Source organism: Cohnella baijiui, assembly GCF_020731285.1.
In the GTDB taxonomy this organism is placed as follows: Bacteria; Bacillota; Bacilli; order Paenibacillales; family Paenibacillaceae; genus Cohnella.
The window spans coordinates 288,358-403,700 of sequence record NZ_JAJFOW010000002.1 but is presented as its reverse complement, the minus strand read 5'-3'; the positions used below and the strand labels follow the sequence as shown (position 1 = coordinate 403,700).

Sequence of the window (115,343 nt, the reverse complement as noted above, 5' to 3'; positions counted from 1 at the left end):
CGTTAATCAGTCTAAAAGCTCTGCGTAGCAAAACGTAAAGGAGGACGGTTCATGTCAAACAAATCGCTCAAACAAATAACGATTATGGCCGTTCTTATCGTCTGGTCCGCTATATGCTTATATCCGCTTCTTTGGATGATCGGAGCATCGCTGAAGAACAGTCAGGAAGTGATGCAATCGTACTCTCTCTTTCCTTCGGAAACTTGGCATTGGGGAATTTTCGTCGACGTCTGGAACAAACTGAAGTTCTTCAAATACTTTACGAATAGCGTAAACGTTACTTTCTTCACCTTGATTGGCGTGAATTTCATTTATTCGCTCGGAGCTTTTGCGTTCGCGAAGCTCGACTTTCCCGGCAAAACCGCCATATTTTATGGATTTCTGGCGATGATGTTTGTTCCGGGCATTACGATTTTGATCCCGCTCTATTTGACGGAATATTACTTGGGTATTCTGAACTCGCATCTCGGACTCATTTTACCTATGGTTAACGGTGCGGGACCATTCGCCATGTTTCTGTTTCGCAACTATTTCCATTCGATTCCGCATGAGATCTACGAGTCGGCTAAGCTGGAAGGCTCGGGGTTGTTTCGGATCTGGTGGCGAATTTATTTCCCGCTATCGCTTCCCGCCGTTGCGACCATCACAATCATGAATTTTCTCGGCTCGTGGAATACGCTCGTTCTGCCCATGGTCATGTTGACGAACAAAGATTTATTTACGCTTCCGTTGGCGGTTATGTTGCTTGACTCCGGCGTGTTCCGTCAATGGAACGTGCTGATGGCCGGTTCGCTTATTTCCATCGCTCCCGTCATCCTGGTCTTTTTCTTCATGCAGAAATATTACATTCAAGGCTTGTCCTCCGGGGCTATCAAGTCTTAAACACCAATTTTCCTCAGGTGTAACGCCCTATGCCTTATATTCTATACAGATGGGATAGGTGTACAGTGAAGAAAAAAATAAGCTGGATCATGGCGGTGGTATTGTGTATGGAGATGATTTATAGCGGGTTTCTGATTTTGCCGGGAGCGACTCCGCAGGCTGCTGCCGCTCCAATGGGAGACGTGCTGAAACTTACGGTCGTTAACGACGCGACAGATACCGGAAACTACGATAAATATGTGCGTGTTAAGCTTTCCGTAGCGAGCACGACTATTGCTTCCGGCGACTATTTGGAATATGATGTCAAGCTGGATGGGGCGCCGAACTCTGCCGGAGCTGTCGATATTAAGTTCACCGACGGGTCCTGGTTAAGCGATGCTTCCGGATATTACGATCAGAACGGGATAGGCGGAAGCGCGACCAATTCGATCAAGAATGCCGCAAACCAATGGTATCACCGCAAGCTTAAACTCCCGGCGAGCGTGGTCGGCAAGACGATCGAAAGCTGGTCGTTATACGGACATAACAGCATTCCGAACGACGTATATTCGGCATACTACGATAATGTGACGCTCACGAACGGGAGCGGGACGGTGAAATTGACAGCCTACGGTAACGGACCCATTCCTTTTCAGAACGTCCTGAATTCGAATGGCATCGCGGCGGTTAAATTCGAGGGTTTGCAAGCTTCCTTTACGAAGGGGTTGCCATCCGGAGATGTCTTGCATTATAAAGTAACGAATAATTCAACGACGGGAACAAACAAGTATAGTTATCTCAAGTTTTCAAACGCTGGCGCGAATTCCTATGTTTTTACAGCATCCGATTACATTGAATACGATGTCCTGCTAAACGATTCGCTTGCTTATGGAGCTGGTGGCATCGACATTGTCAATACGGACGGTACCGCGTTCCGAGACGCTGCCGGATGGATGGATCAGCTCGGCAATGGCGGTCATCCGTCGACCGACATTAGTCGGTATGCCGCGGGCACATGGTTGCATCGCAAGCTGCAGGTTCCTTCGTCTATGGTCGGAAAAACAATCAGTTACTGGATGCTGGGCGGGGAGAACGACGACGCGAACACATCCTATTTGGCCATATATGATAATGTCATAGTAACGAACGGATCTGGAACAACCAAGCTGTCCGCCTATGCGGATGGGGCGCCTTCGCTTAACGTCTCGGCGCTGACCAGCAACGCTACGGGCACCTTGACGGCGGTGTCCTATGCGGACGCTACGGGAAGTCCTTCGGGTGATGTTCTCGGGTTTACGACCCAAATGGCGGCCGAGCCGGATTTCACCCCTTTCGGCTCCTATTCGAACAAGTACTCGTACTGGGCATTTTCAGATCAAGCTTATACGATCCAAAGCGACGACTATTTCGAGTACGACGTCAGTCATATCGATTTTACCTATAGACCGGGTTTTGCCGCCGATCTTCAGTTTACAGACGGTTCGACATTGCGAGATTCCGGCGCTTACGACCAGCACGGGTTGAGCGCTCACCCGTCGACCGACCTGCTTCGCTATACGGCAAACCGGTGGTATCACCGCAAAATCAAAATTCCCGCTTCCCTGGTCGGGAAAACGGTCTCCAAATGGATCGTTGCCAATGAAACGAACATGGGGAACGACTTCACGACAGGGTATTTGGACAATGTCACGATCACGAACGGCTCCGGTACGGTAAGAGCGACGGGCTATTCCGGAGGCAATCCGGCGATCAATCAGGAGATGTACAGGAATAACGCGATCTTCGCGCTAATGGCGAAAGAGCCTTTGGCGGGTTATGCGGCAGGGACGCCCGCCGTCGTGACCACGACTTTCCCTACTGAAGATGTGCCGATCGCCTCTTACAACGTCATGAATTTCGGCGCCGTCAGAGATGGGACGACGGATGACACTGTCGCGTTTCAACAAGCGCTGTTCGCGGCGGACCAGAACGGGGGCGGCGTCGTCTTCGCTCCGGCCGGTCAGTATGCGATCAAGGGACATCTTTACATTCCTTTGGGAGTAACCTTGCGCGGCGACTGGAAAAATCCCGACAGCGGCGGGCTTGGCCAAGGTACGATATTGAAAGCATACGAAAATAAAGGAAACGAAAATGGCGTTTCGTTCATCTCGATGTACGGCAGCTCGGCACTCACGAATGTTTCGATCTGGTATCCGGAGCAAAGCATGAGCAACGTGCAGGCATTTCCGTGGACGATTCAGGTACTGTTCCATGATAATGCGGCGGTGGAAAACGTCACACTGGTCAACTCTTATAATGGAATCAAACTGGGACCCAACTGGAATGAGCTGGAGTATATTCATAACGTGTACGGTACGATTTTGCACAAGGGCATCGAACAGGGATTCATCTCTGACGTATCCCGCATTGAAAACGTGAAATTCAAGCCCGATTACTGGAGCGCTTCCGGACTGGCAGGGTCCCCTTCTTCTCCAGCGGATTTGACGGCATTGAAAAACTACATGGTCGCCAATGCGGAAGGGCTGCGGATCGGGCGGGTCGATTTCGGCAATGTGTACGATGTGACATTGCGCTCATTCAAAATCGGCGTCAATCTCGCCTTTGAATTCTCGTCCTACGGAGGGCAGGCCGGCGGAACAGTTAATATGGCGAAGCTGGACATTGCCGAAGGGAATATCGGTGTGCTGGCCGATTATGCCAATGTCTCGGGATACACGATCAGCGATTCGTCTATTAAAGCATCAAGCGGTACGAACCCGATTGCGGTCAAGGTGACACCCCATTATGCCAATTACCTTGGAATCAGCAATAGCGTTGTTGGGGGATCCCCCCAAACTGCCGTGTTGAAAGAGGGTACGGGCACAATATCCCTTCAGAACGTTACGTTCGACGACTGGGGGTATTCCGGCGGAACATATGCCATCGAGGCGAAGGACGGAAGCTTGTCCGTGGCGGGCAGCACTTTCTCCAAAAACGCCAAGGCCATCCTGCTGGCGAGCGGTCTCAAATCCGCGACTGTCATGGGGAACTCCTTCAACGGCAGTCCTCAAATCGACAACACCAGCGGTCTGAACAGTACCTATTTGCAAATCGACCATACCGGATTCAGCTTCGACGCGCGTTCTTATTCTAGTCACATATACCGTCCGTCGATGCCGAAACCGCCGAATTCCAATTTCTACAACATCAAGTCTTCCCCGTACAATGCGGTCGGAGACGGCACGACAGACGACATGTCGGCCATCCAGAACGCGCTGAATGCAGCGTCGTCGGCTGGGGGAGGAACGGTGTATGTGCCTCCGAGCAAGTACTTGGTCAGCGGCACGCTGAGCGTTCCGTCGAACGTCGAGCTTCGCGGCGTGTTCGACACGGCGCATCATACGCTCGCAGAAGGATCGGTGCTGTTTTCGACCGCAGGCAAAGGCAACGCATCCGGCACGCCTTTCATTACGCTTGCGGCCAATAGCGGGGTAAGGGGATTGACCATTCACTACCCCGAACAAGATTACACGAATATAAGCGCCTATCCGTGGGCGATTCGCAGCAACGGCTCGAATGATTACGTCATCAACGTGACGTTCAGCAACGCTTACCAAGGGATCGATTTCGGGTTGACGAATAACGCCGACAATCACTATATTAGCGGAGTTCATGGCACCTTCCTTAAACAAGGCATATACGCTGGCAAAAGCCCGACTGAAGGCTGGTTGGAAAATATTCATATGAACCCGCACTATTGGTTCCGTTCGCCATTCATCGGCAGCCCGCAGGGGGACTGGTTTTCGACGATCTATCAGTATATGATGCAGAATCTTGGATCGTTCACCCTTGGGGAGACAGGGAACGAGCATGCCCTCTCGTTGTTCACTTTCGGAGGTGATACGGGGTTTCGGACGGAGGCCCAGGGGACAGGCAAAACGAACGCCATCGTTTACTTGCCGGGACTCGATTCCCAGAGAATGGGCGTGCAGGTCGATGAGTCCGGAACGAAAGGCGTGGATATGATCGGTGGCATTTTTTACACCGGGGGTACGGACAGCACACGAGGATACGTATATGTCGGCTCAAGCCATTCGGGTACGTTCCGATTGTTCAATTCCTTGGGAGGCGATCCGAACAGCAAACCGGTTGCTCCGTTCGAGCTTTGGGGAGGTACGAGCGTGATTCAGCAATATTATTTGCCGGGGCCGGGCTCTGATCGCAACTTTAAGCTATATGGAGGGGGGGGGCGGATCGATAATATCGTCTCGCCGATCATCACGTCAAGCGATGCTTACGTGGCGTCCGGGATCGCCAGCGCAAGGTTTATCGGCGGTACCTACAAGGGCGGCTTCGATATCGTCAATCAGGCCGGTGCAAGCGTGACTGTCACAGGGAATGTTAGCAGATAAGTGGCAGTGGCCGTAAATGTTGAAGGTAACGTCGAACCGTTCTAGTTGGTACCGTACGCAGTCATCTTCGTTCGACTCACTATTTTTTGAAGAGAGAAGTGGATCACTTGCTCAAAATCGTCATTATCGGCGGCGGAAGCGCCATTTGGACCAAAAATATTGTAGGAGATTTAAGCCTGACGCCAACGCTTCACGGTTCCGAGGTCGTACTCGTCGATATCGACCCACAGAGATTGGAATCCGCAGGCGCTCTTTCAAGGCGAATTTCTAATGATCTCGGAGCTGGACTTGAGATCAAGACTTCGCTCGATCGTCGGGAGGCGTTGGTCGGCGCGGATTACGTTATCATCAGCATCAGTGTCGGCGGCAACGACGCCTGGCTGCAAGATATCGAAATCCCTTGGAAACAATTCAACATTATGCAAACGGTAGGCGATACGATCGGGCCCGGCGGTATTTTCCGAACATTCCGGCATATGCCGGTCATGCTAGAAATCGCGCTGGACATCAAAAGCATATGCCCAGACGCGTGGACAATACAATTGACAAATCCGATGACGCCGCTTTGCCGAGCGATCGAGAAACGAGTCGGAATCAAAATGATCGGCTATTGCCACGGAGTACAGGATACGGAAGGCTATCTGGCTCATGAATTTGGGATTCGTCCCGATCAAATCGAGTTGTACGGTTACGGTGTCAACCATTTTTTATTTATTCAAAGCGTGTTGATCGACGGCAAGGATGGCATGAAGCGGTTCGAGGAACATGCGGAGTCGTTTCGGGTCAATCATCCTTCCCTCTATGAATTGTGGCGTGCTTACGGGTTGTTCCCGGTCAACTGGGATCGCCATCCGGTAGAATTCGTGCCGTTCTTCCTGAACGCCCGCAGAGAGTACGGCAAATCGAACGGATTGAATCAGGAAGCGACTTACAGCCACATTGAAGCAAGCCAAGGCATCGTCAATACGATCCTTGGCGAGTTGAACTCTCCGAACCCGATGAAAATCAATCACTCTTATGAAAGAATTATCGAAATCATCGAAGCGTTGCACACGAACAAAAATTATATCGTTCACGTCAATGTCCGCAATAATGGCGCAATTCTGAACTTGCCTTTCGAGTGTAATGTGGAGGTTCCAGCCGTCATTAACCGTCACGGCTGCCATCCTCTTGTAATGGGTGAATTGCCGCGTGGTCTCGATAGCCTTGTACGGAGAATCGCCGAAGAACAGGAGCTGATTGTGGAAGCATCGCTTGCCGGCTCCCGTCAGATTGCCGTGCAAGCGATAGCTATGGACCCGCTGGTGGGCGATGTTAAGCTTGCCGGGGAACTGTTCGATGCGATGTTTCAAGCGCAAAAATCTTACTTGCTTCAATTTTCTTGAACGTGAAGGAAGGTGTTCATCCATGAAGGGCGGTAAGACGGTTCACGTTATTTTCAAGACGCACTTGGATATTGGATTTACAGATTTGGCTAAAAATGTACTGGATAAATATTTGCATGATTATATTCCAAGTGCGATCGAACTTGCAGACCAGCTGGCCGCCGAAGGCGGGCCAACTGGGTTCCGATGGACAACCGGTTCATGGTTAATTAATGAATATTTGCGGCGCTCAAGCGAAGAGGAGCGAAAAAAGCTTGAAGATTCCATTGCCAAAGGTCATATCGTTTGGCACGGGCTTCCGTTTACGACACACACCGAATTGCTGGACCCCGGATTGTTTTCTTTCGGATTATCGATTTCCAAAAGCTTGGACCGAAATTTCGGCAAATCGACGATTGCAGCCAAAATGACCGATGTGCCGGGTCACACAAGAGCGATCATTCCCCATCTGGCCAGGCATGGCATCCGATATTTGCACTTGGGTGTGAATCCCGCTTCCAAAGTTCCTGGCGTGCCGAGACTGTTTGTCTGGAAAGGCAAGGACGGCTCGGAGATCGTCGTCAACTACGCGGACGATTACGGGAACGTGCTCGAGATCGACGGCTTCGATCATGTTATGGTTTTCGCCCATACGGGGGACAACTGCGGGACACCTTCCGCGGAAGAAATCAAAAGGACGTTTTCTGATTTGGCGGGCAGTTTTCCGGGAGCCGACATTAGAGCCTCGACGATGGATGCTTATGCCGAAGCACTGATGGCGGTGAAAGACCGGTTCCCGGTCGTGCATGAAGAAATCGGCGATACTTGGATTCACGGCATTGCCACCGATCCGAAAAAAGTCGCTCAGTACCGGGTATTAATGCGACTTCGTAATCAGTGGCTGGAACAAGAGCGATTCGATTTGGACGGAGATGAGTACAAGGAATTCTCCACAAATTTGCTGTTGATTGCCGAGCACACTTGGGGAATGGACGAGAAGACGCATCTTTCCGATTTTACCAATTATTCAATAAACGATTTTAAGGCTGCAAGAGCTCGCGATATCGTGACGAGAGAAGCGATTCCCGCCAAATATAGCTACTTTGGATACTTTTGGGCGGATGAATCTGCGCAGCCGACGGATCGACTGAATACGACAGACTTAGCTGCCAAGTCTTACCGAAAGTTCGAAAGCTCGTGGCAAGAGCAGCGAGACTACCTGGCTACGGCTATCCGTGCATTGGATGCCGACAAACAAGCCGAAGCAAGGAGGGCTTTTAACGAGTTGGAGCCGGTCCGTGCCGACTTTCAGGATGTCCCTTCGCTTGATCTTCAAAGGACCTATGACTTAGGGTGTTTTCAGGTAGAATTCGCCAGAGACGGCTCAATTGCCAGGTTGACTGATCAAAGCGGGAAAGCGTGGGCGAATGAGGACTATCCCCTGGGCGTCCTGCGATATGAAACGTTCGGGGTTGAAAACTATAACGCCTGGTTTGAACAATATATCGAAAATATCGACAAAACTTATATCTGGGCCGAATCCGATTTCGGAAAGCCCGGTATGGAATTTCTACGGCCAAGACCGAAAAATCAAAGGTATTCGCCCGCAATCGTAGCGCTGCGAACAACTTCTGGAGCACAAGCCGATCGGGCATCGGTTCTACTTGGCTTGCCAGCCAATGCAGTAGAACAGTACGGGGCTCCCAGAGAGGTCCAAATCGAGTATTTGTTTTATCACGAAACCGCCAAGATCGACGTAACGCTGCAATGGTTTGATAAGCAAGCTAATCGATTGCCTGAAGCTGTCTGGTTTTCTTTCGCTCCGAAAGTCGATAATCCAAATCTATGGATGATGGACAAGATGGGAGAAAGAATTTCCCCGTTCGAAGTCGTAAAGGACGGCAACCGGAATTTGCACGCTGTGAACACAGGTATCTATTACCATGGTGCAGACGGAATAGTCGTAATCGAAACAGCGGATGCGCCGTTGGTCGCACCTGGGGAAAGAAGGTTGCTGCAGTTTGACAATACGTTCGTGCCGCTCGATGGCGGCATGCACTTCGTGCTGTACAACAACCTCTGGGGAACGAACTTTCCTATGTGGTATGAAGAAGATGCCAAGTTTAGATTCTCTTTGCTTTTCCGGAATTCGAAGGGCAATACGGCATATGACCACACGGCTTCTTTTGCCGAATCGCTCGGCTTCACGTTTGACTGATATTCCTCGGAATGCCAGATAGCACGTTGAACGAACCGGTCAGCATGGTGGTGCGTGCTAGTTGTCGCGGCTTTGTTTACGATTTAATTGTTTGCTCAACGATTTCTGACCGAAGGCATCGAGCGCATTGGATTCGGCGGCGAATAGTGGGCTGCCGGGTTTTGCAGAATGGGTAAGGCCATAAAGGGATTCTCCTTCGACGGCGGCAACATTAATCCGACGATGGGAGAATCCCTATCTTAACATCAGACACGAATTCGATAAGAAATTATGTAAATCGTAGGAAATGACAAATTTCCGTCGTTTGTAAAACGACAATTCGAATCATGCTTGCTATTATTATAATATTCTTGACGGTAGCAACAAGAGAAGCAATTTTGAAATGAAGTGCGCCCACAGGCCAACTATCCTATATAATGGATTTAATGATTTTCAGAGATGCCTTGTAGCAGTATGAAAAGACGACGAAAAGTGCTGATACCCTTGATTCTATAAGGCTTTTCAGGGTTTTTTGGTTCCCTTAGAGGGATGTACATTCCACATGCTTCCCTTTAGCGCGTCAGTTTCAGGTTCCAGTGTTAGCAATACCGTGGAGGGTCGAGTCCTCTCGACCGTACCACCCTAAGAATGAACTAGCTCTTGAATCTGTCCTTGTGACGGTTCAGGAGCTTTTTGTTTGATTGGGATTTGTAAGGCGTTGCTCATGACTCGAGCCGACGAAATCTTTGAACTGTAGTCAAGTCGAGCATAAAATTTCAAACCATTCCAACATGAAATCTGAAAATAGAATACGGGTTGGGCTTGGCTGCCCTGATCCTACGAATCGACTGCCTTTCTACGGATTTCGAGACCCAGATTGGTCTTACCGGCGAGAAGAAGTAAAAAATTTCAGCATCATGTAAAGATCCTCTATATTTCGCTTCATTGGAACGCTTTAAAATGAAGCTGCGTTCTTTTGAATCTAGTATATGGACGGAGGATGAATCCATGAAGAAAAAGCTATTCATCAGGTTAATTGCAATTGTATTGTCATTTTTCCTGGTGATCTCATCAATGAGTATAGGCCGAACTAGGGTGGCGCATGGGGCCGATATGCCGGCTACTCTTGAAGTCACGCAAAACCAATTGTCTGGAGGAGAGTCGATCAACCTTTCACAGACAGGCAATGTGGATTGGCTGCATATGAAAGGGAATGGTGTCAATAACGTCACCCAGATTAAAAAAGCGGGTTCGAGCTCCGTTGCGTTTAACGTATATGGAACTACAGGGTTCGAAGGCAAGATGGATAGAGGGGGGGATGCGAATTATTTGGCATACTCCTGGAACGACGGTATGGCAGGTTATGAGACGGGCGCGAATGATACTGGTTTCATGGTCATGTTTCCGCAGAACCGCGGCCCGGGAGATGTTACGGATACAGGCTACGATATTACGGTAGCGCCGCAGCCTCAAGCATCGACGGTCGTATTCGGCATCGGCATGTGGCAGGCGGAAGTGGACGTGAACATCTATGCCAACGGCGCGCTTTACGAGACGAAGAAGGTAAGCGCGAATGGAGCTTCGCAGGCTTACAAGTACCAAATCAAAGTGCCTGCAGGGGTAACATTGAAATTGGAAGCCCGCCAAACCAAAACGCTCTCCCAATGGGGAAACATGAGCTTCTCCGGACTCGCTGTCGGCATTGCGGAGGAGGAATTTACTCTCGATGTGAAACAAAACCTATTGTCCGGCGACTATGCGATGAATCTATCCCAGATCGGCGATATCGATTGGTTGCATATGAAGGGCAACGGTCTCAATAACTTTACCCAAATTAAAAAAGCGGGTTCGAGCTCTATTGCCTTTAACGCGTATGGAACTGTGGATATTGAAGGCAAGATGGATAGAGGGGGAGATGCAAATTATTTGGCATATTCCTGGAACGACGGCATGGCTGGCTATGAAACGGGCAACAATGATTCCGGTTTCATAGTCCTGTTTCCGCAGAACCGGAATGCGGGAGCGGTAATAGGTTCAGGTTACGATATTACGGTAGCTCAGCAGCCTCGGGAATCAACGGTCGTATACGGCATCGGGATGTGGCAATCGGAAGTGGACGTTAACATCTATGCGAACGGCTTACTTTATGGAACCAAGAAAGTAAGCGCGGGATCAACTGCGCAAGTGTACAAGTACCAAATCAAATTGCCTGCAGGCGTAACGTTGAAATTAGAGGTCCGACAAACCAAGACGCTTGCTCGGGATGGCAACATGAGCTTCTCCGGAATGGCTGTCAGCAGCCAGGAGGTTGCTGAGAAAACGAATTTGCTGAATGCCTATACAGCAGTGAAAGATATCGTGCAAGGATTGTATACGGATGACTCGTGGCAGTCGTTCGTAGACGCAAGAGACGGGGCGAAAATCATCCTGGATAAAACGGACGCGACGCAAGCGGAAGTTGACGGAGCCATATCCGCACTCTCGGCCGCCCAAACTGCCCTTGTCAGAAGAGTAACGAATATCATGATCGATTATGCGGGGACCGTAAATGGAGAATACGAGTTGGGAAGCCCTGGCGATCAACAAGACCGTTATCAAACCTTCACGGCGAAAGAAAACTTCGATATGGAGCTCGTTCAATTCAAACTTAAGAAGATAGGGACGACTCCGAGCGATCTCGTTGTACGGCTATACAACACAACGGGGGTAGGATTGCCTACGGGTTCGCCGCTCGCGGAAGCTACGGTCAGCGAGAAATGGGTCGCCGATGGCGATTTTACGACAGCCAAACTCCAGTATGGTCTTGTCAAAGATAAACGGTATGCTATCGTGCTGTCGCAAACCGTACTGAATCGGGATCAATATCGCTGGCTCGTCATGAACAAGAACGTGGAGACGAACGGCGAATATTTCGGCAAGTCGGTGTCGGGCGCTTTCCAGCAAGAAGCTTGGCTCGGTACGGGGATATTGCGAATCGTAAAAAATACATTCGTCGATCGCACTGACCTGCAATCGCGAATCGAGGAGCTTCGCCAATACAGCAGCAGGCTGTACACCCTGCAGTCCTGGGCGGTATTGGAGAGCCAATTGCAGCAGGCGACCGCCGTTATGAACAATGTCGATGCCTCCCAAGAAGTGATGGATGCTGCGCTGGCACAGTTGGAATCCGCCGCAGCTCAATTGGAGCTGTACACAAGCTTAGAGAATATAGCGGCGCAAGTGGATGCGATTGGTCGCGCGGTTATCAAAGGGTATACCGAAAGCTCGATTAACGCTTTGAACGATACGCTAAATGTCGTAAAAGCATTGGATGTCAACGCTTCGGATACCGATAAAATCAAAGCGTATTCGAGTGTGATAAACACGCTTGCCAACCTTAAAGCGGCAGGGAAATACAAATACGAAACGAACGGGGGAATGACGGCAGCCTTTGGTTTCGAGGGGGATAAGAACGCTTCGCTCGCGTTTGCGGATGGTTCTTATCAGATTGGCGGAGGCAGACCTATGCAAAGTGGACCGGTCGCTCCTAAACAGATGGTTACGTTCGGCGTGACGGACACGAGTGAAATCAAGTGGTATAACGCAGAAGGGTATTTGCCCGTATTTATCAGCGAATACTCCAAAGATAACGTACGTTATAAGATCGAATCGTTCGCGAATAAACGTTCGGTGGACAACAAAGATTATGTCGTCGATTATTCCCGGGTAACGGCGGTTAACGATTCGAATGAAACTAGACTGCTGCCGATCGTCTCCAACAATTTGATCCCCCTAAACGAAGCTGCTCAGAATGCGTATGTGATCAAAGCCGGTCAAACCGTCGTCAGAGAGTTCGCAATCGAGGCGGACAAGTTTGAATACTTCGACAACAATGTCACCAGCTATACTTCTTTGACAAGGGAACAAGTCGCGTCGCAAGGTTCCTTCGCCGATAACTACGATGAAATGAGAGCGTATTGGCTTTCGCGGCTATCGGAGCTGGTAGATATTGAATTACCTAATCAAGAACTCGTAAATGCCTTTAAAGCGGGTTATATCGATACGATGACGATTAAAGACGGCACTTATCTGCATGTTGGCGAGAACGGATACGACAGATTATTTTCCCATGATACGATCGGCATTATGGTTCAATTGATCCAGAGCGGGGACTTCCACTATGCGAAGGAATATTTGAAAAGCATTCCGCTGACGGGCGGAATCAATATCGAGACAGGCTTGGTAGACCCCGATCAGTACTGGGATGCGAACTGGAAGCTGCCGTGGGCTTACGCCGTTTATCTGAGTAAAACGGGAGACGCGTCACTCTTCCAAGAAACGATGACCGCGGATGACGGGTCCGTTGGCACCGTATTCGAGAAGAGAGTAAAGGTAGGCGCGAGAAGTATCGAAAGCGATCGGACGAACGAAGGCATCATGAAAAAAACGTGGGCCATCGATAGCGAGGGTTATTGGACCATCGATAACTATTCCGCATTGATGGGGCTAACGGCATATGAATATATTACCCGTGAATTATACCGAATCAATCAAGATGATTATTATTTGCACGAAGCGGAATGGGCCAAAGCGCAATATGACGATCTGCTGAAGAAATTTACGACGCGACTACAGCAAACGATTGCGGAAAAAGGCTTGGATTATATTCCGGCATCCGTTACGCAGAGCAATGATGAAAACCGTATGAAAGATTCAAGAGATGCAAACTGGGCATCCATGTACTTATTTGGAAGATGGTTATGGGATGGTTACTTGTATGGTGCCGAACAGCCTGCAAACAATATAAATCTAACGATGCTGGATGATACGTATTCATATGGCATCAACAGGCGTTTGGACGAACGCACGACGGATTCCTCATATAACTTCGGCGGGTACCCGCATGGATTTTATTCCAGCGCGTACAATGCCGGTTACGGCAGTGCCGCGCTGCGTGGGGAAGCCTACAGGGATATCGGGATCAAAGCATACGAATTTATGATCGAAAAATCGATGAGCGGGCCGTTCAGCTGGTGGGAAGGCATCGCGTATCCTGCGGCGAATAGCCCATGGGCCAGCACCAACGACAAATTAAACGTTCAGAATACGCCGGGTGGCGGCGGATCGGCCCCGCATATGTGGGGGCAGGCCGTCAATTCGAAAGTACTCATCGACTCGCTTATTGCCGAGAGAATTTACGACCAAAACCAGAAGTATGAAATCATCGTGGGCCGCGGCATTCCGAAAGAATGGGTTCTTGATGCAGCCAACAATCATAATGTAGTCGCAAAGGTAAATAACTACCCTGCGCTTCAAGGTGGTAGAGTAGGCTATACTGTTGTTCGAAACGCCAACCAACTCGTGGTGACTTTGAACACTCACATGGAGCAAGCTAAGATTGACGCCGGCAACGCAAGTTTCAGCATCCAGTTGCCGAGCATGGTGAACAATATCGTCAGTGCTACGACAGGTGTTGTCGATTACGCAAAAGGTTCGGTTACCGTCCCCTTTAGTACGCAATCTGTGACCATCACTTTAGGCGATCTGCCCGCGCATACGGATTTGGAACTGGATCAAGAAGCGCTGGAAATCGGATATGCGAACGGAGATTCCAGTCAATCTGTAACCCAAGACGTCATGTTGCCGACTGAGGGAGAGCATGGTAGCCAAATCACTTGGATGTCAAATAAGCCAGATATTATCTCGAATACGGGGAGAGTGGTACGCCCATCCAGCTCGGTCGAGGTAACCTTAACGGCAACCCTTCGGAAAGAAAGTGAAGAGCTGCAGAAGACTTTCGCATTGAAGGTCCTGAAAAAGGCAGATGAGGACAATCCCAACAACGGAATCAACAACGGAAACAACAATGGAAACAACAATGGAAACAACAACGGAAACATCAACGGAAACAACAATGGAAACAACAACGGAAACAACAACGGAAACAACAACGGAAACAACAACGGAAACAACAGCAATTCCGGCGGGACGAATCAGCCCAAAATGAAGGATATCCAGAACCACTGGGCGCAAGCGTTCATACAGGCGGCTGTTGAACAAAAAATCGTCAGTGGTTATCCAGACGGTACATTCCGTCCGAATGCAATCGTTAATCGCAGTGAGTTTACGGTTATGCTAGTCCGGGCGCTGAATTTCTCGACGGATGAATCGGGTCTTTCCTTCGGGGATTCGAGCCTCATTCCGGTTTGGGCGAAGCCGTACATTGCGAAAGCGGTACAATCCGGGATCATTACAGGCTATCCAGATCAGAATTTCCACCCTGATGGAAAGATTACCCGATTGGAATTAATCGCGATGATTGTCAGAGCCCTTCATTTGAAGACGGATGCGAAGGAAAAAGCGCCTTTCGCGGATGCGGAGAAAATCCCGCAGTGGGGACAATCTTATGTAGCGGCCGCCTATGAGGCAGGACTGATCGAAGGGAAATCGAATAATCGGTTCGCTCCAAACGATCAAGCGACAAGAGCGGAAGCGGTGACGCTCGTGCTTAAGATGGTGGAGTATTTGAAAACAAAATAGCAATTCAGGAAAGCTGGCGTCTATCCATACAGACGTCGGCTTTTCGATTTCTACAGGTAAAAATCCTCGGTTATTGTTAAATATCTTCCGTTCTAGGGAGATGCCCTTCCTTTTATGATAGAGACAGAAAAAGACACCGGGAGGGAAACGAGTCGATGAATGCAATACAAAAGAAAAAAGAAAAGGGAAAGGGAACGAGGACGAGTCAGGGGTACATCTCCTTGGCCAGTTCGCCTATTTTCGTAGGATATCTGTTCGTAGCTCCTATCATCCTCTTGATGGCGTGCTGGTTTTACTATCCGCTGCTCCGTTCCTTCATCTACAGCTTTCAGGATATTAACTTCCTGAATCCGTCCGCAGCCCGTTTCATCGGATTGGATAACTATAAGGCTATCCTGCATGATCCGGATTTCTGGAACGCTTTCCGCAATTCGGCCATCCTCACGGTTATCGCGGTGCCTGTTCAAACGATGCTCGCGCTCGTTATCGCCGTGGGGCTGAATAAAGGGATTCGGATGAAAGGCTTGTTCCGAACGCTCTATTACATGCCTTATATTACGTCAACGATTGCCGTCACAACCGTCTTCATGTATTTGTTCATGCAAAAGGACGGTATGGCGACTCGGTTTTTCCATTTGTTCGGACTGCAAGACGTATCATGGTACGCTAGTGTTACTTACGCGCTACCTTTCCTGATCATTTTAACCGTATGGACTTACGTCGGCTTTTTTGTGGTCGTATATCTCGGCGGGTTGCAGACGATTCCCGAGGACGTGTATGAGTCCAGCAAAGTGGACGGCGCTAACGCTTGGCAGCAGTTTTGGAAAATTACAGTGCCCATGCTGAAGCCGACGACCTTCCTTGTGTTAATGTCGGGCATCATTTATGTCATGCAAATATTCGATCAACCCTATGCGTTGGCACGTAACGGATCTCTCGGAAGTCCGGCAGGAGCAACGAGCACGATCGTCGTATACTTCTACAGCCAAGCTTTCAATTATAATCGCGCAGGGTACGGAAGCGCCGCAGCATTTATTATTTTTGCTTTTATCGTCATCGCTACTTTGATACAGAAGCGGTTCACGCGGGAGGACATATAGAGATGGAAAACGGAAAAAACAAGTGGCTGCGATATACGTTACTTGCGCTGTGCTCGCTCGTTTTCGTAGTACCTTTTGGATACGCGCTTTACACCTCCTTATTATCTAAAACGGATATCGATAAGCTCGTTCCGATTTACCGTCTTACGTTTTCCAATTACTCCGACATTCTGTTTAACTCCGAAATTCCGACATGGTACAAAAACTCCATTATCGTTACACTTGGGATTCTGATTGGCAATTTATTCATCAATACAACGGCTGCCTACTCGCTTGCGCGTCTTCGATATCCGGGCAAAAGTCTTATCTTTTTCCTCATTATCGGGATGATGATGATACCTTATCAGGTGACGATTATCCCTATGTATTCCATGATCGTTAAGCTGGGGTGGCTTAATTCCTACGAAGGTCTGATCTTACCGTTCCTCTTCCAAGGTTTTCTGGTCTTCCTGATGCGCCAGTTTTTCCTCACCATCCCCAAGGAGCTTGAGGAAGCGGCCGAGGTCGACGGGGTGACCAAGATCGGCACGTTTTTCCGGATTATTCTCCCTCTGTCGAAAGGGGCGATCGGAACGCAGATTATTTTCAGCTATACGGGCACATGGAATTCGTTCGTTTGGCCGGTGACGCTTGTTAACGATAGCCGGATGTACGTGCTGACTGTAGGCTTGAATACTTTGAAAAATCGTTATTTCGAGTGGCCGAACTTGACGATGACAGGGGTCATTCTTCTGACGATTCCGATCATCATCGTCTTTCTGATTTTCCAGCGTCATCTGGTACAGGGCATTGCGACTACCGGGCTTAAAGGTTAACCTGGAAGAAAATCGGGACCATAATCAAACAGATTGAGCGCGACCTCTTTTCAACCTACAATAGGAGTAACATAAGCGCTTTGGAATAAGCAGCCTGGGGAGCACGATGAGATGAAAAGAGTCAAGGACTGGAGTATTCGACAAAAGCTGTTTTCAACCTACGTGCTCCTCATCGTCGTGCCGCTTGGTATCATTAATTTCGTTTCTTATACGTTATTCATGTCTTCATTTGAAAATAGAATCGTCAATTCTTTCAAAGATTTAAATCAACAGATTATCTCCAACAGCGACACCTTTCTCAAAAACATGCTGAAAATATCGGAGAAGCCGTATTACGACCAGCAGCTTGTCGACATTCTGGCGAAGGATTATTCGATCATGGAGTACGAGATGTTCGAGCGCAGCCAAGCCTACCGGTATGTGAACGATACGTTCTTCAAGGATCTGCTCATGTTCAACGATGATATCGACTCCTTGGTCATCTATCCGCAGATGGGCAACTATGTTTACCGCAGAGGATACGAGGTCATCTTCAATTACGATTATTCTCCGGATCATGAGGCGTGGTATAAGAGAATCATCGATAGAGGGGGAGCTCCGGTCGTCATCGGGCTGCATACGGAGAAGCAGGTCAGTTCTCCTGCGAAAAACGTCGTATCCATAGGGAGAGTCATCGTAGATTCCAATTCCTATCGAAAGCTTGGCGTTTTCGTTATCAATTTGAAAAGCGATGCGTTAAGCAGCTTGTACAAAGGGCTTAAGTTCAGCTCCGATGTCGAGCAGGTTATAGTGGACGAGAACGACACGGTATTATTCTCGACGAAAAAGAGCGAAATCGGCAATTCCTTTGATTCGGTGTTAATGCGCTATGATCCGAAGCTTTCCGCTGCTGCCCAGGGTACGGGAGGAGGAACCGGCGATTACTATATCGTAAGCGATTCATCAGCGGTAAGCGGCTGGAAATTCTATAGCATTATTCACAAAGGGAGCCTGTTCAGCGAAGCGAATCAAATTCGAAGACTAACCTTGTACACGCTCATTCCTTTAACTGTAACCGCTTTCTTTGCGGCCTATATTTTATCGCGGAGAATATCAACCCCTATCCTCAGCTTGAGCAGGAAAATGCAGCGGGTAGAGTTAGGGGAATTTGACGTTACAGCGGCTTCGGACAGTCGGGACGAGATCGGTCATCTGGGGCGCGCCTTTAACAAAATGACAAGGGAAATTAAATCCTTGATCGGCCAGATCAAGGACGAGGAGTATAAGAAACGCAATGCGGAACTAAATGCGTTGCAAAACCAGATCAACCCTCACTTCATGTACAATACGTTAACGATGGTCAAGTGGATGTCCCAGGCGCAAAGGGCCGATAACATCACCGAGGTGCTGGATGCCTTGATTCGAATACTGACGTTCTCTACGAGGAACACGGAAGAGTATGTCACGATCGAAGAGGAAATGACGTTCATCCGCTACTATATGCAACTGTTGCAACTACGCTATTACCATGCGTTCGAATTCGAGTGCCGCATTTCCGACGAAGTTCTTTCTTACCGGACTTTGAAGTTTATCGTACAGCCGTTCGTTGAAAACTCCGTCTTCCACGGATTCATCGAGGAATCCCGGCAGTACAAGCTAACCATCGACGTGGAACGGGTAAATAACGCGATCTTGTTCACCATTCGGGACGATGGCGTCGGCATGGAGAAAGAGAGAATGCAGCAGTTGCGCCATCATGTGGAAGAAGGCTCGGAAAAAATCAACTCTATCGGAATCTCCAACGTATTCAAGCGGATTCAGATGCACTTCGGGTCGGATTACGGGGTTGATATCTACAGCGAATGGAAATCGGGCACGACCGTTGTCATCAGGGTTCCCGTTATAGCATCGGAACGTTCGCTAACGGAATAGGGGGCGAGGCGAATGAAGGTATTGATCGTAGATGACGAAAATTTCGTCCGAATGAATTTCAAATCGTTCATGGATTGGGAGGGACACGGGTATCAATTGATCGGCGAAGCCCGTAACGGACAGGAAGCGATCGATAAGCTGGCGGAACTGAAGCCGGACATCGTATTCCTGGACATTCGGATGCCGGTTATGGACGGACTGGAAGTGCTGCGTCAATTGAATACCCGATCGGATCCGTGCAAGGTTATTATTCTAAGCAGCTATAATGAATTCGATTACGTTCGCGAAGCGATGTTGCTCGGAGCCGTCGATTATATTCACAAACCCAGCCTTTACCCCGCACTTGTCTTCGAGACGTTGAATCGCGTACGCAGCCTCGTCGACGAGGAACGCAAGCAAACGGACCAGTTCGAGCAGTTGCGGCGTAACGAAAAGCGAATCAAGCCGGACTTGAAGGCGTTGTTTTGCAAAGGGTGGATCGAAGGCTCCGTTAGGCACGAATGGGAAATCGAGCAGAAAACGAAGCAACTGGAAATCGATCTTAAACAGCCTAACGTCTGCTGTATGCTTTTATTTATCGATAATTTCGAGGCGGTTCAGAAGCGGTACGCGAAGCCGCTCGATCATTTGGTCGGGTTCTCTGTGAACAACATCCTAAGGGAAATTTTTCGCAAGTTCGAGCAATTGGAGTTTTTTCAAGTGAGCGGCAATCAATTCGCCATCCTTAAATCGTATGCCAAGCTGCGCAGTTTGAATGACGTGTTTGAGCAGCAATGGCATTTGATCCGGACGATCCGAACGGCGCTCAAGCAATTTATGAACATCGGCGTCAGCTTTAGCGTAAGCGCATTGCACAGTCAACTGCTTAAAGTGCCGGCAGCTTACGAAGAAGCGCTTCGAGCGTCGGAAGACCTGTTCTTCGAAGGCGAATCGAGCGTAGTCTTCTATGAGAAAGTACCGCGCAGAAAGAGCGCGAACCACGAACGCGGTTACGAGGACCTTGCCAAACAGATTCGAACGCAAGCGGAAGCGGCCAAATGGGAGGAGGCGGATGCAAGCCTTCATACCCTTTTCGATACGATCGAAAAAAAACGCGATATCGGCAAGATGGAGACGCTGGATCTGAGCGTCAGTCTGCATTATTCGTTATTGGAAACGTGTTCGGAAGCGGATCGGAACGCGAATGGAAGCGGTTTTCCCTCGATCGAGGATATTATGGGGGCAGAGAACCTGGCGCTGGTCAGACAATTGTTGGCCACTGAGCTGGCTTACCTTCGCGGCAAGCGGCAGGAGACGGGAATATCGACGAATTTGAAAATCCAGAAGGTGCTTGCTTACATTCATAAATATTTCGATCACGATCTGACCTTGGAGGAGCTGGCCCATCATGTCGGTCTGAACAGCAGTTACTTGAGCCGACTGTTCAAAGAGCAGACATCGATGATGCTGATTCCTTACATCAACCAATATAGAGTGAAGAAATCGCTGGACGACTTGCTTGCCGGCAAACTCAAAACTTACGAGATTGCGGAAAAAGTAGGATTTAATAGCGCCGATAACTACTATATTGCTTTCAAAAAAGTGTACGGCCAACCTCCCAACGAGTATCGAAAATCGATATTGGAGGGAACGGGGAAGTAAAAATCGTCGATAGAATGTAAAGATTCACGATTTTTCGGTTCTCGTGAATTCCATATGATTGAAGTACGCCGAATGCAGGCGAATATATCTGACATGAGGGGTACGAAAGATGAAGAAATCATGGTTTAGTTTGCTAAGCACCGTCCTGCTTGTAACGGTAGTCTCCGCTTGCGGAACGAACTCTAATTCGAACTTGAGTCCGAGCACGAATCAGGAATCCTCTCCGTCGGCTTCCTCTACGCCGTCTCCGTCTCAAGAGGAGAAGAAGGATCCTGTCGAAGTGACGATGGCTTATTGGGCCAACGCCTCCGAGCAGAAAAACTTCGAATTCATGGTCAACGGTCTAGAGAAGGAACATCCGGAAATTAAAGTCGTTATGCAGCAATATCCGACCAGCGACGAATTCTGGAAAGCCGTTCCGGCCGCAATCGCCGCTGGCGTAGGACCAGACATTATTGCCATGTCGGACGAAGGAAACTACGAGTATATCGCCAAAGGCGTTCTTGAGCCTCTGGATGATTTGATCGCCCAAGCCGGATTCGATAAGAGCCGAATTTCCTCTTCCCTTTACAAAGGCTGGACGGACAACGGCAAATTGTACGGCATTCCTTACGACTCGTCTACTTCGATGTTGGCCATTAACAAGGCACTGTTCGACAAATCGGGCATTACGAAGTACCCTGAGACGATGGATGAGCTGGTAGCGCTCGCTAAAGCGATGACGAAAGACGGAATGAAAGGGATCGTCGGCAGCATCGATCCGTTCCACATTACGCAGTACGTACATGCATTCGGCGGAGATTGGAATTTTGGCAAGACGATCAACTCGCCGGAGAACGTCAAAGGCGTACAATTTTTCACGGACCTGTTCTTGAAAGAAAAAGTAGCGATTGCGCCGATCGAAGTAGGCGCGCCATGGGATGGCGAAGTATTCGCCAAAGAAAAAGGCGCAATGTCGACGGGCGGCCCTTGGTACGTCGGATATCTGAAAGAAGCGAATCCTAAATTGCAATTGATCGCATTACCGATGCCTAAAGGTACCGTGGATGCTCAAAGCGCATACTCGCACGGCTTGTCCATCCTGAACGGAAGCAAACATAAGCCGGAAGCCATGCAGGTCATCAATTACGCTTTGCGCGACGAAGCGCAGTTGAACGCGATCGAGGCCGTCGGTTATTCTCCAGCCGTATCCTCCCTGCTGCCGAAATATCTGGAGAAGTACCCGGAACTGAAACCGGTGTTCGACAACATGGAGAAATCCGGAATGCCGTTCGCGTATCCGCAAGAGACGAAGATGTTCAACGCGGATCTCGTTAAGGGTGTCGAAGAAATTATTTTCAAAGGCGGCAAGAAATCGGTAGAAGTGTTGCTGAACGAGCTGCAAGAGAAATACGGACAAAAGTAATCGATAGCTTGGAAGCTAAAGCCCGAGGGACGACACGTTGCTTTACGTGTCCCTCGGGCTTTATTTCGTTCCGGTCTCGAGTGAGTAAAAATCCTCGATGGATCGTAAATATCCTCTGTTTATAGGATGCCCGGCCTGATTTATGGTGAAAGTACACCTGGCAAAAATAGGGTGAAATCTATAATGGAGGTTTGAGCATGGTTAAAGCAAAACGTATGAACAGGTATACATTGTTTATGCTCGTTGCCGTTCTCATTATTGGAATGTTCCCCAGCTATCAAGCAAATGCCGCAGAACCGAACAGCATGGAAGACAGGAGTCCAGGAGTCATCGGATGGGAAGGAGATAAAGACGGTGTCATTGCTTTCATGGACGGAAGCTTTGGGATTCGGGACGGAATAAACGCGACGTACGGTTTCGGGATTTATAATCACCCCTCTTCTTTGCAGTGGTATAATGAAAACGGTTACTTGCCGGCGCTCGTTACGAAATTCGAACGAAATAACAGTACGGTGACCCTTATGAACTTTGGAGACAAAGTATCTATCAATGGGAGAAATTATGTCGTCGTATACAGCCGGGTAACGATATATAACCATGGCAGCGCCCCCGTCACCTTGGATCCGCAAGCTTCCACGGGTCTTATACCGCTAACCGCCAACTCTTTTACAGTAAATCCGGGCCAAACCGTCAATCACGATTACGCAGTCGGAGCGGACCGCTTCGGGAACAGCTATAGTTACCCGACTGCTGCCGAGCTTCTTGCCGCAGGGGGATGGGATATCCATTTTACCCATATGCAGAATTATTGGAACGCAAAACTAGCCGGAATTGTACAAATCAATCAATTGCCGGACACCAACTTGATAAATGCCTACAAAGCCGGATATATCTATACGTATATCATTAGTGACGGCAATAACTTAAACGTAGGGGAGAACGGGTACGATGTCGTATTCGATCACGATGCAATCGGCATAATGGCGGGACTTCTGACGCTTGGCGATACAAATGTAAAACCGTATTTGTCTGCTTTGCAGGCGCAATTGCAATATCAGGATGCGAAATGGAAGTTTAGCTGGCCGTTCGCGATGTATTATTATAGAACCGGGGATATTGCATTCATTCAAGAACAGTGGAGCAATATTAAGACCAATACGCATACGATCGAGACGGATCGAACAGGGCCTGAAGGCATTATGATGCAGACTTATGACATTGACTCGCTCGGCTATTGGACGGTCGATAATTATTCCGCGCTCTTCGGATTGTTGACCTACAAATACCTGGCGCAGCGAGTGGGGGACTCCGCGGAGGTTACGTGGGCGAATGACCTATACAACAATCTGCTCGCATCGGTGAACGCAAAACTATCGCAAACGATGTCACAATACGGCCTTAACTATATGCCGTGCTCGATGGTGGAACCGAATACAGCCAACCGTTGCTCGGAGCCGAGGGACGCCAATTGGGCTTCTCCGTTCTTGTTCGGAAGATGGGCGTGGGATGGCTACTTATTCGGCGGGACGCAATCCGGCGTTGCGTTAGACAAAATCGACGCGACGTATGACTACGGCTTCAATCGACTGAAGGGTGTTCTTCCGAAAGACAATTTCGGCGGATACCCCGGTGCTTTTTACTCCTCCGCCTATAATGCAGGCTATGGGAGCGCGGGACTGCGGGGAGAAAAATACCGTACGCAAGGCATCAAAAGCTACCAATTTATGATCAATCGGACTACGAGCGCTCCATACGGTTGGTGGGAGTCCTTAGGCTATCCGAATCTCGGCATGCCTTGGAATGGCATGCACGCGCTTGGGGGCCAAGGCTCCAGTCCGCATATGTGGGGACAATCGGTTGCATCCAAGGTTCTTATCGATTCTATCGTATCGGAGAGAGTAGACGGTACTTTGATCATAGGGCGAGGGATTCCGGACGAATGGACGACAGCGGGTCAAGTGATCGACCTGAGTAATATACCAAGCAAAAACAACAACAGGCTTGGTATCCATGTTGCATCATCCGGTTCATCGATCACATTAACGGTTTCCGGCACGCCACAAAATCAAGTGTTATTTAATTTGCCTGTATTTAAGAATAACATTAGCTCGGTCAGCGTTGGAACGTTTGATAACGATACCGGCACGGTGACCATTCCGAGCAATGTTCAAACCGTAACGGTTAATCTGGTCTCGACAGCCGCGACGGGCGGCAACTTGGACGTCTATGCGACGAATCAAACCGGGAACGTGAACTTTACCGCCGAGGGCAACGGGGATTGGGTCCACTTCGGATTGAGCAATGCCGGGTCCATCAATCGCAAGAACATCCCGACGCCGGCCATTCAATACGCTCCGATCGGTTCCGGACTGACCGCACAATTCACGGACAGTCAGATTCCGGTATCGTGGACGGACGGAAATCCGACTTCCAGTGTGAGCAATACGACCAACGGCGCTGTGGCATTGCAGATCGGCAGCGGTTGGCAAATTACCGTTCCGGCTAGCACTACGGATCGGGTGCTGAAGATTTATACAAGCGCCTGGAGGGGCAAAGGCAAACTTACGGTATCGTTAAGCGACAGCAGCGCGCCAATCGACGTCGAATATTTAGACAGTCCGAGCAATAGTAGTTACCGGGTGTACAATATTTTCTATCGAGCCAATTCCGGCAATCAGACGTTAACGGTGAAGCACGAGCTCGTATCCAAAAATGACCCGAACGGAAATATTACGCTGATCGGAGCAACCCTGACTAAGCCTGTCGTATCCGGCGGCTTCTACGAGTTGTGTGCCCAATTAAGCGGAATGTGCTTGGATGTAAGAGATGGGTCCATGAGCTCCGGTGCCGTTGTGCAACAATATACGAAAAACAATTCGAATGCCCAGCGTTGGAAGATCGATCTGATGAGCGACGGGTATTACAAACTCACCAATATCAATAGCGGTCTCATATTGGACGTTAAGGACGGATCATTGGTTAATGGAGCGGCGATCCAGCAATTTGTGGATAACGGGACGGATGCGCAACGATGGTCGCTCACCGACGTTGGCGGCGGTTATTTCATCATTCATTCCAAAAGAAGCGGTAGAGTGTTAGACGTAACGAACGGGAACCCAGCCTCCGGGACGCCGATTCAGCAATACGACAGCAATGGCACGAGTTCTCAGCAATGGATGTTGCGGTTGCTGTAAATCACAATTAGGCTTAATGCCTAAGCCGGTTGTGCGGCATCGGATTCGGATAAATCTCATAGGCAGAAGAAGCCGTCAAGGTTGAAGCGGGAGGGTTGGGAGGGGCAACCTTGGGAAGGAATGTGGAGTAGCTGGGCTTGTGTTGACTGGTTCGCGGGAATTCGACAACGGATCACATGTGTGTCATCGTCATCGGCTTTGGTTTATCAAACACACTTGGCAAAAGATTTTCCGTATGATAAAATCATATATGTTCTATACTGTATAGAAACTAAACTAAACGGGGTGATCGAAATAAACGATAGTACGAAGTTTATCACACTTTTCGAACGGGTGATTAGTAAATACAATCGGATGGAAAATAAGCAGCGCTCCTATGGGACAGATGTCGTATTGTCCAGAGCGGAAATTCATACAATAGCAGCTGTGGGGGATAATCCGGGAATCAATATTACCATGCTGGCTGATATTTTAGGCATAACCAAAGGTGCCGCTTCACAAATGATTTACAAACTGGTGGAAAAGGGTACGATTGAAAAAAAAGTATCTCCCGATTCAGACACGGAGGTCGTTTTGAATCTTACGGAAGAGGGGCAGAAAAATTATATTGGGCACATTGAATACCATAATCAAGCGATTGATGGTTCGTTAAAAGTGCTAAGGGATATGCCAGAATCCTCCTACAGAGACATGATTGAGTTTTTTTCTGAAATGGAAAAGACAATAGATAGAAATCTGAAAGAAACATGAGCCTTTGTTAACGAAAAGCGCTGTCTTTACGACAGCATTTTATTTGATCATATTGTTTAGTTTCTATATAGTATTGCAACTAATCAAAATAAGGGGGATTTATGATGAGCAAGAAGGAACAAGCCCCGGCACTTGAGCCGATCCCCAAAAGCATCATGAATGTTGCTTGGATTTTAGTGCTTGGAGCAATTATGCCGCTGCTTGACTCAACAATGGTCAACATCGCCATCCAGGATTTAAGTGTCGATTTCAATGTCGGACTTGACTTCATTCAATGGGCAATTACGGGTTACGTATTAGCTATGGCGATTTCGGTACCGCTTGTCGGTTGGATGGTTCAGCGTTTCAACGGCAAATGGTTAATGATTGGCGCAAATATGTTATTCTTAGCGGCTTCGATTGCTTTGGGATTCAGCAGCAGTATTTATGTATTGATTATTTTTCGGGTATTTCAAGGTGTAGGCGCCGGATTTATCATGACATTGCTGACTACCTTGGTTGTTGAATTCGCCGGAAGGGAACGAATGGGACGTATAATGTCCACCGTTGCTACCCCAATGGTCTTAGGTCCAATCCTTGGTCCAGTTATCGGGGCTGTGATTGTTGAGTTCTTATCGTGGCGTTACATTTTCTTTGTCAACATTCCCGTTGGCATTCTTGCCATCACTTTAATGATTATGAAGCTGCCCAATTTCACTCCGGTTAATCGTAAAGCCAATTTCGACTTTATTGGGATTGCTTTATTGGGCGCCGCTTCAGCCTCGTTGATTTATGGGATTGCTGCGTCTAACAACCGTACGACTATTGGGTTTGTTGTTGCCGGAGCCGCCATGTTAAGCATTTACATGAGTTATGCCGCAATCAAAAAGGAACAAACGATTCTCCCGTTACATTTGTTCAAGTCGAAAAATTTCAGCGCCGCCATGGTTGGTTTGTTCCTTGCGGGAATTGCCACCAATGGCCCTATGTTGTTATTACCTTTGTTTTTCCAAAATGTCAAAGGCTTCTCGGTTTTGAGTGCCGGATTGATTTTGATTCCGCAAGGTATAGGCACATTAGTTGCCCGCCCGTTGATCGGCAGGCTGACCGATAAATTGGGTGCGCGTAATGTTGTCTTGGTAAGCTTGGCACTCGCCATTGTTGGTACGATTCCTTTTGTCTTTTTCAATGAGGCATCTTCACTCATTGTTATAAGTGTCGTCTTGTTTGTACGCGGTATAGGTATCAGCGGCGCCACCATTCCCATGATGACTGACTCATACACGGGTATGGTTAAGCAAGAAATCGCGCAAGCTAGTGTCGGAACGCGCCTTGTTCAAAATATTGGCGCCGCATTTGGTTCGGCAGTACTTGCAACGGTTGTCAGTCTTTCACTTGCAGGCCACACGCCAACGGTGCCCTTGATGACCACTGCTTACCACGATGGTTTCCTGTTAGCCTTAGTCCTTAGCTTGGTAATGCTCGTTCCTGCTTTGCTTTTAACTAACAAAAAATCTACGAAGTAATGCATTCAATTGAGTACAGCTAATAAAATCACAAGAACATTAGAATTATCGATCCACGCTCTATTGATGATACGCTGAACCTTATCACAAATAGTGGTAAAGCGGAGAGTTGAAGAGACCATTGAAAGATTGTGAAATTTCGAACTTCATATGATACCATTAGAGTATAAATAATGAATGAACCTCTTCATAATTATTGGCTCATGCGCACCATGTCGGTTGATGCGCAAGGTTAGAAAGGAGTTGCTTTCGAAATCATGAAAATACTGGATGAGCCAACGTTAGCCGCGAAGTCAGATAATGCCAAGGGGGCGCTTGATGCAGAAACGGCACGATTGGCAAGTCTGATTGATGCTCATACTTCGCATGATGGGAGCTATGGCGTGCGGATCCCTGGGTTGTATGTCAATCGGTATTCGAGAATAGAAGCCACGGATTACGTGCATACCATCAATTTGCCTGCTGTCGGTATTGCAGCGCAAGGGAAAAAAGTCATGACCGTGGGAAAGGAGGTTTATGAGTACAGCGGGGCGCGTATTTTCATTGCTCCTGTAACCTTGCCGGTCGCGATGAAAACCATACAGGCCAGCCCTACCGAACCGTTCTTGGGAGTAGGGTTATACCTCGATCCGCAAAGGATTGCTGAATTGGTGCCAAAAGTATTTCCACAGGGTTTACCTGAAGTCCGTAATCGGAGTGCGGGTTATGTCATTAACGCTGATACGGCTATGATTAACGCCGTGGCGAGATTGGTAGACTGTCTATCCCATCCCGGTGACGATCAATTGCTTGCTCCGCTGGTGAAGGATGAGATTTATATCCGGCTTCTCCGCAGCCCTATTGGTGTTTATGTTGCCGAGACGGTTTTCTCGGAATCCGGTGTGCAGCGGATTGTGAAAGCAATTGACTGGCTCCAGAACAACTTTCCCCAGCAATTGAAAATTGCAGATTTGGCAGAGATGGTCCACATGAGTGAGTCCTCGTTCCGTGAGCATTTTAAGTCGGTTACTGCGATGAGCCCCCTACAATATCAAAAAGCGCTGCGCCTGCAAGAAGCGAGGCGTCTGATGCTGTCCAGCCAAATGGATGCAACGACGGCAAGCAGGTTTGTGGGGTATTTGAGCGATACCCAATTTAACCGGGATTACAGCCGTTTCTTTGGAAGCCCTCCGAGTAGGGATATTGCCAGATGGCGTCAAGAAAGACAGCATTTGAAGTGAACCGATACGAAAGCGGCTTTTCCAATACCCGCGGGCATAGGGCCTAGCGGGATTCTTTTTTTCTCAGGAGCAGATTCTGTTGAATCAGGCAAAAACTGTGGCGGAAAAGGCAAAGACCCGGGTGATCGATCCTCTATACTAAGGTTAAACACTACTGACAAAAGAAAGGAGTTTTTCGGAATGCGTGTGTTTGTTACAGGAGCGACTGGCTTCATCGGTGCTGCGGTAGTTCGCGAGCTGTTGGATGCCGGTCACCAAGTAGTTGGCCTTGCTCGTTCCGAAGAGGCTGGCAAAGGGCTTACTGCTATTGGCGCTAAGGTGCTAGTCGGTTCGATAGAGGATCTCGCATGCTTGCGCAGAGGGGCTGCTGCTGTGGACGGCGTCATTCACCTGGCTTACTTCCACAAGTTTTCTCATGCGAGTATCTCAACTCGTCTTCGAATTTTACTTGGCGGGAGTCCTCGTGATGTGATGCTGCGATTCATGAAAGCTGCTGTCGAGACTGACAGGCGCGCCATCGAGACACTCGGCACCGCCCTTTCCGGCCGTGACCGCCCTCTTGTCGTCGCGATGCCTACGATGACGCTCACTCCCAACCGTCTCGGGACGGAGGACAACGCGGGGGATCATCAATCCCCAGGCGGTTTACGCGTTCTCTCTGAACAAACAACCCTGGATTTAGCGAATCGGGGTATTCGTTCCTCGATTGTACGCATCCCTCCGATCGTGCACGGCGAGGGCGATAGGACCGGCTTGTTCCCGAGTCTGGTTAACATCGTTCGCAAGAAGGGCATCTCCGCCTACATGGGTTCCGGGTCCAACCGCTGGCCGGCTGTGCATCGTCTCGATGTGGCACGCCTTTTTAGACTCGCCTTGGAGCAAGCACCGGCAGAGTCGCGATTTCATGCGGTGGGTGAAGAGGGCGTTCCGTTTCGTGAGATTGCCGGAGTCCTGGGGCACCATCTGAACTTGCCGGTCAAAAGTATAAGTGTTGAAGAAGCAGGTAAACACTTCGGATGGCTTGGACTTTTCGCGACAGTCGATAACCCGACGTCCAGCGCTTTGACGCAGGAACGCTTGGGATGGAAACCCGTACACCCTGCGCTGATAGATGATATTAACCAGGGATATTATTTCAAAAATAGTTCAGTTGGCCCATGAGCATCGAGGCTGTCCGTCAAGCCCTGCTGCTGAACCGTTCGAGCCCCTCCTCCGTGATCGGAGCAAAGAGATTGATCAGGTTATCGTCAGGGGCGGAATATGGGCGAATAGAATAACCGAAGGAGCTAACTGCGACAGCTCCCAACGCGGGAGCTGTGCAGCCCGGACTGATCGCCGATCTCGAAGAAGGGCATTACTTTGCATAAAAAAGGAGGGTGTACCAAAAGCCCATCCGGCAGCTCCCTTTGTGGAATCTGCCACGCCGACCGGGCATGCTACAACCTAGCCGATAACGGGTGCTAAACTTGCCGCTATAACCACCATTACGTTTCTTACGCTTGACTCCATATTGCAATTCTCAGGTTGACGAGACCATTGCAGGGCTGACCCGAAAATACTCCAACTAACGCAGATGGCCGTAGCATTCAACACTTCGCTTGCGACTTCTGAGTCTGACACTTCGCTTAACCACTGTATTAGAAGATGAAACAGTTCCTTCTGCATCGCCGCTTCAAATAGGGGCTCGAATCGACCATTCGCAGGCGCAAAGTTTCTACGGAATCTATCGAGAAATTGATACACTGCCAGAATGACGGTGTGTAAGCCGTTCATATCCAAAATCGAAGCGCCCTTTAATTGGGACTCGAGCGTCTGCTTAAACTTGATTCTCATCCATTGTTCAAGGAATGCGTATTTGTCATCGAAGTGGTCATAGAAGGTGGCACGATTAACTGACGCCCGCTTCGTGATATCCTGCACAGAGATGGCGTAAACATTGTTTGTTTCTTCGAGAAGTTCTTGAAAAGAATGGATTAACAAATCACGTGTACGCTTTACTCGTGGATCGTTTGCGTTCACTGGCATCCTTCAACTCATCTCCACTCCGTATAATTCGCCTAAATGACTTACTAAAAGGCTACAATTGGACGAGCGTGTTGTTTATCCTACGGTGGCAAGGGTTTGTCGATTGCGACGGTTATCTGAACAGCTTACAGTATACCCGTAGCTAAAACAACGCTGTCGTTTTAGTAGACCCATTCTTTTGGAGGTGTTTCTGATGATTATTGTAACAGGAGCTAATGGACAACTCGGGCAAGCCGTCGTTGAGGAATTGCTTCAACGAGTTCCCGCAGACCATTTAGGTGTAAGTGTCCGTGATACCGAGCGAGCGAAGGAACTTCAAGAACGAGGGGTTCGCGTCAGGCGGGGGGATTATACGGATCCCGGTAGTCTGCTTCACGCTTTTGAGGGGGCGTCGCAGGTTCTCATCGTTTCCAGCAATGTCTTGGGAGATGAGGCCGTTCGTCAGCATCGTACCGCAATCGATATGGCTAAAAAGGCAGGCGCCGGTCGAATTCTCTACACAAGCCATATGAGCTCGTCGCCAACATCGCTATTCCCTCCCGCGGTGGACCACGCCGCCACCGAGGAAGCGTTAAAAGCTTCGGGGGTTCCATTCACGTCCCTGAGAAACGGGTACTATACCGCGTCCTTGCCCTGGTTTCTCCGCGACGCCCTTAAGACGGGGGAGTTGGTTGCGCCAGAGGACGGGCCGGTTGCCTGGACGACCCACGCCGATCTGGCCGCAGCAACAGCAACGGTCTTGAGCGAGCAGAATCTGAGCGGGTTAACGCCAAGTCTCACGGCTTCGGAAGCTTTAGACCTGAAAGATATTGCGGCTATCCTCACGGAGTTGACCGGCCGGTCCATTCGCCGTGTCGTCGTGTCCGATGATGAGTTTCGCGCCCAATTAATATCCCAAGGCTTACAAGACCATGTGGCCGATATGTTTTTGACGTTCTTCTTGGCCAGCCGAGCGGGCGAGTTTGCCCCAGCCGATCCAACGCTCGTGAGTCTGATTGGACGACCGGCCATCACGGTGCGGGAATTCTTAATGAGCTCACCCCACCTGATCGGAATGTAGTGAAGCTAGGTCGTTAGACAACAATTGAAAAGGTACAACTGAATTTTGGGGCTTTTCCGGACAAAGGAAAAGCCCTTCCGCCATGTTGACAACAATCTATGTTTGAGTCATGTTAATGTTAATAGTATTATTATTCGGGTACGGGGATTGAATGGTAAAAAGACTTAAGGGATGAATGCCGTAAATATAAATTGAGGATTAAACTTATGGGGGACAACTTGATGAACGATAAAACGGAAGACCCCAGTAATGACATGGAGCCTCACGAACACACGAATCGACGTGTACGCGCCGACGCACAGCGCAACATCAATGCTTTGCTCGAGTCCGCGATGATGGTGTTCGCGACCTCGGGAGTGGACGCTCCAGTGCGGGAGATTGCCGAGAAGGCCGGTGTTGGCGTCGGCACGGTTTACCGCCATTTTCCACAGCGCTCGGATCTTATCGTGGCCGTCTTTCGCAACGAAGTCGATGCTTGCGCAGATGCAGCTGCGGATTTATCCGCCAAGTATGAACCCGGTGAGGCACTGGCACGATGGATGCAGCGATATGTGGACTTCATTGCGAATAAACGCGGGCTCGCGTCAGCTCTAGGCTCAGGCAACCCGGAATACGAGACCTTGCCTGCTTACTTCGAAAAACGACTAAATCCCGTGCTGAGAACCTTGCTTGAAACCGCGTCGGCTGTCGGTGAAGTGCGTGCCGACGTCGAGCCATATGATCTGCTGCGGGCTGCCGCGAGCCTCTGTACGGGAATACACAACGGCGATTCTAAGTTTACTCGGCAAATGGTTGCTCTGCTCGTAGATGGGTTACGCTACCGCGCAAGCTCGTCGGCAAGCACGCCCTCCTAGCGCTTGTCGCTCCGATCCAATCTGGCTAATCATCGCTCGGTCTCCCGCACCCGTTAGATGAGAAATGGCTGCCACGCTAGAAGTGAATATGCCGCCGCTCAGAAAGGCAAATGAAAAGGGTTGCGTCCTTCACAACCCTATTCATTTGCCAATTTCTGTTCGACGGCAATCGTCAGACATAGCGCATAGTAAGCTTCTTAGAGCTTCATTTCCATTCGACACGACCGAGCGGATTGGATGCGTCCATCAACGCTTCACACGCTGCAGGCCAGGCAAGTTCTTCAGGGTAGAGCGCGGTGCGGAGATAGGCCCAGGCAAGCGTCCGCAGCGTAGCCACGCTTTCGGGGTTCTCGTCCGTCGTGTCCTTGGCGTTGTACGCGTGGATTCCACCAAGCGAGTGCTCTGCCCCGAAGAGAGTGAGCAGGCTCTTGCTGCCCGGGCTCAGGAAGTACGGATCGGTGAACCAGTCCGGCCCCCGAGTGGACAGTGGGGACTGGTCATGGTCCCCCGCTACCACAAGGACAGGCGTGCTCATATTCTCGAAGCTAGGGTGCATGAAGGGGAAGTACTCAGCCGCGAACGGACTCAAGTCAGCTCCACCTTTGCCAGGCGTGGCAAGCAATACGCCCGCCTTGATCCGCGAGTCGGTCATGTCCTCTCCCGGTTCTCCCTCGGGATCGAGGACTCGCGCGCCGAGCAGCATGCTCGCCGTCTGGCCACCCCAGGAATGTCCGGCTACGGCGATTCGATCTCGATCGAGACGTCCACTGAGGCCAGGTACGGAAGCTTCAATGAGATCAAGCTGGTCGAGGACGCGTTTCATGTCCTCGACTCGAATACGCCAGATTAGTGGTGTACGTGGATCGTCCGGAGGAAGGTTCAGCGTCCTCGAGTCAAGATGGGTGGGTTGAATGACTACGAAGCCATGAGAAGACCAGAAGTCGACCAATGGGTCGTAGCTCCCCATCGACAGGCCGAAGCCGTGCGAGAATACGATAATAGGCAATTCACTCCCAGTCGCGGGCGCAGTCACACGCACCTGCAGATCCTCTTCACGGCCTGGGGCCGATAGTACGACCGGCTTCACCGAGACAACTGGAGTTGGCGCGCTAACCTTGATTTCCATCATGCAAACATCTCCTCTTTATTACATCGGATTGGGTTCGTCGCCTTGTTGGATTAAAGACAAGCATAAGCGGAACGGTGTTCCAATTATAATCGGAACATCGTTCCGTTTGCAATACCTATTTTGTCATTTTTTAAATGGGGCGTGACAAATGTGAAAAAACTGCCATTATAGGCAGTTTATGTGGATTTTAATTTATATTTTTTGGGGCTTATTCCTGTATATTTGGTAAACACGTGGGTGAAGTAAGCAGGAGGATCGATTCCGACGGCACTCGCTACTTCGAATACTTTTTTGGAAGGGTCTTTGAGCAATTTTTTGGCGATTTCGATTCGATGCTTGTTGATGGCATCGACGATGGATTCGCCAGTTTCCCTTCTGTACAAGCGGCTTAGATAGCTGCTGTTGACATGAATATGGTCTGCGATGACTTGCAAGCTCAAATTTCGGTTGAAGTTCTCCCGGATATACTTCTGTGTCTCAACGACAATATAGTTATGCTGACGATCGCTTACGGATAGGACATCCGAGAGGTCGACGATTAACTTTTCGATGATGTGCAGCAGGTTGTGAATGCTCTTGCTTTCTTGAATTTGTTTGTAGAGCGAGGGCTCGTCGCCGGTCGAATAGGAAGAGAGGGGCTTTCTTGCTTCCAATAGCTTGTAGCAGTAAGAACCGATCAGCAAGCATGCGGCCTTGATATTCTCGATCGGTTCTTTGACGCTCCTATACTTCTCCATCAATTGATTCAAGCGCTGGATGGCGGTGTCGCATTGTCCCTCTTGCAGGCATTCGATGATTTGCTGGGCCACGTCATAAGGTCTGGATTCAAGCGCAGGGGCCTGTCCCGAGCGGGGCGCATAGAACGATACATGATTTTCGTTATAGAAGCTGCCTTCCATCGCTTGACAAGACTCAGCGTAGGCCGATGAGAGCGTTAATATGTCCCGATGCATACTGCTGATACCGATACTAACGGAGAATCGCATGAAGCTCTCGGCCATGAATAGTATTTCGTTGCAAGTCGACAAGAGCGTCCGGGTGCAGTCGGAGGTATGGCGAGCCGGAAAGGACACAATGGCTAAAAGCGAGCTATGATTGAGAACGAATGCATCATGCGGATCCGCTTCAAAAGCGAGAAAGAAAAATTGTTGAATGGAATCTGCGAATTTGCGAAATTCTTCGGAGGCGCTTCTTTCCATCCCGTTAGGGTCCGAATCGTCATGAATCTCGATATGAATGACGTAATAATGATCTAGCAGGATGGCAAGCTTTGTGATTCCGTTTAGAAGTTCAGCTTCTTCGGTGATAATACCGTATACGGCATCCTTCAGGAACTTCTCGCGGACCTCGCTTCTACTGTCCTTGATGATATTTTCCAACTGGATGAGCTTTCGTTCGTGATCCTTTTCCTTCATAAGAAGCTGCTTGGCTTTGTTAATGGCGTCGGGAATTTTCTCGCTTGGGTTTGTTTTCACGACAAAATCGACAGCTTGGTATTTGATTGCGGATTGTGCGTATGTAAAATCGGCGAATGCCGTTAATAAGATCACTTTGATATGCGGGAAGTTTTCATATACGAATTTCGACAGTTCGATTCCGTCCATGCCGGCCATTCGAATATCCGTTACGATTATGTCCACCTCATGAACGGCAAGTCGTTCGGCGGCTTCGAGCCCGTCGCTTGCCTCGCAGACCACTTCGCAATCCAGTGCGGGCCAGTCAATGAAGTGGACGAGTCCCTTACGGATAACGGCTTCGTCATCGACGATCATGACCTTATACATAGGATGATTCCCCCCGATCTACTGGTATGCGAACCGTTACTTTGGAGCCTTGATCGATGCGGCTCTCGATATGGATGCCATAGGCGTCTCCGTATATCATCTGAATTCGCTTATGCGTGTTGATCAGGCCAATGTTATTGTGTCCGGGTTTTCGCAAGACAGCGCTTTCGCGATTGTTCCATTCCATATCTTCGCTTTCAAACCCCAATCCATTGTCGGTGATCTCGAAACAAATGGAATCGTCTTCCTTACGGATACATACGGTTAGCGCACCTTTGCCGACCTTTTTTTCCAACCCGTGTACGATGGCATTCTCCACAAGAGGCTCGATGCTCAGCTTGGGAAGCAGCAGGTCGAGTATCGATTCATCTTCAACCAGAATCGAGTACTCGATTTTATCGTCAAACCTTTCTTTTTGTAAATAAAGATAAAATTGAATGAATTCAAGCTCTTGACGTATCGTAATCATGTCCGATCCGCTGGCATAAATGCCGGCTTGCAGCAGTTCGGTCATCGCGGTTACCATTTTGTACACCGTCTCGTCCTTGGACAACCGGGCTTTATAGCCGATCGTGATCAGCGTATTGAATAGGAAATGAGGATTCATCTGCGATTGAAGAAATTTAATCTCCGACTCCTTGACGAGCAACTGCTTTTCGTATACCTGGCCGATCAAATGCTTGATCTCGCTTGTCATCTTGTTGAATGTGCCGCTTAGAAGATTGAGTTCGACATCTTTGTAAGTCGGCATGGCGGTATTGTAGTCGCCCATCTTGACTTTGTTGAAGCTATGGAACAAATCGCGAATGAAACGGGTGAATCGAAGCGATATGAGGATGCCGGCCGCGGTGGATACGGAGGTGATCAGCACGATCATCCATATATAATTACGAATACTGTCGGATAATTTGGAGAGAATCTGCTTTCTAGGAATACCGACGATAAAGGTCAACCCGGTGCCGCCGATGCTTTGCGAAGCGAATAGATACTTGCGTCCCTCCAGATTGACTTCGCTCGCCGAAGGGCTGTCTTGAAGCTTCAGTATCGACGGTTGCACCTGGCGTCCGAGCAGCTGCTTATCCGAGCTGGAATACACGATGCCTTGGTTGTCGATGATGTAGGCCATTGAACCGGGGAAGCTGACGAGCTCTGCGTATTTGGCGGACAAGTCGGCTTCGCTCGTGCCGAAGATCAGGACAAGCCGCTGCTTTGGAATATCGATATTCGAGACGTTGCGGGTGAAGTAAACGGTCGGATCGCTCGCGGTCGGCGGAAGAATTTCCTTTCCCCTGACCTTGCTGTCGCTAACGGTCTGATAAACGTTTAGATTGTGATGGTTGGTCCGTTCGATATTAGGTTGCGACTTCAGGACGGAGATGAAGTTATCCGCATCGAAAAAAACATAGGCGGTCGACAGCAGGCTGATATTCCAGGCATTGTTGAACATCAGGCTGTACTTGAGATCCTCTTCGATTTCGCTTTTGTTCAGAAACTTTTTATAAAAGTCGTCCCCAAGGGAGACGTCCTCGATGGACCAGGTTCTGACCGCTTTGTTGGACAGAAAATGAAGCGACGTGTTATCGATAATTTGAAACGAATTTTCGATATTGTCATTGGTCTGATGAATCAGCTGAGATAAGTTTTCATTCGCGTTTCTGGTCAGCATATAGGAGATGCTCCAGTGAAAATAGATGCCGGCCAAGGTCATGGGCAGAAGAATGAGAAGGAAAACCGCAAGAATGATCTTATGCCGGATCGGGATTTTCATCCAAAAGTTCAATCGTTGAAAGGGTTTACAAATTCGGGCGTTCGGCATGATGACTGCTCCTTGACGAAGGGTACTGATGCAAAAGCTATTATAATACCAATTGCGCGCACTCGGGTAGAAGAATCCGGCTTATTCGGGCTCGTAACGGGCAGAAAGTCAAGAAAACATAAGGAAGATAAAAATATCGGCAGAACATTCGCGCCGCGAGCTCCGCGTCGTTCCTCGCCCAAGCAATACATCAAAAAAACGCAAGTCATGATGTCGAAAAATGATTCCCCTTTTATCTTATAATGAGCTCGTAGCGCTACAGGAAAAAACAAGCGAGCGGTTGCAACAGGCGATCGGATATTTGAAGGGGGAAGCAAAGTGAATAAAACGTTCTACAAAACAAGCAGCACCATCGCAGGCGTGCTGATGCTGCTCGCGTCCGTGACGGCGTGCGGGTCCAATTCGTCGTCGGGCAGCAGCGCGCCGTCGTCCGGCAGTCCGTCGGCTTCGGCGACGGCTTCGGCGCAGCCGAGCAATCAGGCGGCGGCTAAGGCGCCGGTCAAGATCAAGTATTTGACGTTCCGGGTCGGCACGCATGCTTCGGCCAAGCTGGAAGCGGAGCAGATCAAGCAGTTCAATGAGAAATACGGCAAGGAAATCGAAGTACAGGTAGAAGAGATTCCGAGCGATTCGGCTTATGAAGACAAGATCAAGATTCTGGCGGCCTCCGGGGATATCCCGGATGTGGTCATGGGCAAAAACGGAATCAACGATATTCTGATCAAGGGCAATCTTGCAACCCCTTTCAACGACTACCTGAGCCAAGACCCCGAATGGGCGAAGGAGATCGGCGACGAGGCGCTTGCGGCCAACACCCGCGACGGCAAGGTGTGGTCGATCAGCGATCAGAAGCAGACCGTCGGCTATTTCTACAACAAGGAAATGTTCGACAAGGCCGGCATCAAGCCGGCGCAGACCTGGGACGAATTCATGAGCAACAACGAAAAGCTCAAGTCCGCCGGATTCGTGCCGCTCGCCCTGATGACAGGCGAAAATGCATGGACGACGAACCTGATTCTGGCTTCGATCGTAGGCACCAGCGGAGAGGCCGGCAACAAGTTCATGAATACGCTGCACCCGTCGGACTTCAATACGCCTGAAATGATCGACGCGCTCGGTAAAGTGAAAACCATGCTGGAAAAATACACGACCAAGGACGCGATTGGCGCCGGTTATGCGAATGCCGCCAACAACTTCTGCCAGGCCAAGGCCGCCATCATCGCGAACGGACCGTGGATGATCGGCGACTTCAGCGATACGACCAAATGCGCCGCCGGGTTCGATCAGAAGGTCGGCATCGCCGCCTTCCCGGGGAACGGCATGATCTCTTCCTATGAGGTCGGCTATATGAACGGCGGCAAGACGCAGGAGACGCGCGATGCAGCCGAAAAATTCATTCGCTTCAAGACCGGTTTGGAAGGGCAGCGCATCGCGCTTGAATTCGGCAACGTCGTGCCGGTATCCGATCAGGTGCAGCCGTCCGATGAGCTGAAGCAAAAGTATCCGCTGCTTGTGGAGTCGATCCAGGTTGGCAATCAATCTCAAGTTCATTACGGTTCATTCGATTCCATCGTTTATCCGAACGTATCGGACGCTTGGAAGTTGTTGTATCCGGAGTTGGTATACAACAAGTCTACGGCCGAAGAGATCGCGAAGAAGCTAAGCGAGATCGCCGCCAAAAATAAATAGCCGGAGAAGGATGCGAGAATCTTGACCGGACGCTCCCGATTCAGTCGGCAGCGTCCGGTTGTCTGAGAGGATTTTGACGAATGATCAACTACAAAGGATATATAACGTTGTTTTTGGTCCCGACGATCGCTTTGTTTATGCTGGTTTATGCCGTGTCACTCGTGATTTTGTTCGGAACTTCATTTACCGAATGGTCGACGGGCTTAAAGCCAATGTTCGTAGGTTTCCGCAATTACATTCAAATGTTCTCCGATGATGCGAGCTTTAAGGAAGGATTCTGGAACACGACTGTATGGGTTCTACTTCAGTCGACGGTCCACGTCCTGATCGGTGTTGTATTTGCGATCATTCTGAATATGAAAGAATTTTACTGGAAGTTTGCAAGGACCGTCTTTATGTTTCCGAATATCATCTCGGGAGCGGCTGTTGGCATGCTGTTTCTGTGTATGCTCAATCCCAACTTCGGAGCGGTTAATAGCATCGCCCGGCTATTCGGCCATTCCGATTACGCGCAGAACTGGTTCATGGATTACGCTACGGCCTTCCTGTCCGTTACGATGACATGGCTGCCTTATGCTGCAGTCGTGACAATTCTGATCTTGGCCGAGATTGCCGCGATCCCGGACAGCCTGTTCGAATCGGCCAGAATCGATGGGGCCAGCGAGCTAAAGATCAACTTGTTTATCGTCATTCCCATGCTTCGCAATATCATCGGAACTTGCGTGATACTGGCCGGCACAAGCATGCTGCAGAAGATGGATATTATTATGATGACAACCGGTGGCGGTCCGGGCAATACAACGTTGAATTTGCCGATGTACATCTACAAGACCGCCATGATGGAAAACAACTTCGGCTATTCCAATTCAGTGGGCGTCTTCCTTATCGGCTTCGGGATTGTCTTTGTGCTGTTGGCCCGTTATTTGTTCAGAATAGGCAGCTCTGAAGTGTAAACGGGGCGATTGGAGTGAAAGCATGAAAATTGCATGGTCTGTTTGTAAATATTTGTTCGTTTTTCTCATTGTTCTGATATCGCTTGGACCTTTTTTGTGGATGCTAATGGCCTCGTTCAAGACGAATGCAGAGATATTGACCAACTCTCTCGGATGGCCCTCCCATTTTCGTTTCTCCAATTATGCCATGGCCTTCAAGATTGCACCGATATCCCGATTTTATATCAATAGCGTCATCGTCGGCATCTTCGGGACTGCTCTCAATTTGCTTATTCTGGGCATGTCCGCCTATGTTTTGGCGAGGTTTCAGTTCCGCGGAAAGAAGCTGCTAATGGTCGTTTTGTCGCTATCCCTACTGATTCCCGGCGCAGCGATGCTTCAGCCACTATACCTGACAGTGAATGGGATCGGGCTGCAGGACCGGCTGATCGGTTTGATTATCGTTTATGCAGGCTTCGGTCTGCCAGTCTCGCTGTATATTTTGTCAAGCTACTTCCTTACGATCCCGAAGGAGATGGAAGAATCGGCATATCTGGATGGTGCAGGATTCATCCGCACCTTTTTCAAGATTATTCTTCCCATTTCGAGACCGGGATTCGGTACGGCAGCAGTGCTGCAATTTCTGCTCTGCTGGAATGAATTTCAGTTTGCCGTTATCCTCACGACAAGCAACCACAGCCGAACGCTGCCGCTGGCGTTGTATTATTTCAAGAGCCAATTCGCCAGCGACTACGGTGTGATGTTCGCTGCCACGATGGTCGTTATTGCACCGAGCATACTTGTGTATGTCTTGATGCAGAGGCAGGTCGTATCGGGACTTGCGGCGGGAGCCGTCAAAGGTTGACAAAGGGTGTGCGCAGTTGTGAGCCGATCGCATGACAAAAGGATATTCAAACTTTTTTCGGGAGGTTCTGCATTGATGTCAATAAAAAAGATGTTATCGGCCGTTATTGCCGGTACAGTGGCCGTATCCGCTCTCGTTGTGCCGCCGGCCACGGCTTCTTCGGCAGCGACTTTGCCGACGTTCACCGGTCCAGGCGCCGTTACGGAGCCGGTTCGTTATACAACAGGAAATATGATGCGGGCAATCTACGATGCGGATTTGAGCGCTGGAGACGGCACTTCGTTCTTTATGGATCGAATGTTAGCCAGACCGGGGGACGATCCTTCCTATGGAACGAACGGGGGGATGATGTCGCGAGGCAAAGCGTTCTATATGGCTTACCATGATCCTTCGATTATCGGTTTCGGAGGCGCCTCTGCTTATATTGCCCCTACCGAGAACGGCAAGGGAGATAATAAGGCGGGGCCCGAGGCCTATAGCATCGCTTTTTCGACCGGCGGCTTCGTAGAGAATGTATCGAAGCGGGTCGATTACCCAAGCTACTGGACAAGCGAATACAACGGAAACGGCTTGAAGGTAACGGTTAGAAAGTTTATCACGGATCATAACAGCGCCATTACGCTATTGGATATACAGAATACGTCCGGCTCCGCCAAGACTTTCGACGTGACGGCAAGCTCGCAGCTTGCCAAGACCGCCAACGGGAACGAATTGAGCGGCCAATACAATGCCCCGTTCAACAATACGACCATTTACCCTAAGCTGTCTGGCGACGAGATGACATCCGGCAACGGCAAGCTGACCCGTACGCTCGCACTGGCTGCAGGTCAGACGCAAAGCATGAAGGTCATCATGGGATTCATCACGCCGGAAATTCCCGAATCCGCTGCTGAATACGATGCATTCAAGTCGTATGCCAACAACACGGCTTTCAAGAAGCATGTCCAGACCTATAACGCATGGTGGGGCGACAATGTACCTTATATCGATGTACCGGATCCTTATGTGAAGAAGATGGCTTACTACCGATGGTGGATTGTCCGGTTCAATACATTGGACGCCAGCTCGGCCAATTACAAGTACCCGGTATATATGGAAGGGGTGCTCGGATATAACAACTCGATTCCCGTATCCCTCCCTTGGCAGCTCGAAGAAGGTCGGTACTTGCGCGATCCGCTCTACAATTACGGGACCTGGCTGCTGGCCGGGCGGACCGCGAAAGGAGCCAACTTCACCGACAATCCCGGAAATCCGCAATGGAAAATGGATCATAGCTTCCAATATATCTCCAAGGCCGGATGGGAAAGCTACAAGGTGTTCGGAGGACAGACCAGCTTCTTGAACCTGGTGGCCCAATATGGCGAGAACGACGTAAGAACGAATAAGGAGCGGCGCGATTCCAACGGCAACAACTTGTTGGAAGATCAATACGACGCCTGGGACGGAGATACTGTCGCCAATTTCTTCTCTGCCCACCAGGATAAGGTGGATGCGACTTCGGCGGAGTGGGCCAACGCGCAAGCGGTAGCCCAGATGTATGCCTACGGAGGGATTCATGACAAGGCTGCTGCTGTGCAGACGATGGCGGACGGATTTCGCGATGCGCTGCTAAACCATTTGTGGGATCCCTCCAGCAAGCAATTTCTGAACAAGACACTCGACGGCCGGCTTAATCCCTGGAGGGATATTAACAATTACTATGTTTTCCAGCAAGGCATGGTCCCCGTCGACAATCCTGACTATAGAGAAGCGTTAAAGCCATGGAGCGATAACGATCAGTTCGTTACTCCGTTCCCGGCCTATGTGAGCAATCTGCAGGATTATAATGCGGCGAAAGCCCAAGGAAAAAACCCGTCGCGGAACTTTGCGCCTGCCATATCGGCGGTGACGCTTAGTATCTTCGCGAATGCCATCAAACAATATCCAACCGACTATATTACGACCGATATGTACAAAAATTCGTTGTATTGGTATACATGGACGATGTATGTAAACGGCAATTCGAACTATCCCGATACCAATGAGTATTTCAGCGATTGGAATGGCACCGACATGTGGCGTTCATGGATTCACCACAATTTCCATTCTACCTACAATACCCGACTGATCGAGGATGTGTTCGGACTGGTGCCCCGAACGGACAATTCAATCGAGCTAAATCCGATGGATATCGGATGGGATCACTTCGCGGTGAACAACATTCGATATCATAACCGCGACCTTTCCGTCGTCTGGGTCAAACCGGGCAGAACGGCATCCTACCCGGGGGTGCCGGAAGGCCTCTCGATTTACATGGATGGCAAGCGTGTCGCAACGGTGGACAAGCTGGCGCATATCGTCTGGAATGCGCAAACTGGCAGCGTAACGGTAGCGAGCGGAACCGCAAGCGTGAGCTACAGTGACTCGGATACAGGATTGTTGAAGGCCGGCGAAGTCAACTTCGCGTCGGGACGCGTGGCGGAGATGCTCGCGAGCGCGGCTCAGGATGCCAATCCGGAAGTAATCGATCTGTCGCATACCGGCCTAACCAGTCTCGGGTTCGGCAATGTGAGCGACGAAGTCAAGCGCTATCAGACTTTCACCGCCAATGCGAATCGTATTCTGCACAGTATCTATGTCAAAGTGAAGAAGACGGGAGGAGCCGGTCAAAGCGATCTGAAGGCAGAGCTATACGCAACCCAAGGCAATGTGCCGACAGGAGCGCCGCTCGCTAGCGGCACCGTATCGGCGAGCGCGATTGGCAACGATTATTCGGTAGTCAACATCCCGCTTGCCTACTCAGGCTTAATAAATAATGGGAAATATGCGATCGTGCTAAGCCAAGTATCGCCCTCGTCTTCCCGATATGCATGGGCTGCTGCAATAGCGTCAGCGTCTCCAACTCAACAACTCGGCAAATGGAATGGAAGCGCCTGGGTAGACGAATCCAGCGTTGGTAAAGGGTGGCTAAAAGTATACGCCAAAGCGACGAACGAGCCTTCCGTGGAAGCGGCGGTTACATCGATTCGTTACAAGGTTAACGATCAAACCATGACGATAGACGGCGTTAACGATGATGCATTGAATGATTTTCTCGCAGCGCTCCAAGCCTCGCCTGGCGCTTCCGTCAAAGTCGTTAAGGCTGACCGCGTAACGCCGGCGACGGATATTCAGAACGGCTACCAAATCATCGTGACTGCAGAGGATCAGGCAACGAGCAGGGTTTATACCATAAGGACGGACTTGTCTATCATTAACTTTTCAAGCGACGGAAATGCGAATCTCGACTTCGGGACTTCAACGGGAAGCCAGATTAAGCGTTATCAGACGTTCATCGCACGTACCGGTTATCCGAATTTGTCTGGGATTGACCTGAAGCTAATGAACGCGAATGCGCGGGATAATGCGACAGTCGAATTGTATGCCGTGGACGGGAACGGCTTTCCGACCGGCAATGCGCTGGCCTATGGGGAGATTCAAAAATCCGATATCGTAAACGGCGTAATTGTCCATGCTGATTTGAACTATCAGGGACTGAATGCCGGGAAGAAATATGCGATTGTTCTTGGGCAAAAGACGCTTAGTTCGGATGGCAACGACTATCGCTGGTATTCATCCGCGAGCATGACCGATCCGAACTGGTGGCAAACCAACGCCCAAAATCCGAAGGTCAAGCAGGATGGACAAAATGTGCCTTCCGGAAAATACGACGGCAACCGTTGGGTAGACGAGTCCCACGTTGGAACGTATTGGCTGAAAATTTATACGTCAGCTTCGGTGAACAAGGGAGATTTGGCGAACAAGATCGCCGCAGCGCAAAGCTTGCGCGAGTCGGAATACTCGGCGGTCTCATGGACGGCATTACAGACAGCGCTTGATGCGGCAATTCTCGTCAATCATAACGCAAGCGCCTCCCAGGCGGATGTCAATGCGGCGCTCGAAGCGCTTCAGTCCGCCATCGACGGACTCGAGCCTTTCGTTAATCCGGAACTGTCTGCCATCGATCTGTCCCATGCCGGTAACGCGGATCTCGACTTTGGGACTATATCGGGAAGCCAGGTCAAGCGCTATCAGACCTTTATCGCTCGCGCCGGCTATACGAATCTCTCTGGCATTGACGTCAAGATTATGAATAAAAATGCGCTGGACCATGCGACGGTCGAGCTCTACGAAGTAAATGAGAGCGGATTGCCGACCGGAGCGGCTTTGGCCTATACGACGATTGCCAAGGACCAAGTCGGCAGTAACGCCACGATCGTTCACGCGGATCTCAATTATGCAGGCCTGGTCGCCGGTCAAAAATATGCCATTGTGCTCGGTCAAGCGACGATCGCCGAGGACGGAAGCGACTATCACTGGATTGCGTCCGCAGACACGAGCAACCCGGACTGGTGGAAGCCCGACGCCCAAAATCCGCAGGTCCGGCAGGATGGGCAGGATCTTTCATCCGGCAAATACGATGGCAGCAGTTGGGTCGACGAATCCCACGTCGGAGATTATTGGCTAAAAATCTATACGAAGGTACAAGTGCCGAACGCTCCGACGGGCCTGACGGCAAAGGCCGGGAACGGCCATGTCGCGTTAACCTGGAACCCTGTACAAGGAACGGAATCAGTAACCTATAGTGTTTACATGGGGACCGCTTCCGGTTCGTACGGCTCGACGCCTGTCGCCACGGTGACAAGCTCGACCTACGGCTATACGGCAACGGGGTTGACGAACGGCACAACTTATTATTTTGCCGTGAAGGCGAGCAATGCGGGAGGAAGCAGCGGCTACTCTAACGAAGTTAGCGCAACGCCTAAACTCAACCTTTCAGTGATTTATACCGACAACGGCGCTACGTCGGGCAGTGCGCCGGTCGACAGCGGCACCTATACGCCGGGAGATATCGTGTCGGTGTACGGTAACACGGGAAATCTGGCGAAGACGGGCTACACGTTTGCAGGCTGGAATTCAGCCGCGGACGGAAGCGGGATGAGCTATGCTCCCGGCGCATCATTCACCATAGGAGAGGCGAATGTGACGCTTTATGCGAAGTGGGTGCTTAGAAGTACGGATGGATCTTCAGGAAACGGTTCATCGCCAACGTCCCAGATAGATACAGTTATTTCGACAAACGGAAAAATCATACTTCCTGTAGGCAAAAAGGGCGAACTTAGCTTGGGCGATGTGGCCAAGATTGTTATTCCTGCCGATGCTTTCGGTGTAGACCTGCAACTAACGATCGACATTGTGGCAGACGCGCAAAACCTGCTCTCAAGCAAAGACACTTTGGTCAGCCCAGTATTCGAAATTCTGAAGAACTTCCCGGAGAACTTCAGCAAGGAGATCACACTGACCTTTACCTTCGATCCGACAAAGTTAAAGAAAGGCCAAAAGCCATCCGTATTCTACTATGACGAATGGAAGCGAATCTGGGTGGAAGTCGGCGGAGTGGTAAACGGGAATACGATCACCGTAAAGGTTAACCACCTTACGAAGTATGCGGTATTCGGCATAGGCCAAGGAACGGATGACACGAATCAGTTGATCCAATTCAGCGATATTTCCGGACACTGGGCGGAGGCGAATATCAAGCAAGCGGTAAGCGCCGGAATCATCAAGGGTTATCCGGAAGGCACGTTCAAGCCGGACCGTACCGTTACGCGCGCAGAGTTTGCGGTCATACTGATGAATGTCCTCAAGCCGCAAGGCAATGGAGCGGCGCTGACGTTCACCGATAAGGAGAAGATCGGCGTATGGGCGCACAATGCAGTAGCGCAAGCGGTGCAAGCAGGCATTATTAAGGGCTACGAAGACGGCTCTTTCCGTCCGGATGCCGTAATCACCCGCCCCGAGATGGCGGCGACAATCGCTAGAGCCTTGGGGCAGTCAAGCGAAACGACTACCGCAACGGGCTTCGCGGATGACGAGGACATTCCTGGTTGGGCGAGAGGCGCAGTGGCGGAGATGAAAAAGCTGGGCATGATCGAAGGCAAAGGCGCGAACCAATTTGCTCCGGGCGATAAAACGACAAGAGCAGAGGCTGTTACGGTGCTGCTGAGAGTGCTTGCGTACAAAGACAAGTAAAGAGAATTTGAACAAGGCTGCTTTGAGTCAAATCGAAGCAGCCTTGTTTTTGAACAAAAGGCTCGACTTTTTATCGAAGGGTGGGAAAACCATATATTAGTCCACCTTTCTAATCATAATCGGCATTTTTATATCCCGATGACCCGTCTATAATAGAAGTGTATGCGTTCTTCTATCATACTGGCTTGTAAACGAAATGGGAATTCAAAGCGCCTGTCCATAAGAAGGGGCTTTTTTCTATTCATCTTACGAGAGCACGGGCGAAAGGGCTGAGCGGGATGAAAATATTAATCGTGGACGATGAGCCAAGACACCGCAGAGGAATGGCGAGCATGATTCATGCCCTGCGGCCTGAAGATCAAGTACTTGTCGCGAATGACGGGGCCAGCGCCTTGGAACTCGTCAGAGCCGAGAAGCCCGATACCGTACTAACCGACATTCGGATGCCGAACTTGGACGGTCTTTCGTTTCTGAAAATACTTGAAGTCGAACGCCTTCGGACCAAGGTTGTCATGATTTCGGCTTACAATCTGTTTGAATATGCCCAGACTGCGATTCGACATGGGGCTTACGATTACCTCTTGAAGCCGGTGGAAGCCGAGAAGGTAGAGAACGTATTAAGCCGCATTGAACAGCAGCTTATCGAAGAATCCCGGCAGCATTCGGAATCGGAAGCGTTAAGGCATCGGCTGAACCTCACTTCTCCTGCCTATCGCAGCCGCCTTCTGATGTCCTGGCTGAATGGAAGCTTGACGGTTACGGAACGTAATGAACTTGAAGCGCTAGAGTGGGTCCATGGAAGCGGCACGGTTATTTTCTCGGAATTCCGAATCGAACCGGGATCTCGAGCGCAATGGGATAAAACGGCATGGCTGCAGCGTTTGGAGCTGGTGTGGTCGGAATTCGGCGAAGCGAATACGTTTCCCTTAAACGTTCTTCATGAGGAAGTCTACCAGGCGGTTACGATCGTCCGAACGCCTCAGATTGCACGCGAAAGAAAGCCTGAAATTCGTCAAACGGTTTCCGCCTTAGGGGCAGCGTGGGCAAAGTACGGACAGCTCTCCCATGGAGTCGGTCCGGATTGCCGATGTTTATGGACGGAAGCGCCTCAAGCTTACCGGGCGGCGCAAACGGCCCATCAATATAACTTCCATGATTGTTGGAACGGCATTTTGTTTCATGACGAACTTCTTCCTGTCCGGGCCCCCTTCCTCCTTGATGGGGAAAAGCTGTTCGAAGCCCTGCAAGGAAGGGCTGCGGAATCGGCTATCGAGATGTGCCGGGGTGCGTTTAATCAGCTTGCCGCTAACGGACATGCGGCTCCGGATCAGATCAAAGAATGCGCCGCGCTTACCCTTATGAAGATTAAAAGCAGAATGCGCAATTATGTCGAACGGCGGATTGGAAACGTTCTCACGGATTCGGCTTTGAAGGAGGTTCCGGGTTGCCGAACCTATAAGGAACTTATGGCGATTCTGGAGACTCGGCTCCGGGAGGTACACGATTCGATAAGGGAGTCTCAATCGGATAAAAGCGAAATGGTCGTTACCGAGTGTTTGCGATGGATTCGGGAAAATGCCAAGGAAGAGCTGACGCTTGAACGGGCAGCCGAGCACTTTTTCTTTAATGCTTCCTACTTCAGCACCTTGATCAAAAGCCGGACGGGAAGGACGTTCTCCGATCATGTAACGGAGGCCAGAATGCGGAAGGCAAAGGAATTGCTGGCGGCGAACAGGCTGAAAATATACGAAATCGCCACAGAGTGCGGCTATCAGGATACGAAATATTTTTGCAGGGTGTTCAAGAAGCAATATGGCATGTCGCCGGAAGCTTATAAGCACGCGTCCTTGCCGCAAAGGAGCGTCGAGGGATGAAGATGACCTTCCGCTCCCGGTTGTTAGCCAGCTATATAGTCCTTATCGCTGTCCCGCTGATCGTGCTGGGAACCCTCTTCTATCGGACCGGCCTGCGCGTCGTTACGGAACAAGCGCAGAAGAACGTATACGAGATCGTAAAGAAAAATAACGAGATTATGGACAACAAGCTGCAGATCATCGAGCAGAACAGTGCGGCGATGTTCGTTGACAAGGATTTGTTCCGGGTTTTTAATAGCTTGAAGCCGGAGAATAAGGCGGATCTGCTTGCCGCCGATCGTCTCGTGTCCGATCGGCTACGAGGATATTTCTCGCAGATTGACGATGTGTTCGCATATCAGCTGTGGACGTCTTATTTTACTTTCGGCCAGTCGCTGCCCCAAGGCGATCCGACGCGTTCGGATATTTATCGCGCGGCACGGCAGGCTGGGGGAAAGATGGTGTGGTTCCCCACCTACGATTTCGTAGACATGTTCGATCAACCGTACTTAGCGAAGGGGACAATCGATTTCCGTTATTTGTTCTCCGCGACGCGGGTCCTTGATTTTTCCTATTTAAGCAATACGACCCTGGAGAAGCTGGATGCGAAAGTAGAACGACCCGTTCTGACGATCAGCTTCAAATCGGACACATTGAACTCCTTGTACGAGAAAAGCATTCCCGAAGGCTCCCGCTATTTGGTTCTGGATCCGGACAATCGCATCTTGGCCGGCAGCGAGTCCGGCAGTATAACGCAAGTGTATAAGAACAATTGGGTGGAGCAGCTTCAAATGACCGGCAGCGGCACGCGAAGAATAAAGCTGGACGGCGTGAAAATGATCGTCTGCTTCGACCGATCGCAAATCACCGGATGGATGTCCATGGTCATGACGCCCGAATCCGCGCTTGTAGAAAGTCTGGTCCCTGTCATCCGTGCCTCAACGACCCTTTTGGCCGTCATTATGGGGATCGTTGCGCTTGTTTTCGCCTATTTTATCTCAGGCAAAATTACGAATCCGATCAAGAAGCTGCTCGGCGCGATGAGGTCAGTGGGAGAGGGGGACTTCCAGACGCAGGTTGCGGTCAGCACCAACGATGAATTCGGCATTTTGCTCCAGCGATTTAATCGGATGAACGATCGGATCCGTTTATTGGTGTCGGAAAATTACGAGATCAAGTTAAAGGAACAGGAAGCGGAGATCCAAGCGCTGAACATGCAGATGAATCCTCATTTTCTATACAATACGTTAAACGTAATGAATTGGACGGCCATCGAGAACGATCAGAAGGAACTTAGCAAAATGCTAGTCTGCTTGTCGAACATGCTGCACTATACTTCGCGGAAGGACTGGGGAGCCGTTCATCTGTCCGAGGAAATCGAATGGATGAAAAACTACTTCTATATTATGTCCGTCCGGTTCGAAGACAAATTCACGGTCAGTTATGCGATCGATTCGGCGGTCTACCAACACAAGGTGCCCAGGCTTCTCTTCCAGCCGTTTGTCGAGAATGCGATCCTGCACGGTTTCGATCAGATCGAATCGGGAGGGCGCATTCGCATACGCGGTTGGATCGAAGAGGACACACGGCATTTTGAGATCGCGGATAACGGACGGGGAATGAGCAGCGATACGGTTCATGCCATTTTATATCGGGAATCGTCTTCCGTCGGCATCAAGAATACGATAGCCCGTATCCGGATGACGTACGGCGTAGCGTATGGAATCGCAATCGCCTCCGTGCCGGGTTCCGGAACGAAAGTGACCATCAAGCTTCCGCTGTAAACACCCAATCGAAGTCCACCATTCCAATCTGGCTCGGGTTATGTAAGCGCTGCATCCGGTCTTATAATGAGAACATCATAGACTGCAGCTATGAATCAATGAGGGTTGAAACATCGAAAGGGGTCCGGAAGATGTCACGACAAAGGAAATCCATATCCGTTCTGCTTGCGTTCCTGATCATGCTCGTTACGGTTCTATCCGCGTGCTCGAAGTCCGACTCGAACGCCGGAAGCGGCAACGCCTCGTCCCCCGCCAACACGGCGAGCTCGGCATCGGCAGGCGGAGAGAAGTCGGATCAACCGATCACGCTTCGCATGACGGTATGGGGAGCGCCGGAGGAAGTCGCTGCTTACAAGGTAGCCATCAAGAAGTTCGAGGACAAATATCCGAATATCACCGTTAAGCTTCAGCATATCGCCGCCGACTACGATACCAAACTCACGACGATGGTGGCGGGCAATGACGTGCCGGATATCGCGCAGATGGAATCTGCCAGCATTGCATTCCCGCTTGCAGAGCAAGGGAAATTTTACAACCTCCAGGATTTTCTCTCGTCAGACCCGGAAATCAATGCAGAAAGACTGGTTCCGAACATCTCGTATTCACTCGAACCGGGCAATGTGATCGGCTTAGGGCCGGGACCCGAGTCATTCGGTTTGTTTTATAACGAAGATATTTTCAAAGATGCGGGCTTAACGCCTCCGCCTGCCAAAGCGTCGGAAGCGTGGACATGGGATGAGTTCGTCGAAGTCGCCAAGAAGCTGACGATTGACAACAAAGGCAGGAATGTGACCGATCCGGGCTTCGATCCTAAAAACATCAAGCAATTCGGCGTGAACTTTCCAACGTGGTGGGGAAGCTACAGCAACTTTATTTTCTCCAACGGCGGGGACTTCGTCTCCGAAGACGGGAAAACCTTCGCGCTGAATCAGCCGGCTGCGGTGGAGGCCCTTCAGAAAATCGCGGATTTGATCAATGTTCATCATGTCGCGCCTTCTCCGGTTCAAGCGAAAAACATTCCGGCTCCGAACGTCGCGCTTCAGACGAAAAAAGTGGCCATGGCCATTGACGGGCAATGGGTTAGCGCAGGATTGGCGCAATCGAAATTCCATTTTAACGTCGGCGTATTGCCGATTATGCAAAAACCGATGACGACCGTCGTTAGCGGGATGTTCTCCATGTTTAAATCGACCAAACATCCGAAAGAGGCTTGGGAGCTGATGAAAGCGCTGATGGACCCGGAAGCGTCGATCGACCTGATTACGGCCGGGACGTGGATGCCCTCTTATCGAGACTGGTATACGGATTCGGCATTGCTCGCCAAATGGACGGAAAACCTGGATTCCCGGCCATCGGGATATAAAGACGCGATCGTCGATGTTCTGTTGAATGACAGCCACCAAACGCCAACGGGCTATGTGAAAAACTTCAACAAAATAATGGACATCGTAAATCCCGCTTTGGATAAGGTGTGGCTCGGCCAACAGACCGCTCAAGAAGCCATGGATTCCATCGCTGCAAAAGCGCAAGCGCAGGTGCAGGGCCGCCGCGACGTGAAGGGATAAGGTTTCAGAAAAAGCATTTATGAGGAGGAGACGGCGTTCTTGCTTATGTCGCCGTCTTCCCAAGCGGGAAGCTTCGAGATCGGAGGCATGCATGAGAAAAGGGCTATTTTACGGATTATTGTTCACTTCGCCCGCCATACTCGGGTTTATCATTTTCACATTGGGTCCCATGATTGCCAGCTTGGTGCTTAGCTTGACGGATTATAACGTGTTCAGAGAGCAAACCGCTTTCGTCGGAATCGATAATTATTCCAAGCTGTTCTCGGGTGAAGATGAACTATTCTATAAATCGCTTGGCGTTACTTTCTACTTCGTCATTTTGCGAGTACCTGCCGTTATTATCGTTTCATTCGCGATTGCCCTGCTGCTTAACCTGAACGTCAGAGGAAGATCCATCTTTCGCACGATCATTTATCTGCCCAGCATCGTGCCGGCGGTCGCGTCGGCCATGATCTGGATGTGGCTGCTGAATCCGGATCTGGGCCTGATCAACTCGGCGCTCAGTTGGTTGCATCTGCCGACAGGCAATTGGTTGTATTCGGAGGGCAGCGTAATTCCGTCCGTCGTCATCACCACGTTGTGGGGGATCGGCGGGACGGTCATTATATTCCTCGCGGGGCTGTCGGGCATTCCCAAGCAGTATTACGAGTCGATCGACGTGGATGGTGGCGGGTGGTACAGCAAGCTGCGTCACATTACGATTCCGATGGTCACGCCGACGATCTTCTTCAATACGATTATGACGATCATCGGTTCTTTCCAGGTGTTTAACGAAGCGTATATATTAACGCAGGGCGGACCGAATAATAAGAGTTTATTTTATGTATTCTATCTCTGGCGAACAGGTTTCCGGGATACCGAAATGGGATATGCGTCCGCGCTGGCATGGGTGCTGTTCGTCATTATCCTGATTTTCACCTTTTTTGTATTCAAAACCTCGAAGTCATGGGTGCATTACGAAGGAGGGGAGCGTGCGTGAAGCAATCGAAGCTGATGCTTACGGCAGGTTATGCAGCTTTATTACTGATCTCGGCCACGTTTATCATTCCGTTTGTATGGTTGCTGCGAAGCTCGCTCATGAACTTATCGCAAATCTTCACCATGCCGCCGGAGTGGATTCCAAAACCGTTCCAATGGGACAATTTTCATAGAGCGCTTACGATCCTGCCGTTTGGCACCTTCTTCACCAATACGCTTATCATCGTGGCCGGCGTTTTGATCGGCACTGTTCTTACGAGCAGTATCGCGGCGTTCGGGTTCTCGCGCATTCAATGGAAAGGAAGGGACGCCGTATTCGGCATTTTGATGTCAAGCATGATGCTGCCGGCGGCCGTCACTCTTATTCCCAGCTTTCTCGGCTGGAAAATGGTCGGATTCTATGACACGTTTTACCCGTTGATCGTACCGGCTTATTTCGGCGGCGGCATCTTCAATATTTTCCTGCTGCGTCAATTTTATTTAACCATTCCGCGGGATTTCGATGAAGCGGCCTTCGTGGACGGAGCGACTTATTTTCAAATCTACAGGAGCATTATTTTGCCGCTCAGCCGCTCGGCCATTATCGTGGTCGCCTTGTTCAGCTTCCTGGGCTCATGGAACGATTTCATGGGACCGCTCATTTATTTGAAAAGCGACAGCCTGTTCACCCTTGCGCTCGGACTGCAGATGTTTCAAGGCTCCTATTCCGCGCAATGGGATCTGCTCATGGCGGCTTCGGCAGCTGTCGTGCTACCCTGCGTCATCGTGTTTTTGATCGGGCAGCGTTACTTCCTTGAAGGGATTACGCTGACCGGCCTAAAAGGATGAAATAACGATGGAAAGGAATAACCCGAATGATACAGACAGAAGCACCACTGATGAATTGGCAGGGCGTTCCTTTTACGAAGGTAACGATCGACGATGATTTCTGGCGTCCGCGTCTTGAAGTGCTAAGCAAAGTCACGATCAAAGCCTGCCTGGCCCAATGCGAAAAAACCGGGCGTATCTCGAACTTCGCCAAGGCCGCCGGACTCTTGGATGGCGCGTTCGAAGGCATCTACTTCAACGACTCCGATGTGTACAAGGTGCTCGAAGGTGCAGCCTATCTGCTGATGTCGAACAGGGATCCGGAGCTGGAATCGGAAACCGACAGTATTATCGAGCTCATAGCCGCGGCGCAGGAACCGGATGGATATTTGTGTACCTACTATACGTTGGTGGCGCCTGAGAGCAAATGGACGGATATGGAAAAACATGAAATGTATAATGGCGGTCATTTGATTGAGGCGGCGGTCGCTTATTTCGAAGCGACAGGCAAACGCAAGCTTCTCGATGTTGCCTGCAGGATGGTTGACCATTACGATCGCATATTCGGCCCCGGTAAACGTCACTGGGTTGAAGGGCATGAAGAAATCGAACTGGCTCTCGTGAAGTTGTATCACGTTACTCATGATGAGCGTTATTGGAAACTCGCTCTTTGGCTGTTAGAGGAACGTGGTCGCGGTCACGGAAAAGGCGAGATATGGGATAAAGAAGAATGGGGGCCGGCATACTGCCAGGACGATGTTCCGGTTCGAAACATCGAGAAGGTGACCGGGCACGCCGTCCGCGCTATGTATCTATACACGGCAATGGCGGATGTTGTTCATGCCTCGGGTGATCCGGCCTACGTCGATGCCCTGCATCGGGTTTGGGCGCATACCGTGGAGCGCAACATGTACGTGACGGGAGGGATCGGACCCTCCTTGCATAATGAAGGCTTTACTCACGATTACGATCTTCCGAACGAAACGGCTTATTGCGAGACTTGCGCTGCAATCGCCATGGTGTTCTGGAATCATCGGATGAACCTGCTGTTCGGTGATGCCAAATATGCCGATGTGGTGGAGCGTGAAATGTACAATGGCGCTTTAGCTGGAATTTCGTTGTCCGGCGACAAGTTTTTCTACGTCAATCCGCTGGCGTCGAAAGGAGGCCACCACCGCGTAGAATGGTTCGGCACGTCCTGTTGTCCGACGAATTTGGTAAGGTATCTACCTTCCATAGGCCAGTATGCTTATGCAAGGACGGACGACGGGCTCGCCATAAATCAGTTCATGAATAGCGAAGCGGAATTCGAGATCGGCAACGGGCTTATCGTAAAGCTGAAACAAACGACGAATTACCCGTGGGACGGCAAGATCGAGCTTGCGGTTCACCCTGAACGAACGGGAAAATTCGTCATTCGATTTCGCGTACCGGGTTGGTGCAGAGGCTACAAGCTAAAGATCGGTGGAGAGAGCCTCTTCGAAGCCGAGGCACTGACGGATCAGGGGTATCTGATTCTTGATCGAAAATGGTCGCAGGGAGACTCCATCGTACTTGAACTCGATATGCCTGTGGAGGTCGTGCGTGCCAGGGAGGAGGTCGAAGCCAATCGTGGTCGTCTTGCCATTCAGCGTGGACCCATTGTTTATTGTATAGAGCAAGCTGATAATCCGGATTTAACCTATGACACCTTTACCCTTTCTGCCCGTGAACCGCTAAATATTCGTTACCATCCGGATCTGCTTGGCGGCGTAACCGTATTGATGGGTAAAGAAGAAAATGGGAAACCGTGTCTTTTAATTCCTTACTATGCTTGGGATAACCGGGAGGAAGGCTTTATGCAGGTCTGGATTCGAGAGGGGGAAAACCAGCGCTTATATCTTTATTAACAATCGACATATGCTTGTAATCCATTAAATTGGATAATCAAAAGCTCACGGAGGTGTACGAAACGATGCGCGCTGCTAAAGGAATCGGCTTGAAATTATCGGCGCTTGTTCTCATGCTTATGCTAATCCTGACTTCTTTTGGTGCTGATGAATCGTCCGCCGCATCCACTTCGACCTATTCGAATCCGATCAATACAGCCGGAGCGGACCCTTATGTGATGCTGCATACTGATGGATATTATTATTTTACCCGCACGTTAGGCAACAGAGTGGATATTTGGAAATCGAGATCGATGACCGCAATCGATCTGGGACAACGGAAGACGGTATGGACAACCCCTCCCGGATTAAAAGACATCTGGGCTCCGGAGATCCATTATATCGAAGGTAAATGGTACATCTATTATACGGCGAATACGGGCTGCGGAGATAATTGCCGCGGAGTGTACGTCCTGGAGAATGATTCCGCCGATCCACTGCAGGGAGGTTGGACCGACAAAGGAAAGCTGAACACGCAGTATTCCGGTCTGGACGGCACGGTATTTGAACATAACGGCCAATTGTACTTCCTGTATGCGGCATACGGGAATTGGTCCGGCGCCCATGGCAGTGCGATCGCCATCGCGCCGATGTCCGATCCGTGGACGTTGAACGGCGACAACGTGATTTTGACGAAGCCCGAATACGGCTGGGAGAAGAAAGGAATGCCGGTAAACGAAGGTGCAGTCATCCTGAAACGGAACGGACAAATATTTCTCGTCTATTCCGCGAGCGCCTGTTGGGAGGACGATTATTCGCTCGGCATCCTGACAGCGAACGATACAAGCGATTTGCTTAATCCCGCATCGTGGACGAAGAGCGCGCAGCCTGTGTTCGCCAAATCGCCGGAGAACGGCGTGTTCGGCCCGGGCCACAACTCCTTCGTCCCATCCAAGGACGGCACGCAAGATCTGATCGTATACCACGGCAACAGCGGTCCCAGCCAAGGTTGCGGCGCCCGTCCGTCCCGTGTACAGCCTTTTACATGGAACATTGACGGTTCTCCGAATTTCGGCGTTCCGACGAACGGTCCGCTCTCCGTTCCCTCCGGAGACTTCCGGATTGAAGCGGAGGTAGCCACACCGGTTAAAGCGAACGTGAAGGATACTGCAGCCGCCTCCGGAGGTAAAATCGTTCGTCTGAATAACGAAAATAGCTCCTTGACGTTCAAGGATGTCATTGTACCGGAGGAAGGGAGCTACACTTTATCGGTTCGATATTCGAACGCCGCCGGCCCGAATGCTACAGAACAAGTTTCGGTGAACGGCAAGCTGACGACGATGTCCTTCCCCCAGACGGGAAGCAATCAGTTCGCAACCGCCTCATTTCAAATCAAACTGAAAAAAGGTTACGACAATGTTATCGAATTCAAAAAGGGCAAGCACGCCCTCGAGATCGATTATATCGAGACGTCGGGGAGCAACACGTTCTCGGTCAAGTCCGGGGCTGAATATAAGCTCATCAACCCCAACGGCGGCAAGGCGCTCGATGTGACGGGCGCAGGTACGGCGGATGGGACCTGGACCCAGATGTGGGACGATTCTGACGGCGGAGCAGCACAGCGCTGGAAAGTTGTCCAGAACGAGGACGGAACCTATACGATGATCAATCCAAACTCCGGCAAAGCGCTTACCGTGATGGATCCATCTGCCCCTTGGGGAAGAGTAGCCGTCTCGGAGCCTAAGGGACTGGACACGCAAAAATGGAAGCTCGTCGACACCGGTAACGGCTACTGTAAATTGTTAAACGCGCGGACGGGAAAAGCACTCGATGTAGGCGGAGCCAGCATCGACAGCGGAGCGGGCGTAGGGACTTGGGAGGATCTCCCCGGCGGGACCGCGCAATTTTGGCTTATGTACCGATTGGACTGAAGTCGCTACGGCCGTACCCACCTACATCATCGGCAACCAGGTGCTCCAAGGTTTCCACCGAAAAGAGACCATCGAAAAAGCGATTCTAAAAGAAATGGAAGCGTCCGACCTGTCGAATAGGGAAGGGAATAGCTGCGGATTGGATAGCCATCACAAGGGACGAAACTCGTGCACCCATACCTTCGCTTGCGGAAACCAAACCGCGCCTGCATGGAGAGACGCGATGTACCGCTTGTACGCTTCCAAATCGGCGAATCCCTCCGTCCTGGCGTCCTCGTCAGATATGTCCGCTACAGTTTGCCTATACACGCGATGCACTTCGAAGGCAGTTCCGTTTATCGTCATGATTTCGCCGGGATCCGCGTACCGTCCGTTTCTTCGGACGGCCGTTTTTTTTTCGCGACAAGACGCGTTCCCGATCTTCCTCGCGGGTAATTAAACGCTCGATGCTGCACGTTTTTGGGGGCCATGGTTCCGGCATCGTCTTCATCCCGTCCTTTCCGCTTTGGCCGCGCGTCTCTTCCCGAACAAGGCGGACCATCCCAGCAGCGCGAGCGGAATGGCCGATCCCATGAGAATATTGAGCGGCTACAACGACTTCGAATACGCGCGGCGGGCGATGCGCGCGGGCGCGACCGACTATCTGCTGAAGCCGATCGACAAGGTCGAAGTGTTCCGCCTGCTGGACCGCTGCGCGGCGCGCAAGCCTACCGCGACCGGCACCGCGGGCGAAGGTGCCGCCGCGCCAACCGCCGCCGCGCCGCGGCCGGCCGAAAACGCGACGACGGAGCGAATCCGCAAGCTGATCGACCAATCGTATCATCGGGACATCGATCTGACTTACATCGCGGATCAGGTCGGCTTCAACGCCAGCTACATCAGCAAGCTGTTCAGCCGGGAACGGGGGGAGACGATCACCGATTACCTCAACCGGGTGCGCATCGGCAAAGCCAAGCAGTTCCTCCGCGACCACCCCGGCTTGAAAGTGTACGAGATCGCGCATCTCGTCGGCTACGGAGACAAGATTTATTTTCAAAAGCTGTTCAAGCGGATGGTCGGCATGACGCCGCTCGAATATCGGATGGGGGCCTCGGGCGGGGAGGAGAGCGATCGCAAGCCCGGCTCGCACGCCCATTAACGCGGCGGATTTGCACATTTTTAAGGAAAGCGAAAAACAGCTTTACATTTGCTTCGGCATTCGGTATGGTATCCCTTGTCGTCGCAAAGAGGAACGGTAACAACCGGGACTCGCGGCATGCGGTCGTGGCGGAATTGGCAGACGCGCTGGATTCAGGTTCCAGTGGTAGCAATACCGTGGAGGTTCGAGTCCTCTCGACCGCACCATACTTAAAATCAAACTCTTCTCTCGGGAAGGGTTTTTTATTGTTAACCAGTGTTGATTGCCTTACATGTAAGAGCCGATTTTGTCATGGCTGCGGAAAGAAGTATACGGACGAGTGGGCAGAGAAATAAGAAGAGCGGATATTGAATGTTCCGCATCGACATACGGTATTTACTGTGCCGAAAGAGTTGCGGAAGTTTTACTTTGCTGATCGTAAAAAACTGAATGACCTGAGTACAAATAGCCCAGACGAGAAAGTCATGCAGAAGTTGCTGATGGACCTGATGCTCAAATGGTTTCTGAGCGACCAAAAGGTCAAGCAGATGAAGGATGCTAGAGGGGCAGCAAAATACATCGGGAGGTACAAAAATGCTGCCCGATCCTGAATCCAGCATCATCTAGGAACGGGCAGCATTAACACGCTCATGGCTTATCATCCGCTTGTTTCTTCTACCATTTCGCGCATGCGTGACGATAACCATAGTCACTTGCTTGTCTGTATTTACTTGCGTAACAAAGTTGCTATCGCCTCCGATGTCACAGTATCTAAAGCTCCAGTAGGCTCATCCGCCCATCATCGACGATCATATGATCAAGCGCGTCATCCAGGGAGAATTGTCATGATTCTCCCTTTCTTCTCATCTCGGACCGGACAACTTGAGTCACCAGCAGGACAACTTACGCCGTCATCTGTTGGTCATTATGTATTGGCAGTGACAAAAAATGAAGCCAAACGGTATCAATTTCTTCGGTGAACCAAACGAGGTACCGTGGGGAATTGAGGTTGTATTCGAAGATCTCTACGGAAATCGGCGTGGTTTTAATTAAATCGGATAGCAAACGATGTACAATTTCAAAAAAATGCACTATTATCATTATATATAATGATAATATGGAGGACAATTTCGATGACAAAAAAAGCCGATTTGCTTCTTCATCCTGTTCGAATGCGGATTATACAACAATTGCTTCTCGGCAAGCCGTTGACGATTGCTGAGCTGTTAGATGTGCTTGGCGACGTTCCCCAAGCTACCTTATATCGTCATATCAATCTTTTGCTTAAGGGGGATCTGATCGAGATCATCGATAAGAAAAATGTGAAGGGAACTGAAGAGCGAGTGTTTTCAATTCGGAAAGATAACTTGAAAGTTCCTGAAAACGAAATTGAAAATACTTCCCAGGAAGATCATATTCGCCATTTCACGGCATTTCACGGCAATTTGTTTCAGTTAGTGACAACGTATCTGACGGAAGCGCCGCCAACCCGGTATGAAGATGAGGGATTCGGTTATTGGTATACGCCTCTTCATCTGACGAATGAAGAATTTCTCGAGCTCGTCGAGTCCGTTAACAAGTGCATCGAAGAAGCGATAAAGAAACAGCCGACACCCGAACGAACCGCTCGAGTTTTCGCAGGCATGTTTATTCCGCAAAACTCGTCAAAAAGCTAAGGAGGATTCGCAAATGCATTACGGCTACTCAATCGGGATAGAAGAACTATGGAAATGGCTGCCGCTTCTTATACCCTTTCTCATTCTACATTTGATTCTACTAGTTGTGGCATTACGGGATTTGTTAAGAAGAGATCTTAGTACAGAATACAGGCTGATTTGGACCGCAATCATTGTTTTCGTCAGTCTTTTCGGTCCGATTTTGTACTTTATCCTAGGAAGGAAGGATCGCTAAGGTGAGTATCCTCCAGGTGAATCATCTCCAAAAAAAATATGGGGAACAAGAAATTATTAAAGACATTGGCTTTCAAATCCAACAGGGCGAATTCTCAGCCCTTCTCGGTCCGAACGGAGCTGGTAAAACGACAATTATCAAAATGCTCATCGGGATAACGAAGCCTTCAGGCGGTCAAATTCTATTTCAAGGAGAGCGTCATGACAGAAAACGTCCGTTTATCGGGTATTTGCCGCAACACCCCACCTTCTACTCGTGGATGACAGGAAAGGAATTGCTCACGTTTCTAGGCAGGCTGTCGGATATCGATCAAGAGAGCTTGGAGCAGCGAATGCACGAATTGCTGGAATTAGTGGGGCTGAGTAAGGCGAAAAACAAACGGATCGGAACCTATTCGGGAGGGATGAAGCAAAGATTGGGCATCGCTCAGGCACTTATCCATCAACCGAAATTGCTTATTATGGATGAGCCGGTTTCCGCACTGGATCCACTAGGCAGAAGAGACATGCTGGAATTGTTGAAATCCATCAAACAGAATACGACGATTCTTTTTTCCACTCATATTTTGCACGATGCGGAAGAATTAAGCGACAAAATCCTTATCCTGAATCAGGGTGAATTGCTTTTCAGTGGCACCCTCCATCAGGTGCTTGAATCTCATCAGCAACCCATTTTCATCATACAGGCGCCTCGCGTTCATGAGTGGGCCCCGAAGCTTGTAAACGAAAATATCGTGGAATCGATTGACCCAACCGGCTGTTTCGTCAAAGTGCGTGTTAAAGACATTGCCAGCGGAAGAATATGGCTGTTAGATCGTATCAGAAGTTTGCAGTTGCCGATTCAAAAGTTCGAACTGGTACAAGAAAGTCTGGAAGATATTTTTATCAGGATGGTGAGGTAAGCGGTGAACCACTTGTCAGTTCTATTAAAGAAAGAATGGCTGGAAGCCAGTAGAAGCTACAAATTATTGTGGTTTCCTGTTGTGTTCATGTTTTTGGGGATCATTCAGCCTCTTTCGTCCTATTACCTGCCACAAATCCTGGAGCTTGCCGGGGGCTTGCCTGAAGGGGTCAATATTGCATTACCCCAGATAACGGCAGAAGATGTTTTGGCATCGACCGTAACCAATCAATTTGACCAATTGGGTTTATTGGTTATCGTCATCGGAATGATGAGTATTGTGGTATCGGATAAGGATAATGGAATGCTGACCTTTATTTTGACGCGCAATGCCTCCTTAGGCGAGTACTTGTTGGGCAAGTGGATCGGGCAGGCTGCTATCGTCGCGGGAGCTGTCGCAACCGGTATGTTGATAGCAGGCTTGTATACCTCCTACTTGTACAGCTTTGTACCATTGTCCAGAATCGTCGCAGGCTTGGGTGTTTATTACACCTGGTGTCTGTTTATGGTAACGTTGACGCTTCTGATGGGCTCCTTGCTATCCAGATCGTCGGGAGTTGCCGTCGTATCGCTTTTCGTTCTCATTTTTTTGAAAGTCGCAACCGCATTGGGATCTGGATTTCAAATCATGAATCCTGCGCATTTGACGAACCATGCGGTCCATATCATGATCTCTGGCAGTGCTTTGCCTCACTTTATGACCACAGCGGCGGTCACGTTGTTGCTTATCGTCGTTTTCCTGATTTTATCGCATTTCTATTTATCCCGAAAAGAGTTGCCTGCTTCGTGACCAAATAAGCGTAACAGTAGCCTTGATGTAAAAAGGAGGACGCAAAGGATGAGTGTTCAAGTTGTCTTAGGTGATCGTGGCGTAGAAGTGAATATTTCAGGATGGACAGCGGTTACTAATTTGAGAAAAACGATCCACATTCCTTACTCTTCGATAGAAGAAGTACAATCCGGAAATTTCAAGTTCCCTTGGACTGCTGTAAAAAGAACAGGCATTGCTTCGCCTAGATATAAAGCCGGGGTCTTTATTATCGATGGAAAGAAATACTTCTTATCGTATCGGCTCCTCCTTCAAGGAGACGGCAAAATAGTCATTAACGAATTTCATACTCAATTGAGGGAACAAGCGGCCAGAAACAACTAAGCAGCTTCGCTCCTAGTCCTTGGTGAAAATGTGGGGAGGATGAATCCAATCTCGCGTAGTAATGCTGGCGGTGTGCGGGCTCATGGCTTTTGATCGTATATTTGAAGATTATTCGGAGGTAAGTTAATGATAAGAACTTCGATCTTCATCGTTTTAACAATAATCGTAATCCTTGCAGGTTGCAGTAACGAACCTGAAAAGAATACTGCAGACACTCAGCCGTCAGAGTCCAGTCAGGATAACGAACCGGCAGAAAATATTTCAAACATTCAGGAATCCATAGATTCGAAACAAAGCAAACCTCATATTGTATTAACGGATGAACAAATTTTAATGAAACCTCCGGGACGTCTTACCGGTATCGACTATAATGAACAGAATGTTCAGGAGGCTTTGGACAAATTGCCAACTGACCTGACAGCCGATCAATATATGGAAGAACTACTCCTCCTGTTGGCTGAAGACTATCGTCCCTATGTGTCCACTTTCATTAATTTTGAATCCGATATTACTGTGAATAATCAGCGGCCTAATGCAAAAATTACTTTGCCCACCAGTAGGAAGCTGCATATTTCAATTTTGCTGGATGCAAGCGGCAGCATGAATGCAAAGATTAATGGCAAATCAAAAATGGATTCCGCAAAAGAAGCCATTCAGAGCTTCGGGGATAAGCTGCCCAAAAATGCAGAGGCATCGTTGCGGGTTTATGGGCATAAGGGAACTGGAAGCAATGAAGATAAACAAATATCTTGCAGCAGTACGGAAGAAATCTTTCATGGTCAAGGCGTGCAGACAGATCAAATAAAAGCGGCGCTTCAAGATGTGAAACCTGCCGGATGGACACCAATTGCGAATGCGCTGGAATCTGTAAAGCAGGATATAGATCCTGAGACAACCGATTCGGTCGTATATGTGGTAAGCGATGGAATTGAGACATGCGGAGGCGATCCCGTACAGGTTGCCAAAGAGCTCCATCAATCCAAGGTGAAGACAGTTGTCAATATTATTGGCTTTGATGTGGATAATGAAGGTCAAAAGATGCTCCGGCAGGTTGCTGCATCCGGCGGCGGAGAGTTTGCTTCCATTGATAATGATGAAGCGCTGAAAAATTACTTGATCAAGGCGTATGAAAAACTGCGCGGCGAGTGGACGCTTTGGATCGAAAAAGGAACAGGGCAAGCCAATATTCAAAAGGAAAAGAAACAAGGTGAGCTCAATAAGACGCGGGAAACGATGCAGCGTCTGGTGAACCAGGAAAATGCAAATTTGCTGGCGGCCCTTGAATATATAAAAATGAAGCAAGAAAATGATTTCCCTTGGAGCGATATCAGTAAAAAAATTGGCGAACGCAAAAGTTTTGCGTGGAGTTACGCAGATAAAACGGGCAGGCGCTTATATAACGAAGTTTCCCAAAACGGCAAGCAGGTTTATGACGACATCAAGGATGAAGGGGAGAAGAATATCGATGATTTGACGGATAAAACAAAAAATTAGCAGCGCACGCTTTGAGGGACCTTATTCGCTTATTGCAATCCGCTGGGGTATGGATCCGAAGTATGACGTTGCTATTTTTAGTGATGGATCTGACAGGCGGAAATCCGTTGGCCGAATTCATGCTAAAAACCAAGTTTCAACATTCAATCGATCAAAGAAAGGTGAGATAGCTGTGCGTACGCAGGAAAAAAGAGGGATTATTGTGATTACTGGGGCAATGGCCTCGGGAAAGTCGACGGTTGCTCAACTGCTTGCTGAAAAATTTAATAAAGGAGTTCATTTGCGCGGAGATACATTCCGAAGGATGATCGTTAGCGGAAGAGAGGAGATGCTGCAGGATTCGGAGGGAGAAGCGATCAAGCAGCTTCGCTTGCGCCACCAAATTACCGCCGCTGCCGCAGACGCTTACTTTGAAGCGGGGTTTAATGTCGTGATACAGGATGTTATTATCGGTTCTATGCTTCAGGAAACCATAGACTTTATTCGGAATCGTCCGTTATACGTTATCGTGCTGACACCGAGTCAGGAAATTATAGCATGTAGGGAAGCGGCTCGACCCAAAAAAGGGTATGGTTTGTGGACAATAGCTGAGCTTGATCGCAGATTGCGCGAAGAAACGCCCAAGATCGGTATGTGGCTTAACTCTTCCGATCAAACTGCCGAGGAAACTGTGGAGCAGATTTGGCAGGAAGCATGGAAGGAAGCCGTTGTATAATTGACACACAGGATTGCGAAGAAAAATTGCAAAATTACGCACAATGTAGAACAAATCAGCTCCACATCAACCGCCTTGAAGAAACGTTGCGTTTTGAGGCTCTTATTGGCTCGGTATTGATGAAACTCACATTATCAAGCCTCGTTGTGTCTTGACCAATATCGAAGAACATATATTGCTTGATGTCCTGCCGAGCCGCAACAAGAAAACGGTCATTGAAGGTTCGATCGGAAACGAATGAACATAAACAAACCTGAAAAGTAAAATCCGTAAGAAAAAAGGAGAAATCTTATGGTGCGTATTGATGAAATTGAGTCTGATGTATTTCGTCTTTCAATCTTCTCAACGGAATCCGGATTCCAGTACAATGCATTTTTAGTCCGAGACGAGGAGCCTCTTTTGTACCATACAGGCCCAAAATCACTTTTTTCTCAGTTCAGTCAAGCAGTTGCTAGCCTAATTGATCTTAAACAATTGCGCTGGATTAGTTACAGTCATTTCGAATCGGACGAATGCGGTGCACTCAATGAATGGCTCACAATTGCACCTCAAGCTGAGGCTGTAACCGGGATTGTTGGGGCGGCGGTAAACGGGGATTTCGCTATTAGACCGATTCGTTCGCTTCAGGACAACGAGGTATTCAGTACTGGGAAAAAAAGATTCCGTTACTTGCGCACACCCCATCTTCCGCATGGGTGGGATGCAGGATTGCTTTTTGAAGAGACCGACCGGACTCTCTTCACTTCTGACTTGTTCCATCAAAACGGTGATGTGGAACCACTCACTGAGAATAGTTTAATTGATCGGTTTAAAGAAGTGTTACAAAACTCACAAGGTCCATTTTCCAACTATATTCCCTATACCTTACATACAGAGCAGATGCTTCGTAAACTAGCAGATCTAAACCCTAAAACACTTGCTGTTATGCATGGATCTTCATACAAGGGCGACGGTAAGAGTGCTATTGAAGAACTCATTAAAGTAATGCAACAAATGTAAGGTATGCTAGCGCTAGCAAAGATTCACTCCCGATCCCCCAAATGAGATTGGTGTCGATTAAAATGTAATCGTAGTTTTCTTCATCGATTCCAGCAATGAGGCCAGTATTTTATCGCTGCCCATTTCATCCCGCAGGTTAATTTCCGAAACGGACAGTTCGATGTTGCTTGGTATGAGGTCAATGTTGTCTTGAGAATACAGAAAAGTCTCCGCCGCGGAAATCGTTTTGTCGCTCATATTGGCATCCAGAATATTGCACATGCTGATGGGCAGTTTATCTGTTGAAACCCTCCTTGGAGTCAAAGTTCTACTTTGATTTGTCAATAGCAGGGAGCGGGCTGATTCTGGTGACGTTCTCTCCGAGTTCTCGCAAACGTACAGAATTGGCCGCTTTTTGATGTCTTTTCGGGAAGCCTTGCGGCACTTGGAAAAGACAGAAAAACCCGCGAAAAACCTTGATTCTACAAGGCTTTTCGCGGGTTTTATATTCCTCATCCTTAACTTGTTTTCCGCTTGGGTCTCAATCGCGTGCGCGATTCAGGTTCCAGTGGTGGCAATACCGTGGAAGTTCGAGTCCTCTCGACCGCACCATACTTAAAACGAAACCCTTCGAAATTAATCGAAGGGTTATTTTTGTTTCTCTAAAGTCAAGCCCAGTTGCTTCAAGTCAATCACTGCATTTAACTGCATAAGAATATCAAGCCCGAGAAGTCCATTGATGTTTCCTATAGGATCGATCACTCCAAAATCCAGCTTCACTTGGCAGGAAATGAGAGAACCGCCGGGGCTTGTTCCGGCGGTTCTTGCTTGGATGGGAGTGTTACACGTTCTCGCAAGGATTGCCCGCGAGATTCCGCCCTCTGGCCAGCCAAAATCTCCAGCCCTTGTTCCGCTCGGGATCGACCTTCGTATCGGCAGAGATGTACCGCATCGTATAGCCGCAGCGCCGGTTAGGGCTGGTGTTGGCCGTTGCGCCGTGAATGATGCGCGAATCGTGAAGCGAACATTCGCCTTTCTCGAGCTCGAAATAGACCGCTTGGGATTCGTCGATGTTCTTGATTTGGGCGTGGAAGGTGTTATCTTTCTTGTCGACGTTCTCGTATTCCGAGAACCCGTTGTGGTGTGTGCCGGGAATGACGCGCATGCAGCCGTTTTCTTTCTTGCTCGGATCGAGCGCCAGCCAGATCGTAACGATGTTGTCGTACTTATCGAAGCGTCCTTCCCAGTAGGCCGAATCCTCATGCCAGGGCGTCTGCCGGCCGGTATAAGGGTCCTTGCTGATAAAATGACTGGACCATAGAATGATGTCCGGTCCGATCAGACTTTCGACCAGATCGAGCGATTCGTCGCTCAGCAGAAAATCAAGCAGCCGCTCGTCACGGAAATGCGGGGTGTCCAATTCATCCGACAGCTTCGCCCCTTTGAGCGCCAACTGCTCCTCAAAGATTTCCGTCAGCTTGGCCAGCTTTTCCTCCGAGAACAACGGCTTCTTATGCAGCACATAGCCGTTTTCTTTGTAAAAGGCGACTTCTTGCTCGTTCAGCTTGGTCATAATCAGTGGTGCCTCCTTTTGATTTGGGATAGGTTTATTATAGGAAATGGCGCCGATTCCATCTTCCGCGCTTCTGATCTGATTTGTTGTATTTTGATTTTCGAATCGAATTTATAGCGAAATTGGGCAACGATATTTATGTTCATATGATATAATGGGCTTGCAAGACGAAGTTCATTTGAGGAGGGGCAACTCAGATGATCCATTTATACGGACAAGATTTGTTGGATTCGGTAACGGAGGCGCACTACGCATACCATAAATCGCTGAACACCGTCACCGGCGAGCATTCGCACGATTTCTACGAGGTATTCTTGATTACCAAGGGCGCGTTCTATCATCAGGTCAACCGGCGACGAACCTATTTGTCCGAGGGCCATCTGGTGTTTATCCGGCCGAACGACGTTCATTATTACGAGAATGACGATCGTCGCGATGGCGAATTGATCAACCTGGCTTTCTCGACCTCGACTATGGAGGCGCTGGTCCAATATCTCGGCGGAGGGTTCGAGCTGGAAAAATTGCTGCAGCCGGAAGAATCGCCGTGCGTGTTCATCGACAAGCATGAGCTCGACGCCTTGAAGGAGCGCTTGCAGCTGCTGACGTTCATCTCGGCGGAGGACAAGCCGAGGATGAGACGGGAGGTTCGGGCGCTGCTAGCCGAAATCTTCGTCCGTTATTTCTCGGAAAGTCCCATGGAGGAGATCGATTCCGGCATGCCGGATTGGCTCGAACAGGTTCAGAAGAAGATGCAGAACAAGGAGAACTTCTCCGAGGGAATCAGCCGCCTGAACGAACTGTGTCCCAAATCGCCGGAGCATCTGAGTCGAATGATCAAGAAGCACTTCGGGCAGACGCCGACCGAATGGATCAATGGCATGCGGTTGAAATACGCCGCGAATCTGCTGGTTTATACGGATGAGAGCGTAATCGAGATCAGTATGGAAGCCGGCTATAAAAATTTGAGCCACTTCTACCACCGTTTTAAGGAATACTACGGATCCTCCCCCGCGCAATATCGCAAACTGCACCGCAAGATCATCATTCCGAACTGAAGGTCAGAATAGTACAAGGCTTATCATGAGCAACCAAGACGTAAAACTCCCTTTTGGCTATATTGTTAGTAGTCCGGACAATTGGCGGAAGAAATGAGGGAATCGCATGAAAATGAAGGCGAGCGTCATCACTGGGCCGCAAAAGAGCGAGCTGGTCGAGACGGACGTGCCGTCGATCGGCGACGAAGAGGTACTGATTCGGGTCAAGGTTTGCGGGGTGTGCGCCTCCGAGCTTCATCCGTGGATGGAAGGAGCGGGCTGGCTGGAAGCTCCCGGGAAACGACCGATCTTCGGCCATGAGCCGGTCGGTGTCATCGAACGGATGGGCGCCAGGGTCGAGGGCTTCCGGATCGGGGACCGCGTGACCGGTTTGGTTCAGCACGCCTTCGCCCAATATGCGAAAGCGAATTACCGGGTAATCGTCAAAGTTCCGGAGGAGCTGGACGATCTGGAAGCACTGGGCGAGCCGCTATCGTGCCTAATGAGTGGAGCGAGCCGCACGCCAGTAGCCCTCGGAGACGAGGTGGCGGTTGTTGGGGCCGGGTTCATGGGATTGGGCTTCCTACAGCTGATGCGGCTCAAAGGGGCGGGTCGTCTGATCGCGGTGGATACGCGCGAGGAGAGCCTGGAGCATGCGCGGCGCTTCGGCGCGGAGGAACGGTTCGCGCCGCAGGACGTCAATGCGAAATACAAAGTGACGGCATGGGCCCACATGGATCAAGGAATCCCGGGCGTTCAGGTGGCGGTCGAGGCGTCCGGCTCCCAGGGCGGGCTTCAGCTCGCGGGGGAAATGGCGGGCGTTCACGGCGTGCTCTCGATCGTCGGCTACCATCAGGGAAACAGCGGCATGCGGAACGTCAACATGGAGTTGTGGAATTGGAAAGCGCTGACGGTCATCAACGCGCACGAACGCAGAAGCCAGGTCCATGTCAAGGAGATGGAAGCCGGTCTGAAGCTGATTGCCGGCGGCCAATTGAACATGAAGGACATGATTACGCACGTCTTTTCCTTGGATGAGGTCGATCTGGCGTACGACGCGATTCGGACCAAGCCTCCAGGATTTATCAAATCGGTCATCAAGATCGATTGACCGGACCATGAGGGGCTGATTGACAGGATGGGTACTGTTATATGGTTTCGGGCCGGTCTTCTTGTTCCTTGCTCCGAAAGCATCAAGAGCCCGATACGGCCTTAACGGTTGTTCGGGCTCCTTTACGTTTATTCCTTCACCGAACCGAGCACGATCCCTTTTACGAAAAAGCGTTGCAGGAACGGATACACGAGCAGAATCGGAAGTGCGCCGATGAAAATCTGGGCTGCTTTGACCGTTCGTTGAGACATGTTTTTGAGCGACTCCGAATCGACAGATAACCGACTGAAATCCTGCTGTACGACGACCGTCTGAAGGAATGTGGCAAGCGGATACTTCTCCAGATCGGACATATAGATAAGGCCATCGAACCAGGAATTCCAGTGGAACACCATGGTGAACAGAGAAATCGCCGCAATGGCCGGCATCGCGATCGGAACATAAATTTGGAACAGAATTCGGAAATAACCTGCGCCATCGATGAGTGCCGCTTCTTCCAGCGCCTTGGGTACGGAGGTCCGGAAAAAGTTCATCATGAGAATCAAGTTAAAGGAATTAATGGCTACTGGAAGCACGAGCGCCCAGATTGAATTCATGAGTCCCATTTTCGAAATCAGAATATAGGAAGGAATGAGTCCGCCATTGAACAACATGGCGAAGACGAACAGCCATACATACCACTTGCGTCCCTTGAATTCAATATCATCCTTGGATAGAGGATACGCGATCATGACTGTAAGAATCATGGAGAGGACGGTCCCGAGTATCGTTCGTAAGAATGAAGTCTGCAGCGAATTCAAGAAGTTCGGATTATCTATCGTCTCCGCATAGGCATCGACTGTGAAGTCGATCGGCCACAGTCCGACCAGGTTGGCCCCAGCCGCTTCTTTCCCGCTGAAGGAGACGGCGAGTACGTGAACAATCGGAATTATACAAGTAATGGCTATGGCGCCTAACAGAATGTAATTGAAAACCTTGAATGTTTGATAGGAACCGGAGCTGTAGCGCATGGACATGGTCTCCTTGTTAGAAAATGCGATAGTCGGCAAATTTATAGGCTAACCGGTAGGCAATGACGATTAGCACGAAGCTAATGACGGCCTTGAACAAGCCAACAGCCGTACCGAAGCTGAATTGTCCACTCAGTAGGGCCATTCGATAGACGTAGGTATCGATTATATCGCCTTTGTCGTAAACAAGCGGGTTGTACAGGTTGAATATTTGGTCGAAGCCTGCATTCAGAATGTTGCCCAGAGACAACGTGCCAACGACGATCGCCATCGGGAGCAGCAACGGCACGGTAATGTGAATGATCTGTTTCCAACGGTTGGCGCCATCTACGACGGCGGCCTCGTACAGTTCACCGTTGATTCCGGCAAGAGCGGCCAAGAACACAATGGTCCCGAAGCCGAATTCTTTCCATACGTCGCTGACAATGACGACAAACCGGAACCAATTTCCGTCGCCAAGGAAGAAGATCGGTTTAATGCCGAACAAGCTGCTCAATACTTGGGTGACGATACCGCCTTGAGGATTAAGGATGTCCAGCAGGATGCCGCCCAGAATGACCCAGGACATGAAGTGAGGGAGGTAGACAAGCGTTTGTACGGTGCGTTTGAACGCAACCTTCGTGACTTCATTCAACAGTAAGGCGAATAGGAACGGCGTGACCAACTGGAATACGATTTTTAAGGAAGCGATTACAAATGTGTTCCAAATCACTTGTTTGGTATCGGAGAAAGACGCTATCTCACGGAAATGATCGAGTCCGACCCACTCCGAACCCGTAAAGCCGGTGTAAGGCTTGTAATCCTGAAAGGCCATCATAATGCCAGGCATCGGACCGTATTGGAAGATCAACAACACTACCAGTCCGGGAAGAACCATGCTGTGTAACGGCCATGTACGTTTCAAGTTCCATTTCTGCTTTGAGCTGTGCATTATCTCCACCGCCTGTCTTTGATTCTTTATATTCCTATGGTATACGCTGCGCCACCACTATCTGAATATCAAAAACTAAACATAGAAGCACAATATTAATCAAAAAGGGAGTAGGCAGAATCAATTCGAGGTTAAAAAACAACTTCTATAGAGTTGGAGATGAATCGATCATGCGTATGAGTTGGAACTTCAACATTTTCCGCAAAGTTTATGTGCTGATTTTTTTGTTTTTAATTCCGGTACTCGTTTTGTACTACTATTCCAATCAAATCAGCGTCGAAGTCGTGGAAAAAGAAATTAACAACCGCAATCTCAACAAGCTGTCCTATGTACTGAGTCAACTTGAAAGCGATTTCGAACAGTTGTCGCTGATATCGTTGGCGCTCGTCCAAGATCCGGATATTCACAAGTACGTGAACAGCGACGTGTTCATGAAGACATTCGAGGACGATTATGATTTGGTTGAGCTGAAGGTCAAGATTATGGAGAAAATATCGTTTCTCAGCCTGCTTAATCATTGGAGGAATGGAATCTTTATCTATTCCAACAACCGCAGTGAAGTGCTCAGCAGCAATATTTTGCTTCGGGGAAACTTCACGCCCAACGAATTCAGTCCAAATTGGGAATATAACCCGCAAGATGACTTGTTTTATAAGCACACGGTTGCCCCGGGGGCCGATCCCAAAGACGATCAGGATAACCAGCTCATCGTGGAGGTCAGAGCTCCTGTATCTTATATTCGCCAGATGCTGGAGCAACTGAAGGTCGGGGGGGACGGCGATCCGTTCCTCTATCGGCCTTCCACGCCGCCCATCGTCAATGGCACAACCAATGAGCCGTTAGTTGAACAACTGAATCATCGATTGGATCAGGAGAAGTTGCAAGAAGCGGGTCATATTACCGAAAAAATCAACGGGAAAAAATATTTGATTACCTACGTACATTCTTCAGTCATGGGATGGACGCTGGCCGATTATGCCAAGGTGGACAGCATTCTGGCGCCAATCGAGATGGGGCGCAACTTTTTCTGGATTTCCGTTGGCATGCTGCTCATCTTGTGCTTCGTCGTTGCGCTGCTCTTATTCTTCCACGTTCAGAGGCCGACTGGCGAGCTGATCGACAGTATGCATCGGCTGAAGAAGGGAGATTATCAAGTACGGCTTCGACCGGATAAGAACAATGTGTTCTACTTTATTTTCAAACGATTCAACGAAATGGCCGCAGAAATTCAACATTTGATCGAGAAAGCGTACGTGGAGAAGTTACGAACGAACGAAGCAGTCATGAAGCAGCTTCAAGCGCAGATCAACCCTCATTTTCTATACAACAGTCTATTCTTCATCCAAACGATGGCCAAGGGGGGAAGGGAAGAGGAGGTCGAGGCGATCTGTATGCATTTGAGCGAGTATTATCGATACGCCACGCGAGTGGATCGTCAGACGGTCACGTTACGGGAGGAACTGAGTTACATCCGTAATTATTTGGAAATCCATGTGATGCGAACGCAGCGGATTCATTATGAGATCAACGTGCCGGAGGATATGCTGGAAATGGAAATTCCGAGGATGCTCGTGCAGCCGCTTGTCGAGAACGCGATCAAGCACGGCGTAGAGCCTAAGCCGGGAGAATGCTTGATCCGAATAGGGGGGGAAACGGCTAACGGAAGGCATCATTTGTATATCGAGGATAGCGGTGTTGGCATGTCCTCCGAGAAAGTGGACCATCTGAACGGTCTAATTCGGCAATCTGCGAACGAAGAAGATGAAATCGGATGCGGAGTATGGAACATTCACCAGCGGATGAAGTTCAAGTTCGGCGAGGAAGCCGGATTGGTCTTCTCTTCTCGAGACGAAGGCGGATTGCTTGTCGGCCTGCATTGGCCAGACGATCAAGCGGAAGGTGGGGAACGGAATGTTCAAATTGCTGTTGGTTGATGACGAGAGGCCGGTCGTAGAGGGTCTAAAGGAGATCATTCCGTGGGAGGAGCTTAAGGTCGATCAGGTGTATATCGCCGTCTCTGCCCAAAATGCGTTACATGTGATGAATCAACATGCGATCGATATTGTCGTGACGGACATCCAGATGCCTGGCATATCCGGCATCGAGCTGATAAAGGAAATCGAACGGAGATGGCCGAGAACGAAAATCATTCTGCTATCCGGACACGCCGAGTTCGAATATGCCAAGCAGGCGATCAAGCAGAACGTCATCGATTACCTGCTCAAGCCGATTCGCGACAATACGCTAATCGATGCGGTCAACCGTGCCCAAGAGCTGCTTCGGCAGGAATGGGAGCAGATCGGATCCTACGAGCGCTCGATTCAGGCGCTTAGAGAAAACCTTCCGCTTTTAAGGGAGAACCTGCTAAACGAACTGCTGCAAGGCGGGAAAATTCGGAAGGAGGAATGGGAGCGCAAGCGGGAGATGCTGGACATTCCATTTTTCCCTGAAGACGAATGCTCGCTGATGCTGGTTCGGATGGACGAGCTTGGCCGTCTGGGAGAAGATCATCCTGCTTTGGCGGAATTCGCTATCGGCAATATCGCCGCAGAGGCGTTGTCCGGAAGCTTTCATACTTGGAAGTGCAAAGTAAATCACGGTTTCCTGATTTTCGTCATGAAGCTGAAGTCGGTTAGAGCGGAGGAAATGGTGCAGGAGGATGAGGAAGAGTGGATACAGGTGCGCAAGCGCCTTCTGGAGGAGGCCGCGAGTCAGTTCCAGAACATGGTTAGCCACTACTTGAAAAGCAAAGTTTCCATCCTGATCAGCAATTGGGGTGTTTTTCCCGGAGATCTCAAGTTGCTGTATCAGCAGGCCCTGTCCTCGCTTATTAAATACGTCGGCGATTCGGAGGACTTCTTGCATGCCTTGATGGAGACGAAGCCGCACGTTGCTGCGCTGCGCAGTCTTCATGAGCACCCGACCGTAGCTCATCTGCTGGAAGTCAGCAACTGGAAGCGCGTCTACGATAAGGTTGGAGAAATCTTCAGCGAGTTGAACCGCATCGATGTGCGACATCGGGAGTTCCTGATGGAGGTCTATTTCTCGGTTAGCAGCGCTGTAGCGATGACGGCTCATAACAACGGGTATTTGCTGTCCGAGGTATTGGGCGATGACGATTACGCGGCGTTGATGCAGCCCTCGTACGATTCGGTTCGGGCTCTAGAACTGCTGACTTACAGGGTATTGAACAAAATGGAAGCCAGAATGACCGGTGATTTGCAGGGCAACCGTCTTTCTATCGTTCAGAAGGTGCATTCATTTATTGAGAAGCACCTCGATTCGGACGTGTCGCTGCAATCGATATCCGAGCATGTCTATTTGCATCCCGTCTATTTGTCTAAAGTGTACAAGCTCGAAACCGGCGAAGGATTAAGCGACTATATTAACCGGATTCGCATGGAGAAGGCTTGCCACTTGCTCAAGTGTTCTCGTCAGAAAATATACGAGATTGCCGCCGCGCTAGGTTATCAAAACAATTACTTTATCCGCGTGTTCAAGCGCCAATACGGCATTACTCCTCAGGAGTACCGGAGAATTCAAACTTGAAACCGTTGCCAAACATCATCTTACAGAATGCTATTTTGTTTAGATTGTGATATTTATCCGCCAAAACAGGCCGTAATATAATGAACCAAGAATCTCAGGGAGGTGGAGTCATGATCCGAAAGTTTATATCGGCCTTGACGGTTACTATGCTATTGACCAGTGCAATGGTCGCCTGTTCCAAGGGGAGCAACATCGAAGAAAGCAAGGGAATGGATGGAACTCAATCGCCAACGGCGACAGCTTCCGAATCTACATCGCCAGTTAGCAGTTCCGGGAAATTCGACCCGCCCGTCACGATTACGACGGCAAGACCGGTCGCTTCAGACGTTGTGTACAAAACGGGAGAAGACACGAAAAACAATGTCCATATCCAATGGGCAAAGGACAAGTTAGGCATCAATATTGATTATATCTGGACAGTGGGCACGTATGACGCTTACCACAATAAGATCAAGCTTGCCCTGGCTTCGAACGAGCCGCTGCCAGATGTATTCATCGTCGAAGATGCGCAGCTCGCCAAGCAAGTTATGGAATCCGGACGGGTGATGGACATCGGCGAAGCCTATGAAAAGTATGCAAGCGAGCGAATGAAGAAAATGTACGAAGAAAACCCGACTGCCTGGCAATCCGTCTCCAAGGACGGCAAGAAATATGGGATCCCGATCCTTCAAACCGGTGCCGGAGAAGACCCGATCCTGTGGATCCGCCAAGATTGGCTGGATAAGCTTGGCATGAAGGCGCCGACTACAATGGAGGAGCTGGAAACGCTCATGGATGCGTTCGTGAACCAAGATCCGGACGGCAACAACAAGAAGGATACGGCGGGCATCGCTTTGACGCTTCGCGACGGCTTCAGCTCCTGGGTGGATGGCAAATTCGTCTTTGGCGCGTACAGCAAGGATGGCGTACTTCCTAAGTATTGGCACGAGAACGCCGATGGGCAACTGGAATACGGCTCGATCAACCCGGATATGAAGAAGGGATTGGCCAAGTTCCACGAATGGTACGAGAAAGGTTATCTGTTCGAAGACACGGGCGCGGCGGATTTGTTCGCCGCATTCGAGAAGTTCAATCAAGGCAAAGTAGGAATTATTGCCGGTCCGTATTGGATGGGCGACTGGCCACTGCCCGATGTTTTCAAAAACGTGCCGGGCGCAAAGATTAAGCCGTACCCATTGCCGACAGGACCCGAAGGCGTACATGCGCCGGGCGAGCGACTCGTGAAGAGCCGCATGTTCTTTAACAAGAAATTCGAACATATGGATGCGTTCTTCAAGTACTACGATGAGACGCTCGGTTATTGGTTCAATGACGAGAATTCGGACTTCAAGTACGGCTTTGCCGAAGGCTACGATTACGTGCTGGAGAACGGGAAAGCCGTCTACGATCCGGAGAAGCTGCCGGATGGCTATATCAATGCCGGCAAGTACATGCTTAGCTGGAATCCTCCGAATGTTCCGTTCGTAGAACTAAACGTATATAAGGATCTGGCAACGGGCAAGACGCCGGAAACGTATCTGGAGAAAAAGTTAGCCGGCCTGCCGCCGCTGAAGGTCGAAGGAGGCGCCATATTGGCCAATGATCTCGACAAATCGGTCCATGACAAGTTCGTCGGCGCCCCGACCAAGACAATGGAAAGCAAGGGTGTCATGCTTGATAAGCTTGAGAATGAAACATTCGTCAAAATCGTATACGGCAAGCTGCCTTTGGATGACTTCGACAAATTCGTCGCCAATTGGAAGTCGTCGGGCGGCGACCAGATTACGAAGGAAGTCAACGAGTGGTACCAGTCCGTTAAATAATCGACGGAGTGAAATCTGAATAAACAATCCGTTCAAGTTAGGAGGTCATGTCTCGTGCGATGTTCAACGGGTTACGAACGTTGCGATCGAACAGCCGGACAATATGCCGCTCGGTATGTGGAAGACGGAATGCTGGTTGGTCTGGGAAGCGGAACGACGTTCTATTGGACGTTGCTCGAGCTGGCAGACCGAATCAAGGGCGGACTAAAGATGAAGGGGATTCCGACTTCGCTAGCAACGGAGAGGCTTGCATTCGAGTGGGGAATACCGCTCGCGAGTTTCGACGAATGTCCGCGTCTGGATCTGTATATTGACGGCGCGAAAGAAATCAACCCTCGCAAAGAAATGATCAAGGGCGGCGGGGGTTCCTTCCTCCGCGAGAAGCTGGTCGCCGAAGGTGCAGACCGCCGAATTATCGTCGTGAACGGGAATAAGCGGGTGCTGCGATTGGGCAGCATCGCCGTTCCGGTCGAAATCGTGCCTTTCGGGTCGGAGTGGACGCTTGCGAAGCTTCGGGATCTGGGCTGCAAGCCGGTGTTTAGAACCGTACAGCAGCAATTTGTTGTTTCGGATAACGGCAATTATATGGCAGATTGCGATTTCGGCCCCGTGCCTAACCCTGCTGATTTGCACCGAAAGGTGAAAGCGATTACGGGTGTGGTGGAAACCGGCTTGTTCGTGGGAATGGCCGACGAGGTGATTATCGGCGGAGAAAGCGGAGTTGAAATATGGAAGTAAGCGGGAAGATAGCATGAGGGCATTATTTCATTTTAGAAGGAGTTGTTTGCCTTGAGAAAACTGAAGGTTGGACTAATTGGTCTAGGCGAAGTGGCGCAAATTACCCACTTGCCAATCTTGGAAAATTTAGCGGATCGTTACGAGATCGCAGCGCTATGTGATATTTCCCCGGAATTGCTTCGCGTATTGGGAGAAAGATACCGAGTAGGGAACTTATATACGGATGCTAAGCAATTAACGGAGCAGGCTGATCTCGATGCTGTGTTCGTCCTCAACAGCGACGAGTACCATGCGGAATGTGCGATTCATGCGTTGCGCAATAAGAAACACGTGCTGATCGAGAAACCGATGACACTTAACCAGACCGATGCGGACGCCATGATCAAGGCAAGAGATGAAGCGGGCGTGCAGGTCATGGTTGGGTATATGCGGCGATTTGCCCCGGCGTTCATGGAAGCGGTTGAGGAGCTGAAGACGCTGGGACCGATTCAATACTCCAAGGTTCGCGATATCATCGGACAGAACCGTCTCATCATTGAGCAGTCGAGCACGGTGTACCGTTTTTCCGACATTCCGCAGGAGGCGATAAATGATCGCTGGACGAGGCGCGCGGCGATGATCAAGGAAGCAATCGGTGACGTTCCGAAGGACATATACAACGCGTATGGATTGCTCTGCGGCTTGAACAGCCATGATTTATCCGCGATGCGCGAGTTGCTCGGTATGCCGAAGCGCGTAGTGTCGGCGAAGCAGTGGAACGGCGGCGGTTATATTACGGCGATTCTCGAATTCGACGGCTATTATGCGACGTTCGAGACCGGGGTGGACGATCAAAGGCGGTTCGATGCACATATTGAAGTGTTCGGGCGTTCCAAGTCGCTAACGATTCAATACAACACGCCGTATATTCGCCACTTGCCGACGACGCTGAATGTGAAGGAGACGGTTGGCGAGGCTTATATCGAAGCAACGAATCGACCCACGCTGAAAGATCCGTATACGGTCGAGCTGGAATATTTCTACGAGGTTGTCACAAAAGGAGTCGCTCCAAAGACGACGCCGGAAGATTATAAGAACGATCTTGTTATTTTCAAGATGATAACCGATGCCCTACTCGCTAACGAATAAACGTACGAAGGAAGCAAGGCGTCGATTTGGCGGGTAACCATTGCGTCACTGTCTAATCGACAGCAAGTAAAGCATGGGGCATCGGGCAACCGTGCCCTTTGTTTGTTAACGGCATGCGGCCGCCGGAGGACGGGCAATACGCCATACCTGCGTTTTCCGGTTATGATTCTGACGGAAATTCGGCTGGTTCTATGCTTGTCCTATTAAATAACGGAAAGCTCGCTTTGGATATTCTTATATTCAATTGTCGGATTTGACCATTCATTATACGGCGCCTTGATGGGCCGAATATCAAAATAGCACAAAATACGTTCCGATAAAACAAGAAATCGGAACGTATACCTCCCTATACTCAAGACAAGAGATGCAACCCAATCGAAGGTCCTGCATCTCGATCGCAAAACGAAGGGAGAAGGTTGAAGGTGGCTAAATTGACCGCGCAGGAAGTCGCATTCTATCGGGAGCACGGGTATCACCTTTACAAGAAGCCGCTGTTCTCGGCTGAAAAAATGGCGAAGCTGGAAATGATATTTGAAGAACAGCTGGCACAGAAAGGTTCCAAGTTGTCGGACGAATTGGATACGCCGCACTTCCGCGATCCCCGCCTGCTCGAGTTTCTGCTGGCGGACGAAGTGCTCGATCTGGTAGAGCCGCTCATTGGACCGGACATCATGCTGTGGTCGAGCCACTTCATCTGCAAGGAACCTTTTAAAGGTCGCCAAACGCCTTGGCACGAAGACTCCGCCTACTGGAACGGTCGCTTCGACAAGTACGACAACATCGTGACGGTCTGGCTGGCGATCGATCGTAGCAACAAGGAGAACGGTTGCATGCGCGTCATTCCAGGCACTCACCATAATGGATTTTCCGAATACGAGTCGGTGGACATGTCAGTCAACACTTTTCATGCGGAAATCAAAAACATCGAAGAAGAAAAAGCGGTCTATTTCGAGCTCGAGAAAGGCGAATGTTCGCTTCACGATTCGCGGATCATTCACGGAGCGACCGCCAACACGAGCCCGTATCGCCGCTGCGGCTATACGATGCGATTTCTGTCGGCGGATACGAAGGTAATCCCGGAGAAGAACGAGAACTGGCAAATTTTCTTGGCTCGCGGCAAAGACCGCGCCGGTAACCAGTACGTCAACGTGAAATGAATGGGCGTTGCTCACCGTCAGGGTAAGGGCATGTGCCCTTACCCCTTTTACGGTTGATTTGTGATTACGGGCACAGGAAGGATGAGGCCAACATGGAACGCGGGATTTATTTTGACGGATGGTATCGGGACGAGCACTGCTTCCACCCGAGCCTACCGATGCGCAGGATGCAGATGGTGGAAGATTTGAAGGATTACGAAGCGACGATTCTTGTTTGGTCGGCCCTCGGGGGAGGCAGCTTGTCCCTTCCATACTTGGAGGAGGAAGCCTTTGGCGAAGTGCCCTCAAGGCTTCGCGTGTACGGTTACATGAACGATCAAGAATTCATCCGGGAATGCGGCAAACACGGCATCAAAGTGTTCGGCGTCGTGTTCGAGGTGCAAGGCTGGGAGTTTCCGGCCGAAATCAGCGAGGACGAGACACGGCTGCTCGGGTTGAACATGATGCGAGGCCAGGGCAAGAAAGATTGGTACGGCCTGCGCGAGTTCAGCCAGGACAAATACCCGAAGTTGTTCCCGAAGACGTTTCGCGATTATTTCCCGGACGGTCTGATCAACAGCGACGGCGAACAAGTGACCGACCTGTGGGAAGAATGCGCGGCGCGCAAAATGGACGGAACCCCCGTTCACGCCGCCTGGGTAGAAGTGGTCGGCCACGAGCAGATCTGCTACCAGATGTGCCGCAACAATCCGGTGTGGCGTGCTTATTTGAAGAAAATCATCGATATCCAGATCGACGCGGGCGTGCACGGCGTCCATCTCGACGAATGCGAGCTTCCGATCACCGCAATCGGCTACGGCGGCTGCTTCTGCAAGGATTGCATGAAGCAATTCACTGCATACCTGATCGATCGCCAGGCGCTCGGCAATCTGCCGCCCGCCTTGCAGAACATGGACTTGAATACGTTCCATTACGGGGAGTACCTGAAGGGGTTAGGGGCTGAATTCCCGGGCAAAGCATCCGAAACGCCGTTCTTCACGGAATATTTCCAATTCCAAATGAAGGTCATGACCGGTTACTTCAAAGAACTGACCGATTATATCCGCTCCTACGGCCGCTCCAAAGGCCGGGACGTGCTCGTATCCGGCAACTTCTTCCATGTCATGCACCAGTACATGCCGCTGCAGCCGGAGGTCGACATCATCGCCACCGAGATGCGCAACACCCTATACCGACAAGCTTATTGGTATCGCTACGCCAATGGTTTCGCGGGCGGCAAGCCTATGACCGTCGTTGAAAATCCGTATGGCGGCATCGTGCCGGAACTTCTGGAGAACCTGAAGGCCGGCAGGATGGCCGAACAATTCCAGCTCATGCTGCTGGAGGCGACAACGTTCGGATGCAATTTGTCCGTCCCTTACGGCGGCTGGATGGGCAACACGATCCGCGACGCGTTCTACGCGCCGAAGGAGCCGACGATGGCCGTCCAGAAATTCCTGAAGGCGAAGGAACATCTCATCTCCCATGATTCCGGAGCGGAAATCGTCGTGAATTACAGCTATCCGAGCTACTACTATCGCGAGAACGATGCGGCGGAGAACGATCCGAACCAGGCGACGATGCTGTCGCCGACGATGAACAAGGACGTCGTGATGCCGTTCTGGGACATCATCAAGGGACTGAGCAAGCAACACGTGCCGTTCGACGTCCTGATCTCATCGGACGGAGCCCTGTTCAGCGACGCGTTTACGCTGGCGAAGCTGCGGCCGTACAAATGCCTCGTGCTGCCGGACAACAACAAGATGACACCTGATCAACTAAGAACCGTGCTCGACTATTTAGATGCAGGCGGCAAAGTCGTCGTTTACGGACGATTGGCCGACGAGATGGGGGACGCCGATCTTGCAGCCCGCATCCTGACCCATGATGGAACGGTACGGTGCGATCCCGCCGAGAAGCTGTACGGCTTCGTCACGTCGATCCGGGATGTACTCCCGGACAGGAAGTTCCAGATCGAGGTCGAAGGACACCCGGACATCGGCCTGCATCCGCACCGTCTGGGGGGCGGCGAAACGGCGGTCCATCTCGTCAACTATCAGTTTAACCGCGATCAGGACCGGGTCATTCCGGTCGAACGGGCCGTATTCCGCATGAGGACCGACCGTTCGGTGACCGACGTCATCGTTCATACGCTCGGCGAAAAACGATTGCACGCGGATTGGAGCTATGAGGACGGTTACTTGACCGTTTCCATTCCATCGATGCCGCTGTACGCGCTGATCGAATGCAAATCCGAGGGGTGATCGGAGATGCGGGTTTTGCGCTTCAAATCACTATGGGAATACGTCGGGTTCGAGGGTTCGCCGCTCGCGATCCGAATGCCCGCGGATATTGGGACGACATTCGAACGGATCGCGCGAGCCGGCTATCAGGGCGTCGAATGTCCGCTTCCGGTCGCGGACCAGGAGCCGCTGTTCCGTCAGCTTTTGCGGGAATATGGTTTGTCGTATATCGCCCAGGTACTGACGGACGGTCCGGATCACGCCACTTCCTTCGATCTACAAGTGAAACGGGCTTCCGCATTCGAGCCGTTTTTCATCGTCTCGCAGAGCGGCAAAGACAGCGATTCGCCGGAGCGGCAGCTCGCGTTTTTCGAACGGGCGTTGCAGACGGAAGCTGAAATCGGCATCCCCGTCGCCCATGAGACGCACCGGGGGCGGGCGCTGTATACGCCGTGGCATGCGGCTTATCTCCTCGGCCGTTTGGAACGGCTGAAATTGAACGCGGATTTCAGCCATTGGTGCTGCGTCGCGGAGTCGCTGCTGGAGGAGCACGAAGAGCGGATGACGCTCGCTTGCCGTCGTTCGCTCCACATTCACGGCCGGATCGGGCACCGGGAAGGTCCCCAGGTGGCCGATCCGCGCGCTCCCGAATACGGTTACGAGCTGTCCGTCCATGAAGGCTGGTGGAAGCGGGTCGTGATGGAGCGGATTTCGCAGGGAGCCGAAGCTGTCACGTTTACGCCCGAGTTCGGACCGCCCGGTTACATGCCGACGCTGCCATATACGAAGCAGCCGATAGCCGATCTGTGGGAATTGAACCTGTGGATGGCGGATCGGTTCGAGCGGCTCGCCGGCGAAGCCGCAGCAGAATGGAAGGAGGAACGTGGATGACCCCGACGATACCGACGCCGATTTCCCGGGAGGAAGCGAGAAGCCGGACAATCGACATGTTGTCGCGAAGCGGAATCGTCCTCACCGAGGAGGAGCAATCGCAGGTCGAGGTCGCGGATATGGGCCTTGGCGAGCTGCATCTATGCGGGCTGCAGCTCATCACGTACGTGAACACGGACCGATATTGCGCGAAGGACTTGGTGCTGCTGCCCCGGCAGACATGCCCGGAACACAGACACCCGCCGCTCGGACCGAACAACCCGGGCAAGATGGAGACGTTCCGCTGCCGTTGGGGCAAGGTGTACCTGTATGTCGAAGGGACACCGGCAGCGTCGCCGAAAACGAAGCCGCCAGTCGGAAGCGAGACTTACTATACCGTCTTCCATGAAGTCGAGCTCCGCCCCGGCGAGCAGTATACGATCCCGCCCAATACGCTCCACTGGTTTCAGGCGGGAGACGATGGGGCAGTCGTCTCCGAGTTTTCCAGTATGAGCCGAGACGAATCCGACCTTTTCACCGATCCGCGCATTCGGCGGGATGCCGGCTTGTGAACGGGCTCGGAGGGTTCCGCAACGTTCGCGTCCGTGCGGCGGTAAGCGCAATCAAGCATAACAACAATCCCCCGTCCGCGACGGGGGATTGTCATGCACCTATCTTCATTCAGCTTCAAAAAGTCTCTCTCCGCGATGCAGCCGCCATGCAGTGCGTGCTGTATGCGGCATCTCCCGCGCTGTCGGGGCATGGGCGGCCAGATAGCGAGCGCATGCGATCAGCATTGTATTTGCGGCGCGATCAGCCAACGCGTCAGTCCCCCGCAAAGAATGCCAATGGTCGTATTCGGCAATGGCGGCTTCGTACATTTGGTACGTGTGGAATTCTGCATCTTCGCGCAGCAGACTATGACCTAGTGCATGGAGCAATGGCGAATGGTCGCGACCGGAGTCCAAATAGGCAGCTACCCAGCCCGCCGCTTCTTCCACTTGCTGCCGCCGATCCAACAGCGACAATAAATCCTCCGTCGGCGCTTCAACCATGCCTTCCGTATATTCTTCCTTCTTTGGTTTGGGAGCGCGCGGAACATTGAGGAAGCGGTCGTGATAAATCGCAACGGCCCCGTAAAACAAAGCGCGATGCAACAATGGGTTCTTCGAGCGCAGCAGCCTTTCATGCACAGCATGAGTATAGGTGAAGGTATGCAGCACGGCAATCCAATCCCCAAAGTCATTCTGGGTATGGAAACGCACAATGCGTTCCGCAGCCGCCAAAGCCATCAACCGAGCCAGTCGTGCAGGATCGAGGCCGCCCAGCAAAGCGTCGGCCATTTGCTGAATCGTGGCAAGAGGCTGATCGCCAAGCAGTTGTTCTACGAAGGCTTCTTCGTCAAAGGGAACATTGGAAGCCTCAGCATGTGCAGGGGTAGATAATCCTTCGCGCTGCAACCGCTCGAATGTTATCTTCAGCGGCGTGACAAGATCGACCGGCGATTGCCAATGGTGCTGCTCCTCACTGCGCGAGGGGTTACTCAGCAGAGGCGCAAGCGCGGCGAGAATGGGTTCGGCTGCATCCGGCCCAATGGCTTCGAGCGTTTCGAATGCTTTATTATGAAAATCGAACGTATGCCCTCCGTCCAGATAGAAATGGTCCGTGACAGCAACGAGCATCATGTCTGCGAGCTGATCAGGAGACACTTCAGCGGTGATCGCGGTCAGCAACACTTTTTCCGCACCTTGCGAATCACGTACTTCCACGCAGCTGCGATACCAGTCTGCCAGCCGTTTGGCTGATGCGTCCGCAGACGGCAACGGACCGAGCAGCCTCCGGGGAGCGCGGCCAGCTCCGGCACGGGCAACGTGTACCAGACCGTGGTACAGTGCCAGAATACGCCCGGACTTATCCAGCTTTGGCAGCACGTTGCGCATGGCTGCCAGTATAGTCAAGCCGCTGCCCCAGCCGCCGCTTTGCGATGTCCCGAACAAGATGCCGACGCGCACAATCTCGTCCTCGGATACGCCTGCTTCGATCAGGCCGACGACAGCTTTGGCGATGACAATACCAATGTTTTGCTCCAAGCCTTCGCGCAACCGTTGATTGAGCTTCTCAATCGTCATGGTTCGCCGCGGCGCTAGGTTTACCCACACTTCCCCGTTTTCGATCTTGACCTCATGAGCCAGCGCATCGTCTGCCCAAGGATCGAGCGTGCCGCCGCTGCAGATGTCAAAGCGCGCATGGTGCCAGTGGCAGGTCAATATGCCGTTGCAGAGACTTCCCAAATGGAGTGGAAACCCAAGATGCGGGCAGCGATTGTCCACTGCCGCCGCTCCTTCCTCATGGGCGAATACGGCGATTCCCCCTTTGATGACTTTAGCGCCATCTGATCTCAGTTGGTCTAGCGTGCCGGCAGAAATCCATTCATCCGTACGCATTGTTTCTCCTCCTTCATGATTGGAGTTAATCAGAAGACCGGCGATAGACAAACTTGTCCGCAAAGGTTAACGACAAATGGAAACCTGCTTAATAAATCTTGGCTTGTTGAATGATGGAACAACTTTACAATAGCTTCTTTGCCCCTCTATTTCAATTTTATTTTGGCAGCTTCCAGGTCAGACATACTGGATATGGAGGCTATAGCGAGGCTGAAGATCGGACAATAACACAACCCTTATTTTTGAAAATTACATATACTGGAACAAGATCGGGTAAGGAGGTGGTATAAAAAACATGAGTGTCTTCGATACAGGGCCAATTGATAACCGGGTTTTTCCCCGGACGACCGAGCTGACCATAAAGCTGTTTAATACCGGGCGGGAGCCCGCCCTCGCATCGATTCAAGCTTATTCGGTTGCTCCGAACGGTTCCGGATTTCAGACTCCTGTCGTGTATACGTTGTATGTTGTTTCCCTGTCTCCATTCGGAACGGCCGGCAGCGTCTTTTCGTTGGATCCCGTTTTTGCCGATTTAGACGTCTATGGAGTTAGAATTGTGACGGGCGGTCTGGGGGCCGACAATGTCACCGTTACGGCGACGCTGCGCGACGGCGGTCAAAATGAGGTCGGGGACCTTATTTTGCGTGGCGAACAAACGGCTATCGAGAATCTGTTCTTTGCTTATAATGCCAATATCGATCAGGATACGATTACGGTTATCGATACCGCAAACCAATCGGTAGCGGCCACTATCGCGCTGCCTGCGGGAAGCCAGCCCATCGCCGTGGCGATCACACCGGACGGCACGAGGGTGTTTGTCGCCAATTTCAACAGCAGCTCGTTGTCGGTTATCGGCACGCAATCGAATACCGTTTCGGCAACTGTTCCTATGGCTCCGGGAAGCCAACCGATTTCGATCGCCATGACACCGAACGGCTTGCGGGCGTACGTCGCCGATTTCCAAGGCTCGGTGGCCGTCATCGATACGATTACCAATTCGATGATCGCTGCGATTCCGCTGGGAGCGGGAAGCAGGCCGTTTGGTATTGCCGTTACGCCGGACGGAACGCGAGCCTATGTCGCCGACCTAGGCCTCAACGCAGTCATCGTCATCGATGTGCCGATGAATGCGATCGCAGACCTCGTTCCTTTTCCGGCCAACTCGCTTCCAGACGCCGTCGCGATTACCCCGGATAGTTCTCGTGTCTATGTCGCGAATCAGGGAAACGATACGGTATCGGTTCTCGATACGGCGACAAACGCCATCCTATCGACGATATCTCTCCCGCCAGGCTCGATTCCGTTCGGCATCGCTGTCCATCCGGACGGATCGCGGGTTTACGTCGCAAGTAACGTCAACAATTCCGTTACGGTCATCAATACGTTCACGAACGAAGTGCTGACCGATATTCCGACTCCAGGCCGGCCGGTGTCCGTCTCGGTCACCTCCGACGGCAGACTCGTCTATGTCTCCTCTCAGGTAAACAACGCGGTGACGGTCATCGATACGGCTAGCAATTCAGTTGCGGCGAATCTAGCCGCCGGCTTTACACCTCGGTCGATCGCCGCCACCCCGATTCTGCCATTGTGACTTTAGTGCAAGGACGTCTCGGGGATGTCGACGGTTTAAGCGGTAATTTTATGCGGCCCTCCGACTAGCGGGAGGCTTTTTTTGCTTTTCCGGGACCGTACAAAGGTCCAAGCAACGCTCGCTCTTTTTCAATAATGGAAGAGTCAAATATCAGATGGGAACTTGGAATGAACTAAAGTGGAGTTCATGCAACAGAGCCGTCCATGGGGAAAGCAATCTAAGACGAATCGAAAATAGAGCCAAGGATTTTGATTAATGCTCATCGGGAAGCATGCACCATGTTCCGATTTGACAAGCGGCCGTGAAGCTGGACCAAGATAACAAGTGAAGAAGTTGCACATCTTCGGGATAGGCCATTCTGAATAATCGAATCAATTCCTCATCGACCTGGTAGGGGGCAATGGCGGTAAGCAGCGCGAGCTTGGCTGCGGTACGGGACGCCCCGGATAAACGTTCCACGGCATGCTCCGCCCATTGTCGGCTCAAGCCAGGGTCCTTGCCGTCCCAATGCGCAAGGTACCGTTGAACAACCATGCGCGCGTTTGGATCCAGGGCGCTCTCTCCCGCGGCGTTTGCGGCAACGGACAGGCAGGCGAATGCCCGGCTGATCGCAGAATGCGGTCTTGCCCAACGCAGGTTGTCCGGCAAAAGGGCTTCCGGCAAAAACCGCAGCGATTCTCCGGGCTGTTTTCTTCTCCTCACGGTGGACGACAAATAAACCGCCCCGGCCTTCATAAAAACGGCTTTTAAAAAAGCGTTCTTCGGAATGGATGTTGGGTGTTGCAGCACATCCATCATTCGGTTGATGTAGTTGTTGATCACGACAGTTCCGATGATTTCAGGCGCCTCTTGTTCGGAAAAAGGCCGGCGGATCAGGCCCGGCGAACCGGGCGAACGCGTCTCGAGCGTCCACTCGATGATCGCTCTCCTATTGGCGTCCTTGATTTCGTGTACGGCGTTTTCTTTTATTTTTTTGGCAACGGCCTTGTTCCCAGCGGCAGCCAACAATGTGCTATGCGCATCCACACAGAATGGACATTCATTGCGTTTGGAAACCGCGAGGGCAACGGCTTCCTTCATATCCCGGGGAACTGCACCAACGAGTTGGGTCTCTCTCAACGCCGCCCATACCGCTGCAAATAAAGCCGGAGAGGGGGAGTGCATGTGGAAGATGTCCCCAATCAGCCCGAAGTCCCTTTGAATTTGTTTGTAAATAGGCTGGAATGATTCGTTAGCTACCGGTTGGATATATTTGATCATACGAGTCCTCCCATGCATCAGAATGATATTTGTACATAGATAATAGTTGTATAAATACAATTATGTATCGGTTTGTTTTGGATGTCAATAGTGCAAACATGCAATTGTTGCATATATGCAGATTTCCGCAGTATACTGGGGAAAACCATAATCGGGTGAGCGCGATGAATCCTTCCCTATTGGGCGAATTATTCAATGAAATCCTCATTAAGTCGACTATTCTCGTATCGGACAAGTCCTTTATTGACGATTTGACCCCCAGACAAGTCCATATCGTGATGGATATCGGCACGAATGTGCTCAGACACGGCGAGCTGGCAGGCAGGCTGGGCGTTGAACCTTCGACGCTTACGCGCACATTGGATCCGCTTGTCAAAAAGGGACTCGTTGACCGCCAACTGAACCCGGACAATCGCAGAGAAGTATTAATCAAGCTTTCGTACGACGGACGTTCGGTATTGAACAAAATTCACGAGAAGATGAACCGGGGCTGTGCCGAACTATTGAAGCACGTTCCGGAGCAGCAATTGAAACCGATGGAAGATAGCGTTACGTTGCTGCTAACGATCATGAGACAATTTCATTTCAAGCACGAATAACGAAGCTAATCTAGTCTACATTTCGATGGCCTCCGCGATGGTTCGGATTCCCCGTTCAATCTCCTCTTCTTTGACCTGCGATACGTTTAGCTTTAGCAAGTTTGCTTTTGGAAAAGAAGATAAATAATGCTTGTCGATCGGCTCCAGAAGAATGGACTGTTTTTTGAGCCGGGCTAGCAGAGGGGGGAGCGGCAATTTAGGTGGCAGGCAGATGTGCGTATGAATGCTGGGCTGCGCCGGAGGGGAAAAAGTGAACCGTCCATTGCTCCGCTCGGCGCACTCCTGCAAGCAGGCCGCCATAATGGTGGCCCTGCGGGTATAGGAGGTGCGGATTTTCTCCTTGTGCCGTTCGAACATGCCGCTCTTCAGATAGATTTCCAGCGCGCCTTGCGACAACATGGAGCTATCGATATCCTGAAGCTTTTTGGAATGAACGAAGGCGCCGACCAGCGATTCCGGAACGACGGCCACCCCGATGCGCAAGCCGGGAAAGATGATTTTGGAATAGCTTTTTAAATAAATGACGCGGGATGAGAGGTCATAGGCATAGAGGGGATCTCTTTTCCGATCTTGTTCCAAATCGGCCATCTGATCGTCCTCGACGATAAATACATCGTATTTTCGCGCCAATTCGGCTATTTTCTCTTTCTCCTGCCTGGAGTAGGAAGTGCCAAGCGGATGATGAAACCGCGGCATCGTATAGAACAATTTAATATTTTCGGTACGAAAGATCGTTTCCAATTGCTCCAGATCGATTCCTTCCGCCGTTCTTTGAATGCCGAGGGCGGGGACGCGCCCGTTTTCCAAGAGCGCGAGGAACAAATGATAGCAGGGCTGCTCCACCAATATCTTCGTTTTTCGATTCGGAAAAGGAAGCGCAGCGAGGATGGCTAGCGCCTGCTGGATGCCGGATGTAATGACGATATTGCGCTCGTTTGCGAATACCTGGTGGCTGGCCAGATGTTTTTGCACGACGCGAATCAACGACGGCAGCCCTTGCAGCGTGCCGTAACGGAACAAGTTGTTTTTGTAGGTATCGATCGCTTTATTGATGCAGTGCTGGAAATCCAAGTATGGAAAAACGTCGGGATCGGGCGTGGAGGCGGCAAAGTCGATGAACGAAGATGAGGCCTTTTGTTCTTCTCCAGGGGCCCCTTTTACCACGTAATAGCCGCTTTTGGGGATGGAATAAATCATATGGCGTTTTTCGAGCTCGGAGAGCATGCGGAGAACGGTGCTCTTGCTGCAACCATATTGCGTTGTCAATGCTTGAACGGAAGGGAGCTTGTCTCCTTCTTTGAATAGGCGGCGTTCCAACTTGCTCTCCAATTCATTGAGCAGGTGCTGATATTTATACATAAAAAGCCCCTTTACGCACGATCTATACCGGTATAGATCGTGTTTTTCCTCATTGTACCGCTTCGTTCGGACAAATACGATAAATGTAGCCGATCGACTGGCAAGCGGTCGTCTTTATTCGAAGAAAGGCGGGACGGTCATGATTCAAAATCACAGCAAGAAGGCATATTTCGCTGCAGTAGGCAATGCGTGTATCGTCGGATTGTCTTTCCTATTCGTCAAGACGGCATTGGCCGAAGCCGATCCGATCGATACGTTGTCGCACAGGTTTACCGTATCCCTCGCGGCCCTATTGGTTGCGGTTTGGATTGGATGGATGAAAGTAAAAGTCAAGGCGAAAGATGTGCTTTCCATTTTGCCGCTGGCTGTCTTCTACCCTGCGCTTTTCTTTGCCTTCCAGGCTTTTGGCATGGTGAATGCGACTTCATCCGAAGCGGGTATCATTCAGGCGACGGTTCCGATCTTTACGATGGCGTTGGCGGTTTATTTCTTGAAGGAGCAATCCAGCGCATGGCAAAAAGCATCTATTTTCCTATCGGTTGCGGGCGTCGTCTACTTGTTCATCGGAAACGGGTTCCATTTGGAAACGGCGAATATCAAGGGAACGGTGCTTATTCTGCTGTCCGTACTTTCTCTTGCGGGTTATAGCGTATGGGCCAGGAAGCTGGCGCGAACATTCAAGGCGGCGGATTTAACGATGGTGATCATCGTGATCGGATTCCTTGTTTTCAACAGTTTGTCCGTCATTCGTCATCTGACAAATGGAACGCTTTCCAGCTTTTATATCCCGTTTCAAAAGCCGTTGTTTACCTTGTCGATCCTCTATTTGGGCATCTTGTCCACGCTGGTCACCGCTTGGTTGTCCAACTTCGCTTTTTCAAAAATCGAGGCGACCAAGCTAAGCGTATTTAATCATTTGGCTACATTGGTCGCTCTTGCCGGCGGCGTCGCGTTTCTGGGAGAAAAACTGGCGTATTCTCATCTCATCGGAGCAGGTCTTATTATTTTGGGCGTTACGGGAGCCAACTTCCTCAAGACGTCAAAAGAAAACGCACGGGACCATTAATGATGCGGAGATCAAATTTCGGTTGACTAATCATTTGTATAAATATAATATTTGTATAAATACAAATGAATGAAGGAGAGGAAGTGTAGCCATGAACGTTGCACATCGTGCAAGTGTTTTCTTCAAATGGCTGGCCTGGATTTTTGCCGTCGGCATTCTCGTTCAAGTGCTTTTTGCCGGCATGGCCTTGTTTTACGATACGAAGCATTGGACCGATCATTCGAGCTTTGCGACTTACATCTCCCTGGTTCCCGTGCTCATGCTCGTGACGGCATTCGCCGCCCGCCTGCCGACGAAGCTTCGCGCGCAGACCGGCATGCTGATCGGCATGATCGTCCTCATTGTATGGAGCGCTATGTTCTCGTCGGAAATCGGATGGTTTGCCGCGCTTCACCCGGTTATTGCGCTCTTGTTGTTTTTTAGAACGATGGCCATCATCCGGCTCACCGCCGAATGGATGAAATCGGAACGATGACAAGGGAGAGAGAGGATATGTTTATTCAAGTTGCCGAATTGCGCAAGAGTTATCCGAGCGGCAATACGCGGACGGACGTACTGAAAGGAATCAGCATGAGCCTTGAACAAGGTGAAATCGGCGTCATTCTCGGGCCTTCCGGCTCGGGGAAATCGACGTTGCTCCATATTCTCGGCGGACTTGACGGCGGCGACTCCGGAGAGGTTCGCGTCGATGGGGTCGATATTTCACGACTTCATGATCAACAGCTGGCCGGTTATCGAAGGGAACGTATCGGTTACGTCTTTCAATTTTACAATCTGATTCCGAATCTCACCGTCGGCGAAAATGTAGAGGTCGCAACGTATATCAGCAAGTCTCCATTGGCGTTGGATCGAGTCTTGGAAGCGGTAGGCCTGCTGGACAAAAAAAACAGATTTCCGACAGAACTGAGCGGAGGCGAGCAGCAAAGAGTCGCCATTGCAAGGGCCGTCGTCAAAAATCCGCGGCTTCTGCTATGCGACGAACCTACGGGAGCGTTGGATTCCGCTACATCCAGGGATATTCTTGAACTTCTTCAGCATGTCAATCGAACGTACGGTACCACGATTCTGATCATTACGCACAATACGGCAATCAGCCGCATGGCCCACCGTGTTTTCAAAATGAAGGACGGGGCGATCTTGGAACAAGCTGTGAACGAGACCGTGATTTCCGCGGAGAGGATGGAATGGGAATGATACTGGACCGCCGAATCAAGCGAACGTTCGCGGCGAACAAAGCCCCGTACATCAGTTCATTTATACTGATCATGGCGAGTTGTCTTCTCTTCACAACCTTTCTGTTGCTAACCGGAAATATGAAGGCTCTTTCCGATTCATTTAAGCATGATTATGCGCTCGAGGACGCTCACTTTACGACCGACAAAAAGCTGGATGGACTTTCGGAATGGGAATCCGCTTACCGAATCCGTATCGAAGAAAGTGCTTATTTCGACGAGGAGATCCAACATGGCCCCGTATTGCGCGTGTTTGCCGAGAGCGAGTCGCTAAATCGATACGCGGTTAGAGAGGGACGTCGATTAAGCGGCGGAGATATCGTCATCAACCCTACGTTCGCGAAAGCAAATCAGATCCGGATTGGCGACAGCATCCGGATCAAAGACGTTAGCTTCAAGGTGTCGGGCTTGATCTCGCTGCCCAACTACATCTATCCGTTAAAAAAAGAAAGCGACTTGTTGATCGACGAAAACAACTTCGGATTCGCAGTGATCGGCAAGGAGGATTATGCCCGCTTCCCGTCGGGTACCCATGATTACAGCGTAAGGGGAGCAGGCAGCGAGAGCGAGACGGATCGGAACCTTGCTCATTTCAAGAGCGCGTTAAAGGACCGAAACATTGCCATTCTGCAATGGACGGACGTTGCCGATAATCCTCGGGTGACGCGCGTCGCGGCGGAAATTGCCGGCATCGAAACGGTGGGCTCCATCATCCCCATTGCCATTCTGCTTCTAACCAGCGTATTGACGGGGACGGTATTGTGGCGGATGCTGCAGCGGGAAGCGGGGATGATGGGAACTTTGTACGCGATCGGTTATACCAAATCGGAATTAACGAGGCACTATTTGAAGTACCCGATCCTCCTCTCGCTGTCGGCGTCGGTCATCGGAACGTTGTTGGGGATGGCGGCGCTGCGCCCGATGCTGGTGACCATGACTGCCAATTACAACATGCCGCTTGACGGCATGAATTACAAGGTGAGCATCTTACTGGCGAGCGTGATGATGCCTCTCATCCTGTTGACGGCAACCGGCTATACCGTCGTGCGAAGAGGCTTGAAAAGCACCCCGGTCGAGTTGATCAGAGGAAGATCGGGAACGCGAAGAATCGGGTGGCTGGAAAGAAGGGTAAAACTCGGATCGCTCGGTTTCGCAACCAAGTTTAAAGTCCGGGAGCAGTTCAGAAGTATCCCCCGCAGCCTGTTCTTATTGCTAGGCGTTGCGCTTGCCACGACGCTGCTGCTGTTTGGCTTTACGATCCAGAGCTCATTGGATTCCTGGATGAGAGCCGATTCCGTTTACAAGTATAAGCACGAGTATATTTTTAATTCATTCCAACAAGGAACGGCACCCGGGGACCCCTTCTCCTTGGCCTCATTTAAGCTGAAGCAGGGCGAGGGCAAAAGTCTGACGGTATTCGGGATCAATCCCGATACGAAGTCGATTTACTTGGAGGATGGAAAAGGACATGCATTCCATTACGACGGCGTCATTGCGACAAAACCGCTCGCGAATCGGCTGCGGTTAAAGCCTGGCGATTCGATTGAATTGGAAGGAAAGACGGATTCCAGAACGTATACCGTTACCGTCGACCGTATTGCAGACAGCTATAACGGCGAGTTTATCTACATGCCCTTGGCCGAATTCAATGATATGCTGCATTACCCTAAGGACAGTTATTTGGGCATATGGAGCAAGGATCATCTGGATATTCCCGAAGAGAAGCTATTCAGCGCTTTGTCGATCGAGGATGTTCAGAAGGCCTACAACTCCTTCTCGCGGCGATTGCAGGTCGTGCTTGGAACGACATCCGCGATTGCATTTCTCATCGGACTGACTGTCATTTTCGTTGTAACGAGTTTGATAATGGAAGAGAATAAAGGGACCATCTCCATGATGAAGGTGCTCGGGTATAACAAAAAAGAGGTCAACAGATTGATTCTAAACAGCTCCGCCTATCTCGTTGCGTTCGGTTTTCTGCTCGGCATTCCGCTGTTGTTCGTTTCCCTTTCCGCCATGTTCCGGTTGATCGCCCAGAGCACGGACTTCAACATGCAAGTTCAAATCAACTTTGTATATCTGTTGCTCGGATTTGTCATCGTGTACGTCATGTATGGGTCAACCAAGCTTTTAAGCCGCCGGAAAATAAAAAAAATACCGCTTGGCGAGGCTCTGAAGCCCGGCTTGGAGTAGTCGCAAAAAATGATGTTCAGGGCTATCCAAAAACGGGGCGGAACAAATTAAATAAAGGGACTCGAAAACTCTTCTTCGGAAGGGTTTTTATTTTTATGTTTGGGGATGAGATGTTTTTCCTGGCTAATGAAGTTGACAAAAAGAAACGTCATCGATATTATACCCATAGGGGTATATGTATAAAGCGAAGGATGATAGCCTTTCGTGCGAATACCCTGAGATGACTTCAGAACGAATTCATATTCAAAGGAGGTTTTCGCATTGCTGGAAATCAAGTCAAATCAAACGCTTGATTGCAAAGGTCTTGCTTGCCCGATGCCGATCGTGAAAACGAAGAAGGCGATGGATCAACTGGAGGCAGGCCAAGTCATTGAGGTTCAAGCAACGGATAAGGGTTCTCTTGCGGACATTCAGGGATGGGCCAAGAATACGGGCCACCAGTATCTGGGGTCTTTAGAAGAAGGGAATGTGCTGAAGCATTATCTTCGCAAGTCCAGCTCGATCGAAATCAGGGAAGAGAAGAATCATCCGCATGTCGAATCGGCCGAAGAGCTGCAAAGGAAGCTGGCTGCAGGCGAGAAAGCGACGGTCCTCGATGTACGGGAGCCTGCCGAATATGCGTTCGATCGGATTCCAGGCGCCTTATCCATTCCGCTCGGCGAGCTTGAAAGCCGCATGCATGAACTGAATCGGGACGACCCTATTCATGTCATTTGCCGAACGGGCAACCGCAGCGATCTCGCCTGCCGGATACTCGCCGAGAAGGGATTTAAGAACGTGAAGAATGTTGAAGACGGCATGTCCGGATGGACTGGACCGACCGAAAAGAATCATAAAAACATGTAAAGGGGAACGTAAGATGGAGGCCGCAACAGAACTGAACATCATGACGGCCAAAGAGCTCGCTCGAATCGTCTTGGCCAAGGAAGAGCTATTTATTCTCGATGTTCGCAACGAGAACGACTTTAACGACTGGAAGATCGAAGGGGAAAGCATCGATATCCTCAACATTCCTTATTTCGAACTTTTGGATGGTGTCGATGAGGCGATGAATCGGATCCCGGTCGGCAAAAAATTGCTTGTTGTTTGTGCGAAGGAGGGATCTTCCAAATTCGTCGCAGAGCAAATGGTCGAAGCAGGCCGAACCAACGTGCACTATTTGGCAGACGGCATGAAGTCGTGGAGCGAGCATCTGGAACCGGTGAAAATTGGCGGCTTGAAAGACGGCGGATCGCTATACCAATTCGTGCGGATCGGCAAAGGCTGCCTGTCTTATATGGTGATCTCGGACGGTGAGGCTGCCGTCATCGACACGCTTCGAATGACCGATTTGTATGCAAGATTCGCTAAGGAGCAAGGCGCGAAAATCAAGCATACGCTCGACACGCACCTGCATGCGGACCATATTTCCGGCGGAAGGAAGCTGGCCGAAGAGGAGGGGGCTACGTATTGGCTGCCGCCGAAGGATGCAGGCGAAGTAACTTTCTCCTATGAGAAGCTGGAGGAAAGCCGGCAGATTACGGTGGGGAATTCGACGATTCGTATTCAGCCGATTTACTCCCCGGGTCATACGATCGGCAGCACGTCTTTTATTATTGACGATTGCTACCTGCTCACCGGAGATATTCTATTCATCGAATCGATTGGACGCCCCGACCTCGCCGGCCAAGCGGAGGATTGGACGGGAGATCTTCGCGAAACGCTGTACAAGCGATACAAAGAATTGTCGCAGGATTTGACCGTCCTGCCCGCTCACTTCGGCAAAGTCACCGAATTGGGCGAAGGCGGCCGGGTGATGGCCAAGTTATCGGATCTTTACCGCAACAATCCGGGCCTCAACATTCAGGATGAAGATGCCTTCCGGCGAACGGTCACCGAGAACCTGCCGCCACAGCCGAATGCGTACCGGGAAATCCGGCAGACGAACATGGGCAAGTTGATGCCTGACGAAGACGAGCAGCGTGAAATGGAGATCGGCCCGAACCGCTGTGCGGTTCACGATCGATAAACATTTCAGCTTATTTCAAGCCATCGTAGACAAACGTTACGCCAAGCATGCAGTAGATTTCTTCCTTATAGTGTCCCTGAGGACAGGATTTGATGCAGTTGTTATATGATAGCCCATTTTGCAGTCTACGCATATTGTTATTTGTTAACGGAGCGAGCCGCCGGATCAGAAAGGAGGAGGAACCGATGGATATTTTGCTCTTTGTCGTCATGATCGTGCTCGGTCTGGCGGGCTCCTTCTTTTCAGGCTTGTTGGGGATCGGCGGGGCGATCATTAACTATCCGCTTCTACTATATGTGCCCTCATTATTCGGCGTTGCCCGATTCACGGCGCACGAAGTGTCTTCCATCAGCATGTTTCAAGTCTTTTTTGCTTCCCTGGCAGGGGTGTTGGCCTCTCGGAAGAAAAACAAAGCCGGTTCTTCGGTATTGCACAAAGGACTCGTTTTCTATATGGGAAGCAGTATTTTGGCGGGGAGCCTGATCGGCGGCTTTGTATCCAGCAAGTTGCATGGCGACATCATCAATCTGATGTACGGGATTCTTGCCGTTATTGCCGTCATTCTGATGCTGCTTCCGCGCAGAGGGACCGAAGAGCTAACGGACGATCTTCCTTTCAATAAAATGATCGCTGTCGGTACCGCTTTTGTCGTGGGTTTGGTGTCGGGTATCGTAGGTGCCGGAGGCGCATTCATTCTCATTCCGATTATGCTTGCCGTTCTCAAAATCCCGACGCGTACGACGATTGCGTCCTCGCTCGCCATCGTTTTGATATCCGCGATTGGCGGAGTTGTCGGGAAATTATCCGGGGGCGATATTCCGCTCTGGCCGACTTTCTTTACGGTGATCGGTAGCCTGATCGGCGCTCCGCTCGGTTCCAAGGCAAGTTCGAAAATCAACGTAAAGCTGCTGAGATACGGATTGGTTGCGTTGATAGCCCTTACCGCGATAAAAGTCTGGGCATCTATCCTATAGTATAAAAAAGGTGGTTTGTTAGATAATGGCAGTTAAATCAACGATCGTACTGTTCAGCGGCGATCTCGATAAAGCGATCGCAGCATTTATTATCGCAAACGGTGCGGCAACTTATGATCATGAGGTGACGATTTTCTTTACTTTCTGGGGTTTGAATGTGCTTCGCAAAGATGAGGCAGTGAAAACCAAGAAAGGTTTGCTCGAGAAAGCATTCGGATGGATGATGCCGCGGGGTGCCGGGAAGCTAGGCATGTCCAAAATGAATTTTTACGGGCTGGGGCCGCAAATGATCAAGCAAGTCATGAAAAAACATAACGCCTTGTCTTTGCCTCAACTGATTGAGCTTGCGCAGGAGCAGGGAGTGAACCTTGTTGCCTGCACGATGACGATGGACCTCCTGGGGCTTCGGCAAGAGGAACTGATCGATGGTTTGGAATACGCCGGAGTAGCCGCTTATCTCGGAGACGCCTCGAACGGAAAGGTAAATTTGTTTATTTAATAGGCGAGCAGTTGTTTTTTGCTCTATACTATACCTATACCGGTATGTATATAGAGAGGGGAGTTAGCGGACAATGGAATACAATTACACGGAATCCATGAAAACGCGACTGAGAAGAATCGAAGGGCAGATACGAGGCGTGCTTCGACTTATGGAAGAAGGAAAGTCCTGCAGAGAAGTTGTGGCGCAGCTATCTGCCGTCCGCAATGCTTCGGATAAAGCGATCGCCCAAATCGTTGCCGAAAATTTGCAACAGTGTATCCTAGCCGAGCAAGCGGCTGGTAACACGGATACGGGCAAAATGGTACAGGAAGCGGTCGAGCTGTTGGTGAAGAGCCGCTGACGGAACTGATTTTGAACAAAAGTTGAAGATGGAGGGTTAATAAACGATGTTTCATTATACGGTTGAAACAACCAAGACGCCTGAACAAGCAGTCGAAGCCCTAACGGAAAACCTAAAGGCGGAGAAGTTCGGGGTCCTTTGGCAGTTGGATTTAAAAGAAAAGCTTCACGAGAAGGGCGTAGAGTTCGACTCGCCATATCGCATTCTAGAGGTCTGTAATCCCGTAGAAGCCAAGCGAGTGTTATCTGAAAATTTGTTGATCGGTTACTTTCTTCCCTGCAAATTGATTGTGTACGCGGAGAACGGCATGACCAAAATAGGTATGCCGAAGCCAACTTCGCTGATCGGTCTGGCAGAAGACAGTACCTTAATGAACATTGCTTCCGATATCGAGAACCGGCTGGCCGCTTGCGTTGACAAAAGCATCTGAAGATGACGTACCCGAAAATGAACAAGGCGATTAAGGTTGCGACGATGGAGACCTGCAAAGCCGCCACGGCGCGATGAATCAGCATATAAGGGATTAAAGATTTCATTCAACATTCGACTTCAGCTCAGCGCCGCCGCCGATTCGGTCTCGTCGCAAACCGTCTGGCGAGAATCGGATATTGACGTTCATGTGCGCGAGGAAGCGAAACTTCCACCTTCGTTCCCAAGCCGACCTCGGAACGGATCCGGATCGTGCCGCGATGCGCTTCAACAATCCATTTGGCGATGGACAGTCCGAGGCCGGTTCCTCCCTGCGCGCGGGAGCGAGCTTTGTCCCCGCGGTAAAACCGCTCGAAGACATGCGGAAGATCTTCCTTCGGAATGCCGCATCCGGTGTCCGCAACGCTCAAATAAACCGAATGGGAGCGGAACTCGCCAGCGACCTCGATTCGTCCCGAGAACGGCGTATACTTCAATGCGTTATCCAGTAAAATGACGAGCAGCTGGCGCAAGCGCGCCTCGTCTCCCCTAAACGTTAACGGCCGCTGTACGTTCGTTTCGATCTCGACATTCTTGTTTTCGGCGAGAAATCGAAATTGATCCGCCACTTCGACAAGCAGCGAATCAAGCGCTACTTCGGACGTATGGATCTGAATCTGGTTCGAATCGGAGCGCGCGAGCGTGAGCAGATCGACGATCAGCTTTCCCATCCGCTTGCTCTCCTGAAGAATAACGGCGATATTGGGGCTTTCCTGCTCGATGGAACGTTCGGGATAACGAAGAAGCAGTTCCGTACGGGCCTGAATAACCGCGGTAGGCGTTCGCAGCTCGTGAGAAGCGTCGGCCACGAAGCGCTGCTGTTTCTCCCAGGAGCGGCGGATCGGAACGAGCGCCCTCTCCGCGAGAAACAAGCCGGCTAGAATGGAGATGGCCGCGCCGGCCACGATTCCGCCGGCAAGATCCAGCAGCAGCGAACGGAGCGTTTGATCCACGTCTCTCAAGCTTCGGATGACGGAGATCGAATTCGCTTCGAGCCTGGAGTTGGCATTGAGAAATGTCACCGCCCGATAACGCTTGCCACCCGCCGTCACGGTCCGAATCGCTTGATCGGCACCAGCACCCCGCAGCTCCGCGGCTGTCTCCGCATCGAGCGACCGGTTGGGAGATTGTCCGATCAAGCTTCCGTTCGAATCCCAGAAAAGGTACGTTGTTTTCTCATCCTGCTGGGGGTCTTGATCCTTGCCGCGAATCAGCTCCGACAAATTGTGGAACGATTCGATCCGGGGCATCGCTTGCTTCAACACTTCGTCCGTTTCATGGAACAAACGATGACGCATATGAACGAAAAGCACGGAGCTGAGCAGGAAAAGAACGAGCAGCAGTACCGCGGCATTCAAGACGGCCAGCTTGGTGCGGATGTTACCGAACATCAGATTCACCCGTAAACATGTAGCCGACGCCCCGAATGGTGCGGAGCACCGAACCGGCGCCTTGAGACGCGAGCTTCTTGCGCAGATGGTGTACATATACGTCGACCGCCGTCAATCCTGACGCCGAATCAAAACCCCAAACCCGATCGAAGATCTGGTCACGGGTGATGATTCGGTCTTTGTTGCAGAGAAAGCATTCCAGCAGCTCGTACTCCTTGACCGTCAAGCTCAGCGGCGTGTCGCCAACAAACGCCGCCCTGACCGAAGGAATAAGCCGGACGGGGCCGCCGGTCAGCTCGCCTTCCTGCCCGATCGTGCCTCTCCGGCGCAGGACAGCCCGGGTGCGGGCTAACAGCTCCGTGACTGCGAACGGTTTCGTGACGTAGTCGTCCGCTCCCGCATCGAGCCCGGCCACCAGATCCTCCGCAGCATCCTTGGCCGTCAGGAGAATAACCGGAATGTCCAAGCTTTTCGCTCTCAGCTTGCGGACGATATCGATTCCGTTCATTCCCGGCAACATCACGTCGAGAACGATCAAATCGTGAACGGCCTGTTCGGCCCAATACCAGCCTGCATCGCCCGTCTCCGCGCCGTCGGTTGCGAACCCTTCGCCTTCAAAGACATCGCGCACGATCCGAAGCAGGGAAGCGTCGTCCTCCACCACCAGCACTCGCATTCTTGATCCCACCCGTTCCGGTTTCATAATCACATCCATGTTATCAGAACGCCCGGCTTTAAGAAAATTTAAATTTTGCCCTGCTACACTGGTCCTATGGCGGAAGGAGGATGAGAGATGGCCAAAATGAATAAGAAATGGATCGTGCTATGTTCCGCCGCAATCGGCGTCATTTATGCTTCCGAGTATTATGCGTCGAACGCCCAGGCATATTTGCCTCAACCGGGAAGTCGAGGTGAGACGGGCGTGCAGGCGTCAGGCAGCCTATCTCCAAATGGTCCGGCTTCCGGAGACGGCTCGCTCATCGCGGGCAATTCGCCTTCCGGCGATTCGGCTCTTTCGGACGAGAACGGCGGACCTCCACGCGACTCCGCTCCCGGTCTTCCATCCGCGAGCGCACCGGCGGCGAGTCCGACTCCAAGCTCGGCCAACAAACGCTACAACGACGGTACCTATACAGGGACAGGCAGCAATCGGCGGGGATACATCCAAGTCGCCGTCACGGTGAAGCGCGACAAAATTACCGATGTGGAAATCAGCGATTTCGCCATGCATTACTCCGAGAGCGATGTCGTCGATCTGCCGGACGAAGTGCTGCAGAAGCAAAGCTCGCAGGTGGATAACGTATCCGGTGCCACGTACAGCACGCGGGCTTTCGAGGATGCGGTGGCTGACGCGCTATCGCAGGCCAAGATCGGATAGGCGACGTTGGGATGATGCGAAGAACGAAACTATACATGGATACCGTCGTCGACATTCAGGTAGCGACCGAGCGGTCGAAGGAAGAGGCAGAGGCCGCGATCGAACGGGCATTCTCGGCTTTTCGCAAGGTGGAGGACGCCTGCAGCCGATTTCATCCCGACAGCGAGCTCGTGAGGGCGTGCCGGCGGATCGGCGTTCCGGTGCCAATCGGGCCCTACTTGTTCGAACCGCTTAAGTTCGCGTTGGAGCTTGCCGATTGGTCAATCGGCGTCTTCGATCCCGCGGTAGGCGGAACGATGGAGAAGAGAGGCTTCAACCGTCGCTACTTGACGGGCGAAATCGCGGACAATCCCGCAGACGATTCCGCCACTTACCAGGATATCGAACTGGACGCATACAACCGGACTTTGCTGTTGCGCAAGCCGATGGTAATCGATCTGGGAGCGGTGGCCAAAGGGTTCGCCATCGATCTGGCCGCAAGGGAGCTTAGCCGATTCGAACGGTTCATCGTCAACGCCGGCGGCGATCTGTTCGCGGGAGGGGCGGATGGGCGAAACAACGCCTGGAACATCGGGATCCGTCATCCCGAACGGCGGAACGAGACCATTCAAACGATCGAAATCTCGAACGAAGCCATTTGCACGTCCGGGAGCTACGAGCGAATAAGCGCCGCCGCCGATGGCGTTCATCATATCGTCGATCCGCGAACGAAGCGGTCGCCGAACGCCTGGGTCAGCTGCAGTGTCGTTGCTCCCTACGCCATGCTGGCGGACGCCATTTCGACCGCCGCTTTCCTGCTGAAGGAGGAAGAAGCCCCCTATCTCCTCGAACGGGCGGAGCTTCGCGGCGTTTTCATCAAGCCGGATTTGCGGATCGTCAAGGTTGGAGGGATGTGAGAATATGAAACCGAAGGTATGGCTCAAGTCGCCGAAAGGAAACGTACTGTTGATCCTGCTCGTATTCCTGGGAATCGCCTCTGTTGTTTCCCGCGATTGGAACGGCGCGAAGAATGCCCTGATTGCGGTCGGATCGGCGGTCGCCTTTGACGTTGGCTGCTGCCTGATCGAGCGAAGGAAGCGAATCTTTCCCGACGGCGCGTTCATTACCGGCTTGATCGTCTCCCTGATCCTGAGCGTAACGTCCCCTTGGTACGTCGTCGCGGCAACCGCCGCCGTCTCCGTTTTGTCCAAGCACCTGCTCGCCTACCGGAAAAAACCGCTGTTCAACCCGGCGGCGTTCGGACTGCTTCTGTCCGTTCCGATCTTTCATGCGCAGCAAAGCTGGTGGGGGGCGTTCGGGGATTTGCCGGGCTGGTTTTTGCCTATCGTGCTGATCGGCGGTTTTTGGGTGACCAACCGGATTCAGAAATTTCCTCAAGTGTTCACTTTCGCGGCCGTTTATCTCCTCGCGCTGTTCGTCCTGGACGCCGGCATACTCCCATTGCACGCGGAAAGCTTGCGGACGGGTGGCTTCTATGACGCGCTGCGCCCGCCGTTTATGAACGCTGCGCTGTTTTTCGCCATGCTGATGTTGACCGATCCCCCGACTTCGCCGGCCAAAACGGCGGATCAAATCGTATTCGGTGCGATTGCCGGCGCTGCAGGCGCCGTTATCTACGGGCAGTTTGGAGGGTTGATCTATTTGTACATCGGCCTGCTGGCAGGCAACATCTATCAGGCGCTAAGATTCCAGTTATCAAAGCGCCCGGCAAAACCTGCGCGTCCCGTTTCCTCCGACTACAGGAAGGCATGAACGGCGCCGAACAAAAGGCCGAGCCGCAGGGCGGCAGGAAAAAAATACGACATCCGGACCAAATTTTTTGGTTTAGGTGTCGTATTTTTATTCTTTATACCTCTAACTTGACGTACGCAGCGGTTATCTCGTGCCTTGAAAGGGTGAATAGGTAGGGCTCGCATAAACTGGACCTTATGCCGATCATTTGATAAAATGAAATAATAGAACATAGTTTTATAATATAAAACAAAGGGGCGTGTACAGCATTTTATGCCGATCATTCAGTCTCTCGACCGCGCGCTCACCATTCTGGATTTGTTCGACGAGCATCATCGCGAGTTGAAAATGACCGAGATCAGCGCGCGAGTCGGCTTGCACAAGAGCACGGTGCACTCGCTGCTCAAAACGCTTCAGCTGCATCGCTATATCGAGCAGGATGAGCATGGCCTGTACCGGCTCGGCATGCGCCTCCTCGAGAAGGGACAACTGCTTTTGCAAGGCTTCGATATCCGCGAGATCGCCAACGGGCCGTTGCGGGAGCTGTCCGCCGAAACGGGACAGAGCGTGCACTTGGTCGTTCGGGATGGGGCGCAGGGCGTCTATATCGACAAAGTCGAGGGAAGCAAAGCCGCGATTCGCTATTCCCGGATCGGGCGTCGCGTTCCTTTGCACAGCAGCGCAGTGGGCAAGATTCTGGCCGCCTTTATGCCTGAGGCGGAATTGGAGCGTCTGCTGGCGGACTATGAATATTCCGGGCACACGCCCCATACGATTGCGAGCGAACCTGCTTTTCGAGAAGCGCTTCGGGCCGTGCGAGAGACAGGCGTCGCTTACGATCGGGAGGAGAACGAGCCGGGCGTGCGCTGCGCGGCGGCGCCGGTCTACGATCACGCCGGCCAGCTTGCAGCGGCCATCAGTATTTCAACGATGGCAGCCACGGTCGGGGACGAGGAGCTGGCTTCGTTCGCCCGGCGGTTGCAAGAGACGGCGGAACGCATCTCCGCGGGACTTGGGTTTCGCGGAAAATAAGGGCAATAAGGGCTACGCGCACAGAAGCTTCTGTGTCGTGCCTCTCTGCGTCATAATACAAGAACGAAGTTTTATAATATAAAACAAATTGGAGGTTTCGTTCTTATGTATATTTTCCGTTATCGGGAAGGGATGAATCTGTATTTGGCAGCGCTTGCGGAAGATGGCGTGGCGTATCGGCTGGAAACGCATGATCTGATGACGTTGGTTTGGCTGGCAAGAGAGACGGGCGAAACAACCGCGGATTTTGTCCGGTCGCGGCTGCGGGAAAGCTTGCGTATCGATGTTCCGGCGCATTCGCTCGACCTGACCGCGCCTCTGGATGCGCCGGAGGTATGGGCAGCCGGCGTTACTTACCAGCGAAGCCGCGAGGCCCGCAATTTCGAAGCCGCTGAAGACGGAAAGGTCACGGAAACTTTCTATGACAAGGTGTACGATGCCGAACGGCCGGAACTGTTCATGAAGTCGACCGCGGCCCGAACGGTCGGACCCGGCGATTTCGTATGCCTGCGAAGCGACTCCGCCTGGCAGGTGCCGGAAGCGGAACTGGGGCTTGTGCTGGACCGAATGGGCGCGATTGTCGGCTATACGGTCGGCAACGACATGAGCTGCCGCGATATCGAGGGGCAAAATCCTCTATACTTGCCGCAAGCCAAAATCTGGAGACGCTCATGCGCCATCGGGCCTTACGTACGGTTGGCGGAGACCGTGACGGACCCCTATGCGCTCGGGATTGCTTGCCGCATCTACAGGGGCGGGTTGAAAGTGGTCGACGAGAAAGCGAACACCAGTCAACTGAAACGACGATTGGACGAGCTTGTCCATTTCCTGAAACGGGACAACGAGGTGTTCGACGGGACCGTGCTGCTGACCGGCACGTGTCTCGTCCCGCCGAATCAGTTCACCCTGCTGTCCGGGGATCGGATCGAAATCGAGATCGAAGGCATCGGCACGTTGGCGAACACGGCAGTCTATGCGGACGAATTGGAACATGAGCTCGCACGTAATTAAGGAGGCGATATCGATGAACATGCATCAACAAAACGTCGAGACGGCAACGGTCGACAACTATATCGGCGGCTGGCGCGCGCCGGCTTCCGGCCGCAGAGTGCCGAGCTTGAATCCGGCCCGCAGGAGCGAGACGGTCGGGCTTGTTCCCGATTCCGACAGGGCCGACCTCGATGCGGCGGTCGCGGCGGCCGAAGCGGCCCGGCGCGCTTGGCGCAAGCTGACGGGCGCCCAGCGCGGAGCGCTGCTGTTCAAGGCGGCTGATCTGCTGGAGAGCCGCATGGACGAGATCGGGCGGGCGATGACCCGCGAAATGGGCAAAACGATCGGCGAAGCGAAGGGCGAAACGGCGCGAGGAGCGGCCATCCTTCGCTATTACGCGGGGGAAGGCATGCGTCCGGTTGGCGATGTCATTCCGTCAACGGACGCGGACGCGCTCATGTACACGTCCCGCGTTCCGCTCGGCGTTGTCGGCGTGATCTCGCCATGGAATTTCCCGGTGGCGATCCCGCTCTGGAAGATGGCGCCGGCTTTGATCTACGGGAACACCGTCGTTTGGAAGCCGGCGATCGAGACCGCCGTCACGGCCGCGCTTGTGATGGCGTGCTTCCATGAGGCCGGGTTTCCCGCGGGAACGGTAAACATGGTCGTCGGCGACGGCGCCGTGATCGGACAGGGCATTGCCGAGCATACCGGCATCCACGGCGTAACGTTCACAGGCTCCAACGCGGTCGGCAAGCGAGTCGGCCAGATCGCGCTGGCGCGCGGCGCGAAATATCAGTTGGAGATGGGGGGCAAAAATCCGATCGTAATCGCCGCCGACGCGGATCTTGACCTTGCGGTGGACGCGACGATCAGCGGAGGGCTGAGATCGACGGGCCAGAAGTGCACGGCCACAAGCCGCGTCATCGTCGTGCGCGACGTTTACGAGACGTTCAAGGAGAAGCTGCTGGCCAAAATCAAGACGCTGACGGTCGGCGACGGTCTGGATGCGGAGACCTGGCTTGGACCTTGCGCCAGCGAGAAGCAGTACGAAACGGTGCTCGGCTATATCCGCAAAGGCAGAGATGAAGGAGCGGAGCTGCTTGTCGGCGGCGAACGGCCGAGCCATCCCTCGCTTGCGGACGGCTTCTACGTCACGCCTGCCGTGTTCGACCGGGTGACACCCGGGATGGCCATCGCGCGGGAAGAGATTTTCGGTCCGGTGCTGGCGCTGATGGAGGCACGCGATCTGGAGGAAGCAATCGAGCTTGCGAACGATACGGAATTCGGGCTCAGCGCGTCGCTCTATACGCGCGATCTCGCGAGCGCGCTGGCGTTCGTGCGGGAGTCGGAAGCGGGGCTCGTCCGCATCAATGCCGAAACGGCGGGCGTCGAGCTGCAGGCGCCGTTCGGCGGAATGAAGGGATCCAGCTCCCACTCGCGCGAGCAGGGGCAAGCGGCGATCGAGTTCTACACGGCGGTAAAGACGGTGTTCGTCAAACCCTGAGGAGGGAGGAGAGAGGCCATGGACGGATGGCTGCGGGACGTCATGGGACCGGACGACGAGACGTATTTTCAGGTGGAGACGAACGCGCCCGGACCTTCGGGCAAGCTGCCGCTTACGCCCGAGCTTCTGCTGAATTCGCCGAGCGGCGATCTGTTCGGCTGGACCCAGAACGTAGGGATGGGCTGGCGGCCGGACCGGTTGCGGGGGCGCGAGATCCTCATCCTGGGCACGCTTGGAGGCATTCGCAATGAAGACGGAACGCCGGCGGCGCTCGGCTATCATACCGGCCATTGGGAGATCGGCCTGCTCATGAGAGCCGCCGCGGAGGAGATCGCGAAAGCCGGGAACATCCCGTTCGCCGGCCATGTCAGCGATCCGTGCGACGGCCGGTCGCAAGGCACGGCGGGGATGTTCGACTCGCTGCCTTACCGCAATGACGCGGCGATGGTCATGCGGCGATTGATTCGTTCGCTGCCGACGCGCCAAGCCGTTCTGGGGGTGGCCACCTGCGACAAAGGACTGCCCGCCATGATGTTGGCGCTCGCCGGCATGAAGAATCTGCCGGGCGTTATCGTGCCGGGCGGGGTTACGCTTCCACCGGTGCACGGAGAGGACGCAGGCAAGATCCAGACCATCGGCGCCCGCTACGCGAACGGCGAACTGTCGTTGGAGGAGGCTGCCGATCTCGGCTGCCGCGCTTGCGCAACGCCGGGCGGCGGATGCCAGTTTCTGGGCACCGCCGGGACCGCGCAGGTCGTGGCGGAGGCGATGGGACTGACGGTGCCGCATGCCGCGCTCGCGCCGTCGGGCCAGCCGGTTTGGACGGCGATGGCGCGACAATCCGCCCGCGCGGCCATGTCGCTGGCGGAGCAAGGCTTGACTTTGGGCGACCTGCTGACGGACGCCTCCATCCGCAACGCCATGGCCGTCCATGCGGCCTTCGGCGGCTCGACCAATTTGTTGCTGCACGTTCCCGCGATCGCACAGGCGGCGAATCTTCGCGTTCCGGATGTCGGAGAATGGACGGCAGTGAACCGCAGCGTCCCGCGCCTGGTCAGCGTATTGCCGAACGGTCCTGTGCCGCATCCGACCGTGCGCGTATTCCTGGCGGGCGGCGTACCGGAGGTAATGCTGCATTTGCGCCGGCTCGGCGTTTTGGACGAGAGCGCGCTCACGGCGACCGGGGTTCGGTTGAGCGCGGTGCTGGACTGGTGGGAGACGTCCGAGCGGCGCAGCCGAATGAGGAAATGGTTATCCGAGAAGGAAGGGATCGATCCGGACAGCGTCATCTACGATCCGGACCGCGCGCGCGCAGCCGGTCTGGCGCCAACCGTTACGTTCCCGACCGGCAATTTGGCGCCGGAGGGCTCCGTTGTCAAATCGACCGCGCTCGATCCTTCGGTTCTTGACGCCGAGGGCGTATTCCGACACGTCGGCCGAGTGAAGGTTTTTACGGCGGAGCGCGATGCCATTCGCGCGATCAAAACCGGGAACATCGCCGCCGGCGACATCATGGCGCTGATCGGACGCGGACCTTCCGGAACCGGGATGGAGGAGACTTATCAATTGACTTCGGCGCTGAAGCATCTATCGTTCGGCAAGCGGGTGTCGCTGCTCACCGATGCCCGGTTCTCCGGCGTATCGACGGGGGCCTGCATCGGCCATATCGGACCCGAGGCGTTGGCAGGCGGGCCTGTAGGCAAACTGCGGGACGGCGATTGGGTCGATATCCGTATCGACACTCGCAAGCTGGAAGGCCGGATCGATATGGTCGGGTGCGGGAAGGAGCCGGATTCATATGAGACCGGCACGGCCATTCTGAACGCGAGGGAGCCGCATACCGGTCTGGCGGCCGATCCGAACCTGCCGGACGATACGCGGCTGTGGGCCGCGCTTCAGGCTGCCAGCGGGGGAACGTGGAAGGGATGCGTCTATGACACGGATCGGATCGTCAAGACGTTGGAGGCTGGCATGCGGACGCTCGCGGCCGAGGCCGCCGGGGCGGCGGCATCTCGGCTCGGCGGCAAAGTCGGTCAATAGAGCTCGTAAGTTCAGGTTCCTCACAAACCTCCGTAGTTTAAAAGTCCAACTTATGTGGGCCTCTGAGACGACGGAGGTTATTTGTTTTTCCATCTCTATTCTTATTTGGTTAGCGGGCTAGACACCTGAAGATCAAGTATTCAAGAGGAGCTCCCCGCCGCTTTGGCCATGTAGAACAGGTAAAGAATCGGTAACGAAATCAACAATTGGCTCTTGATCTCGCGGATTCGAGTCTTGCATCATGGAGGATAGCACCTCTTCAAAGAACCTCACTGATTCGCCGAAATCATTCCGGGGGGCTTGTCATGAACAAGGTCAAATCGATGGCTAAGTCCATTTTGCCCGCCATCTCGCTAGTAATTCTTGGGTCCTCCTGTTTTCAGAGCGGCCATGCGGTATCGAATCCGGAGTCATCCGACAAGCAAGGCGCGACTTCTTATTCGGAACCGGGTCTAAGCCGGTACGCATCGCCGGTTGAGCTCACCTTCGCCCGGCAAACGAGCGACGATCTGGACAACTTGCTCGGCATGCTGGGCGAGACGCTGGAGGATAACCGCTGGAGCCGGTTGTACGAGCAAGTACTCGGGATCAAGGTAAAGTACGTTTGGACGGCGAAGGGCAACTTGTTCTTCCAGAAGATGGGCGTCGCTCTCGCTTCGGGGGATATCCCGGACGTCGTCCGCGTGGATGCGCGGCAGCTGCGGCAGTTGTACATTGCCGGGAAGATTCAAGACCTGACGACCGTCTACGATCAATACGCAACCCCGTTCGCCAAGAGGACGCTCGGCCAAGAAGGGAGCAGCCCATTCGAAGCGGCGACGCTTGACGGCAAGCTGATGGGGATTCCGGATATCTCCTCCTCCATTGAAGGCGCCAACTTCCTATGGATCCGGACGGACTGGCTGAAGACGCTGGGGCTGCAGCCTCCGAAGACGATGGCTGACGTCCTCGTCATTTCGAAAGCGTTTACAGAAGGCGACCCCGATCGCAACGGCAAGAACGATACCTATGGCCTCGGCATGACCAGTTATTTGTTCGACCCCGTTGCAGGCGTATCGGGATTGATGGCGGGATACAAGGCGTATCCGAATTTGTGGGTGAAGGACGGGGACGGCAAGCTCGTCTTCGGCGGCATTCAGCCGGAAGTGAAGACGGCGCTCAAGGCGCTGCAGGACCTGTATCGGTCCGGCCAAATTGATAGCGAATTCGGCATCAAGGACGGCCTGAAGGTGCGCGACGACGTGACGGCCGGTAAGATCGGGATGGTATACGGACAACAATGGAGCTCCTTCTGGGTTCAGGGGAGCGCCGAGCGGGATCCGAACGCCGATTGGCAAGCTTTCCCTATTGTCTCAGAGTCGGGCGAGCCGCCGAAGGTGCCGCTGCCGTTCAGCACGAGCCAGTTCTGGGTCGTCCGACAGGATTATCCGCATCCCGAAGCCATCGTGAAGCTGATCAACCTTCATCTGGAGAAGAATTGGGGGGAGACGGCCGATTACAAAACCTATTACAGCACGCCGCTGCCCGCATGGGAGTTGTCTCCCGTCACGCCTTTTCCGGCGAAGAAGAACCTGGACGCATACCGTCAGTTGGCCGATGCACGCCGAACGGGCAACGGCTCCGCGCTGAAGGACGAAGCCTTGTCCATTCAGAAGAACATCGAGACGTACCAGGCCGGAGGCGTGAATCGGATGGACGGCTGGGGCTGGGAGCGAACCTACGGTCCCAAGGGCGCTTTCTCCATATTAGACCGGTACGAGAAGAACGGTCAACTCCTGTACGAGAGCTTCGTCGGAGGTCCGACGCCGACCATGATCGAGAAGCAATCCATCTTGGACAACCTCCTCAACGACACGTACATCAATATCATTCTGGGACGGCCTCTCGATGACTTTGATCGTTTCGTGGACGAATGGCGCCGGGTGGGAGGGGACCGGATCACCGAAGAAGTCAACCGATGGTATGCCATTAGAGGCAGCCGCACGAACTGAACAGGCACCATGCATCGGAGGCGTTCGCTTGCTTAAATTCCCTGCTCGGTCGTTCCGCAAAAGCATCTTCGTCAAGCTGGTCATCACGTATCTGATCGTAATCCTCCCGGTGATCTCATTGGGCACGTATCTCTATAATTGGAGCTACAGGAACGCCAGTCAGGACCTGTCGCGCGCGACTTTGGCCCAATTGTCGAACTACTTGAAGGACCTGAACCGCGAAGTCGAATGGATGGAGATCCAACAATTCGATATTCTCGACGACAACGAATTGAATCGGCTTGCCGTCACCTGGGAGATGATGGACAACGTCGAAAAGCGGGCTACAATGAACTATCTTGTTCATCGTCTCACGACCTTCAAGAGCAGCAGCATCTACATCAAAGACGTCGCCGTCCATATCCGTTCCATTCAGAAGACGATCTCGGCCGGCAGCGCCGTGCACCATTTCGAAGCCGACAGCTTCCGTTACTTCAGCTCCTTCTCGAACAAGAGCGCCGGACAATTGATCCATTGGAAGGGCTGCCTTTACCTGAGCGCTGCCAAGCAAACCGGCGTCCAAGGCGAAATTCCGCTATATATCGTCCAGATCGAACTGGATACGGAGAAGCTCAAGGAGTCGCTCCGGCAAGTCAATATGTATCCGGAAAGCCGCTCGTTCCTGCTGATGGATTCGCCGGGTTTCGCGCTCGGCAGCGACAAGGAGGCCGATCTTGCGCTCCAGTTGGGCGGGGAGGAGCTTCGGGCTTCCAGCGCCCTGTCGTCCAACTGGGTGGTCGACGGCGAACGATATCATCTGGACAAAGCGCATTCCGATCGATTGTCGCTATCGGTCGCCACCTACCTGCCGGAGAAGGACGTCAGCAGGCCGCTAAGCAAGTTCGAGATCTGGGCGTGGGTGTTTACGGTTACGTCCCTGCTCGCCGTCGTCATATACGCTTATTCCACGTATCGCTACGTGCACAAGCCGATGCTGCTGCTCATTCAGAGCTTCCGCAGAATGGAAGGTGGAGCCTTGAACACCCAAATCGAGCACAAGCAAGAGGACGAATTCGGATACCTGTACAACCGGTTCAATCATATGCTTCGGAAGCTTCAGATGCTGATCGATCAGGATTTCAAGCAGAAGCTGATGATGCAGAAGGCGGAGCTGAAGCAGCTGCAGTCCCAGATCAACCCTCACTTTCTGTACAACAGCTTCTTCATTTTGAATTCTTTGGCCAAAACCGGCGATCTGGATCGTATCGAGCAATTTACGCAAATGCTCGGTGAATACTTCCGCTTCATCACCCGAAACGGCGAGGACAACGTCCGGCTGGCGGAGGAGATAAAGCACTCCCGCATGTATACCGAAATTCAGAAGCTTCGGTTTGCTAGGCGAATCCGCGTTGAATTCGAAGAGCTGCCGGAGGAGATGGAGTCGATCCAGGTGCCGCGGCTCATCATTCAGCCCCTGATCGAGAACGCGTACGAGCATAGTCTCGAGAAAATGACGAAGGACGGACGGCTTCGCATTTCCTTCGAAACGGATGCCGAGGAGTCCCGGATCATCGTCGAAGACAACGGCGCGATCGGCGAGGCCGAAATCGAACGGTTGCAGCACCGGTTGACCCATGCATCCGACGCGCACGAGATGACGGGCATGATCAATATCCATCGGCGAATCGCGCTCATCTACGGCGAGAGCAGCGGACTTTATCTTTCCCGAAGCGAGATGAACGGGCTCAAGGTAGAAGTGCGAATCCGGACGGGAGAGGAGAAGAGACATGTATCGATTGCTGATCGTCGATGACGAAGAGATTATCACCGATAGTCTTTACGAAGTATTCTCGCGGCTTATGTCGGATCAGCTGGACGTCTGCAAAGCTTACTCCGCCGCCGAAGCGCTTGACTGGATGTCGCGAACCCGGATCGATGTCGTGTTGACCGATATTCGCATGCCAGGCAAGAGCGGACTGGAGCTGAGCGAGGAGATTCAAGCTTACTGGCCGAGATGCAGGGTGATCTTCCTTACCGGTTACAGCGAATTCGACTACGTGTATCAAGCCATCCAAATGTCGGACGCTCGCTATGTGCTGAAGACGGAAGGTTACGATAAGGTCATCGAGACGGTGCGAGAAGCGCTTCAGGACGTCAATAGGAATAACCGGTTAAGCGAACTCGCCGAACAATCGCGCGAACAGAAATACGCGCTCGAATGGATGGCGCAAGGCGATTACGTTCGGCATTTGCTGCAGGAGAGCCAACAGCTGTGCCGGGATCGGGACGCGTTGCGGGACGAGTTCCGCGAACTGAATATCGCCTTGGACCCCTTTGCCCCCGTCGCGCTGATCCTTTCCCGCTATATGTTTCCGGAAGGCATAACCTATTCCCGGAGAAGCGAGTTGCTGAACGCCTCCCGGTTGATCTGGCGCTCGTATCTGTCGGAACGGACCCGCTATGTCGGCATTGTGGACAAGAATGGCGATTGGGTATGGATGCTCCAGCCCTCCGAACAGGCCGATGAGGCGTTCCCCAACCATATGATCCGGTATTTGGAAGGCACATTGGAGCTGATTCAGGAATCCTGCCTCGAATCGCTGGGCCTTGCGATGTCGATTACCGTCAGCGGCGCTTTCTGCGGGTGGGAGACGCTCACGTCGCAATACGAACGGCTTCGCCGACTGCAGCAGCACCGAATCGGCGACGGATTGTCCATCGTGCTGACCGATTGCGACGAATGTGATATCGAATCGCGCAAAACCTTCGAAACGACGGAGGACAGCCTGATTCCGAACCAGGCGGAGATTATGGCCGCGCATTTGGAGGCGGACCGCAAGGAGAAATTCTTCGCGTGCCTGGAGGATCTGACAAGCCGCATGCTGCATCCGGATGCGAATGTCCAGCGGACGGTAGAAGCGTATTATGCGCTCGCGCTCGCGCTGTTCGGGTATATGAACCGCTGGGGGCTGCACGGCCAAATCGGCGAAGTCGGCAAACTGATGCGTCTCGACGACCATGCATCGATGCGGGAGGGATTTCAGTACCTGTCCCGAATTGCGGACAGCATCTTCAGCCTCAAGCGTCTGGATGAGAAGGAACGGGCAGCCAGCGCGATCGATCGGATTTGCCGTTATGTCAACGAGCATTTGGGAGAGGATTTATCCCTGGTACGGCTTGCGGAGATCAATCATTTCAACCCGACCTATCTGTCCCGGTTCTTCAAGCAGGAGCGAGGCATCAATCTGTCCGATTACATCGATCAGTGCCGCATCCGCAAGGCGATGGAGCTGCTGAAGGACGGGGAGATCAAGGTGCGCGAGGTGTCGGCGGCGGTCGGTTACGAGGCGGCGCATTCCTTCACCCGCTTCTTCAAGAAGGCGACCGGCATGACGCCGCAGGAGTATCGGGATTCCATCCCGATCGGCTAAGGAGGCCGTCCATTCATGTTTAGATTCAAGCTGTCCTACGTCGTCTTCGCGATACTCGTCGTTGGGGCCGCCGTCTATTCCTATACCTGTAAATCAAACAAGGAGGATCATTCCGTGACCCAGAACGATAATCGCCCCGCTAGCTCTGCGCAAGAAATCGCCGCAGATCCAAGCCCGTCCGCTTCTCCGGTTGGATCGACGCCGATCGCCGCGGCGGTCGGCAAGGTGCCGCCGAACGGAAATCCGCTCGTCTCCCATAAGTTCGGAGCCGATCCGTATGCGCTGGTATTCAAGGATCGGGTCTATTTGTACATGACGAACGACGTGCTGGAATACGACGACGCCGGCAAGGTGAAGGACAACACCTTCGCCAATATCGACAAAATCACGGTTTTCTCATCCGACGATCTCGTCAACTGGACGGATCATGGCGAAATTCCGGCAGCGGGAAGAGAGGGCGCGGCAAGGTGGGCCACGCAATCGTGGGCGCCCGCCGCAGCTCACAAGGTCATCGGCGGCAAAGACAAGTTTTTCCTCTACTTCGCCAACAATGCAAGCGGAATCGGCGTGCTGACGAGCG

Annotated in this window: 87 protein-coding genes, 1 tRNA gene and 1 pseudogene (2 of these 89 only partly in view); 76 read left to right on the top strand and 13 right to left on the bottom strand. The window is 51.5% G+C overall.

Features of this window, described 5'->3' with window-relative positions:
- The 16 genes from LKX83_RS03480 to LKX83_RS03405 form a co-directional block, all read left to right on the top strand.
- Positions 1–38, top strand: the final stretch of a protein-coding gene (locus LKX83_RS03480) for a carbohydrate ABC transporter permease (protein ID WP_227880776.1). The gene continues 862 nt to the left of window position 1, outside the view; the window shows 38 of its 900 coding nt (coding positions 863–900); its start codon lies beyond the left edge, outside the window; the stop codon is at positions 36–38.
- 13 nt (positions 39–51) lie between these two features.
- Positions 52–882: a carbohydrate ABC transporter permease gene (locus LKX83_RS03475; RefSeq protein ID WP_227880775.1), complete on the top strand. Its 831-nt coding sequence runs from the start codon at positions 52–54 to the stop codon at positions 880–882.
- A 65-nt stretch (positions 883–947) separates the two neighbouring features.
- Positions 948–5,252: a glycoside hydrolase family 55 protein gene (locus LKX83_RS34220; RefSeq protein WP_227880774.1), complete on the top strand. Its 4,305-nt coding sequence runs from the start codon at positions 948–950 to the stop codon at positions 5,250–5,252.
- Positions 5,253–5,359: 107 nt separating this feature from the next.
- Positions 5,360–6,637, top strand: a complete 1,278-nt coding sequence (locus tag LKX83_RS03465) for a family 4 glycosyl hydrolase (RefSeq protein WP_227880773.1) — start codon at positions 5,360–5,362, stop codon at positions 6,635–6,637.
- A 22-nt stretch (positions 6,638–6,659) separates the two neighbouring features.
- Positions 6,660–8,834, top strand: a complete 2,175-nt coding sequence (locus LKX83_RS03460) for a DUF5054 domain-containing protein (protein ID WP_227880772.1) — start codon at positions 6,660–6,662, stop codon at positions 8,832–8,834.
- A 987-nt stretch (positions 8,835–9,821) separates the two neighbouring features.
- On the top strand, positions 9,822–15,332 hold the full coding sequence (locus LKX83_RS03455; protein WP_227880771.1) for an S-layer homology domain-containing protein: 5,511 nt from the start codon (positions 9,822–9,824) through the stop codon (positions 15,330–15,332).
- A gap of 155 nt (positions 15,333–15,487) precedes the next feature.
- Positions 15,488–16,432 carry a carbohydrate ABC transporter permease gene (locus LKX83_RS03450; RefSeq protein WP_227880770.1) on the top strand — a complete coding sequence of 315 codons (945 nt, stop codon included), beginning with the start codon at positions 15,488–15,490 and terminating at the stop codon, positions 16,430–16,432.
- Between the two features lie 2 nt (positions 16,433–16,434).
- Positions 16,435–17,247 (top strand): carbohydrate ABC transporter permease, encoded by an 813-nt coding sequence (locus tag LKX83_RS03445; protein WP_227880769.1) that lies wholly within the window; start codon positions 16,435–16,437, stop codon positions 17,245–17,247.
- Positions 17,248–17,358: 111 nt separating this feature from the next.
- Positions 17,359–19,158 (top strand): cache domain-containing sensor histidine kinase, encoded by a 1,800-nt coding sequence (locus LKX83_RS03440; RefSeq protein ID WP_227880768.1) that lies wholly within the window; start codon positions 17,359–17,361, stop codon positions 19,156–19,158.
- Between the two features lie 12 nt (positions 19,159–19,170).
- Positions 19,171–20,799 (top strand): response regulator transcription factor, encoded by a 1,629-nt coding sequence (locus LKX83_RS03435; protein ID WP_227880767.1) that lies wholly within the window; start codon positions 19,171–19,173, stop codon positions 20,797–20,799.
- A gap of 109 nt (positions 20,800–20,908) precedes the next feature.
- Positions 20,909–22,204, top strand: a complete 1,296-nt coding sequence (locus LKX83_RS03430; RefSeq protein WP_227880766.1) for an extracellular solute-binding protein — start codon at positions 20,909–20,911, stop codon at positions 22,202–22,204.
- A gap of 197 nt (positions 22,205–22,401) precedes the next feature.
- Entirely contained in the window at positions 22,402–25,398 is a 2,997-nt protein-coding gene (locus LKX83_RS03425) for an RICIN domain-containing protein (RefSeq protein WP_227880765.1), read from the top strand.
- A gap of 81 nt (positions 25,399–25,479) precedes the next feature.
- Positions 25,480–26,148 carry a MarR family winged helix-turn-helix transcriptional regulator gene (locus LKX83_RS03420; protein ID WP_227880764.1) on the top strand — a complete coding sequence of 223 codons (669 nt, stop codon included), beginning with the start codon at positions 25,480–25,482 and terminating at the stop codon, positions 26,146–26,148.
- 104 nt (positions 26,149–26,252) lie between these two features.
- A complete protein-coding gene (locus LKX83_RS03415) occupies positions 26,253–27,653 on the top strand; it encodes an MDR family MFS transporter (RefSeq protein ID WP_227880763.1) in 1,401 nt (466 codons plus the stop codon).
- Between the two features lie 257 nt (positions 27,654–27,910).
- Positions 27,911–28,873, top strand: a complete 963-nt coding sequence (locus tag LKX83_RS03410; RefSeq protein WP_227880762.1) for an AraC family transcriptional regulator — start codon at positions 27,911–27,913, stop codon at positions 28,871–28,873.
- Between the two features lie 180 nt (positions 28,874–29,053).
- Positions 29,054–30,034, top strand: coding sequence for an SDR family oxidoreductase (locus LKX83_RS03405; RefSeq protein WP_227880761.1), 981 nt, complete (start codon positions 29,054–29,056; stop codon positions 30,032–30,034).
- 282 nt (positions 30,035–30,316) lie between these two features.
- On the opposite strand, the gene LKX83_RS03400 is transcribed toward LKX83_RS03405, so the two are convergent.
- Positions 30,317–30,898: a TetR/AcrR family transcriptional regulator gene (locus tag LKX83_RS03400; protein WP_227880760.1), complete on the bottom strand. Its 582-nt coding sequence runs from the start codon at positions 30,896–30,898 to the stop codon at positions 30,317–30,319.
- 193 nt (positions 30,899–31,091) lie between these two features.
- Between LKX83_RS03400 and LKX83_RS03395 the strand changes: the two genes are divergently transcribed.
- Together LKX83_RS03395 and LKX83_RS03390 are read left to right on the top strand one after the other, a co-directional pair.
- Positions 31,092–31,958: an SDR family oxidoreductase gene (locus tag LKX83_RS03395; RefSeq protein ID WP_227880759.1), complete on the top strand. Its 867-nt coding sequence runs from the start codon at positions 31,092–31,094 to the stop codon at positions 31,956–31,958.
- Positions 31,959–32,179: 221 nt separating this feature from the next.
- Entirely contained in the window at positions 32,180–32,812 is a 633-nt protein-coding gene (locus tag LKX83_RS03390) for a TetR/AcrR family transcriptional regulator (protein WP_227880758.1), read from the top strand.
- Between the two features lie 205 nt (positions 32,813–33,017).
- Here LKX83_RS03390 and LKX83_RS03385 read toward each other — a convergent pair whose 3' ends face one another.
- The 3 genes from LKX83_RS03385 to LKX83_RS03375 all read right to left on the bottom strand — a co-directional run bounded on the left by LKX83_RS03385 (position 33,018) and on the right by LKX83_RS03375 (position 37,391).
- On the bottom strand, positions 33,018–33,938 hold the full coding sequence (locus LKX83_RS03385; protein WP_227880819.1) for an alpha/beta hydrolase family protein: 921 nt from the start codon (positions 33,936–33,938) through the stop codon (positions 33,018–33,020).
- Positions 33,939–34,117: 179 nt separating this feature from the next.
- Positions 34,118–35,725 carry a response regulator transcription factor gene (locus tag LKX83_RS03380; protein WP_227880757.1) on the bottom strand — a complete coding sequence of 536 codons (1,608 nt, stop codon included), beginning with the start codon at positions 35,723–35,725 and terminating at the stop codon, positions 34,118–34,120.
- Positions 35,718–37,391 (bottom strand): cache domain-containing sensor histidine kinase, encoded by a 1,674-nt coding sequence (locus LKX83_RS03375; protein ID WP_227880756.1) that lies wholly within the window; start codon positions 37,389–37,391, stop codon positions 35,718–35,720. The genes LKX83_RS03380 and LKX83_RS03375 overlap by 8 nt, the downstream gene beginning before the upstream one ends.
- Positions 37,392–37,406: 15 nt before the next feature.
- On the opposite strand from LKX83_RS03375, the gene LKX83_RS03370 reads away from it, so the two are divergent.
- The 24 genes and pseudogenes from LKX83_RS03370 to LKX83_RS03245 all read left to right on the top strand — a co-directional run bounded on the left by LKX83_RS03370 (position 37,407) and on the right by LKX83_RS03245 (position 66,153).
- Entirely contained in the window at positions 37,407–37,784 is a 378-nt protein-coding gene (locus LKX83_RS03370; protein WP_227880755.1) for a hypothetical protein, read from the top strand.
- 75 nt (positions 37,785–37,859) lie between these two features.
- The gene (locus LKX83_RS03365; RefSeq protein WP_227880754.1) at positions 37,860–39,230 is read left to right on the top strand and encodes an ABC transporter substrate-binding protein; all 1,371 of its coding nucleotides are present in this window, start codon (positions 37,860–37,862) and stop codon (positions 39,228–39,230) included.
- Between the two features lie 80 nt (positions 39,231–39,310).
- Positions 39,311–40,183 (top strand): carbohydrate ABC transporter permease, encoded by an 873-nt coding sequence (locus LKX83_RS03360; protein WP_227880753.1) that lies wholly within the window; start codon positions 39,311–39,313, stop codon positions 40,181–40,183.
- A gap of 22 nt (positions 40,184–40,205) precedes the next feature.
- Positions 40,206–41,027, top strand: a complete 822-nt coding sequence (locus LKX83_RS03355; RefSeq protein WP_227880752.1) for a carbohydrate ABC transporter permease — start codon at positions 40,206–40,208, stop codon at positions 41,025–41,027.
- A gap of 75 nt (positions 41,028–41,102) precedes the next feature.
- Positions 41,103–47,078, top strand: coding sequence for an S-layer homology domain-containing protein (locus tag LKX83_RS03350; protein ID WP_227880751.1), 5,976 nt, complete (start codon positions 41,103–41,105; stop codon positions 47,076–47,078).
- A 278-nt stretch (positions 47,079–47,356) separates the two neighbouring features.
- Positions 47,357–48,952 (top strand): response regulator transcription factor, encoded by a 1,596-nt coding sequence (locus LKX83_RS03345; RefSeq protein ID WP_227880750.1) that lies wholly within the window; start codon positions 47,357–47,359, stop codon positions 48,950–48,952.
- Entirely contained in the window at positions 48,949–50,715 is a 1,767-nt protein-coding gene (locus LKX83_RS03340) for a cache domain-containing sensor histidine kinase (RefSeq protein WP_227880749.1), read from the top strand. Before LKX83_RS03345 ends, LKX83_RS03340 begins: the two co-directional genes overlap by 4 nt.
- Positions 50,716–50,813: 98 nt before the next feature.
- On the top strand, positions 50,814–52,280 hold the full coding sequence (locus tag LKX83_RS03335) for an ABC transporter substrate-binding protein (RefSeq protein ID WP_370639011.1): 1,467 nt from the start codon (positions 50,814–50,816) through the stop codon (positions 52,278–52,280).
- A 91-nt stretch (positions 52,281–52,371) separates the two neighbouring features.
- Positions 52,372–53,259, top strand: a complete 888-nt coding sequence (locus LKX83_RS03330) for a carbohydrate ABC transporter permease (RefSeq protein WP_227880748.1) — start codon at positions 52,372–52,374, stop codon at positions 53,257–53,259.
- 14 nt (positions 53,260–53,273) lie between these two features.
- Positions 53,274–54,086, top strand: a complete 813-nt coding sequence (locus LKX83_RS03325; protein WP_255654290.1) for a carbohydrate ABC transporter permease — start codon at positions 53,274–53,276, stop codon at positions 54,084–54,086.
- Positions 54,087–54,112: 26 nt separating this feature from the next.
- Positions 54,113–55,954 carry a glycoside hydrolase family 127 protein gene (locus tag LKX83_RS03320; protein WP_227880746.1) on the top strand — a complete coding sequence of 614 codons (1,842 nt, stop codon included), beginning with the start codon at positions 54,113–54,115 and terminating at the stop codon, positions 55,952–55,954.
- Between the two features lie 65 nt (positions 55,955–56,019).
- Positions 56,020–57,864, top strand: coding sequence for a family 43 glycosylhydrolase (locus LKX83_RS34215; RefSeq protein WP_370639010.1), 1,845 nt, complete (start codon positions 56,020–56,022; stop codon positions 57,862–57,864).
- Between the two features lie 571 nt (positions 57,865–58,435).
- Positions 58,436–59,002 (top strand): response regulator transcription factor, encoded by a 567-nt coding sequence (locus tag LKX83_RS03300; RefSeq protein WP_227880745.1) that lies wholly within the window; start codon positions 58,436–58,438, stop codon positions 59,000–59,002.
- A 119-nt stretch (positions 59,003–59,121) separates the two neighbouring features.
- Positions 59,122–59,208 (top strand) — tRNA-Leu (locus LKX83_RS03295).
- 141 nt (positions 59,209–59,349) lie between these two features.
- Positions 59,350–59,592 carry a hypothetical protein gene (locus tag LKX83_RS03290; RefSeq protein ID WP_227880744.1) on the top strand — a complete coding sequence of 81 codons (243 nt, stop codon included), beginning with the start codon at positions 59,350–59,352 and terminating at the stop codon, positions 59,590–59,592.
- A gap of 522 nt (positions 59,593–60,114) precedes the next feature.
- Positions 60,115–60,657: a helix-turn-helix domain-containing protein gene (locus LKX83_RS03285; protein ID WP_227880743.1), complete on the top strand. Its 543-nt coding sequence runs from the start codon at positions 60,115–60,117 to the stop codon at positions 60,655–60,657.
- A gap of 13 nt (positions 60,658–60,670) precedes the next feature.
- Positions 60,671–60,892, top strand: a complete 222-nt coding sequence (locus LKX83_RS03280; protein ID WP_227880742.1) for a PLD nuclease N-terminal domain-containing protein — start codon at positions 60,671–60,673, stop codon at positions 60,890–60,892.
- 16 nt (positions 60,893–60,908) lie between these two features.
- The gene (locus LKX83_RS34210; protein WP_227880741.1) at positions 60,909–61,793 is read left to right on the top strand and encodes an ABC transporter ATP-binding protein; all 885 of its coding nucleotides are present in this window, start codon (positions 60,909–60,911) and stop codon (positions 61,791–61,793) included.
- A 3-nt stretch (positions 61,794–61,796) separates the two neighbouring features.
- A complete protein-coding gene (locus LKX83_RS03270) occupies positions 61,797–62,582 on the top strand; it encodes an ABC transporter permease (RefSeq protein WP_227880740.1) in 786 nt (261 codons plus the stop codon).
- A 48-nt stretch (positions 62,583–62,630) separates the two neighbouring features.
- Positions 62,631–62,945 (top strand): hypothetical protein, encoded by a 315-nt coding sequence (locus tag LKX83_RS03265; RefSeq protein ID WP_227880739.1) that lies wholly within the window; start codon positions 62,631–62,633, stop codon positions 62,943–62,945.
- A 126-nt stretch (positions 62,946–63,071) separates the two neighbouring features.
- Positions 63,072–64,439, top strand: a complete 1,368-nt coding sequence (locus tag LKX83_RS03260) for a VWA domain-containing protein (RefSeq protein ID WP_227880738.1) — start codon at positions 63,072–63,074, stop codon at positions 64,437–64,439.
- A 49-nt stretch (positions 64,440–64,488) separates the two neighbouring features.
- Complete coding sequence (locus LKX83_RS03255; RefSeq protein ID WP_227880737.1) at positions 64,489–65,154, top strand: phosphotransferase-like protein; 666 nt, start codon at positions 64,489–64,491, stop codon at positions 65,152–65,154.
- Positions 65,155–65,216: 62 nt separating this feature from the next.
- Positions 65,217–65,371, top strand: a pseudogene (locus LKX83_RS34685) (ISL3 family transposase); the annotation flags it as partial.
- Between the two features lie 74 nt (positions 65,372–65,445).
- Positions 65,446–66,153, top strand: a complete 708-nt coding sequence (locus tag LKX83_RS03245; protein ID WP_227880736.1) for an oxygen-binding di-iron domain-containing protein — start codon at positions 65,446–65,448, stop codon at positions 66,151–66,153.
- Positions 66,154–66,210: 57 nt separating this feature from the next.
- On the opposite strand, the gene LKX83_RS03240 is transcribed toward LKX83_RS03245, so the two are convergent.
- Together LKX83_RS03240 and LKX83_RS03235 are read right to left on the bottom strand one after the other, a co-directional pair.
- Positions 66,211–66,390, bottom strand: coding sequence for an AAA family ATPase (locus tag LKX83_RS03240; protein WP_227880735.1), 180 nt, complete (start codon positions 66,388–66,390; stop codon positions 66,211–66,213).
- Positions 66,391–66,973: 583 nt separating this feature from the next.
- Positions 66,974–67,705, bottom strand: coding sequence for a phytanoyl-CoA dioxygenase family protein (locus LKX83_RS03235; RefSeq protein ID WP_227880734.1), 732 nt, complete (start codon positions 67,703–67,705; stop codon positions 66,974–66,976).
- Between the two features lie 197 nt (positions 67,706–67,902).
- Here LKX83_RS03235 and LKX83_RS03230 point away from each other — a divergent pair, with 197 nt between their 5' ends.
- Together LKX83_RS03230 and LKX83_RS03225 are read left to right on the top strand one after the other, a co-directional pair.
- Positions 67,903–68,760 (top strand): helix-turn-helix transcriptional regulator, encoded by an 858-nt coding sequence (locus LKX83_RS03230; protein ID WP_227880733.1) that lies wholly within the window; start codon positions 67,903–67,905, stop codon positions 68,758–68,760.
- A 106-nt stretch (positions 68,761–68,866) separates the two neighbouring features.
- Positions 68,867–69,850, top strand: coding sequence for an alcohol dehydrogenase catalytic domain-containing protein (locus LKX83_RS03225; protein WP_227880732.1), 984 nt, complete (start codon positions 68,867–68,869; stop codon positions 69,848–69,850).
- A gap of 128 nt (positions 69,851–69,978) precedes the next feature.
- Here LKX83_RS03225 and LKX83_RS03220 read toward each other — a convergent pair whose 3' ends face one another.
- Both LKX83_RS03220 and LKX83_RS03215 read right to left on the bottom strand, forming a co-directional pair.
- Positions 69,979–70,860, bottom strand: coding sequence for a carbohydrate ABC transporter permease (locus LKX83_RS03220; protein WP_227880731.1), 882 nt, complete (start codon positions 70,858–70,860; stop codon positions 69,979–69,981).
- 16 nt (positions 70,861–70,876) lie between these two features.
- Positions 70,877–71,791 (bottom strand): ABC transporter permease, encoded by a 915-nt coding sequence (locus LKX83_RS03215; protein WP_227880730.1) that lies wholly within the window; start codon positions 71,789–71,791, stop codon positions 70,877–70,879.
- Positions 71,792–71,961: 170 nt separating this feature from the next.
- Here LKX83_RS03215 and LKX83_RS03210 point away from each other — a divergent pair, with 170 nt between their 5' ends.
- From LKX83_RS03210 to LKX83_RS03170, 9 genes are all read left to right on the top strand, one after another.
- Positions 71,962–73,725, top strand: coding sequence for a cache domain-containing sensor histidine kinase (locus LKX83_RS03210; protein WP_227880729.1), 1,764 nt, complete (start codon positions 71,962–71,964; stop codon positions 73,723–73,725).
- Entirely contained in the window at positions 73,703–75,340 is a 1,638-nt protein-coding gene (locus LKX83_RS03205; RefSeq protein WP_227880728.1) for a response regulator, read from the top strand. The genes LKX83_RS03210 and LKX83_RS03205 overlap by 23 nt, the downstream gene beginning before the upstream one ends.
- Positions 75,341–75,549: 209 nt before the next feature.
- On the top strand, positions 75,550–77,142 hold the full coding sequence (locus LKX83_RS03200; protein WP_227880727.1) for an extracellular solute-binding protein: 1,593 nt from the start codon (positions 75,550–75,552) through the stop codon (positions 77,140–77,142).
- Positions 77,143–77,196: 54 nt separating this feature from the next.
- On the top strand, positions 77,197–77,880 hold the full coding sequence (gene rpiA / locus LKX83_RS03195; protein ID WP_227880726.1) for a ribose-5-phosphate isomerase RpiA: 684 nt from the start codon (positions 77,197–77,199) through the stop codon (positions 77,878–77,880).
- A 51-nt stretch (positions 77,881–77,931) separates the two neighbouring features.
- Positions 77,932–79,008, top strand: coding sequence for a Gfo/Idh/MocA family protein (locus tag LKX83_RS03190; protein WP_227880725.1), 1,077 nt, complete (start codon positions 77,932–77,934; stop codon positions 79,006–79,008).
- Between the two features lie 422 nt (positions 79,009–79,430).
- Positions 79,431–80,165, top strand: a complete 735-nt coding sequence (locus LKX83_RS03185; protein ID WP_227880724.1) for a phytanoyl-CoA dioxygenase family protein — start codon at positions 79,431–79,433, stop codon at positions 80,163–80,165.
- A gap of 92 nt (positions 80,166–80,257) precedes the next feature.
- Positions 80,258–82,408 carry a hypothetical protein gene (locus tag LKX83_RS03180; RefSeq protein ID WP_227880723.1) on the top strand — a complete coding sequence of 717 codons (2,151 nt, stop codon included), beginning with the start codon at positions 80,258–80,260 and terminating at the stop codon, positions 82,406–82,408.
- 6 nt (positions 82,409–82,414) lie between these two features.
- Complete coding sequence (locus LKX83_RS03175; RefSeq protein ID WP_227880722.1) at positions 82,415–83,278, top strand: sugar phosphate isomerase/epimerase family protein; 864 nt, start codon at positions 82,415–82,417, stop codon at positions 83,276–83,278.
- A gap of 56 nt (positions 83,279–83,334) precedes the next feature.
- Positions 83,335–83,829, top strand: coding sequence for a D-lyxose/D-mannose family sugar isomerase (locus LKX83_RS03170; protein WP_227880816.1), 495 nt, complete (start codon positions 83,335–83,337; stop codon positions 83,827–83,829).
- A gap of 105 nt (positions 83,830–83,934) precedes the next feature.
- Here LKX83_RS03170 and LKX83_RS03165 read toward each other — a convergent pair whose 3' ends face one another.
- A complete protein-coding gene (locus LKX83_RS03165) occupies positions 83,935–85,701 on the bottom strand; it encodes a Rieske (2Fe-2S) protein (RefSeq protein WP_227880721.1) in 1,767 nt (588 codons plus the stop codon).
- A gap of 295 nt (positions 85,702–85,996) precedes the next feature.
- Here LKX83_RS03165 and LKX83_RS03160 point away from each other — a divergent pair, with 295 nt between their 5' ends.
- Positions 85,997–87,292 carry a YVTN family beta-propeller repeat protein gene (locus tag LKX83_RS03160; RefSeq protein ID WP_227880720.1) on the top strand — a complete coding sequence of 432 codons (1,296 nt, stop codon included), beginning with the start codon at positions 85,997–85,999 and terminating at the stop codon, positions 87,290–87,292.
- Positions 87,293–87,544: 252 nt separating this feature from the next.
- Here LKX83_RS03160 and LKX83_RS03155 read toward each other — a convergent pair whose 3' ends face one another.
- A complete protein-coding gene (locus LKX83_RS03155) occupies positions 87,545–88,552 on the bottom strand; it encodes a carboxymuconolactone decarboxylase family protein (RefSeq protein WP_227880719.1) in 1,008 nt (335 codons plus the stop codon).
- Between the two features lie 164 nt (positions 88,553–88,716).
- Here LKX83_RS03155 and LKX83_RS03150 point away from each other — a divergent pair, with 164 nt between their 5' ends.
- Positions 88,717–89,151: a MarR family transcriptional regulator gene (locus tag LKX83_RS03150; protein ID WP_227880815.1), complete on the top strand. Its 435-nt coding sequence runs from the start codon at positions 88,717–88,719 to the stop codon at positions 89,149–89,151.
- A gap of 15 nt (positions 89,152–89,166) precedes the next feature.
- Here the strand turns inward: LKX83_RS03150 and LKX83_RS03145 are convergent, their stop codons facing one another.
- Positions 89,167–90,510, bottom strand: coding sequence for an aminotransferase-like domain-containing protein (locus LKX83_RS03145; protein WP_227880718.1), 1,344 nt, complete (start codon positions 90,508–90,510; stop codon positions 89,167–89,169).
- Between the two features lie 139 nt (positions 90,511–90,649).
- Here LKX83_RS03145 and LKX83_RS03140 point away from each other — a divergent pair, with 139 nt between their 5' ends.
- The 10 genes from LKX83_RS03140 to LKX83_RS03095 all read left to right on the top strand — a co-directional run bounded on the left by LKX83_RS03140 (position 90,650) and on the right by LKX83_RS03095 (position 99,255).
- Complete coding sequence (locus tag LKX83_RS03140) at positions 90,650–91,576, top strand: DMT family transporter (protein ID WP_227880717.1); 927 nt, start codon at positions 90,650–90,652, stop codon at positions 91,574–91,576.
- Positions 91,577–91,667: 91 nt separating this feature from the next.
- The gene (locus LKX83_RS03135; protein ID WP_227880716.1) at positions 91,668–92,051 is read left to right on the top strand and encodes a DUF6220 domain-containing protein; all 384 of its coding nucleotides are present in this window, start codon (positions 91,668–91,670) and stop codon (positions 92,049–92,051) included.
- Between the two features lie 17 nt (positions 92,052–92,068).
- Entirely contained in the window at positions 92,069–92,770 is a 702-nt protein-coding gene (locus LKX83_RS03130) for an ABC transporter ATP-binding protein (RefSeq protein WP_227880715.1), read from the top strand.
- A gap of 497 nt (positions 92,771–93,267) precedes the next feature.
- A complete protein-coding gene (locus LKX83_RS03125; protein WP_227880714.1) occupies positions 93,268–95,001 on the top strand; it encodes an ABC transporter permease in 1,734 nt (577 codons plus the stop codon).
- A 264-nt stretch (positions 95,002–95,265) separates the two neighbouring features.
- Positions 95,266–95,847: a sulfurtransferase TusA family protein gene (locus tag LKX83_RS03120; RefSeq protein ID WP_227880814.1), complete on the top strand. Its 582-nt coding sequence runs from the start codon at positions 95,266–95,268 to the stop codon at positions 95,845–95,847.
- A 13-nt stretch (positions 95,848–95,860) separates the two neighbouring features.
- Positions 95,861–97,009 (top strand): MBL fold metallo-hydrolase, encoded by a 1,149-nt coding sequence (locus tag LKX83_RS03115; RefSeq protein WP_227880713.1) that lies wholly within the window; start codon positions 95,861–95,863, stop codon positions 97,007–97,009.
- 185 nt (positions 97,010–97,194) lie between these two features.
- Positions 97,195–97,983 (top strand): sulfite exporter TauE/SafE family protein, encoded by a 789-nt coding sequence (locus LKX83_RS03110; RefSeq protein ID WP_227880712.1) that lies wholly within the window; start codon positions 97,195–97,197, stop codon positions 97,981–97,983.
- A 25-nt stretch (positions 97,984–98,008) separates the two neighbouring features.
- Positions 98,009–98,482, top strand: coding sequence for a DsrE/DsrF/DrsH-like family protein (locus LKX83_RS03105; protein ID WP_227880711.1), 474 nt, complete (start codon positions 98,009–98,011; stop codon positions 98,480–98,482).
- Between the two features lie 73 nt (positions 98,483–98,555).
- Positions 98,556–98,825, top strand: coding sequence for a metal-sensitive transcriptional regulator (locus LKX83_RS03100; protein ID WP_227880710.1), 270 nt, complete (start codon positions 98,556–98,558; stop codon positions 98,823–98,825).
- 46 nt (positions 98,826–98,871) lie between these two features.
- The gene (locus LKX83_RS03095; protein WP_227880709.1) at positions 98,872–99,255 is read left to right on the top strand and encodes a DUF302 domain-containing protein; all 384 of its coding nucleotides are present in this window, start codon (positions 98,872–98,874) and stop codon (positions 99,253–99,255) included.
- Between the two features lie 124 nt (positions 99,256–99,379).
- Here LKX83_RS03095 and LKX83_RS03090 read toward each other — a convergent pair whose 3' ends face one another.
- Both LKX83_RS03090 and LKX83_RS03085 read right to left on the bottom strand, forming a co-directional pair.
- Complete coding sequence (locus LKX83_RS03090) at positions 99,380–100,684, bottom strand: sensor histidine kinase (RefSeq protein ID WP_227880708.1); 1,305 nt, start codon at positions 100,682–100,684, stop codon at positions 99,380–99,382.
- Positions 100,674–101,360: a response regulator transcription factor gene (locus LKX83_RS03085; RefSeq protein ID WP_227880707.1), complete on the bottom strand. Its 687-nt coding sequence runs from the start codon at positions 101,358–101,360 to the stop codon at positions 100,674–100,676. The genes LKX83_RS03090 and LKX83_RS03085 overlap by 11 nt, the downstream gene beginning before the upstream one ends.
- A 117-nt stretch (positions 101,361–101,477) precedes the next feature.
- On the opposite strand from LKX83_RS03085, the gene LKX83_RS03080 reads away from it, so the two are divergent.
- The 11 genes from LKX83_RS03080 to LKX83_RS03030 all read left to right on the top strand — a co-directional run.
- A complete protein-coding gene (locus LKX83_RS03080) occupies positions 101,478–102,062 on the top strand; it encodes an FMN-binding protein (protein ID WP_227880706.1) in 585 nt (194 codons plus the stop codon).
- 11 nt (positions 102,063–102,073) lie between these two features.
- A complete protein-coding gene (locus tag LKX83_RS03075) occupies positions 102,074–102,958 on the top strand; it encodes an FAD:protein FMN transferase (protein WP_227880705.1) in 885 nt (294 codons plus the stop codon).
- Between the two features lie 4 nt (positions 102,959–102,962).
- A complete protein-coding gene (locus tag LKX83_RS03070; protein ID WP_227880704.1) occupies positions 102,963–103,814 on the top strand; it encodes an RnfABCDGE type electron transport complex subunit D in 852 nt (283 codons plus the stop codon).
- Between the two features lie 252 nt (positions 103,815–104,066).
- On the top strand, positions 104,067–104,825 hold the full coding sequence (locus LKX83_RS03065) for an IclR family transcriptional regulator (RefSeq protein WP_227880703.1): 759 nt from the start codon (positions 104,067–104,069) through the stop codon (positions 104,823–104,825).
- A 105-nt stretch (positions 104,826–104,930) separates the two neighbouring features.
- Positions 104,931–105,836, top strand: a complete 906-nt coding sequence (locus LKX83_RS03060; protein ID WP_227880702.1) for a fumarylacetoacetate hydrolase family protein — start codon at positions 104,931–104,933, stop codon at positions 105,834–105,836.
- A gap of 13 nt (positions 105,837–105,849) precedes the next feature.
- Positions 105,850–107,322 (top strand): alpha-ketoglutaric semialdehyde dehydrogenase GucD, encoded by a 1,473-nt coding sequence (gene gucD / locus LKX83_RS03055; protein WP_227880701.1) that lies wholly within the window; start codon positions 105,850–105,852, stop codon positions 107,320–107,322.
- Positions 107,323–107,340: 18 nt separating this feature from the next.
- A complete protein-coding gene (locus LKX83_RS03050) occupies positions 107,341–109,362 on the top strand; it encodes a YjhG/YagF family D-xylonate dehydratase (RefSeq protein ID WP_304518290.1) in 2,022 nt (673 codons plus the stop codon).
- 305 nt (positions 109,363–109,667) lie between these two features.
- Positions 109,668–111,353, top strand: coding sequence for an extracellular solute-binding protein (locus LKX83_RS03045; protein WP_227880700.1), 1,686 nt, complete (start codon positions 109,668–109,670; stop codon positions 111,351–111,353).
- 28 nt (positions 111,354–111,381) lie between these two features.
- Positions 111,382–113,145, top strand: coding sequence for a sensor histidine kinase (locus LKX83_RS03040; RefSeq protein ID WP_227880699.1), 1,764 nt, complete (start codon positions 111,382–111,384; stop codon positions 113,143–113,145).
- Entirely contained in the window at positions 113,120–114,763 is a 1,644-nt protein-coding gene (locus LKX83_RS03035) for a response regulator (RefSeq protein ID WP_227880698.1), read from the top strand. Before LKX83_RS03040 ends, LKX83_RS03035 begins: the two co-directional genes overlap by 26 nt.
- Before the next feature lie 15 nt (positions 114,764–114,778).
- Positions 114,779–115,343: the 5' portion of a glycoside hydrolase family 43 protein gene (locus LKX83_RS03030; RefSeq protein ID WP_227880697.1), read on the top strand. 1,052 nt of this gene lie beyond the right edge of the window; the window shows 565 of its 1,617 coding nt (coding positions 1–565); its start codon is at positions 114,779–114,781; its stop codon lies off the right edge, out of view.

Bases quoted from the DNA above. Each gene is read 5' to 3' on its own strand.
- LKX83_RS03475 (WP_227880775.1), top strand. From the start codon at position 52: ATGTCAAACAAATCGCTCAAACAAATAACGATTATGGCCGTTCTTATC.
- LKX83_RS03460 (WP_227880772.1), top strand. From the start codon at position 6,660: ATGAAGGGCGGTAAGACGGTTCACGTTATTTTCAAGACGCACTTGGAT.
- LKX83_RS03455 (WP_227880771.1), top strand. From the start codon at position 9,822: ATGAAGAAAAAGCTATTCATCAGGTTAATTGCAATTGTATTGTCATTT.
- LKX83_RS03450 (WP_227880770.1), top strand. From the start codon at position 15,488: ATGAATGCAATACAAAAGAAAAAAGAAAAGGGAAAGGGAACGAGGACG.
- LKX83_RS03445 (WP_227880769.1), top strand. From the start codon at position 16,435: ATGGAAAACGGAAAAAACAAGTGGCTGCGATATACGTTACTTGCGCTG.
- LKX83_RS03440 (WP_227880768.1), top strand. From the start codon at position 17,359: ATGAAAAGAGTCAAGGACTGGAGTATTCGACAAAAGCTGTTTTCAACC.
- LKX83_RS03435 (WP_227880767.1), top strand. From the start codon at position 19,171: ATGAAGGTATTGATCGTAGATGACGAAAATTTCGTCCGAATGAATTTC.
- LKX83_RS03430 (WP_227880766.1), top strand. From the start codon at position 20,909: ATGAAGAAATCATGGTTTAGTTTGCTAAGCACCGTCCTGCTTGTAACG.
- LKX83_RS03425 (WP_227880765.1), top strand. From the start codon at position 22,402: ATGGTTAAAGCAAAACGTATGAACAGGTATACATTGTTTATGCTCGTT.
- LKX83_RS03415 (WP_227880763.1), top strand. From the start codon at position 26,253: ATGAGCAAGAAGGAACAAGCCCCGGCACTTGAGCCGATCCCCAAAAGC.
- LKX83_RS03410 (WP_227880762.1), top strand. From the start codon at position 27,911: ATGAAAATACTGGATGAGCCAACGTTAGCCGCGAAGTCAGATAATGCC.
- LKX83_RS03405 (WP_227880761.1), top strand. From the start codon at position 29,054: ATGCGTGTGTTTGTTACAGGAGCGACTGGCTTCATCGGTGCTGCGGTA.
- LKX83_RS03400 (WP_227880760.1), bottom strand. From the start codon at position 30,898: ATGCCAGTGAACGCAAACGATCCACGAGTAAAGCGTACACGTGATTTG.
- LKX83_RS03395 (WP_227880759.1), top strand. From the start codon at position 31,092: ATGATTATTGTAACAGGAGCTAATGGACAACTCGGGCAAGCCGTCGTT.
- LKX83_RS03390 (WP_227880758.1), top strand. From the start codon at position 32,180: ATGAACGATAAAACGGAAGACCCCAGTAATGACATGGAGCCTCACGAA.
- LKX83_RS03385 (WP_227880819.1), bottom strand. From the start codon at position 33,938: ATGGAAATCAAGGTTAGCGCGCCAACTCCAGTTGTCTCGGTGAAGCCG.
- LKX83_RS03380 (WP_227880757.1), bottom strand. From the start codon at position 35,725: ATGTATAAGGTCATGATCGTCGATGACGAAGCCGTTATCCGTAAGGGA.
- LKX83_RS03375 (WP_227880756.1), bottom strand. From the start codon at position 37,391: ATGCTGACCAGAAACGCGAATGAAAACTTATCTCAGCTGATTCATCAG.
- LKX83_RS03360 (WP_227880753.1), top strand. From the start codon at position 39,311: ATGATCAACTACAAAGGATATATAACGTTGTTTTTGGTCCCGACGATC.
- LKX83_RS03355 (WP_227880752.1), top strand. From the start codon at position 40,206: ATGAAAATTGCATGGTCTGTTTGTAAATATTTGTTCGTTTTTCTCATT.
- LKX83_RS03350 (WP_227880751.1), top strand. From the start codon at position 41,103: ATGTCAATAAAAAAGATGTTATCGGCCGTTATTGCCGGTACAGTGGCC.
- LKX83_RS03345 (WP_227880750.1), top strand. From the start codon at position 47,357: ATGAAAATATTAATCGTGGACGATGAGCCAAGACACCGCAGAGGAATG.
- LKX83_RS03340 (WP_227880749.1), top strand. From the start codon at position 48,949: ATGAAGATGACCTTCCGCTCCCGGTTGTTAGCCAGCTATATAGTCCTT.
- LKX83_RS03335 (WP_370639011.1), top strand. From the start codon at position 50,814: ATGAGGGTTGAAACATCGAAAGGGGTCCGGAAGATGTCACGACAAAGG.
- LKX83_RS03330 (WP_227880748.1), top strand. From the start codon at position 52,372: ATGAGAAAAGGGCTATTTTACGGATTATTGTTCACTTCGCCCGCCATA.
- LKX83_RS03325 (WP_255654290.1), top strand. From the start codon at position 53,274: ATGCTTACGGCAGGTTATGCAGCTTTATTACTGATCTCGGCCACGTTT.
- LKX83_RS03320 (WP_227880746.1), top strand. From the start codon at position 54,113: ATGATACAGACAGAAGCACCACTGATGAATTGGCAGGGCGTTCCTTTT.
- LKX83_RS34215 (WP_370639010.1), top strand. From the start codon at position 56,020: ATGCGCGCTGCTAAAGGAATCGGCTTGAAATTATCGGCGCTTGTTCTC.
- LKX83_RS03300 (WP_227880745.1), top strand. From the start codon at position 58,436: ATGAGAATATTGAGCGGCTACAACGACTTCGAATACGCGCGGCGGGCG.
- LKX83_RS03285 (WP_227880743.1), top strand. From the start codon at position 60,115: ATGACAAAAAAAGCCGATTTGCTTCTTCATCCTGTTCGAATGCGGATT.
- LKX83_RS03280 (WP_227880742.1), top strand. From the start codon at position 60,671: ATGCATTACGGCTACTCAATCGGGATAGAAGAACTATGGAAATGGCTG.
- LKX83_RS03265 (WP_227880739.1), top strand. From the start codon at position 62,631: ATGAGTGTTCAAGTTGTCTTAGGTGATCGTGGCGTAGAAGTGAATATT.
- LKX83_RS03260 (WP_227880738.1), top strand. From the start codon at position 63,072: ATGATAAGAACTTCGATCTTCATCGTTTTAACAATAATCGTAATCCTT.
- LKX83_RS03255 (WP_227880737.1), top strand. From the start codon at position 64,489: ATGGATCCGAAGTATGACGTTGCTATTTTTAGTGATGGATCTGACAGG.
- LKX83_RS03245 (WP_227880736.1), top strand. From the start codon at position 65,446: ATGGTGCGTATTGATGAAATTGAGTCTGATGTATTTCGTCTTTCAATC.
- LKX83_RS03240 (WP_227880735.1), bottom strand. From the start codon at position 66,390: ATGAGCGACAAAACGATTTCCGCGGCGGAGACTTTTCTGTATTCTCAA.
- LKX83_RS03235 (WP_227880734.1), bottom strand. From the start codon at position 67,705: ATGACCAAGCTGAACGAGCAAGAAGTCGCCTTTTACAAAGAAAACGGC.
- LKX83_RS03230 (WP_227880733.1), top strand. From the start codon at position 67,903: ATGATCCATTTATACGGACAAGATTTGTTGGATTCGGTAACGGAGGCG.
- LKX83_RS03225 (WP_227880732.1), top strand. From the start codon at position 68,867: ATGAAAATGAAGGCGAGCGTCATCACTGGGCCGCAAAAGAGCGAGCTG.
- LKX83_RS03220 (WP_227880731.1), bottom strand. From the start codon at position 70,860: ATGCGCTACAGCTCCGGTTCCTATCAAACATTCAAGGTTTTCAATTAC.
- LKX83_RS03215 (WP_227880730.1), bottom strand. From the start codon at position 71,791: ATGCACAGCTCAAAGCAGAAATGGAACTTGAAACGTACATGGCCGTTA.
- LKX83_RS03210 (WP_227880729.1), top strand. From the start codon at position 71,962: ATGCGTATGAGTTGGAACTTCAACATTTTCCGCAAAGTTTATGTGCTG.
- LKX83_RS03205 (WP_227880728.1), top strand. From the start codon at position 73,703: ATGTTCAAATTGCTGTTGGTTGATGACGAGAGGCCGGTCGTAGAGGGT.
- LKX83_RS03200 (WP_227880727.1), top strand. From the start codon at position 75,550: ATGGATGGAACTCAATCGCCAACGGCGACAGCTTCCGAATCTACATCG.
- LKX83_RS03180 (WP_227880723.1), top strand. From the start codon at position 80,258: ATGGAACGCGGGATTTATTTTGACGGATGGTATCGGGACGAGCACTGC.
- LKX83_RS03175 (WP_227880722.1), top strand. From the start codon at position 82,415: ATGCGGGTTTTGCGCTTCAAATCACTATGGGAATACGTCGGGTTCGAG.
- LKX83_RS03170 (WP_227880816.1), top strand. From the start codon at position 83,335: ATGTTGTCGCGAAGCGGAATCGTCCTCACCGAGGAGGAGCAATCGCAG.
- LKX83_RS03165 (WP_227880721.1), bottom strand. From the start codon at position 85,701: ATGCGTACGGATGAATGGATTTCTGCCGGCACGCTAGACCAACTGAGA.
- LKX83_RS03160 (WP_227880720.1), top strand. From the start codon at position 85,997: ATGAGTGTCTTCGATACAGGGCCAATTGATAACCGGGTTTTTCCCCGG.
- LKX83_RS03155 (WP_227880719.1), bottom strand. From the start codon at position 88,552: ATGATCAAATATATCCAACCGGTAGCTAACGAATCATTCCAGCCTATT.
- LKX83_RS03150 (WP_227880815.1), top strand. From the start codon at position 88,717: ATGAATCCTTCCCTATTGGGCGAATTATTCAATGAAATCCTCATTAAG.
- LKX83_RS03145 (WP_227880718.1), bottom strand. From the start codon at position 90,510: ATGTATAAATATCAGCACCTGCTCAATGAATTGGAGAGCAAGTTGGAA.
- LKX83_RS03140 (WP_227880717.1), top strand. From the start codon at position 90,650: ATGATTCAAAATCACAGCAAGAAGGCATATTTCGCTGCAGTAGGCAAT.
- LKX83_RS03135 (WP_227880716.1), top strand. From the start codon at position 91,668: ATGAACGTTGCACATCGTGCAAGTGTTTTCTTCAAATGGCTGGCCTGG.
- LKX83_RS03130 (WP_227880715.1), top strand. From the start codon at position 92,069: ATGTTTATTCAAGTTGCCGAATTGCGCAAGAGTTATCCGAGCGGCAAT.
- LKX83_RS03115 (WP_227880713.1), top strand. From the start codon at position 95,861: ATGGAGGCCGCAACAGAACTGAACATCATGACGGCCAAAGAGCTCGCT.
- LKX83_RS03110 (WP_227880712.1), top strand. From the start codon at position 97,195: ATGGATATTTTGCTCTTTGTCGTCATGATCGTGCTCGGTCTGGCGGGC.
- LKX83_RS03105 (WP_227880711.1), top strand. From the start codon at position 98,009: ATGGCAGTTAAATCAACGATCGTACTGTTCAGCGGCGATCTCGATAAA.
- LKX83_RS03100 (WP_227880710.1), top strand. From the start codon at position 98,556: ATGGAATACAATTACACGGAATCCATGAAAACGCGACTGAGAAGAATC.
- LKX83_RS03095 (WP_227880709.1), top strand. From the start codon at position 98,872: ATGTTTCATTATACGGTTGAAACAACCAAGACGCCTGAACAAGCAGTC.
- LKX83_RS03090 (WP_227880708.1), bottom strand. From the start codon at position 100,684: ATGTTCGGTAACATCCGCACCAAGCTGGCCGTCTTGAATGCCGCGGTA.
- LKX83_RS03085 (WP_227880707.1), bottom strand. From the start codon at position 101,360: ATGCGAGTGCTGGTGGTGGAGGACGACGCTTCCCTGCTTCGGATCGTG.
- LKX83_RS03080 (WP_227880706.1), top strand. From the start codon at position 101,478: ATGGCCAAAATGAATAAGAAATGGATCGTGCTATGTTCCGCCGCAATC.
- LKX83_RS03075 (WP_227880705.1), top strand. From the start codon at position 102,074: ATGATGCGAAGAACGAAACTATACATGGATACCGTCGTCGACATTCAG.
- LKX83_RS03070 (WP_227880704.1), top strand. From the start codon at position 102,963: ATGAAACCGAAGGTATGGCTCAAGTCGCCGAAAGGAAACGTACTGTTG.
- LKX83_RS03065 (WP_227880703.1), top strand. From the start codon at position 104,067: ATGCCGATCATTCAGTCTCTCGACCGCGCGCTCACCATTCTGGATTTG.
- LKX83_RS03060 (WP_227880702.1), top strand. From the start codon at position 104,931: ATGTATATTTTCCGTTATCGGGAAGGGATGAATCTGTATTTGGCAGCG.
- gucD (WP_227880701.1), top strand. From the start codon at position 105,850: ATGAACATGCATCAACAAAACGTCGAGACGGCAACGGTCGACAACTAT.
- LKX83_RS03050 (WP_304518290.1), top strand. From the start codon at position 107,341: ATGGACGGATGGCTGCGGGACGTCATGGGACCGGACGACGAGACGTAT.
- LKX83_RS03045 (WP_227880700.1), top strand. From the start codon at position 109,668: ATGAACAAGGTCAAATCGATGGCTAAGTCCATTTTGCCCGCCATCTCG.
- LKX83_RS03035 (WP_227880698.1), top strand. From the start codon at position 113,120: ATGTATCGATTGCTGATCGTCGATGACGAAGAGATTATCACCGATAGT.